Below are 115,343 nucleotides of genomic sequence, written 5' to 3'. Positions count from 1 at the left end.
GGGTGAGTGCATCGGCGCCTTCGCCGTAAAATTCTAAATAGGTTGATACCACACGCTGAGCGCGTAAAAATTCGGTAATAGCCAGCACTATGTCGGTGGCGGTAATGCCAGGTTGGCGAGTGCCTGTAAGCTCAACACCGACAATGTCAGGCAGGCGCATGTACGAGGCGCGGCCAAGCATTACGCTTTCGGCTTCAAGCCCACCTACGCCTACAGCAATTACGCCAAGTGCATCAACATGCGGAGTGTGGCTGTCGGTACCTACTAAAGTATCGGGAAATGCAATGCCATCGCGGTTTTGAATAACCGGCGACATTTTTTCTAGGTTAATTTGATGCATAATGCCGTTACCAGGCGGTATAACATCAATATTTTTAAAGGCGGTTTTAGTCCAGTTTATAAAATGAAAACGGTCATCGTTGCGTCTATCTTCTATTGCACGGTTTTTTTCAAATGCGTCGGTCTCAAAGCCTGCGTGCTCTACCGCTAATGAGTGATCAACAATTAGCTGTGTAGGCACAACCGGATTTACTTTTGCTGGATCCCCGCCTTTTTCAGCAATGGCGTCGCGCAGGCCAGCTAAATCAACTAATGCAGTTTGGCCTAAAATATCGTGGCACACTACGCGCGCCGGATACCACGGAAAATCTAAATCTTGTTTGCGCTCAATAAGCTGATCAAGCGCATCGGTTAGCATATCTGGCTCACAGCGGCGCACTAAGTTTTCGGCAAGTACACGCGATGTGTAAGGCAATGTGGCATACGCGCTTGGCTTTATTGCATCTACCGCAGCTTGCGTGTCGTAGTAGTCTACATTTGAGCCGGGCAAGGGTTTTCGGTATTGGGTGTTATTAATTATGGTCATAATACATGTTCGCTAATAGGTGACGGGAAATAAAAAGGCGAAAAGGTGAGCGTGTTGCTCACCCTAAACCAATCCGCTTAATTAAGTTTTATTGCGGATTGGTATTATGCAATCAGCCTCTTGATTCAATTGGCGTGTAGCTGCGTGCGTCTGGCCCTGTGTAATCGGCACTTGGGCGAATAATACGGTTATTAGCACGCTGCTCTTTAACATGTGCAGTCCAGCCTGTAACACGGCTCATAACAAATATTGGCGTAAACAATTTGGTTGGAATATCCATAAAGTGATATGCCGATGCATGGAAAAAATCGGCATTACAAAACAGTTTTTTCTCGCGCCACATTACTTCTTCACACCTAACCGACACAGGGTAAAGCACATCATCACCCACCTCAGCCGCTAGTTTTTCAGAGAACTTTTTAATAATTATGTTACGTGGATCTGACTCGCGGTAAATAGCGTGGCCAAAGCCCATTATTTTATCTTTGCGCTCTAACATGCCCATAACTTCCTGCTCGGCGTGCTCTGCACTTGTAAAGTTTTGAATCATATCCATAGCGGCTTCGTTAGCACCACCATGAAGTGGCCCACGTAGCGTGCCAATAGCGCCCGTTACACAAGAATGAATATCAGACAAAGTAGATGCACACACGCGCCCCGTAAAGGTAGAAGCGTTAAACTCATGCTCTGCGTATAAAATTAGTGACACATTCATTACTTGAGCAAAAAGCTCGCTCGGTGCTTTGTCGTGTAATAAATTTAAAAAGTGCGCGCCTACTGAGTCGTCATCAGTTTGGGTTTCAATGCGAACGCCATCGTGTGTAAAGCGGTACCAATAACAAATAATGCTTGGGAACACCGCAACCATACGGTCAATCGCATCGTTTGCTTGGCTAAAATCAAGTTCCATTTCTAGGTTACCCAGCATAGAGCAACCGGTACGCATAACATCCATTGGGTGCGCGTCTTTAGGAATATTTTCAAGCACGGTTTTTAGTGCATCTGGCAGGCCACGTAAGCTTTTTAATTTAGCTTTATATTCAGCCAATTCACTGGCTGTTGGTAGCTCGCCGCGCGAAAGTAAAAAAGACACTTCTTCAAACTGCGCTTTTTCGGCAAGTTCGCTAATATCGTAACCACAATACGTTAAACCAGAGCCTGTTTGCCCTACTGTACATAATGCTGTTTGCCCTGCTACTTGGCCGCGTAAGCCTGCACCGCCTAATGCTTTATCTACCATGATCTTCTCCTATCTTAAATTTGTGTGTGTTATCTATTTTAATAGTTATTATTTGCCAGATTTTGATGAAAAAAGGTTATCAAGTGTGTTTTCGTATGTGTGGTAATCTAAAAAGTCGTATAACTCGGCGCGTGTTTGCATGTTCTCAATTTGGCTTTGCTGCGAGCCCTCATTTAAAATGGCAGAGTACACATTAAGCGCGGCTTTATTCATGGCTCTAAACGCACTAAGTGGGTAAAGCACCATTTCAACACCTACCTCGCTTAACTGCTCTTTTGTGTAAATAGGTGTTTGGCCAAATTCAGTAATGTTTGCCAAAATAGGAACATTAATCGCTTTTGCAAATGCTTGGTAATCGGCAAGGTCGTGCACGGCTTCTGCAAAAATTGCGTCTGCACCAGCCTCAACACAGGCAGCTGCGCGGTCAATCGCGGCACTTAAGCCTTCTTTTTGAAACGCATCGGTGCGGGCCATTATATAAAAGTCGTTATCGGTTTTAGCATCAACCGCCGCTTTAATGCGGTCAACCATTTCACCTTGGCTTACAATTTCTTTATTAGGGCGATGGCCACAACGCTTTTGCGCTACTTGGTCTTCAATATGAAAACCCGCCGCGCCTGCTTTGGTCATTTCTTTAACGGTCCGCGCAATATTAAACGCGCCGCCCCACCCTGTATCGGCATCTACAAGTAGTGGTAAATCGCTTGCACCGGTTATACGACGAATATCTTCAAGTACGTTATCAAGGCTGGTCATACCTAAATCAGGCATACCAAAAGAGGCATTTGCCACACCTGCACCAGAGAGATATATAGCTTGGTGGCCCATTTTTTCAGCCATCATAGCTGTGTAGGCATTAATAGTACCCACTACCTGCAATGGACGGTTATTAGCAATAGCCTGTTTAAATTTTAATCCTGCTGACATTACTTTCTCCTCACTTTGAACGGTTGCTACATGGAGTAACTTATAGTTTTAATCTTAAATTGTGACTGTTTTACTGATCTGCTAACATTTAGCTTTTAGCAGCTGCTTTTTGCGACTAAATACCAATCTGTATGTATATGGGGTCTATTTAACCCGCTAAATTGTTCGAATACTCATATTGGTTGGTATACATCAAATTTGGTTTGAATATTGGCTTGCGATGCACTAATGTGTCGCTTCATAAGCATTTCGGCGAGTTCACCATCGTGATTTTCTATTGCGTTAATAATGGCTAAATGCTCGTCAAACGCTTTAGATACACGCGGCCCCACCATACCCATTTGCACGCGGTACATACGAATTAATTGATAAAGCTCGTTACATAACAAATGGATTAAGTGTGCGTTTTTACTGCCTTTAATAATGCGATAATGAAAGTCTAAATCGCCTGCCTCTTGATAGTACGATTCGCCTTCTTTTACACGTTGTGTTTGCAAATGCTGATTAAGTAATTGCTTTAAGCCTTTAACTTCCTCGGGTTCCATATTGTCGGCAGCAAGCCTACATGCTAAGCCCTCAAGGGAACTACGAACCTGATACACTTCAATTAAGCGCTCGGCAGTAAGTGCCACTACACGGCAGCCTACATTGGCTTTACGCTCAACTAAATAACAGCTTTCTAAACGATTAAGTGCTTCTCTAAGCGTGGCACGGCTTACACCGTAGCGCTTTGCAAGCTCCGGCTCAGATATTTTGCTGCCTTGCTCTATGCTGCCTTCGACTATTTCGCGGCGCATATCTACAAACACTTGATCAGATGCTGTAGTAATAGGTGTATCGTTTAAAAAAGGTTGCGTCATGGCTTCATAAATAAATTGTCGACAATTGATGGGTTAACTATGTGCTTAATAAAAAAACATGTCAACCCTTAGCCCTACCTAAATGATTAAAAAACACACTTATTGTCGACACTGTTAATCTAAAGTCGTATATAACTGAGTTAAAAATACACTAAAACTACGATGTGTCGACATAGTACAAGCATACAAATGCAGTATTTAACTCTGAAAAAACACTTTAAAAGTGCTAATATCACGCTTTATTTTTTAATGTACGAGCCACCCGTGAACGCTAACACTTATATTCCTGAGCACTTTATTGACGACGTAAAAACCTACTTACCCGCTCATTTAAATTTAGATGACTTTATAGAAGCGTGCCGTCGCCCTTTAAGAAAGTCTATTCGTGTTAATACATTAAAAATAACAATTGAAGATTTTTTAAAACGTGCTGAGCAAAAAAATTGGCAACTTACACCTATACCTTGGTGTAATGAAGGTTTTTGGCTAGAACGTCCAAGCGATGAAGAACAAAATTTAGCACTAGGTAATACAGACCTACATTTAAGCGGCGCCATGTACGTGCAAGAGGCAAGCTCAATGCTGCCGCCTATGGCACTAAAACAAAGTATTGAAAACTCAGATTTACAAGATAATTACGTACTTGATATGGCATCAGCGCCTGGCTCTAAAACTTCGCAACTTGCCGCAATAATGAATAATCAGGGAGTACTTGTTGCCAACGAGCTTTCGTCATCACGCTTAAAGGTCCTTAGCGCTACGCTTAAGCGTATGGGCGTGGGTAACTGCGCGCTTTCGCATTTTGATGGAATAATATTTGGCAATTACATGTTTGAATGCTTTGATAGCATTTTACTCGATGCGCCCTGCTCTGGGGAAGGTACAGTGCGTAAAGACGCTGACGCACTTAAAAACTGGTCAATCGAATCAAATATAGATATTGCTCAAGTTCAAAAAGATTTAATAAAAAGCGCATTTTACGCATTAAAGCCAGGCGGAACGCTGGTGTATTCAACCTGTACGCTCACCCCGCTTGAAAACCAAAACGTATGCAACTATTTGCTTAGCGAATTTGGCGACTACATTGAGCCGCAATCACTAAGTGACTTATTTGAGGGCGCAGAAAAAGCAACAACCCCCGAGGGCTACTTACATGTATGGCCGCAAACGTTCGATAGTGAAGGTTTTTTTATTGCTAAATTTAAAAAACTAGCAAGTTGCGATAACCCTAACCAAACAGTAAAAAAAGGCGCGTTTCCGTTTAACGAGTTTGATAAAAAACAAACAACATCATTTATGAGCGAGCTTAAAAAACAATTTGGTTTAAAAGCCTTGCCAGGTAATTTAATGCAGCGCGATAAAGAACTCTGGTTATTCCCACAAGGGTTTGAAGCCGTGCAAAATAAAATTAAATACGCACGCTTAGGCATACAAATAGGCATCATCCATAAAAACGGAGTACGGCTCTCCCACGAATTTGCCACCGTGTTTGGCAATGAATGCAAAAGTAATACGTATGCTTTAACAAACGAGCAAGCAAACGACTACTTTAATGGAAAAGACATTCGCCTTGAAGAAGTAACAAAAGCAACCGGCGAAGTAGTACTAACCTTATGTGGCTGCCCAATCGGACTAGGTAAATGGCAAAAAATTAAGATAAAAAATTCTTTGCCACGCGACCTTGTGCAAAATACCCAGTTAATTGATTGGGTCGCCCCAGTTTAATATTTTATTAGAGAACAGTCTGTAATACTATATTTCAGTCAAATATTTTTAAGGGAATAAAATGAAAAAAAGATTCAAAGCGCTCGATGCCTTTAGAGGACTTTGTGCTATATCAGTAGTTTTGTATCACATGCATATTGTCGGCTCGATAACTGAACTCAGATTCTTTCAAGAAAGTGGTATCTTTGTAGAGTTTTTCTTTATCCTAAGTGGCTTTGTCCTGACACACGGTTACGGATATAAAAAAAACCTAAACTTTAAAACTTATTGTAAAGCTAGGTTCTTTAGAATCTATCCCCTACATTTTTTTATTTTAATGGTGTTTATAGCTTTTGAACTGATGAAACTAATTGCCACCAATTTTGGTGTATCATTCAACGGAGAGCCTTTTTCAGCCAAAACCGCGGTATCCGAAATCATACCAAATTTACTTCTCATACAATCTTGGACTCCATATACAGAACATCTTTCTTTTAACTTTCCTTCATGGAGTATAAGTATCGAGTTTTACATATACTTCTTATTTTTTTCTACTGTTGTTCTGTTTAGCAAATTTAAATTACTGATTTGGTTAACTGCATCCATATTTGCATTTTTACTAATCTACCTTAACTCAGAGTTGCTCACTAAGCAGGTCCTAAGTGGGCTATCATGTTTTTTTGGAGGCGCAATAACCTATAGTCTTTATAGAAAAATTTCCCACATAAAAATTCCATATGTCTTTGGAAGTACTTTTGAATTAACATTATTAGTAAGCATTGTTTTTGTAGTTCAGGAGCAATTTGAATTAAAGCTTATTATTGCTCCGCTACTTTTTTTGCTTACAGTATTGCTATTTTCTTTCGAGGCTGGTGTTATATCTAAGGTTTTAAAAATTAAACCACTTCAACTTACTGGCCAACTCTCTTACTCAATATATATGACCCACGCTGCAATACTATTTCTTGTGGCAGCAGTAACTCTAGTTTTTAAAAAACTAACGGGGCTTGAGGTAGTGAAAACTATAAACTCTTTAAAATACATAGACCTTGGCAATACATATATAAACAACTTAGTAGTTGTAATAATATTAGCAGTGGTAATTATCACATCAAAATTTACATATAAATATATAGAGCTTTGGGGTTTGAATTTAAATAAAAGAACATAACAGATATAGAAAATGTTAAGCCATAGTTTACGTGTTATATGGCTTAACAATTATTTTACAATCATTAAATGAACTTACTTTATATGTTATTTCGTCAAAACTCTAAAAAATCTAAAGGTAATCGTTCACCGAAAAACTCTTCACCAGAGCTAGATAAATGGTCACCATCACTCCAAAGAAGATATTCACACGTCATAAAGTCTTCTGGAAAAGTATAATTCATAACCTTATTTTGAGATGAAAATTTAATATAATCGAAAGCCGATGCTTCGTTTGACATTGCTTTATCTAACTCGTTAAAAATTAATTTGTGACCATCGCGTAAACTAAATCCATAGTCACAACCTTTACTAAGTACTTGTTGAGAAGAAAAATGTGGCTCAACCCTGCTACCGAACCAAGTTACTGGTATTACCTCACTAATTTCAGCTAAATAATACGAAACTTGCTTAACATACTCTTCATTAATGCCAATGTTTTCAACTTTATCTGTCAAAGCTAACTTATTGAACATCTCTCGGTTACCTTTATTATTATTTTCATCTAAAAACAAATAAAAGCCAGCTTGCTCGTAAATAATGTGTTCAAAAATATGGCTATTATCAATTAGAAAGTTTTTAATCGCTAAGTAATGCTCTTGACAATCTTCTCTCTGTGTATGGGGTCTACAACCTTGTGTGTTCGTTATTCCTACAATAAAGTCATTTTCAAACGCAGTTGAAACCATACCAAAAAGATCTCTAGAGTGGCTATCTCCGAGAATTAAAACACCAGGATCATGAATTAAAGCACATTGCCTTAGCCTTACTTTCATTGCATCTGTTAAGGATTGACTATTGAAATTGCATTCAGAAAAATTTTGCTTTCCTTCTGAGCTAACTCCCCAATCATCGTTTTCTTTATCTTTATTAAACAAGAGGGAATATGTTTTATACTCTATTTTATCAAGATTATTCAGCCAATAATTACTTCCCTTATTTACAACAACGCTTGAAGCTAACGCACTTATAAATATAATCATGTACAAAGGCTTGCATTTCAAGTAAGCCTTTGTATCCTTAAATACACTATTAAACCTAACTCTTTCAATATATCTATTACTGATAAAACCTAACAATACAGAAAGTGCTATTCCTAAGTAGATGTACTTATCGTCTAGTGTGTAATAATAAATACCAACAACTAACGGCCAATGCCATAAATATATTGAGTATGACCATGCACCTACCTTTTGAAATACTACATTCCCTGTGATAAAGCTCTTATCGCGAGCTGACAAAATAACAAAATAGGCTCCCAAAACAGGAAATAAAGCTGCATATCCAGGCCATGCATCTTCTTTGGAAACGAAAAAATAGGAACCCATAATTAGCATCAAACCTAATCGTTCTAAAAGTTTTTTATTATTGTTACTGATTACTATTGGGAATAAATAAGCCACACCACCTATCATCATCTCCCATGCCCTGGTAGGTAATAAATAATAAGAAGCATTTGGCCAATTAAAACTGGCAAAAACACAAAATACAAAACCCAAAAAGGTTGCTAGTACAATTAAATACTCCATTAGTTTAACCGATGTGAACTTATGAATTAAAACCAATACAAGTGGATAAATTATATAAAACTGCCACTCAACTGAAAGTGACCAAGTATGGAGTAACCACTTTTCGTGAGATGCGGCGTCAAAATACCCCGCTTCAGTCCAATAAGTAATGTTTGATAAAAAACTAATGCTACTCAAAGCATGTTTACCAAGAAGCTGATAATCTAAGGGGGGCAGATAGAGCCAGCCAAAAAGGAGCAAAATAAAGCAAAGTACAGCCAGCGCTGGAATTATTCTATTAGCCCTCGCAACATAAAAGCGTGTTACAGAAAAGTTTTTTTGCTATAACCCATTAAATATTATGCCAGTCATTAAAAAGCCTGATATAACAAAAAACACATCAACCCCAGCAAAACCACCTGGCAACCAAGCTGAATTAAAATGAAATAACACAACACCTATAACTGCAATAGCTCTAAGTCCGTTTATATCGCGCCTGAATTTCATACAGCCCAACCCCTTAGTTATGATTATAATTATTAAGCCTAATTTACTACACTATCTAGGTTGAGATTGCTTATGAAAGAACTTTTTGTAGTTAGAAATCAAACTGCCTATAAAACATGCAATTGTTAAATTAATAACTATACTCATGAGTACTTTCTCTTCTCCCTAAAGAATTGTGAAAGTGTATTTAGTTAGCGCAAGGCTCAACTAAGAGCCATTTGTAGCCCAGAGCTGTTAGTGGCTCTGGGCGTTTTTATTTGCAGTTTTTTTTGTAAATGTAACGCTGTTTAACTTGTTCAAACGATTTACCAAATTGTAGTGATAAGCAAAGCGTTGGCATTACATTTAGCTTAGTGGCTATTTTATACACCTTATTAAACCTATAACCATATTGAGCTGCTACACTAAGAGACTTAACATATTGAGCCTTAAACTCAGGTGGTAAATGCTGCCAATTAGCTAAGGCTATTTGTATAACTCCTAAGTGCACGTTTAGCTTATAAGGGCCGGTGTTTAATGCATTATTTATATATTCGAATACCTGTTCATTAGGCCCGTGTTCATTGCTGGCAACTTGTGCCAACAATATCCACGATTCAGCCCAAGAAGCACGTAATTTAATAGAGTTTAGTAAACTTTCCTCAGCACTTTTATATACGGGTAAAGCATTTACAACATCGTCTTGCTCATTATCTAAACTTAGCAGATTAAGATACGCTAAAAAGTGCCAGTAATGGGCTTGATGTGGTTCTAACGTTAAAGCTAATTTTATCGATTTTGTAGCTTGCTGAACTTGGGATTTTTGTTCATTAATTGAGTTGGTTGGATTTTCTACTACTGCGTGAGCTAGGTTTAATGCGTTAAAATACCAGGAGTTTGCACGCATACTCTGCACCGAAGAATAACTAATAGTTACTATTAACACCGCCAATAAAATAATATGTGAGTGTTTAATAGTTTTTAAGTTAATCACTAAATAGAGCCTCTGTAAGCTTGACGGGGTTAGCTACAAATAAAGCATGTGCTTCAGCAGGCCCTATTAAATCACGTACTGTTTGCTTAGCTTTACTTAGTATGGGGGGTCTACGCTTAACTGAATGGGCATCACTAGCAACATAGCTAACCCATCCTTTTTTAAGCATGTTAGTACTAATAATTTGGGCTTGCTCGCCCCACTCACCCTGTATACTTGAAGCGGTTAGCTGAAATTCACATCCTAGTTGCTTTAGGCGCTCAATATAATACGGGTTTGCTTGAATATCTCGATTTCGTTCAGGGTGTGGAATAATTGGCTTAATGTTATTTTTAAATAGCCATTTTATAAATTGGTCAACCCCTTGAGGTACGTGCGAATGAGGTAGCTCTAACAATAAATAATTAGTGTTATTAATTTTACCTATAAAAGGAAGCTTATTATTCATAATAAGGCTCATTAACTCTATATCAAGCCTAACCTCGGCAGCTACAGCAAGTTTAATATTTATACCTGCGGCATTAGCTTCTTTTTTTAAATTTTCGATATTGCTTTGAAGAAGTGAGAGCGAGTTATTAAATCGCCCTATATGTATATGAGGAGTTGCAACCATGTGTGTTATTCCATCACTTTGCGCGATTTTTAATAGAGCTAAAGATTCATTTAAATCTTTAGCTCCATCATCAATACCAGGCAAAATATGTGAATGAATATCGATCATTTTGGTACTTAAATTATACTTTCGGTTGCTCAGGCTTTTGAGAATAGTCATGGTAATCGTAATAACCATAACTATGCTCATCAGCCGACTTACTCATATCAACTTGGTTTAGAACCACACCAGCAACGTGCGCTTTAGATTCAAACAACCTTTCTAGGCCTGCTTTAATAGGTTTAATACGGGTAACATCAGATTTAACAACATATATTACCGAGTCAGCACTTTGCGAAATAACAAGCGCATCACTAACGGCTTGCGTAGGTGGCGTATCAATAATTATATAGTCATACTTAGTTTTAAGTATTTCTAGTAACTCTACATAACGAGAGTTAGATAAAAGCTCTAAAGGGTTACCCGGTATTTGCCCGCTAGGCATAATTGCTACACCAGATTGCCCATCAATATGAACACATTCACTGAACTGCTCTGTACCCGTTATTAAATTAGTTAACCCTGGGTGATAAACAGGTATTTCAAAACGTTTAGCTATGCTTGGTTTACGTAAATCACCGTCAATGAGTAGTACTTTACCCATTTGGGCCAATGAAATAGCTAAGTTAGAAGCTGTAGTTGTTTTTCCCTCACCTGGTGAGGTAGAGGTTACCGCAATAATTTTATGAGCTTTGTCGAGTTGAGTTAATAACAAGCTAGTTCTAAATGTACGTACTGACTCAGCAAAACGCCTGTATGTGTCGTCAAGGTACGCATGAATGGGTAATACACTTTTTCTTGGTAAAGCTACCTGAGGTATTAACCCAAGCATGCGCTGAGCAATTTTATACTCAACATCCACTTTGTTTTTTACAGTATCATTTAAAATATCAAAGATAAAACTCATCACAACACCAAATACAAGGCTTATAAAAAATACTAACGTTACTATTAGCTTTTTGTTAGGCTTACTTGGTGTCATTGATGCGAAAGCGCGGTCAGTAAAACGAGCAGCAGCAGAGCTAAAGTCGCTAGTCACCTCAGTTTCTTTAGAACGAGATAAAAAAGTATTAAAAATATTACGGTTAGTTTCTACTTCACGTTTTAACTGGTTGTATTCGGTTTCTTTACGAGTTATGTCTTGGTATTCAGCCCGTATTTTTTTTACATCGTTTTCTAATGTATTAGCCGTGCGAGTTGCACGTCTTAGCTCTTTTTCAATGCCCGTAATTAAACCTGCAACCTGCTTATTAAGGTTGGTTTTAACTGTTAAAAGTTCTGCCTTAGCTGAAATAATATTAGGATGCTTAGGGCCATAAACTTCACTTAGCTCGCTTAGTTTACGCTCTACTGCTATAACGTCTCTTTTTGCATCTTGAATAACACTATGGTTGGTAATTTCAGGCATGCTACCGAGTGTGTCAATATCGTAATCGCCAAACTCATTAATTACACGATTAATGCTTTGTAAGTTATTTTTTTCGTTTCGAGCAACTACTAGCTGTTGCGATATTTGCTCTAGCTCTTGAGTAGCTAAGCCTGCGATACCTTCTATATCAACTAGCTGCTGGGCTTCTCTAAATGCTTGCAAGCGAGCCTCTGAATCATCTAGTTGTATACGCAATTGTGAAAGGCGTGTATTTAGCCAGCTAGATGCTTGTTGAGTGATACCCATTTTAGCGCGCATTTGGCTTTCTATATAAACGTCCCCTACGGTGTTAGCAACCATGGCAGAAAGCTTAGGATCGCTCGACTCATAGCTAATTCTAACAAGCTGAGTATTACTAATAGGTTCAATACTCAACCTGCTTTTATATATGCTAAGTAAAAAAAGCATTTTTTGTTCAGCTTGTTCTTCAGGGGATAATTGATGTGACTCTTTATTATTTAAAAAAGGTAAAAGAGTTTTTAAATAGGATTTAACCTCACCCATTAAGCTCTGTTTTGGGATAAAATCAGGGTGGTTTTCTAAGTTAAGCTTAGTTATAACCTCTTTACCAATACTATCTGATTTTAAAACCTCAAACTGTGTTAAATAATATTCTTTTTTAGTGGTGTCTAACCCATAAATTTCTTCAAAACTTACAGCCTTAGTTTGCTCAGATTCAATAAGTAAAGTAGCTGTAGATTTGTATTGTGGTATCAAGGTTAAGGTAAACATTATAGTTAACAGGGTAACCACAACAGAAAAAAATAATATGCGCCACTTTGCCTTTGATACAACTTTAAAATAAGAAGTTAAATCAATAACCTCTTCATCATTTATTTTAATTGACTCTTTATTTACTTGGTTCATTTATACTGCCTTTAAACAACTTAAAACAAGCGTTGTTCTATTTTTATTGTATCGCCTGCTGCAATCTGGCTATTTAAAGTGCCTTTTTGTTGCTGCTGTTTAGTTTGCTCTTTAAATATAAAAATTTTATCTACCGATGCGCGCTCAGTTAAGCCACCGGCAAGCGCTACCGCTTGGTTAACCGTCATAGCAGGTTGATACGGGTAAGCACCTGGCGCTTTAACTTCACCGTGAATATAAAATGGTCTATATTCCACTACCTGTGCATACACGTTTGGGTTTATTAAGTAATCTGGTTTCAAACCCCTGCTTATAGCTTGTTCAACCTGCGAAATAGTTAATCCCGTTAGGGTAATTTTACCTAAAAATGGGTAATTAATTTCACCGCGGTTACCAAGTAAAGCGCTTACCTCAAGGTCGGGCTCACCAAAAACTTTAATTTCAACTTTATCGCCAGGGCCTAAAACATAATCTTTTGCGGTTTGTGCCAAACAGGCATTACTTAATAAAACAATGGCAATGCCTAAAATATACTTCAACTTCATTAATTATTAGCCCTAAGTGCAAACGTAAAGTTAATGCCAACAATAACACGATCAAATGGGATCGTGGGTTGGTTAGAATTTTTGTCTATAAAGTCTACGTAAGTAGAAATCATACCATAATTACTCGCATTATAATTTAAACCTAAGCGGGCACTTTTAGTGGTATCTTTACGGCCAACATCGCCAGTGTACTGCTCATCAATGTAACCTAAGCCAACAAGTGTACTTAAGTAGTCGTTCCAATTGTGAGTCCAATTTGCACGGTAAGTACTTTCTTTAATGTAGTCACCTTCAAGTAGTGGGTCTTTAGCAGCACGGCTGGTAGTAAATTCAAAGGTAGAATACGTTAAAGGCTGCCATGTCACCCCAGCTTCCCAACTAAGGCCACTAAAGCTTTCGCGCTGAGAGTCGCTAAAATCTTTATTTTGATAACCCACTTTAAAAGAACCAGATGTTAAAGATGTTGCATCCCACTCAAAACCAATTAACGCAGTGAGTGTTTCAGAATCGCGCGAAACACCACTAAGTTCTAGCACATCGTACACATAATCTTCGTTTTTCAACTCAGCTAAAACGCGAGTTGAAGCCTTTGTATTATAATATACCGTTGCCCCTAAAAGAGACTTGTCGTAGTCGCGGTACTGAGATGTTTCTCTAAAGTTTTGGTATTTTTTATTATAAAAACCAGCTTCCAATGCAACTTGCGCTTTAGACGACGGCGCACCATACTCGTAACCAGCTATTACTTCTTGTTGTTGATATTTTATTAGTTCATCAACAATATCGGCCAAGCCTTCAGTTAAGCCTGTTCCACGTGGTTCATAAAGCCAATCGGCGGTTGCGTTTACATCAACCCTATGCTTGCTTGTAAATTCTTTATGTATGCCCGCACCTACATTAACTTGTGTAAAGTTGTCAACAGTATCTTTATTGTGTAAAGAACTACTGGTGCCCAAGTTTAGTGTGTAAGAATCAGGGCCATCATCAATAGCGGCTTTAACCTTTGGCGTGATAGTCCAAATTAGGCGCGACTCTTCGTTACTTGGAGTGTTAAAAAAGTTATCGTTACTGCTCATGCCAAGTGTGAGGGTGGGCGTTATTTCAGCGCCATCTTGGGTCATAAAACTGCCTGGTTCAAGCTGTGCATACACTGGAGAAGCTGTACATATAGCAAGGCACAAAATTGATTTTGCGATATTTTTAGTAGGCATTATCATTTTTAAATCCTTTAAAAATTGTCATAAAAATAATTTTTACATCTAACCATAAAGACCAATGTTTAATATAGTGCAGGTCAAATTCAACGCGTTTTTCCATTTTATTTAGGGTGTCGGTTTCACCGCGCCAACCATTAATTTGTGCCCAGCCTGTAATGCCAGGTTTAGCTTTGTGCCTAAACATATAAAAGTCTACTTTTTTGCGATATTCCTCATTATGAGCAACAGCGTGAGGCCTTGGCCCTACAATCGACATATCACCTTTAAGCACATTTATAAATTGCGGTAGCTCATCTAAGCTAGTGCGGCGCAAAAAGCCACCAAGCGGAGTAATTCGCGCGTCATTTTTTGTAGCTTGGGTTACTACATCGCTATTTTCAGTTACCGTCATAGACCTAAATTTCCACACCTTTATGCGTCTTCCATCAAGTCCATACCTATCTTGTTTAAAAATAACTGGGCCTCTAGAGGTAAACTTAACCGCAAATGCAATGGCTATTAAAATAGGTGAAATCAACAATAAAATAATAGAGGCAACAACTATGTCCTCAGTGCGTTTTATAAATTCTCGCGCACCTATAAATGGCGATTCAAAAACACTTAGCGTATCCACGTCGCCAACATGCTCTATGCGCGCATGTATAAGGTTAGAAAGTAAAAAGTCAGGGATAATATGTACATCAACCGTAGTATCGCCAAGCTGCGATAATATTTCGGCTATACGCTTATCGGCCTTCATTGGGAGTGCTATGTATAAAACGCTTATATCGCCGCTTCTGGCTGCATCAACAGCATGTTGTATTTTGCCAGCAAGCTCATGTTTTTTAGAGTTTTCAAACAAACGCTCTGGTTTACGGTCGTCGTAAAAGCCTAAAAACTTAAAGCCCAGCTCATCATTTTTAGTGATTTCATCGTATAAATAAACGGCAGACTCTGTAGCACCAATAATTGCAACATTACGAAGATTCATACCTAACTTTCGGCGGTTTCTTTTATATGTATGCACCACTAATCGCCAAGCATATAAAAATGTAACGCTTAGTAAAAACCATAAGCCTAAACCAATACGCGAAAAGTCATCGGTAAATTTAAACGCAAACGACACAAAAAATAAAAACGTAAAAGCAACAGCCAATGAGCCCCAAGCGCACAGCACCATAGTTTTAAATTTACCAGCCCGCCAGGAACGGTAAGTAGAAAACAACTCCGCACTGTACATATAGCTTAAAGCAACACTTAATATTGCAACCATGTAAAAGGGGGTAAGTTCAAAGCCATAAAATAACGCTGAACACTGAAAAGCTAAAAACAGGGCAAAAATATCGAATAAACGGTAAAAATTTGCATCAGACGAACCGGAAGGTTTAAACGTCCTTGAAGATGTCATACTATTAATCCTTATAGCTATCTTATAAGTGGATAAAGCACCACAAAACTATGAATAAATAATATCGTATTGCTACTAAGTATTCAATGCCATTAACCTATTAAACTAAATTAACTATAGCAAAAAAAATCGCCACCACCCCATAATTGCAAAAAGCAAAACAAAAATAAACACACTACACAAACACAAACACACTAAACAAATTATTTAATAATTATGCAACATTCCGTTAATTAGCTAAGCAAACAATTCTTTAAAGTAACCCCAAATACCAAATGAAAAGCCTTGGAATATGTTTATTCCCAATGCTGACTTTATTAAGTAAATTATTAACAGAATTATAAAAAGAGTAATTGTTACAACAACAGCTTGCGCTACACTAGATGCTTTTTTTTCAGCTTGGCTAAGTTGTCGCCTATTACGCCCAGCAAGTAATACAAAATAATACCTGTATTTAAAAAACCTTATTACCCCTCGGCAGTCAAGAGCATGCTTGCCCCATTGCCTAGCCCCTATCGCCACTTTTAAATGGCTAAGCTGCTCCTCTGTAAAGCTCGCCTGCACATGCTTAGGCATTCTATTTAATAAATTACTGATAGCGGGATCTTTAGAAATTGGTGGCATATAAACCATACCTTGTAAGTATATTTAACTAATTATTTGTGAACCACAAAACCTTTAAACAATGGAAAGTAAAGTAATATCATGGAGGGGGAGCCACCTGACATGAAAAAAATCATAAATATTGAATATATACATAATGCAATAAATACATCACCAGTCTTTCCTAGTTTTAACTCTCGTGCTTTAAATATATAAACAAAGTATGGCAGGAGTAATAAAAGCATACCAGTTACTCCTTGCTCTATTAATGTGTCTAAAAAAACATTGTGTGTATACAAGGCTAAATTATCATTTATATAATAGTTACTCATGTAACTTGGGAGCATTTTTGGTCCTACACCAAAAAAAAAGTTATTTGTAAATATATCCCATCCATTGGTAAGTAATGACTGTCTGTGAAGATTTGAAGTCCAAACTGCTTTTTCCTCATCTAGATAAAGCATATCAAATTCTGAATATTCAAAAAAAGTAAAAGAGTCTATAAATGATAAATCATATGCAATAGCAAATACAAAAAAGGAAAAACTAAAAAAGCCTATAATTAAAGATCTTAACAGCGGCTTTAAGTTAATGAATATATAGAAGAATGCAACCATATGAAACGCTAATATCCCCTTCCTTTCTAAAGAAAGCAATATGACAGGATATAAAAAAAACAAAGGCTTCAAATAACTTTTATCTTCAAAGTAATAAGCGCAGCTTATTAATACAACCCCTGTTAACGCAAAAACATACCTTGCATCTCCTAGGAGTTTATAACGGATTATCTGACCATGCAAAACATGGTAAGCAACTGTTATAAAACATATAATTAATAATGTTTTTATAAATACAAACCTAAATTTAGAAGGGTTTTTTAGTGCATTTATATATACCACCATTAAAGTGGAAAGTATTAAAATCCATTGTATAGTTGCTATTAAGGCTTTGCTCAGACCAACCTGCACGTAAGCCTTAAAAAAGCAATATATTAAGAAGGCAATAATATAATTAAAACCTATTGGGTACTTAAGAGATATTTTATTATTAAAGAGCAGTAACAAAAATATAGATATCATACAAAGTGACAAAATATCTGATAATCTTAATATCAGCCCCCCAGCATTAAATCTAAAGTCTGTGAAATATAATGGAATTACCATTGCACTGATTAAAAAAAGCACACTTTGCAATTGCTTTACTTTTATACTAAGCATGTTTTAAAACTTCATCGTAAGTGCTCTTATGCTGATGAGATGTCATTTTAATAGAATACTTCTCAGCTTGAACAAGTGCATTCATTGATTCCTCTTCATAGCTCACCGCAGTTGATACTAAGTCACTTATCTTGCAACTTAAAGTGTCCACATCACCTACATTAAATAAATGTTGTTTCGCCACAACATGATTTAAGCCTTCTACATTGGTGGCAAACGATGGTAAACCCGATGCCATAGCCTCAACAACTGCTATACCAAAGCCTTCCCAGTGAGACGACTGAATATAAATATCTAGCGAATTTAAAAATGCGGGCACATTGTTTACTTGACCATGAAAAACAATTTTATTATCAACTTTTAATGTTTTAGCCAACAGCTCATACTCGGGTCGTAAAGCTCCATCGCCAGCCAAGTGCAACTCAAAACGTGAATCTAGTAAGGTCATTAATTTAATGAGGGATTTAATATCTTTTTGTGGCGCAAAGCGCCCTACCATGCCTAACTTAATTACAGCTTGATCTGCAGTAATCGCCTTAGGCTGTTGAGCAAAGCGTGATAAATCAACACCGTTATGAATCACCTCAGTTAAAGCTGGATTTACCTTAATGCTTTCTAAAAACTTTTCTTTAACCCCATCAGATATACACACTATTTTTTTAAATTTTTTATAGATGATACGCTCTAATGTTTTTACAAATAGAATATCGCGCCTTCTGTAATGCGGGTTATGCTCGGTTACAATAGTAGGAGTACGCGTAAAGTAAGCAATATAAATAGACGGGTACAAATGCGTATGCACTAAATCAGCATTATTTAATCGCTTTATTACACCAAAAAAACCCAAGTCACGTTTGTGATAAACATCTACACCAAGCGCTTTTAGCTCATCAGCATATTCATTTTCACCGCGAGTTAAAATAACTTCAAAATTGAATTCGTTTTTTTGTAGGCTCATTAAGTCTACAAGTAGGCGTTGCACACCACCAAGGCGCTGTAAGTCATTAGTTATATGAACTATTTTTTTCATTTACTCAGCATCCTTGCCCATTTATCGTCACATAAATTATCGCTATACATCGCAATATCTTCTACTTTTTTTATCACTTTAGCTGGCGCGCCCACTACAACGCTGTTGTCATCAATATTTTTGGCAGCAACGGTGCCGGCTCCTAACACTGAATTATTACCAACTTTAATTGCCCCTACTAAACAAGAGCTAGGTCCTATATAGACGTTATCGCCAATATCAGCTGATTTTCCATAATGGATAGCCCCAACCGAAACAAACTGCAAAAAGCTACAATTATTACCTATGCTTGCCTGAGAATTTATGACAACATTTCCATGGGGTATATATAATCCATACCCTATAGCAACATTGTGATTAAGCTGAATATTAACTTTCTTTCCAAGCTTTGCTTTTAAAAACCTAAATATAAACGAAAGTGCATATACATCAGACTTCGCCATTCTTAAATAAACTTGAAACCTAAAGTAGCTATTTTTAAAAAAGGTTTTTATAAACTGCTTATCATTACCATTAAAACGATATAGATCAGATTTTATATATATTTTTATATCAGATAACTTCATCTTATCGTGTTCCGTTAATACAAATAATATTAGATAAATTGAACTTAAGTTTAGCAACTATCGATTTGTTATATTCTTTAAAAATACTTTTAAAAATAGAATTGATATTTCTACATTGCTTAAAAAAAACTTTACGATCTTTTTTATCCTCAATTGAGTAGCCTTTAAGGCTGACAAGTAAAGAATATCTTGCAACTTGGGCTACAACTGTCTTTTTATCATCAAACTTATCAATACTTTCCTTTACAGAATTAACCATATTAAGCAACAAGTTAGAATAAGATGATGATCTCTTGCTCGTTGTTGAACCCGAGCGTTTTCGGTAATAAACAAGTGTTTTTGGTGTTTTTACAATACTTGATGAATGCGAAAAAGCTTGAATGTTAAAATAAATATCTTCGTAAATAACACCTTCAGGAAAACGACATTTATCTAAAATAGTTTTTTTATAGAGTCGGGTCCAAACAAAAAATCCACTTTTAAATAAATCTGTTTTAACAAGGTCAACATCACTATGTACCCCCATATCAGGAGCTGGCAGCGTAGTTGTAAACTCTTTAAAGTTAAACTCAATAATATCATTGGTCGCAGAGTTAACATGATCTACTAGTGCTTCCCAATAAGTAGGGGAGATCGCATCGTCTGAATCTATAAAACCGATGTAAGTACCTTTAGCAACAACTAAAGCAGCGTTTCGAGCAGCCGCCTGGCCTTTATTAGTAGGTTGCTTAATGATCGTTGTTTTAAATTTTATAGTATTTTTATGCTCAGCTAGAAAATTTTCGCATATTGTTATTGAGCTTTCTGGGCAACAGTCGTCAACAAAAATAACTTCTACGTTTTCAGTATTCACCCCAGCAACTAAGCTATTCATCAGTTCAGGTATAAATTGAGCCACTTTATAAACAGGGCATATTAACGATAATTGGATTGCCATATTATTTATTGTCGCTCATATTTGTTACGCCATATTCATATGCATAATTGTTTAGCATTACTGATAAAGAATACTTTTGCATATACAGCTTATAAGCATTATCACCATGCTCAACCGTTTTGTGCTTATCGCTTATATACTCATTCATTACACTTGCCATCGTTACGTTGTCGCGTATTGGGACTAAAAATCCAGACTCCCCTTCTATTATAAGCTCAGAGCAGCCCCCTACATTTGAACTTATCACTGGTTTTTTACACGCCATAGCTTCAATAATGCTGCGGGGTAACCCCTCCCAAAAGCTCGATAATATAAATACATCTGCTAATGCTAATTTTTCGGCAAAGTTGTCTACCACTCCACAAAAATTTATAACTCCTTCAGGAAAATGTGCGAACAGTGCTTTAACTTTTTCCTCGTACTGGCCATCGCCGTAAATGCTTAATTTAAATGGCTTGTTTTGCTTTAACAAAGTGTCGCATGCTTTTGCAAGTGTGATGTAATCTTTTTGATCTTCAAAGCGAGCAGCAGTAATAAAGTGCACAGGGTTAGTGTTTAGCTCCCAGGTATCAGTGTACTTACCCAACATGCCGTTGCGAATTACCAATAACTTTTTATTGGGTACGCCAATACGTAAATATTCGTTTTTATCAAACTCGCATACCCCTATTATTTTTGAAGGCAAATACGACAGTATTTTTTCAAGCTTCTGGTATTTTTTATAACCTTTATTTTCAGGCGTGTTAACAAAAGGCACGCCATGAGGAACATAGTAAGAGCGCTTAAAAGTAAGCATGGCAGCAATGCGGCCAAGAGCCCCTATTTTTGCTGTATGCCAAGAGCAAACATTAGGGTTTTCAGTAATAATTAACCACATTAATTTAATTAACGACCAGGCATCACTTAATGGGCTCAAGTCTCTTTTTAGGCTAGTTAGTGCATGCACCTTAAAACCAGCGGCGCGAAGTTTGGTTATAGCCTCGCCTTCACCACCTAATGCGTAAACAACCTCAGCGCCTTCTTCTCTAAACTTTTCACCTATTTGGCAAATATGTTTAAACGAGCCAGAAACTATTGTATCTGAACGAGTCATCCCTATTAAAACCTTCATTTAAGAAGCTCCATATAATTTTTTGTAAAGTTTTACGTATTCTTTGGCAATTACATCAACGGTAAAATTAGTATTTATTAATTGCTCTGAAAAAGCTTCAACTTCACCTTTGTTTAGATTGTGCAATGCAATTCCTAGCTCTGTTGCTTTGGTTATTTCTTGTGCGCTAAAACCTGATGCAATATAACCATTTTTTTCTCTAAAAATAGCATCGCTAGCGCCACTTACAGGGGTCGACACTAATACTTTACCTGCTAATAGTGCCTCTAATAATGAATTAGAAAAACCCTCTGCCTCAGATGCATTAACAAAAACATCAAACTGCCTAATAAAGTTTACAGGGTCTTGCACTTCACCGTAAAAGGTTACTCTACTTTGTAAGTTATTAGCTGCAATATATTTTTTTGCATTATCTAAACAGCTGCCACTACCAATTAAATGAAAATGTACCTGTTCGTTTTTACTTGCAAGCAAAGCAAACGACTCCATTAATACATCTACTTTTTTTATTTGCTCTAACCGCCCATGATAAAAAAGATTGATTGTTGCGCTATCTACATTTTTAGGTTTTGTATAATCCTTGCTTAACAGACTTTTATCTATACTGTTAGGTATATTTACAATCTGCTTAAAGCCAAATTCTTTACAATTTTTAGCAATTACATCAGATATAGCCACAACACTGGGGCTGGTATTAAGTACAAATTTAGCCAGTACAGTCCCTACAACCGCCTTAGACTTCAAAGCTTTAAAATCCATAAACTGATTAGAGTTACCAACTTTTATTAATACGGGTTTGTTAAGTAAACGTGCTATACAACAACCTACAAATGCACCAAATTTCCCCTGGTGGCAATGAATAATATCAAAACTATTTTTGTTAAAAACAGCCCAAATTAGCACCCTGAATAACCAATAAATTGAAAACGGAAGCCAACGCCCAAGTAAGTCTGGGCCAACAGGTGAATATAAGCGTGTTACAGGTACGCCGTTCATTACCTCTTTTGCTTTACCTGCTATTTTTTGTCGAGATGTTAAAATTTGAACATCCAAATTTTCAGCCTGTATCCCTTTAGAAACGCGACCACACTGCTTTTCAGCCCCGCCAAATACATCTGGCATATACTGGCAAGTAAGCATTAAAATTTTCATTTAGAAACATATTCCTTTAATCTAATGTTAATCTTTTTTTCAATTATGTTGTAAATAATACAACCAAACAAAACACTACCGGCAGTAATAATAAGCCAAACTAAAAACGTTGGCAGCATCACTACCTGTGGTATTAAATTACGTCCTAAAACTCCGCTTAAAATCATAATTGGGAACATATGAAATAAGTATATTGAATAAGAAGCGTCCCCTAGATACACGAAAGACTTTTTAATTTTTATATTTCTAATAGGGGTGTAAAAAATTGACACTATAAATATTGACAATGCTATAGGGGCCCTGGATATAAGGGAGTTATATTCCCAAATATATGGTGTAAAAAAGTATAACCCCAACCAAAGTAAGCCGAAGGTTGATACTAAGTACATCAATTTTTTAGAAATGTTAAATCCAGTTAAATAGAGTTTAGCTAACCAGCCCCCAATTAAAAACTCAAATAAAATCGGGTTTTGAAGAAGCCTTATCACGCCAATATTTTCACTAAGAAAGTGGGATATAATTGATAGGCAAACAATCATAACTGTTATTATTTCCAATCTTTTACTTGATGAGAAATACAATGTTGGTGCAAATAATAAATAGAAGATGATTTCATAATTCAATGTCCATCCTACCTTTAAAAAAGGCACTATAGCTCCGTCATAAATATGTGGAATTAATAACGACGAATAAAAAATATGTTCTAAATCAAAAACGGCAGAAGACCCTGGCAATAAAGCTAAAACAGTCATAAATAGAATAGCAATAAACCATATGGGGTATATTCTAACAGCCCTTTTTTTTAGATAAAGAATCACATCAAATGAATTCCTTGAAGTATAAAATATAATAAACCCTGACAATATAAAAAATATATCTACCCCAATAGCTCCTATTTTGACAAACTGATTTTCGGTGAACCAAAAGCTATGCTCAGCACCCAACTCAACATGTCTTTTAATAATTACTCCGTGCGCATGATAAGCAACAACTATTATAGCGGCCCACCCTCTCAAAAACTGTAATATCAATAATTTCATCTTGCATTTCTTATAAGTATAATATTAAAAGTTAGTACATTATTTAACTTTAGAATCGTGCACTATTCTAAATTTAATTTTACTAATCACATATGTAATTAAGCTACGGCGACTGATTAAAGCTTGTATATTTATGCTCTGATTTTTTTTATTTTGACTATAATATTTTTAATTTTTTGAGGGAATAGCAGTTTATAAAAGATTATATAAGTAGCTCCACCTAAAATAATACTTATAACTACTTTGATAATTGATGGTTGACTACCAAGTTGAATTTTTACGGTAAAATAAACAACTGCGGCCATGCATAAAGAAGAGATAAACGAAGAGAAAAGCCCATTAAAAATTTCAGTTAAAGAAAACAAAAACTTCTGCCTTAAAATTGCCATCATAGTTATACAAATAATCGTTGCTACAGCCACTATAGAATAAGCTACATGATAAATTGAAACCTGCGAAAATATACTAACAAGTGATATAACAGCAAAAAACTCAAAAATGCGAATCCTGAAAGGTATGTGTGAATTATGTGTTGCATGACAAAACTGAGAAAAAAAGTAATTTAACGAAGCACTAATACCGCTTAAACATAAGATAGAGAAAACCGCACCACTTTTTTGCCACTGTTCACCAAAAATCAAACTTACCATTTCTGGACCAATAACCAATGATCCAAAAAAAGCAGGGAAAGAAAACAGCGCACAGGTTGAAATAAAGTTTAAATAACATTCATTTAATTTATCGGGTGAGTCTTTCAACTTTGCAAAAGCTGAAAACGATACATCGACTATAGGCTTAATTGTAAACTGTACTATTGCATCAAGTAATTTACCGGCAATTTTAAAAACACCGAGTGCGGCCACCCCTAAAAAATAGCCTATTAATAGTTCTACAAATCTAAAAATCCCTTGCCCTATTAATGAGGTTAAAACAATTGGCTTACCTTGCTTAAACGTAGATATTATTTTTATAGAATTAATTTTAAAATTAGGACGCCATTTAACAGACTTCCAAACTAAAAATAGCTCTAAAGTAACTACAATAATTTTTTGAATAATCAAACTATAAAAACCATACCCGTTATAGGCTAGGTATATAGCAACCGCCCCTGAGATTAATGAAGAGATCAATAACCTAAAGGCTAATGCCTTGAACTTAAATAGTCGTCTTAAAATACCGTTAGGTACAGAAGTAAGCGACTGCATAATAGGTACGACGCTCAATATATAAAGTGATATTGCCAAACCAGGGGCTTCAAATACTGCTTCTAAATATTCTGCATTTAATATGAAAAGAACACTTGTAAGTAGCCCTAAAAGTAATGATGAAAAAAATACGTTGTTTTGTATTTCATCTTCCTCATTAGCGGAAGCTCGAATTACTATTTGATCTAACCCAAAACTAACTAATACTTTAGTTAACTCTACAAATACAATAGCTAAAGCTGCCGTACCGAAATCCACAGGGGATAGCATTCGTGATAATAAAATAAAAATAAAAAGGCCTGATAATTGGTAACCAACATTACCTATTAAACTCCATACAGAACCATTAATTATTTTTTTATTTAGAGACATGTTTACGTTTTTCTTTATATTTTTTGGGGTTCAAAAATTTTTTAGTCCATAATTCTTTTATGTACTGCTTAGCGATATGAATTTTTGTGACTTTAATATTGCCTGTATTTATAATTTCATAATCAAGCAAATCTAATGACTCTTTACCGTAGTATTGAAAGTCAGCTATATTTTGAGAAGTGAGTTTTTGCCTCCAAGCATACGCTCGGGTCACATCGGGCTTTTTACCTACCAGTGAATGCTGCTTTTTAGTAAATTTTGGTAGAAAATTGTTTTTAATTTTCAATTCATCTTTAGTGTTTGGACTACCTAAAAAGGTGTATATTCTTTTAAGTTCGGCCTCGCTATTCGTGAGTAGGTCTTCGTACCTGACCATAATAGTTTTATTTGGGAATAAGCTTTGAGTAATAAACCCGTATAAAAGCTTATTTTGCCACGCTTTTGCTGCATCTAAATACGTATTAGAACCCCATTCCAAAGGAATTTGAGATTGCGCTACGGCTCTTCCATCTCTAACTATATGAATAAAATAACAGTCATCAAAAATTGAATTTAATAGCTTTGAATGTGCAAGATTATTTGGAGAGTGATCAATCCAGTAACGGACATTTTCATCTCCGCAATACAATTTAACTAAGTCTTTATAAAAATCTCGGTACTCTGAATGTGACTGCGCTTTAAGCTCTGAAATATCGAGCTGCCATTGTTTAAACCTCAAGTTTTCCTCTAAGCTATTGCAGTAACTTTTTGTACACAAAGGCTGCTTAAAAGGAATTTCTGTTTTAAATAATGACTCAGGAGTTACTACACTCTGTTCAATATTTGAAAGCAGCGACGCTAACATTGTAGTGCCGCTTCTATCTGCCCCGCCTATAAATATGCATTTCATGATTATTTAACAGAATTATAGCTACGGTACCAATCTACAAACTGCTGCATACCGTATTCAATGTTAGTATTTGGCTTAAACCCTACCTCTGCATTTAAGCTATCTATGTCGGCATAGGTTGCAGGCACATCGCCAGCTTGCATTGGCATGTAGTTTTTATCTGCTACTTTACCTGCGGCTTTTTCAATTGACTCTATAAAGGTCATTAATGCGATTGGCTCGTTGTTACCAATGTTAAATACACGGTACGGCGCTTTACTTGATTCTGGTGAGGTATTGCTATTATTAGGATTACGTACTGGCACTACATCCTGTATACGAATTATGCCTTCAACAATGTCGTCTATGTAGGTAAAGTCGCGTTTCATTTTTCCGTTATTAAACACTTTAATTTCGCGGTCGTTTAATATTGCATCGGTAAATAGATAAGGGGCCATATCTGGGCGACCCCATGGGCCATATACAGTAAAAAAGCGAAGCCCTGTAGTTGGTAGGTCGTATAAATGGCTATAGCTATGCGCCATTAACTCGTTAGATTTTTTAGTCGCTGCATACAGCGACACAGGGTGATCTACTGCGTCATCGGTTGAAAATGGCATTTTTTCGTTCATACCGTATACAGAGCTTGATGACGCGTAAACTAAATGCTCAACTTTATTGTGACGGCAGCCTTCTAGTATTGTAGCTGTACCCACTAAATTTGAGTCAATATAAGCCATTGGATTTTCGATAGAGTATCTAACACCTGCTTGTGCAGCTAAATGAATAACACGGTCAAACTGCTCGTTTTTGAATAAAGTAGCAATTCCTTCGCGGTCGGCTAAATCCATTTTTACAAAGCGGAATGTGGTTAAATGTTTAATACGCTCTAGTCGGGCTAATTTTAAAGCTGGATCGTAGTAATCATTTAAATTATCTAGGCCTACTACTTCGTGCCCTGCATCACATAGTCGCTCGGCAACAAAGTTACCAATAAAACCCGCTGCTCCGGTTACTAAAAATTTCATTTACTCATTCCCTTACTATGATTGAACGTACATAGTGTTTGCATACAAAATTACAGAAGCAAACTCTAGTTACTTCTGTAATTTAAAATTGTTTTCTAGTTGTATTAGTTAGCTAACAGTTACTTATTGCTAGAAAGCAATTTTTTAACTTGTTTGGTAAAGTCTTCGCCCATGTGGCTAGACTGCATTGCATATTCAACATTTGCTAGCATGTAACCTAATTTAGAGCCACAGTCGTGTGATTTACCTTTTAAGTGGTAAGCCTCAAGTGTTTCTAAATGGCGAAGTTGCAGTAGTGCATCAGTTAGCTGTATTTCACCGCCCGCACCTGGTGGGGTATATTCTAATAAATCCCAAATAGCTGTAGACACAACATAACGGCCAGTAATGGCTAAATTACTTGGTGCTTCATCGTTATTTGGTTTTTCGACCATGTTTTTAATGGCTGCGTTTTCACCTGCGTTAATTTTTTTGCCGGCTAAGTCAACAACACCATATTGATGAACTTGCTCTTGCGGTACAGGCTCTACCATTACTTGGTTGTGTCCTGTTTTATCAAAACGGTCGATCATTTGGCTTAAATTATCGGTTTTTGAATTAGATTTGTATTTATCGATAATTACATCGGGTAGCATTACCGCAAATGGGTTATTGCCAACTATTGGACGCGCGGCAAGTACTGCATGACCTAAACCTAGTGGAGCTGATTGGCGTACAGAAATAACTGTTACGTCTTTTGGTACAATTGAACGGACCTCTTCAAGTAGGCTGCGCTTTACACGTGCTTCTAGGGTTGCCTCTAGCTCAAAGCTGGTGTCGAAGTGGTTTTCTATTGAGTTTTTTGATGCATGAGTAACAAGTACTATTTCTTTAATGCCCGCAGCTACGGCTTCGTTAACTACATATTGAATAAGTGGTTTATCAACAAGAGGGAGCATTTCTTTTGGGATGGCTTTAGTAGCGGGTAGCATACGTGTGCCAAGGCCAGCAACAGGTAAAACTGCTTTTAAAACTTTCACTTTAATTCCTTTTTATTCTGCTTTGTAAAAACACTAAAAAAGAATTAGCAAACGCTTATTCCTTTTTACGTATTTCACATACCGTGTGATTTTTTTATTATACACAACACAATAATCTACTCAATAATAAAAGCGTACTTTGCGCTTGTTTTTTTGTTAACTTTATGTTGCACCAAAATAATCAAGGCATGCTTTATAATGATGCAAGCACACTTTTTAAACGTTTATGAACCATTTATACAAAATAAGTTAAATTACTATTATACAAAGGATTGTTAGTACGTAAATTAAGCGCACTGTAATTGCACTTCAATTTACCAGCAAGTTATGAGCCGTATTTAATTAAATATAAATATTGCTCAACTACCTTTTTAATATTAAAAATACTATAATCGGTTTGTTTGTTTTTAAGGTACTTTTACTATAGGAAACATGTGCGGATAAAATATTGCCTTATTTTAATAGTGTCGTTTTTTGTATGCGCACAAGATATGCTTTTATATTTACGCAATAGCGATATAATTGCACGTGCAGAACAACAATACGGCCACAGCGGCTATAAACGCATTAAAAGCTGGTTGACCTTTATAGACGAGTCGGCAGATAAAAGTGAGTGGCAAAAAATACATTTAGTTAATGATTTTTTTAATAATAATATTAAATATAAATCTGACGATAAACTTTGGCAAAAAAAGGATTATTGGGCTACCCCTCTAGAAAGCCTTGGCGTAGGCATGGGAGACTGTGAAGATTACGTTATTGCCAAATACTTTACCTTAATAGCCCTTGGAGTGCCTGAGGATAAGATTCGTTTGATGTATGTTCGTCAAAAAACAGTTAACCAGCCTCATATGGTATTAATTTACATTGAGCAACCTAACCAAGTACCGTACGTATTAGGAAATTTTAATACAAAACTTTTACCCGCAACTAAACGCCCAGATTTAACACCTATTTACAGCTTTAACGGCCAAGGCCTGTGGCTTGCAAAATCGAAAGGGTTAGGTAATAAGGTTAAAAACAGCCGTGGTGTGTCTGCTTGGAACACTATGCTAGAGCGAATTGAACAAGGTGAGCTTGCTCCCATATAGAATAACGTTAAAGGAACTATTAGTTATGTCGTCTTTTTTTAAAAATGGTTTGAGCTTAAAAACTCAAGTTTATGGGTTGATTATAGTCATCTCATTCATTTCTTTTTGTGTGCGTGTACTTACCGATGTAGATACAACTCGTGAGTATTTACAAACTCAAATGGGGAGCCATGCCCAAGATACCGCTACAAGCTTAGGCCTTTCTATATCACCTTATCTTGAAGAAGACAGCATAATGATTGCCCAAACAATGGCAACGGCCATTTTTGACTCGGGTTACTATAAGCAAATAAAATTTACTGATGCGCAAAGCAATGTTGTTTTTGAACTAATAAACCCTAAACGTGTGGAATCGGTGCCCAATTGGTTTATTAATGCAGTTAAGCTTAATGCCCCAAGTATGCAATCGGAATTAAATAATGGCTGGATTATGGCAGGCACGCTTGAGGTAACAAGCCATGTTGGGCAGTCGTACTTAACGCTTTGGGAGCACACTAAACGCAGCTTTTATGGCTCGTTTTTATTATTAGCGGCCTCACTTGCTGTTGCTTTTTTAATACTACGCGCTGTTTTTAAACCTTTAAAAGCGGTAGAAAACCAAGCACACCTTGTTACACGTAAACGCTTTACACTTAACAATGAGATCCCCGTTGCCCGCGAGCTGCGCACCGTTACTAAAGCTATTAATAATATGGTAATGAACTTACAAAGTACGTTTGATTCACTCACTAAGCAAACACAAGCCCTTACTGAAGAAGTATATATAGACCCTTTAACCGGTTTGGGTAATCGTAAGTCGTTTGATAATCATTATAATTCTGTTGTTGGCACTATTAGCGACGACACACCAATTAGCGCAATGATGATTACCCTACCCTCACTTGCAAATATTAACCAAACTGTAAGCTATCAAGACGGCGATGAACACGTAAACGAAGTAGCAAATATACTAAAAAATATTTTTGGTGAATTGACAAACGCTAAAGTATTTAGATTAAACGGCAGTACATTTATTGCAGTTGCACCTTACGACAGTGACTTTTTAAATAGAACGCGCCTTGAAATAAGTGATTCATTTAGCCAACAAAAAAACAGTTTACATGTAAATGGCTTTGCTAATTTTTCTTTAGTGAGCGTAGAAAAGAACATGCCTATTGGTAACTTACTTTCTGCACTTGATACGGGTTGCACCATTGGTGATACAAACAATAAAATAGATAAAGACACCCTATTTAGTGTTAAGCAATGGCGTACTCTTATTCAATCTATTTTAGCATCAGCAGAAGTAAGCTTTTCGGTACAACCAGTCAAGCGCACTAACTCGCAAAATAAACAATGCTATTTTGAGGTGTTTGCTCACTTTATACATAACAATGAAAAAGTTAATAATGGCCATTTGTTTGCTATGGCCGAAAAACTTAACTTAACTGAAGAGCTTGATAAAAAGATAATCCGCAACTTTGTAAATGTTAAAGAGCAATACCCCAACGATGTATTTGCACTTAATTTAAGTAAGGCGTCTTTATATTCAACTGAATTTATTGAGTGGCTTACTTTGTACACGCATACTAAACCTGTTCTGAAAACAAATTTATTATTTGAGTTGCACGAAATTAGCCTTTTATATAACGTGCATATTGCTTCGCAGCATATCGATATCATTAAAGATATAGGTATAAACGTATGTGTAGAGCACTTTGGTACTAGCCTTACCTCGTTTAGGTATTTACAAGGTTTAGATATTGAGTATGTAAAAATAGATGGCAGCTACATACAAGACTTACTCGATAACAGCCAAAGCCAATTTTTTATTCAAACCGTTAATAATATATGCCATGGCTTTGGGATAAAGGTTTTAGCTTGTTTAATTGAAAAACCTGAAACATTACACATGCTTGAAAACTTAGGTTGCGATGGCGTACAGGGTAATTTAATTTTGCCTCCAACTAAAGTAATTAAAACCGCACAAAGTAGCGCTAATAAACAGTTTACTTTTTGCGCCGATACGCTAAAATTTTGTAATTAGATAATCTCTTAAAGGGACACAAGATGAAATCACTTATTTTTTCTGGCTTGATTGTTGGCGCCTCAAGCTTTGCGACTTTCCCTGTTTATGCTCAAACAGATAACGATGTGGTAGTTCAAACAGAGCAGTTAGACACCTTAATAAATATTTTGACCAATGCGACTGCTGATACCCCTTCAGAAGAGTTGCAACAAGAATTAGTAGTTGCCATTGAGCAACTTTGCCAAAATACCGGCCCTATTGATTTAGACTCTCCTATTGCTAATGGCACATGTTCTGCTGAGCAGCTTGATATAATTATGAATGCTGTTATTGCGGCTATTGGGGCCGATAGCCCGTTTATATCTGACTTTTTAGCTGCACTAGTAACAGCAGGCGTTGATAGTGATGCAGTAACATTAGCCGCTATTACTGCTGGCGTTGATGCAACCATTGCATCAGAAGCAACAGCTGCGGGTCCTACAGAGCCTACTGCACCAACTGGCCCTGTAATTGTAACCTTGCCAACAACAACCGTTCCTCAGGGTGCTGGTGGTACTGGTGGTGACGCTGGTATTTCGGAAGTCGGTAACTAATAATATTTATTTAAAAATAAAAACGCAGCCTATTGGCTGCGTTTTTACTTTAAACATACCTTATTTAATCTTTAGCTCGTTTTTTGAGAAAACTGTGAACCGTTTTATATTTTTTTTGCTGTGTGCAATTGTTTTTTTGCTGCCACTTCCTTTAGGTAGCTACCGCCCTTGGGCTATTATGGCAATGGGTATTTTAATTTGTATTACCTTTGCTGTGCACTTGGTTAATAGCGCTGTTAATAACCATAACCTGTACCCTCCTCGTTATTCACACCCTATTTTTTTAGCTTTGTTGTTAGTGTGTGCTGTGTGTATTTTGCAATTTTACACTGTGAGTTTAGACCCCTTTCAAACAAAACAAATGCTGTTGAAAACGAGCTTTATGGTTTGCTTTTGTTGGCTTATATTTATTTATTGCAATAATAGTGAGCGTATAAAAAAGCTTATTTATACCATTATTGCAGCGGGTGTTTTTCAGGCTTTGTATGCAACTTACCTAAATCTTTCGCCTGACATGCTTAGCCCTATTTTTGGATATAGGCACACGCAACGCGCCATAGGTACGTTTACTTACTCTAACTTTTTAGCTAACTATTTAGCGCTATGTTTATGTTTGGGTATTGGTGTATTAGTGAGTGAATTAAAGCGAGGTAATCATGCAAGTGACCTTACATTTAAACAAACTTTGCGCGCCTGGACAGAAATACTATTAAGCTCAAAAATAATTTTGCGTATATCGTTAATTATTATAATTATTGCGCTAATTTTAACGCGCAGTCGAATGGGTAATTCAGCCTTTTTTATAGCACTGATGGCTGTTAGCTTGTTGGCTTTGTTTGTTTACAATAAAAAACCTAAAGCGTTTAAGTTACTTATTATTAGTTTTTTTATAATTGATTTGATCATTATTGGTGCAATATTTGATGTAGAAAAAGTAAAGCAACGTATAAGCGAAACCAGTATTCAATCTGAAACACGTGATGAAGTAGTTCGTGATTCAATCCCGTTAATACTCGACAAGCCTTTATTGGGTTCAGGTGGCGGTACGTTTTATACAGCCTTCCCTGCGTATCAATCTGAGCCGTACTCTGGCTATTACGATAATGCTCATAACGACTATATTCAATTTGCTGTAGAGCTAGGCATTCCCGTAACATCAGCTTTAGGGGCGCTTATTTTATATTGCTTATGGTTATGTATTCAAACCATGCGAAAACGCAAAACAGCGTTATTTCAGGGCGTGGCTTTTGGCTGTGCTATCGCTATTGTAGATATGCTGTTGCATTCTTCGGTAGATTACTCGCTCCAAGCAGGCGCTAACTCAATGTTGTTTATGGTTATTTTATGTTTGACGATTTTAAGTAATAAAATAGTTGTTAAGCGAGGGCGTGATTTTAAATAGCTATTTTTAAAAATATTTGCACAAAGAGGTTTAGAGACGCTGCGCTTTAGAGTAGTGATAAATAAAATGCCAGGATTGGTTATGTCTTCTCATTTACTCCTCATTCGCTTCTCTTTGTGCAATTAAGGTTTTTAATTCACTCAACAAATTTTTCGCGGCTTTACTGCTCTTCTAAATCAAACTCGGTGGTGTGGCCGTCGCCGTGGATTAGTTGATAACGCGCCAAATCTCCTTGCTCAAGCGTAATTAAACTAATGGCGGAGTCGCTTACTAGGTACTTTTGGCCTTCACCTTTGGTTTGGTGTTTATCCACTTCCATGTGCCAGCGTTTGGTGAAAAAGTTAAGCGGGCTTTTGGGGCCGTATAATATTGAGTCGAGCTTATCGAGTACATTAATAAGCTTACGCGGAAATTCGTTTTTAATACCACTGGCGGTGAGCTGCCATATGCGGTTTGGGTGATCGCCAAAGCGTTTTTGCACCGAAAAACAAAAAGAATAATGTACATCGCCCGATAAAATAAGCGTTTCGTTAGGTGTGTCTGTACGCCTAAAGGTATCAAGCAGTTTTTTGGCCGAGCCTTCGTGTGCCATCCAGTTTTCTACATCAACCATAAGCGGCTGGCCGCACATATTAAACGCCGCCTGTATTGCTTCTATTGATTTAACACCAAACACTGGCGCTGGCGATACAATAATTACTTTGCTGTGGCTCAGCAGGCTTTCTTCAAGCTCTGTTAAGCGCTCCCAATCAAGTAAGCCTGAGGGTTCATTAAAGTTACTTTCGTTACGCCAGCGGTGTGTACGGGTATCAAGCACAACTACTTTAGGTGTGGTGGTAAGCTCATAATGCCAATAGTTAAATTCGTTCAGAGGCTTATCAAAGGCTTTAAACTGCCAACTATTGTTGGCGCTACGACTTTGTTTAAACTCATCTATAAGCGCACCGGTTTTATGTAGCGCGTCGTTACCGAGCCCTTGAAATAGCCAATAGCTTATTAGCCCATTATTAATGATACGTTTACTACTTGGGTTTTGATTTATAGCTTGCTCCCACCCTGCTGTTAGGTTCCAATCATCGGTAACATCGTGATCGTCAAACATCATCAAGGTAGATACATTAGCAAATAAACGCTCTACGCGATTTAAGCCTTTTGCATAGTCAATTAACGCCTTTTTTTCGGCGTTAAAAATGGTGTTATTTTTTTCATTACCTTGTGTGTAATGGCAATTTTTAATATCAACGCATTGCCACGCGGCGGCACTAAAGTTAAGTAAATACAGCGCTATAAATTCTTCAAAGTGAATTAAATGATTATGCGCTTTTACGCTAGAAAAATGAGGCTCGTCTTTTTTTAGCCAGTACCCAACGCCCAATTTTGAACGTTTTTGCCATGGCGTTTTAGGTAAGTAATGATGGCGGTTAAAAAGCTGCTCATTTATATCTGCTGGTAAATTGAGCTCAAGCGGTTGCTCTTTATAAAGTCCTAATACATCTATTAGCTGATGAATAGCCAGTAGCATAGGACCGGCAACATCATCGGCGTAAACTTGGTCTCCGCTAAGCAGTAAAAGCTGTGCGCCCTGCAGTTTATTACTGCGCTGTGTGTTTTGCCATTCACTTGCTGATACTAAGCTGTCTTTTGCGGGGTGATGGGCGTTGCGACACGAGCCATGTAAAATATGCGTAAGCTTGTTGGCAATTGCAAACGAAGGCGCCGTTTGCCCTTCAAAGCACCAAGGAGTTAAGTCAATTTGTTGCTCGTTAATATACAGGGTATACGCTAATAACGTGTCGAGCGGAAACTGGCTATCAACGGGTTTTATAATTATAAAGTGCAGGTAAAGGTATTTACCTAATGCAATGCTTTGCTGCTCGCTGTAGCTTTGTTGGTTTTCAAGTGTGATTTGGCAATTGCCAGGGCGTGAAGTAGCAAACTGTATACATATACCACTTTGCTCAGCTCGGCGCACCATAGGCCCCATTAATAAAAGTGGGAGTTGCGCCGATTGAATAGTCATGTGTTAGCCTTTCGCTGCTAATTTAAAAAGTGAAAAAAAGTTATCAGTCGTTGCTTTTGCAAGCTCGTTAAAGCTTATGCCTTTAAGCTCACTAATATAGTAGGCAACATCTTCTACATACGCAGGCTGATTTGTTTTTCCACGGTACGGCACAGGTGCTAAATAAGGCGAGTCTGTTTCGATGAGTAATCTATCGAGTGGGATTTGTTTTACAACTTCCTTAAGCTCTACGGCATTTTTAAAGGTAACAATGCCAGAAATAGAGATATAAAACCCCATATCAATCGCTTTTTTAGCCATATCCCAATCTTCGGTAAAACAATGCAGTACGCCACCGCAGTTTTCTGCTTTATGCTCACGCATTAAGTTAATGGTATCGGCTCTGGCATCACGGGTATGAATAATCAGTGGCTTTTGTAGTTCGTTTGCCACTTCAATATGGCCAACAAAACTGGCTTGTTGTACTGCGTGCGTGTCTTTCGAATAATAGTAATCTAGGCCTGTTTCGCCAATCGCGACTACTTTTTCATGCGATGCTAAATCAATGAGTTGCTGTTTATTAAGGGCATCTTTTTGATCAAGCGGATGCACGCCACACGATGCCGATACATCGTCGTAGTGTTTAATTTTTTCAAGCATGCTTGGGAATTGATCAAGCGTTACACTTACACATAAAAAGTGCTCTACTTGCTTTGCACGAGCGTTGTCGAGTACTTGATCTAGGTTTAAATCTAGTTTGTCAAAATCAAGACGATCTAAATGGCAATGAGAATCTACAATCACTATACGGCCTGTATGGTTTTGGGTGTTAAATTATACTAACCTGCAAAATACTTAGTTATACCAATTTGCAATAATACCTAATCATTTTGCGAAGCTAAACGTGTCGCTGCCTGCGATAAAAAATTTTCATTTACGACTGCATGAATGCAGAGCAATTGCCGAGCATAACTAAATAGCGAATTTTTTACCTAGCTATCAACACGTTTTTCCAGCCTTAAAGTAAATCACTTAAGTAAGCGAATGGGTATTAAACGAGTTGGAATAAGCAAGTTAGTATTGCAAGTTAACGAGAGCTAAGCGCTCGCTAACCAGCTGCTTTATGCATATCACTATTAAGCAAATGCGTTTAAAACTACATGGTATATGTAGGATTACCAGAGTTTAACATAGTGCCTAATAGCTTTTCGATTTTAGCGTTTAAATTTGTTTTATCATCTAAAAAGCTAATGCCTATACCTGGTGGGTTAGAGCTTTGTGCGCCTTGTGGTGTTATCCACGCAACTTTACCCGTTACCACGTCATCTTCTAGCGCATCAGGTAAAGTCACTCTAAGCGCTAAAGAGTAGCCGATTTCGTAACGCATATTGGTACGTACAAATAGGCCGCCCTTTTTTAAATAAGGCATGTAGCAGCGATAAAGTTCGTCAAGGTTATCTACATCAACTAAAAGCTCTTGCATATGTATTCCTATTAAATGTTACGCAGGGCATGCGCTAAACGCGACACTGCTAGAGGTAAATTAAGCCCGAGTACCTCTGTGCTATTTTGTAAAAATTCATTCAACGCTTGCTGAGCACTCTGGTAGGCGTCAAAACTTAAACCCATTATAAGCTGCTGTTTTAATTGCTCGCTTAAAAATAATGTAAAAATGCGTATTAGCTCAGGTTGTTTGTTTATAATATTTACAAGCGGACTAAAATTATGGCTTTGTTTAAACTCAGTTGCAAATTTATATAAAGTATCAATGTGTTGCAGCTGCTCTTGCGCTTGCCACTGTTTAATTAAAAGTGGTTGCGTATAAAATAAAGGCAGCCACACATAGTCACTAATATTTAAATCGGCTAACCAGGTTTTAGCCGCTTCTGGGTTTGCGACTTTTATGTCTGTTTTGGCACAGCGGCTTAGAATGGTGGCAGGTAACTGCGCAGTGTGGCTTGTGGTTAAAATTAAAAAGCGGCTATTGCTGGGCTCTTCTAAGGTTTTTAATAACGCGTTTGCTGCTGCCGTGGTCATTTTTTCGCAGTTTTCAATAATGGCCACTTTATTGCCATTTTGCGCAGCAGAGTGGTTCATAAAATCGCTTATCCCACGAATATCGTCAACACCAATGCTTTGCCCTTCAACTTGCGTTACCCGTTTATCAGGGTGGTTACCCGCAAGTGTTAATGAGCAACTTTTGCACTGCCCGCACGGGGCTAACTTGCTACCTTCGTTTTGCATGTGGGTATTAATATTTTGACATAATAAGCTATTAGCTAATTGCTCGCTGAGCTCAAACTTACCAACGCCTTTTGGCCCGCATAACAACTGCGCATGATGAAAACGCTGCGCTTTATAACTTTGCGCAAGCTGTTGCTCTACGTTATTAAGCCATGGCAATGCCATGTTATTTTAACCCTTCAAAAAAGGTGCGTAGTACATTGGTTATATCGCGGTGTACTTTATCAATACTTTGGTTGGCATCTACGGTTTTAATTGAGCTATCGTCATTTGCCAGCTCAACATAACGCATGCGCGTGCGCTGAAAAAACTCAATGGCTTCTTGCTCAATTCTATCAAGCTCTCCACGGCCTTTAGCACGCTCAAGGCCTATTACGGGGTCTATATCTAGGTAAATGGTTAAATCAGGTTTTAACCCTTTTAATACCATAGACGACAAAGACGATAACGTATTAGCGCTAATGCCGCGCCCACCACCTTGATACGCTTGAGATGATAAATCGTGGCGATCTGCTAATACCCACTGCCCTTTATCAAGCGCCGGGTTAATTACATTATGCATAAGCTGCGAGCGAGCTGCGTACATAATAAGTAGTTCGGTTTCAAAAGCTATGCCTTCTTCATGCTCGGCTTTTACTAAAGTACGTAAAGACTCGGCAAGCGGTGTCCCACCGGGCTCGCGTACGTTAATAAAGTCTATTTGTTTCTTATTTAAAAAGTCTTGGCATAACGAAATAGCCGTTGATTTACCTGCGCCTTCAAGGCCTTCAATAACAATAAATTTTGGTTTCATATAAAGTTTAATTCGTTTTATTTAATATATACGTTTTAACTGCCGCGTTGTGTTGCTTTAACGTGGTTGAAAATTGGTGACTGCCATCGCCCTTCGCCACAAAATAAACATACTGTGTTTTAGGCGGATTAAGCGCTGCTAAAATAGCCGCTTTTGAGGGCATGGCAATGGGTGTTGGCGGCAGCCCTTTAATGCGATACGTATTATAGGGAGTGTAATCGCGTAAATCTTTTCGTTTAATGTCACCGTCAAAACTCTCTCCTAGGCCATATATTACGGTGGGATCGGTTTGTAGGCGCATATTTGCGTTTAATCTATTTATAAAAACGGCGGCTATTAACGGGCGCTCACTGGCAAGGCCTGTTTCTTTTTCGATAATAGAGGCCATGATCAGTGCATCATATGCGTTTTTATACGGTAGGTTTTCTGCACGTTGTGGCCATGCTTGCTCAAGTGTTTGCTGCATTTTAACGGCCGCACGTTTTAATAAACTACTGGCAGTATCACCGCTGTGATAATGATACGTATCTGGAAACAGCCACCCTTCTAAATGGCCTTTTTCACCTACTATTTGCTGCGCCAGTTGCTCTGTATTTAAGTTATTAGTTAAATGCGGCGCACTACTAATGGCTGCTATCACTTCGCGTAAGTTTTGCCCTTCGATAATAGTAAAGCTAAAACTGATTTGCTCACCGTTGTTTATTTTTTTTATATTATTAATAACGCTTGTATTCGTTAGCTCGTACAAGCCGGCTTTTAAGTCGGTTAGTGTTGGGTCAAGCTTTGCAATTACTTGATAACGCCAGCAGCTTTTTAACCAATTATTAGCTTGCCATTGTTTACATAGCTGGTTAAAGCCCATGCCTTTTTTAACTTCAAACTGGGTAGGCGTTGTTATATTTAGCGGGCTAGTTATTGTTGCTTGTAATTGCTGATACCCTACTAGCGTTGTAACTAAAGCTAACAATAATACCGATAAAATAACTTTTAACACTTAGCCTCCTTGGCTATTAATTCATTTAATAAACACATGCTTTGCTCAACATTAAATGTATGTTGTTCTATACGATTAACGGGCACAGCGCCCATTAAGCTATTACAAATAAATACAGCACTAGCTTGGGTTAATTCATTTAGGCTTACTTGCTTAAATTCAACCGCTAATTTATCACATAACGATTGCAGATAAACCCCTTTAATACCGCATTGCTCAAGGCTTGGCGTATATACATTATTATCACTAATAGCAAAAATATTAGCTGCCGAAGCTTCAATCACATTGTTTTGATGATCGAGTACTAAAACATCGTCACATTGCTGTTTTGCCATGGCATTTTTAATCAGCACTTGTTCTAGTCGGTTAAGTGTTTTTAAACCGGCTAATAAAGGTTGGGCTGCTAATTTAATTGGGCTTAGGGCTAAACTCACCCCTGTTTTAGTTAATGCTGGGTAGCTTTGGGGAAACCCTAACACGGTAATTAAAATGGTTAAATGGGTGTGTTGCGGCAATCCATAGCCTCGCCCACCTTCTCCGCGTGTGATCACTATTTTAAGCACATTTAATTGGCAGCCAGTAATCGCCTTTGCAATATGTTGCTCAAGCTCAGTAAAGTTAATTGCAGGAAACGCTAAGCGTTCTGCGCATTCCACCAAACGTGCTTTATGGTACTGCCAATGCTCTACCTGACCAGCAATTACTTTGGCTGTGGTAAAAAAACCATCACCGTAGTTAAGGCCTCTATCGCGTGTATTAATCGCACTAGTATCATCGGTTGTTATTATTGTTTGCATATTGAATGGCTTGCATAAAAAAAGCCCAGTTAAACAACTGAGCTCTTATAATGTGGTTCGTTGTTAAAAAGGATTATACCTTTTTAAATAGCAACGAGCCATTAGTCCCACCAAAACCAAATGAGTTACACAGTGCAAAATCGAGTTTTGCATCACGTGCAGTGTGGGCTATGTAATCTAAGTCACAGCCTTCATCTGGGTTGTCTAGGTTAATGGTGGGCGATACTTTTTGATCGGCCAGCGATAAAATAGAAATAATAGACTCTACAGAACCCGCTGCACCTAATAGGTGCCCCATCATCGATTTAGACGAGCCTACCATTACATCTTGCGCTGCACTGCCAAAAATAGTTTTAACAGCTTGCGTTTCGGCTTTGTCGCCTGCATTAGTAGATGTACCGTGTGCGTTAATGTAACCAACTTGGTCTGCATTTACTTGTGCATCGTTTAATGCATTTTGCATAGCAAGTGCCGCACCTGCACCATCTTCCGGTGGCGAGGTCATGTGATACGCATCACCGCTCATACCAAAGCCAACAAGCTCAGCATAAATTTTAGCGCCACGGGCTTTAGCGTGTTCATACTCTTCTACTACAACAACACCTGCACCATCAGATAGTACAAAACCATCGCGGTCTTTGTCCCACGGACGCGACGCAGCTTGCGGGTCGTCGTTACGGGTAGAAAGCGCACGTGCAGCATTAAAACCACCCATACCAATAGGTGTACAGGCTTTTTCTGCGCCACCGGCAACCATCGCATCGGCATCGCCGTAAGCAATCATACGCGCTGCATGGCCAATATTGTGCAGGCCTGTAGTACACGCCGTCACAATAGAAATATTAGGACCACGTAAACCATGCATCATTGATAAATGGCCCGAGATCATATTAATAATGGTTGATGGCACATAAAATGGAGAAAGCTTACGTGGGCCACTGTTAAGTAGCTTTATGTGGTTTTCTTCAATTAGGGTCAATCCACCAATGCCTGAGCCTACAGCAACACCAATACGTGTTGCGTTTTGTTCAGTAACTTCAAGGCCTGAGTCTTGAAAGGCTTGAACACCCGCTGCAATGCCGTACTGAATAAATAAGTCCATTTTTTTAGTATCTTTCGCCGACATGTATGCAGTTGCATCAAAGTCATTTATGAGTCCAGCGAATTTAGTACCAAATTTTGATGTATCAAAGTGGGTTATATTTTGTATACCACTTTTACCATCTAATAAGCCTTGCCAGGTAGATTGCACATCATTACCTAGCGGCGTCAACATTCCTAAGCCAGTTACGACGACTCGACGTTTAGCCACGGTTTGCCTCCAATAAGGGATATTTAAACCAATTGATTAAAATAGTATTATTTTAGTAAGCCGTTTAACTCACTAAGTTTAAATCTATTGGCATTACAAAGGGAATTCATACCCAAGCGACCTCAAAGTGCGAGTCTCAAATTCAACTAAAGATGTGCTATTACAAATGAATGCAGTAGAGAGTAAAAGCGGGTGAATTTGAATCATGAACTTTGAGGTGGTTTGGATATATAGATTAAAGGCAGCGAATGCTGCCTTTAATATGCGATTAATTACTCAGCGTGAGCTGATACGTAATCGATTGCAGATTGTACTGTAGTGATCTTTTCAGCTTCTTCATCTGGGATCTCAGTATCAAACTCTTCTTCAAGAGCCATAACTAGTTCAACAGTATCAAGAGAATCTGCACCTAGGTCGTCTACGAAAGAAGCTTCGTTTTTAACTTCTTCTTCTTTAACACCTAGCTGTTCGATGATAATTTTTTTTACGCGTTCTTGGATATCGCTCATTCTTCTTTCCTTTATTAAAAACGCCAATGCGTTATTTTCAGATTGCGGCGTAGTTTACGCCGCATAATTCTCTGATTCAATGATTTGACCATAAATAATTGTCTGGTCAAACCTCTGAGTGTTTGTTTTGTCTTTTATCGCTTATTTTCACAGCGATTTCAAGTATGTTTAAAGCAAGATCATAAAAATTTCAATGTTTTTGAGGTCACTTACTTAAGTTATTTTTAGCATTTGCTTATAACAATGGCCGTTAAACCATGTACATCGCGCCATTTACATGCAAAGTCTCGCCAGATACATACGCAGCCGCGTCAGATGCTAAATAACACACAGCCGCTGCTATTTCATCAGGCTGACCTAATCGACCTGCTGGTACATTAGCAAGGGTGGCCGCTTTTTGATCTTCTGTTAGCTCATCGGTCATATCAGTTTGAATAAAACCAGGGGCTACTACATTTACTGTAATGCCGCGTGATGCAACTTCGCGTGCAAGCGATTTAGAAAAGCCAATAACACCCGCTTTAGCTGCCGCGTAGTTAGCTTGACCTGCATTACCCATAGTGCCCACAACTGAGCCAATATTAATAATACGGCCGTTCTTTTTCTTCATCATTGGGCGTAATACCGCTTTAGATAAACGGAAAATAGAGCTTAAGTTCGTGTCGATAATATCGTCCCACTCACCGTCTTTCATACGCATTAATAAATTATCACGGGTAATACCTGCGTTATTTACAAGTACGTCAACATCGCCTAAGTCGGCTTTTATTGCCGCTAATGTTGCCTCAATCGATGCAGGATCGGTTACGTTTAAAGCATAACCCTTACCGTTATCACCTAAGTAATCGCTAATTTTAGCCGCGCCTGACTCACTCGTAGCAGTACCTGCTACTTTTGCGCCTTGCGCTACTAAAGTGTTTGCAATTGCTTTACCAATACCACGGCTTGCGCCAGTAATTAGGACAACTTTGCCCTCTAATGAAAATAAATTAGTCATTTTATATTCTCTTATTTTGCAGCGTCGATAGCAGCAGCGTCATTTACTGAGCCACATACCATTGCTTTATCAATTCGTTTTGCAAGGCCAGTTAATACTTTACCTGGGCCAAATTCGTAGCTTTGCGTAATGCCTTGAGCAACTAAAGCCTGTACTGTTTCTGTCCAACGAACTGGGCTGTATAGTTGACGTACCAATGCATCTTTAATTGCATCAGCCGAGCTTTGTGCTTTTACATCAACATTATTAATTACATCACACTTAGGTGTATTAAATGTTAAAGCGGCTAAATCGTTGGCAAGTTTTTCAGCCGCAGGTTTCATTAGTTCACAATGTGAAGGCACGCTTACACTCAATGGTAAGGCACGTTTTGCGCCGGCATCTTTACACGCTTGTGAAGCTCTATCAACAGCAGCTTTATGCCCTGCAATAACCACTTGCCCTGGTGAGTTATAATTTACAGGTGAAACAACCTCGCCTTGTGCAGACTCTTCACATGCTGTTTTTATTTGTTCATCGCCTAAACCAATAATGGCAGCCATAGAGCCTACGCCCGCAGGCACAGCTTCTTGCATGTATAAGCCACGGTTTTCAACAAGTTTTACCGCTTCACCTAGGCTAATAACGTCACTACATACCAATGCAGAGTATTCACCTAAGCTGTGACCAGCCATAACCACATCCACATCTGGGTTTGCAGCTAACCAGTGGCGGTAAATTGCCACGCTTGCTGTTAATAAAGCAGGTTGAGTGCGGTGAGTTTGATTAAGTTCTTCTTCTGGGCCATTTAGTACAAGCGCTGCTAAATCGTAGCCAAGTGCGCTTGACGCTTCGCTAAAGGTTGCTTTTACAATGTCAGAGCTCTCTAGTAGCTCGCTTAACATGCCAACGCTTTGTGAGCCCTGACCAGGAAATAGAAGTGCAATTTTTTGTGCCATACTTTGCTCTTTTTAATTAAACAAAAATTTAGTGTAACTACGGCACCTAAACGTTATTCGGCCGCCGAGTTTTTAGAATGTGTTTTTTCGAAAATAGCGGCTATTTTATCTGGAAGTTGACGTTCAACCTCTTTTACCGCTTCATCGATTGCTGCTTGAAATGCTTTTGCTGATGCATTTCCATGGCTTTTAACGACAATACCGCGCAATCCTACCAGAGAAGCGCCGTTATACTGGTCGGGGTTCACCCGATTATAGAGTTTTTTTATGATAGGACTTAAAATAAACGCCATGCATTTGTAAATTAAGTGCTTTTCTAAGGCGCTTGTAAACTTTTTCATGATCAGTTTAGCAATGCCTTCGCAGGTTTTTAATGCGACGTTTCCGACAAACCCTTCACACACAATGACATCGGCTTTACCCGAAAAAATATCACTGCCTTCACTGTAACCCGTGTAATTAATATAAGGGCTTTGCTGCATCAGCTGCGCTGCTTGCTTTATGCCTTCATGGCCTTTTATGTCTTCAGAGCCAATATTAAGTAAACTCACTTTAGGGTTATCGCAGCCAAGAGCTTGGCCTGCTACTACCGAGCCCATAATACCAAATTGATAAAGTATTTCTGAATCACAATGCACATTAGCGCCTAAATCAAGCAGATAAACTGGATTTTTTCGCTCTGTAGGAACGGCCGATATTAATGCGGGGCGTTTAACGCCAGGCAGCATTTTTAATACGTAATGAGCCATAAAAAATAAAGCGCCGGTGTTACCCGAGCTTACACAGGCTTGTGCTTCACCCGATTTAACTAAATCAAGGGCGACACGCATAGAGGAGTCTTTTTTTGAACGCACAGCTAAAGCGGGTTCGCAAGCATTAGTGACAACTTCGCTGCAATGGCGAATAATTAAACGTGGGTGTGAAAGTGAATCGAGGGATTCTAATTGTTTAGTAATTACTTGCTCGTTGCCACATAAAATGAGTGTTAAATTGGCATGAGCATTTACTGCGCAAACGGCAGCGGGGATAGATGAACGGGGGCCATAATCGCCCCCCATCATATCTAACGCTATGGTTAGATTAGTCAGCATAAAGCAATCTCTTAGTTAGAAATTACTTGAACGCCTTTGTAGTAACCGTCAGCAGTTACATGGTGACGACGATGAGTCTCACCTGAAGTTTGGTCAACTGTTAAAGTTGGACCGTTGATCGCATCGTGTGAACGGCGCATGCCGCGTCTTGCACGAGACTTTTTGCTTTTTTGTACAGCCATTAGTCTTCTCCTAAGAATCTTTCTTAAGTTGTTTCAAAATATCAAATGGATTTGGTTTATCATCTTCCGCCTTTAGTACACCAAAGCTAGCAGGCTTTGATGAGTAATTGCACGAAGCTTCGTTGTGTGTAGGCACTAATGGCACTGCTAAAATTAGCTCGTCTTCGATTAACTCAAACACGTTAATTTCACCGTTTTCATCAAGTGCTACTTCATCGTAGACTTCAGGAAGATCATCTGACTCAGCATCCAAACCAACAGGCGAATACATAAAGTCTTGATCCAAATCCAACCCTAAATCATCATTACAACGCTGACAAGTTACAGTTACGTGTGTAGACAAATTGCCACTAATCACAACTAAACCTTGCTCATCGGTTTTGCACTGAATTTTTACCGCTATTTCACCTACTTCTTCCTGTACAACACCTCGTAAACGAGCAAGTTTTTCAAGCGGTACAATACCATCGTAAGTTAAACGGTGTTGCGCTGCTTTCCCAGGATGAAGAGTGATGGGAATTTTTACCTTTTGCATAGGGGCTGCATCATATAGATAGTTAATTGGTTAGTCAAAGCAAAAAAGCATTTTTACATGGTTTTTCACGTGTTTTCATTACGGATCTGATTTATCCTAACTCAAACTAATTTTAATTAGGATAATAATTTATGATGCACCCGCTTATATTAGCGTCAAGCTCGCCATTCAGGCAGTCTTTATTGCAAAAATTTAATCTGCCATTTAGTACTTTTTCGCCTGATATTGACGAAACCGCCATACCAAACGAACCCCCTGAGCAACTTGTTAAGCGCCTAAGCGAGCGTAAAGCGCGTGCCGCTTGCGATCATTTTGTTAAAGGCCTTGCAATCGGCTCCGACCAAGTAGCCGTATTTGATGGGCAAATACTTGGTAAACCTCATAATAAAGAAAACGCCATAAAGCAGCTTTCTTTGTTTAGCGGCCAAACTGTCACGTTTTTAACTGGCCTGTGTGTTTACGATATTGCTAGCGATAAAGCAAAAACGTTAATAGAGCCTTTTGAAGTAGTATTTAGAACACTCACCAAAGAGCAAATAGAAGCCTACTGCGATGCAGAGCAGCCTTATAACTGTGCTGGGAGCTTTAAAAGTGAGGGGTTAGGGATTTGCTTATTTGAAAAATTAAACGGAGACGATCCTAATAGCTTAATAGGCTTGCCTCTTATTAAACTCAGCCAGCTATTGGCTGAGTTTAATCTCGACATACTCGCCGCTCAACCTTAGCCAAGTAGCATGCGTTGCAGCTGCTGATAATTATCAACGGTTGCAATGGGGCTAAACTCACTTAACTGCACTGCACTGTGTACGCCCATGGTAACGCCAATTCTATCTATGTTGGCTGCCTGTGCCATGGCCATATCTATTTTGGTATCCCCAATCATGAGTGCTTCGTCGGCATTTATTGCTAATTCAGCTAATAGTTGTTCAAGCATATCGGGAGAAGGTTTAGAGCGTGCTTCATCACTTGTGCGCGTGGCACTAAAATAATGCCCTAACTGAGTTTGCTCTAATAAACGCATTAAACCAGCACGCCCTTTACCGGTGGCAATCGCTAAAATAACCCCTTGTGCTTTTAACGCACTTAGTACATTTTCTACATTATCAAATACAGGAGTGGCAGTCGTATCAACACGGTATTGCTGTTTATAGCCGTTAACTAATGCGGGATGATGCGCTACCTCGTCAGGAAATAGCACCTCAATAGCAAGTTCAAGCGACATACCAATAATATTTTTAATTGCAGTGTCGCTCGGCGGCTCAATATTAAGCGCCAGCGCACTGTGACGAATACAATTAACAATTTTGCTAATTGAGTCCATTACAGTGCCATCCCAATCAAAAATAACCAGTTTATATTTTTTTAATACAGCGGTGGTCATTACGCTTTAGCATCTCTTAATTTTAAAATACAACTTTTAAGTGCGTTATCAAGCGGTGCCTCTACACGCATGGTAGTTTCGTTTTTAGGGTGATAAAAGCTTAAATCGTGGGCGTGTAAAAATAAGCGATTTAAGCCTATTTTGCGCATTGATACATCAAACCCTTGGTCACCGTATTTATCATCGCATGCAATAGGGTGGCCTTTACACTGTGTATGTACACGAATTTGGTGAGTACGCCCAGTCACAGGTGAGGCTTGCACTAACGAGCACTTGTTAAAACGCTCAAGTACTCTAAAGCGAGTATGTGAAGGTTTACCTTCGTTATTGTCTACACGCACCACGCGCTCGCCCGACTTAAGGGTGTTTTTACGCAGCCCTTCGGTCACATTTTTAACCGACGAATCCCACTGCCCTGTTACCAACGCCCAGTAATTTTTTTCCATTGTTTTTTCACGCAGCTGCTCATGCAATGCGGTAAGTACCGAGCGACGCTTTGAAATTAATAAACACCCCGATGTGTCTCTATCAAGCCTGTGTACTAGCTCTAAACTGCGCTCATCTGGGCGTAATACGCGTAGTGCTTCTATTAAACCGTAGCTTAAACCACTGCCGCCATGTACGGCCATGCCCGAGGGCTTGTTAATTACAATAAGGTATTTGTCTTCAAAGAGTATTGCGTCTTCTAATTGCTTCACTTTATCAAGCTTTTTAGGCACAAACTCTTCGCGCTCTGCTACTTTAATTGGCGGAATACGCACTACATCATCAAGCTGTAATTTGTAAACTGGTTTAATACGCTTTTTATTAACGCGTACCTCGCCTTTACGTAAAATTTTATAAACAGCGCTTTTAGGCACCCCTTTTAAATGGGTAATAAGAAAGTTATCAATACGCTGACCTAAATGGTCTTCGTTGATTGTGACAAAAGTTACTTGTAAGCCGGTTTTTTCTGACATTGCCTAATCACTGATTTAAGTAAAATAATTTAGTTGCTAACACGGTTATAATAGTGGGATAATCAGCAGCGCAAATATTTAGTATTTGCAAATAACAACGGTGCTTTTTAACACATTAAAACATTCGTGATGCACATTCTGGGTAGCCGATCATACAGATCCGAGTTAAGTTTTCCAAAGCTTTTATGCCTACTCAGTTAACACGTGCGATCAACTAACAGTAATGCGCGTAATATATTACTGGTTAAGTTTGAACATGAATTTACATTTAATGTAAAAATAAAAGCAATGAACAAATAATTTGTTTGATAGTGACGACGTAAAAACGTTGTTCAGCATTTGCTCACACGTAGTACCGTATAGCAGCTTATTTAGAACTAAAAATCTAGCAAATAAGCGTTTATTAACATTCGGCAGCGAACTTTGCTCGCAAGTACTTAGAAAATACTCATCGTATTTAAGTTACTTAACGAGCCCTACGCGCCTAACATAAACGTACTAAAAAGATTGATATGACAGGCCAACTTCTGGGTAAAACTTGTAAAGAGCGTAAGAGCCGACAGTTTTAGCACCATAAAGAATTTAATAACGTAAGCGTACGTTATTGTTAGCCAGCATTTAAAAAATACTGCATACACATTACAGAGCGTTCCGTTACAGACCCAGTCGTGAGGCTGCACATTCTAAAAAAAGGAACAACTGAACAGGCGAACACGTTTCGTCATGTCAGCGACAAAAAATAAGTAGAGTAACAATATGAAACGTATGCTAATCAATGCAACGCAGCAAGAAGAAATGCGCGTAGCACTGGTTGACGGCCAGCGCCTATATGATTTAGATATAGAAAGCCCAGGTCACGAACAGAAAAAAGCCAATATTTATAAAGGCAAAATCACACGCATTGAACCCTCTTTAGAAGCGGCTTTCGTAGATTACGGCGCCGATCGTCATGGTTTCCTTCCTTTAAAAGAAATTGCCCGTACTTACTTCCCACAAGGTTACACTTTTCATGGACGCCCAAATATTCGCGACGTGATTAAAGAAGGCCAAGAAGTAATTGTACAAGTTGATAAAGAAGAGCGCGGCCAAAAAGGCGCAGCACTTACTACCTTTATCAGCGTAGCGGGTAGCTACTTAGTGCTAATGCCAAACAACCCTCGTGCAGGCGGTATTTCTCGTCGTATTGAAGGCGATGAGCGTACAGACCTTAAAGAAGCACTTAGCCGTTTAGAACTTCCTAAAGGTATGGGCTTAATTGTACGCACAGCAGGTGTTGGCAAATCGTTTGAAGAATTAAACTACGATTTAAAAGCACTTTTAGTACATTGGGATGCAATTCAACAAGCAGCCGACAGTGCTAAAGCGCCGTTTTTGATTCACCAAGAAAGCAATGTAATTTTCCGCGCTATTCGCGATTATTTACGTCGTGATATTGGTGAAATATTAATTGATAAACCACGTGTATTTGAAGAAGCTAAAGCGCACATTGAGCGTTTTCGCCCTGACTTTATGAGCCGCGTAAAGCTTTATCAAGGCGACACGCCATTGTTTACGCATTACCAAATTGAAAGCCAAATTGAGTCTGCGTTCCAACGTGAAGTACGTTTGCCTTCAGGTGGTTCAATTGTAATTGACCCAACAGAAGCGCTTACCTCTATTGATATCAACTCGTCTAAAGCAACAAAAGGCGGAGATATCGAAGAAACAGCACTGAATACTAACTTAGAAGCAGCTGATGAAATTGCGCGTCAATTACGTCTTCGCGACTTAGGTGGCTTAATTGTTATCGACTTTATCGATATGACACCGCCACGCCATCAGCGTGAAGTAGAAAACCGCTTAAAAGATGCCGCTCGTCCAGATCGTGCGCGTGTACAAATTGGTAAAATTTCGCGCTTTGGTTTACTTGAAATGTCGCGCCAGCGTTTGCGCCCTTCACTAGGTGAAGCAAGCCAAGGCCCATGTCCGCGTTGTAGTGGCCAAGGTACTATTCGTTCTAACGAGTCTATCGCCTTGTCTATTTTGCGTTTAATTGAAGAAGAAGCAATTAAAGACAACACAGCACAAGTAAATGCACAAGTGCCTGTAGCGGTTGCCGCTTATTTATTAAACGAGCAGCGCAGAAGCGTTCATCGTATTGAAAAACATCATAAATGTGATGTGGTTATTATTCCTAATCAACACATGGAAACACCACACTACGAAGTGATGCGTTTACGTAAAGACGAAACACTAGAAACAGTAAGTTACGAGCAAGTTGTTGCACCTGAGCCAGAATCGTTCGAAATGGCTAAACCAGCAGCTGCGCCTGTTCGTGAAGAGCCGATGCTTAAAGGTGTTGTTATGCCTTCAACGCCAGCGCCACAAGCTAAAGTAGACAAACCAGCAGCGCCTGTTGCTGTACCTAAGGTTGAAGGTGGCCTATTGGCTGCTATTGGTAATTGGTTTAAGTCGTTATTTGCTGGTGAAAGCGAAGAAGAAAAGCAAGCAAAAGAAAAAGCTGAGCAAGAAAAGCAACAGCAAACACGTAATAACAATCGCCGTGGTAACAGTGACAACCGTCGCCGCAATAACAACCAGCGTCGTCGTAATAACTCTCGCTCTAAACCTCGTGGTGAACGTCCTGCTGAAGAAGAAGTGAAAACTGAATCTACCGCGAACGAAAGCCAAGAGAAAAACGAGAACCGCAATAAGCGCCGTCGTAATCCTAACTCGCGTAAGCGTAACGATAACCGTAATAACGACAGTCGTACCGCCGACAAAGAGCAAGTTAAAACAGACGCAAAAGCGAATGAAACTGAGGCTAAGCAAAGCACTGAGCCTAAAGAGCAGAAGCCAAAAGTTCGCCGTCAACGTCGTAATGTTCGCAAAAAAGTACGTATCCAAGATGAAAATAATGAGCAAGTAAAAGCATCTGATACGACTGAGCAACCGCAGCAAAGCACTGAAACAGCTAAAGTAGAGCAGCCTAAAGAGCAAGCGCCAGCAGCAAAGCAAACTGCAAATGAGCAAAAGTCAGAGCAAACAAAACCTGCACCTGTGAAAGAGCAAGCGCCTAAGGCACAACCTGAGCAAGAAGAAAAGCCAGTAGCTGCAGCGTCAACTGACGAAGCAAACTCTGAAGATGAGCAAGGGCAAACACGTACGCGTTCACGCCGTTCTCCTCGTCACCTTCGCGCTTCGGGCCAGCGTCGCCGTCGTCCTGAACAAGGTGAAGCTACAGAAGAAAAAGCAGATGAAGCACCGGCATTTGTGCCAGTAGCAGATCAAGCTGCCGCTGAATATGAGGCAGAGCTAAAAGCAAAAGCTGAACAGCCAACCTCAAACGATGCATCAGAAAATGTTGAGCAAGCGTTAGCTTTAGAAGACTTAGCTAAAGTTGAAGCTGCCCCTAAAGCAGAGCAACCAACAGCCAATGACGATGCAGTACAAACTGTTGACCCTGAAACAGCTGAAGAGCCAGTTGTCGTTACTGAGCAACCAATAACAGCATCTGAGCCTGTGAAATCAGAACCTGAAGTAGCTGAGCAACCAGCAACACCAGAGCCTGTTAAAGCTGAGCCTGAAGTAGCTGAACAACCAGCAACACCAGAGCCTGTTAAAGCAGAGCCTGTTAAAGCAGAGCCTGAAGTAGCTGAGCAACCAGCAACACCAGAACCTGTTAAAGCAGAGCCTGAAGTAGTTGAGCAACCAGCGAAACCTGAGCCTGTTAAAGCAGAGCCTGAAGTAGCTGAGCAACCAGCGAAACCTGAGCCTGTTAAAGCAGAGCCTGAAGTAGCTGAGCAACCAGCGAAACCTGAGCCTGTTAAAGCAGAGACTGAAGTAGCTGAGCAAAAAGATGCCAATGCAAAAACGGTTATTAGCAAAGGGGCTGCAAGCGCACCTATGGCTCAACCGACACCAGTTGCTGATAGCGACGTAAAGCATACATCAGTTGCCATGGCACACGATAAACGTGAGTTAGTTCCTGATAGTGGCTTACGCGCAGGGTCAATTAAACCTGCAGGTCGTGCTAGTTCAGACATGACTAAAACAATGAGCGCTGAGTAACCCTTAGCCTCATTTAAAAGCCGCGCTATGTAAAAATAGCGCGGCTTTTTTGTTTTAATACCTGTCTTGTCCTGAAATGTATTTTCTCATTTGCTCCTCTTTCACTTCTCTTTGTGCAATAGATCTTCATTTTTTTTATTAGTAAAAATTAAAAAAACCAAAACGCTGATTCTCGCGTGAGCAAGCTTCACGCCTACGGGCGAAATTTCATACAGTGAATTTAAAATTGTACACTCAAGCTTGTTGGCGTGATGGGCAAAGCCCGTAATAAACACATATTCACAAAGAGGATAAGAGACGCTGCGCTTTTAGAGTGAGTAATAAAGCTAAACAAGCTAATTTGAAAGAGCTAATAAACAATAGCCTGTATTTTCTCATTTACTCCTCTTTCACTTCTCTTTGTGCAATAGATCTTTACGTGGTTTTAATAGCCAGCAGAACTTTAACACCGTGAATAATATTTACTTGTAGACGCACAACTTGTTGGCGTGACGGGCAAAGCCTGTAATAAACGCATATTCACAAAGAGGATAAGAGACGCTGCGCTTTTAAAAAAATGAAAAAATAATTGTTTGAATTGGTGTTGTGTTCTCATTTTCTTCTCATTCACTTCTCTTTGTGCAATAGATTTTTATTTGCAAAAATAAATAGCAGCGTTGCTTTTCGCCTAAGGAAGCTTTATAGCTCCAGCCGAAATTTAACACCGTGAATAATATTAACTTGTAGACGCACAACTTGTTGGCGTGACGGGCAAAGCCCGTAATAAACGCATATTCACAAAGAGGATATGAGACGCTGCGCTTTTAGAGAAGGAATGAAAAAATAATTGTTTAAATTGGTGTTGTTTTCTCATTTTATTCTCATTCACTTCTCTTTGTGCAATAGATTTTTATTAGCAAATAATAAACAGCTGCGTTGCTTCTCGCGCAAGCAAGCTTTGCGACTACAGCCTAAATTTAGCATCGTGGCTATTTTTACTTGTGGACGCACAACTTGTTGGTGTGACGGGCAAAGCCTGTAATAAAGGATTTACCCTCGAAGAGATTTAGAGGTGCTGCGCTTTAGAGCATTAATAAAACTAAATTAAAGGTAATAAAAAAGCGCGATATAAATATCGCGCTCTTAAATCAGCTTTTATCTAGATCAAATGAGTTTACTCACTTTCACTTTCCATAAAGCGCTGTAACTGATCTTTTAAGTTTGGTGGAATGCCTTTAATAACCAGTGTATCGGTCGCTTCATTGTAAGTTACGCGCTCACCTAAATGTTTACGCTCAAAACTAACACTAACACCGCCCCCTAAACCCGAAAACTTAACCATACTGGTCACTGTTTTTTTATCGACCGGGAAAGACTCTTCTAAATCGTAGCTTTGCTCTTTGCAAAAGTTATCAAACGGACTATCGTCACCTTTCGTTAGCGTAGCCGAGAGCTCAGTAACGCTTGCATCTTCACCCGTGGTCACACAATCGTTACAGTAATCAAATACTTGCTTACGTAATTCGTCTTTTTCTGATTTATCGAATGATTGCTCCGATAAATAGTCTTCAACGGCATTAAGCATCACTTGGCTTTGCTGTTTAGGGTCTATGCCCTCTTCACAACCTAAAAAGTCTAAGAAAAAGTCTGCTACTTTTCGACCTGCTCGCCCTTTAATAAAAGAGATATAGCGATTGTCCTCAGCTTGAGTATCCCACGCGGTTAAATCGATACGTGCAGCTAGTTGCATGCGCGATATATCTAAGTGGCGCGACGCTGCTAAATCAAGCTCAGAGGTCATGCTGTAGTGCTCTTTAATATTGATCATAGCTATTAGCATGTAATCAGTAGCCACATACTGATAATGACAAAATACTAAGTAGCCTGTTTCGCTAAAGGCATATTTATCTAACTCTTCTTTTAAAACAGTAGATGCCTGCTCGGTCATGTGCCAAAAGCCTAACTCGTCATTACGATAGCTTTGCATTGCCGAGGCTACAACACTGTTTTTATCGCCACTAAATGCACAGTAACCTTTACCTGGCTTTGAGTTGTATGCATGATGAAGTTGTTCGATAAAAACAGCGACTTTATCGTTTATCACCATTTCATCGTTTCGTAGGTGAATTTGCGTATCGTCGTCTTTTTTGTCTACATAATGAACGACTAATTTTTTAACGTCTGTTGTCATCTTTGTTTTTCACGCCTCTGGTGTTAAAATACGAGAATATAACTCTTTTATTGAACCAACTGATGCCAATCTTATCAAAATACTCTAATGAAGAAGTAGAACAAATCGTCGATCAGCTCATTGATGTGCTAACGCAACACAATGCGCCGGTTGATTTAAGCCTTATGTGTTTAGGAAATTCTATCACGCATATCCTAAAAGAGCATGTACCTGCAGGGAAAAGACAAGCCGTAACTGAGAACTTTGCAAAAGCACTTGCTCAGTCGGTTAAATAAATTATATGAATTTATCGCAGCACAATCAGTTTTCGTCTAAAGCGAGTCAGTTATTAAGTTGGGGCCACTGGTTCACTTTTGCAAATATTGGTTTAGCGCTTTTTATTAGCCTAAGCTTTTTATTTGCAGATTCACCGCCAACTAGCTTTATGGGTATTACCTATATGTTAGTGACGTGGTTAAGCCATACGAGCTTTATCGCTTTTTTAGCATTTGTGCTGACGGTATTTCCTTTAAGCTTAGTGTTTCCCTACCCTCGACATATTCGAGGTATGGCTGCCGTTATTGCTACGCTTGGGGCGTCTATTTTAACGCTTGATGCGTATGTATACGTTAATTTGGGCTACCATTTAAGCTCTTCTGCGCTACCGGAAATCATTTCCTTACTGTGGCATCGTCTAACTAGCTCGCCTGCCCTTACTACCTTGTTAGCCGGGGGGATTGTTTTACTCATTTTAGGCTTCCAATTAGTTGTAAGTAACTATACATGGCAGCACTTAGCGCGTTTAAAACAACTTAAGTTTGCCCGTTTTGCCAGCTCGTTTTTAGTGTTGTGTTTTGCACTTAGCCACAGTATTCACATTTGGGCAGATGCAAATTTAAAGTTTGATATAACGAAGCAAGATAACGTTTTACCGCTGTCGTACCCTACGACCGCTAAAAGCTTATTAGCAAAAAATGATTTGCTCGACATTGAAAGCTATAAACAAGCTCACAATGTAAGAATTAATAACCAAAATATTAATTACCAAATACCTGCGCCAATGCAAAAATGTGAAGAGTACACTGCGCAGCAAGTCGATATTTTTGTATTTGATACCAACGAGCAGTTAAAACGCTTTGTTGCCAAGCATAAAAACCTACATAAAACTGATCAGTTTTTACAGCCAACACACCATGGCGATAGCTTGTTTAGTTTAGTGTATGGCTTACCTTCTTTTTATAAAATGGCTATTTTATCAGAGCAAACCTTGCCCGCGTGGCAAAGTCAGCGCAGAAGCATAGAACTTGCTGGAATTGAAAAGCTAAGCTTTATAAACGATCAAGCGCATTCAAACAGCGCCATTAAAATCATTAAAGGTGAAGATAATCCGTCTCCTCGCAGTAACGACACCCATATTTTTGCGTTTAGCTTAGCTAATAATAGCTCGGAAGTAGTTACATCATCGGTGTTATACAGCTCAGATAAGCGAATAGCCAAGGTAGATGGACTTATTCAACCCAGTGATATTATTGCAACCAGTGTAGGCCAATACTTAAACTGTAAGTCTGTGGTTAAACAAACCATGCTAGGTGAAAACCTGTATAAGAAAAAAACGGACACTGGCGTTAATTACTCACAAGGCGTAGTTATTGCTTACAAAAAAGATAGAATTACGCTAATAGATTCAGACGGTAACTATAAAAATATATCTGCCGCTGAAGGTTTTTCTATTGAGCAAAGCCTCGATATCCCGTTTTTAGTACAAAGTATTAAAAAGCTAAAAACCTACGCACAATAGCCCTATCCCTTAACCTAGCTTGCTATAACACCAAGCTAGGTTATATTTACTAAATCATAGTAAATGCTCAGGGATGAAATTAATGCAAAAACACACACTTTTTTTATGCGCAGTAATGGTATGCCCACTTTCTCTGCATGCGCAAAATGCTACAACTTACTATAAATGCGTGACAAAAAACGGCACTATCTTTTCGCAATTCCCTTGTAACGATAACGCTACCGCCTACATAATTAATACTGTATCGGGAATTAATACTGCTCCGGCGCAAGATTACACAAAAGAGCTAAACGCATTAGAGCGCGAACGGATTGTGCTTGACCTGCAAGCTGAGCTGAGAAGTAATACTAATAAATTAGCGATTATAAAACGTAAAAAAGACCGCGCAGAATACAACCAACAACAGCGCCTCAACCGTATTTTAGATGACGAGGACAAAAAGTTAATTAGCAAAGATATTACCAAGCAATTAAAAATAATAAATAAAGATCATAAAAAGCAAACCACCGAAATTGAAAAGCGCATTAAAAAGTTAGAGAAAAAAATAGCCTCCTACCAATAGCATGGTTTTTGCCATCACACTCAATTATGCTTTAAGCTAAAAGTATAAAAACTGAGAATATTTATCTTGGTTTTAAACTTAAAATAACATAACCTTAACAACTATAGAGTTAAAGCTCTAACGTGTATAACGCTACAGCACCACTAACATTTATAAATGCTGTACTAAAAACGTTATATACCCTTTTTTAAGGAGTGTTTATGCAGCCACGCCACATAGCTGAATTAATTTTAACGGGTTTTAAAAAGCATTATCAGCTGTTTCAAAAAACCACCGCCCAAGCCCCGCTTGCTTTTGCAAAGCGCGATTGGCAGCAAATTAATGAAATTAGTAAACTGCGTATTAGTTACTACGATGACAGAGTAAACGAAACCACTAAAGCATTAAAACGAGCACAGTTAACTGAGCAATTAAATGAGCAACTTTGGCTTGAAGTAAAAATACTGTACCAACGCTTTTTATGCTTTCATCCTCAAGCTGAACTTGCCGAAACATTTTATAACTCAGTATTTTGCCGTTTGTACCACAGACGCTATTTTCATAACGACTTTATATTTGTACAAGCCACATTAAAAGATGCCCCTGCCATTCCTGTTGAGGCAGAGTACCGCAGCTACTTTCCAGTGGTGGATGGTTTAAAGCCCACAATAAAGCGCATTATTGAGCATTTTGATTTTAAAGCCCCGTTTGTAAATTTAGAGCGCGATATACGTTTGCTCGTAAAGGCATTTTACAAACAAGCGCCCGACACTCACCACCAGCCTTGGCAAATGCGCTTTGATATTTTGCACACGCCTTTTTATCGTAATAAAGCTGCTTACATAGTCGGCCGAGTGGTCTCTCAAAGCGGTGTACAGCCTTTTATTATTGCGGTACTGCACCATGAAGATAAAGGCTTATACCTCGATGCGCTATTAACCAAATCATCGCAAATGCGGGTTATTTTTGGCTTTGCACGGGCTTATTTTATGGTTGAAACCCATGCGCCCTCAGCCATGGTGCGATTTTTAAATCAACTTATGCCTAATAAAACACTCGCTGAGCTTTATAATGCCATTGGGTTTCATAAACAAGGTAAGACAGAGTTTTACCGTGAATTTTTACATCACTTGTCTCACTCAGACGATAACTTTATTATAGCGCCAGGCACACCAGGCATGGTTATGATGGTATTTACACTGCCCTCTTTTGGCTATGTATTTAAAGTAATTAAAGATAAGTTTGGCGAAAGCAAACCGTTTGGCCGTGATACCGTGCTTAAACGCTATCAACTGGTAAAAAGCCATGATCGGGTTGGTCGCATGGCTGATACCATAGAATACTCTAACGTCGTATTTCCTTTGGCACGCTTTGATAGTAATTTACTGGCACAGCTACATAAAACCATTGGCTCATCTATGGTAATAGAAGGCCCGTGGCTTATTATCAAGCATTTATATATTGAAAGGCGCATGACACCGCTTAATTTATTTTTAGAAAACGCCAGCGAAGAAAGTGCTGCCGATGCAATAGAAGAGTACGGCCAAGCACTTAAAGAAATGATTGCGGTAAATATATTCCCAGGCGATATGCTGCTTAAAAACTTTGGTGTAAGCAAACACAAGCGCATTATTTTTTACGACTACGATGAGGTTCAATACTTAACAGATATGAACTTTAGGGCGTTACCTAAGGCCAAAAGCTATGATGATTACTTAACTGATGAACAAAGTTACTCAGTTGCGCCGCAAGATGTTTTTCCTGAGCAACTTTGTACCTTTGTTATGCCAAACCCAAAGTACAAACAGTTTTTGCTCAGTACACACCCCGAGCTTGTTGATGTTAGTTTTTGGAAGCAAGCTCAGCAAAATATAAAAAAGGGTCATGTTAGTCACATATACCCATACCCGACAGCACAACGCTTTATTCATCACTGGTAAGCGTTAAAGGACACACAATGAACATAAGTAAAATAGATTTAAATTTGCTGGTTTACCTCGACACCCTATTACGTGAGTGTAACGTAACCCGCGCAGCTAACCAGTTAAGTATTACTCAACCAGCCATGAGTAACGGCCTTAAGCGTTTAAGAAACTTGTTTAACGATCCAATTTTGGTACGTACCAGTGAAGGTATGGTCCCCACAGAGCGTGCTATAGAGCTGCAACCGGTTATTCGCGGTATATTAATGACCCTAGAAGAAACTCTCGCACCTAATCGCGAATTTGAAGCCAGCCAAAGTAAACGTGTATTTAGAATAATGGCCAGTGACTATGCAGCCAGTACATTAGCGCCAAAGCTTTTAAGTAAACTTCATGAAGAAGCGCCCGATACAACCTTAGATATACTTACGCCTAGTGATGTAACGTTTCATGATGTTGAAAATGGTAAAGTGGATATGGCAATTAACCGCTTTGAAAACCTTCCGCAATCTTTTCATCATAAACGTATATGGAAAGACAGCTTTTGCTGCTTAGTAAAAGCCGACAACCCAATTATCGAAAACTTTAGCCTAGACAGCTATTTAAAAGCCCGCCACATATGGGTAAGTAAAACCGGCTTTGGGGTTGGCGTAGGAATGGACCCTAAAGATGTACAAAAGCTAGGTTGGGTAGATGAAGCACTTGCCCATTTTGGTAAACACCGAAATATTGCTACGTTTACCCGTAATTACCACGTAGCCATTCATTTAGCAAAAGAGCAAAATTTAGTGGCGACCTTACCTTCAAAGGCTGCCAATATTTACTTAGATGATGCAGGCCTTAAAATTTTAGAGCCTCCATTTCCTATACCGCCTTTTGAACTAGATATGATTTGGAGCCCTTTACTGCATCGCGATGCAAGTCATATATGGTTACGCCAAAAAGTAGCCGAAGTGGCGGATGAGCTTAAATAACCTTATTACAAAAGCCATGTAAAATTTGCGAGGTTATTTTATTTTAAATAGCCTTGCAGTTTGAATATAAATAAAATAGCTAACTATTTCAGCATGTTAAAAATTAAAATAAAACTGGAATGGCCTTTGCTCTATTTACTATGAAACTTAAATTCATGTAAAGAGAGGTCATTATGAATACCCATCAAGGAACAGAAGCAACTCATATTACTGACATCATCCAAGTAATGAACAGTGGCATTGATTTTTATCAAAAAGCGCAAGAGAAAGTTGAAGACCCAGCCATTGGCGCATTATTTCAACGCATGATTGACGCACGAAAAGTAAGTGTTGAGCGCTTACAACCTTATGCAGTTAACGAAAAAGGTGAGCGTGAAGACGGCTCTTCTTTTGCTGTAGAAGCACGCAGAGCTTACACAGCCCTACTCACTTCGTTTAGTTCTCATAACGATAAAACATACGTTAAAGAGCTTGAAGAGGTAGAAGATAAAACACTTGAAGAAATTAAAGCAGCGATGGATAAACCACAGCCAGCCGACTGTGAAGCAGCCTTAGCGAAAACCTTGCTAACGATGCAAAGCTGCCACACCGAAATGAGCCGTATGCAAAAGCATTAATTTTCAATTGCATATATTTAAAACCCAGCCTAGCCGCTGGGTTTTTTATTATTACAACGTCCAGTTTAAACCCTGCTATGTATAGCCAAGTCCAAAATGCCACATTTAGTATTATCAAAGCCATACAGGGGTTATACCAATCCGTAATAATGTTTAATTAAGCGAATTGGTATAATTTAACGCTGAGGTAAGGCGCAACACAATAAAATCGCGGTTGAGAAATAAATACTAAAAAGGCTAAATACAAAAAAAGGGCCTTACGGCCCTTTGAACTTAAATAACATAAGGGAGTGTTATTTATTAAAAACGGTATTCTGCGCCTACATAGTAATAAGCACCATTAAAGCCAAATGGCGCTGAACGGCGAGAGTATTCAAATACCCCATCGCTGCTTACAATCGTATTGCCATTTGAATCTACAATTGTGCCCGAGCGTGAGTTACCAATGGTGTTTTTATCTGGGTACACGTCAAATAAGTTATTTGCACCAATATTTACAGATAAATCTTCAGTCACGAAGTAGTTAACTTTAACGTCAGTTAAAATTTCTGCTCCGTAGGTTTGGCGTCCGCCATCTTCTACTGTGTATTCACCAAAGCGGTTAAGTGAAAGGTTTACAGTCCAATCACCACGCTGGTAAAGCGCACTTAAGTTGATGCGATCTTCTGGTTGCCACTCTTCAATAATTGAAATTTCTTGATCAGAGAAAACATCTTCAACCGGTACGGTTTCAAGCCCTGAGCCCGATGGTGTAAATAACGATACCACCTCAGTTTCAGTAAAGTTAGCTGCTAAAGTAAAATCAAGCGTGCCACCTAATCCCTCGGTATTCCAAGTAGCTACAAAATCAATACCCGAAGTTTCGGTATCTGCACCATTTAAGAAAAACTGCCCTGCACCTGCGCCTGAGCTGATTAATGCAGCATCTAGGCTTGAAGAAAGCCCTTTACCTAAACGATTACTAATTACTATGCGGTCGTCAATATCAATTGAGTAGTAATCTACAGTAACATTAATGTTATCCGTTACGTTGTAGACAATACCTAAGCTGCGGTTTTGCGATTTTTCTTCTTTAAGTTTTGGAATACCTAAACTTTGTGCAAGGGTTGAATCGTTTCTGAATGTACCTACTTCTTCAGCAACTAATGAGCCGTCTTCAGCCACAACAAATTGTGTGCTGATATTGTTAAAATACAATTGCTGCATTGATGGCGCTCTAAAGCCTGAGCTTAATGCACCACGCAGTGACACATCATCAGTAATTGCCCAGTTACCCGCAAGCTTAAAGTTTACCGTGTCGCCAAAGCCTTTGTAATTATCATAACGCAGTGCGCCTGATAAAATGACATCTTCAATTAGGTAGGTTTCTGCATCAAGGTAAAACGAAATTACATCGCGTGACTCATCAACCGATGATGCCGGCGAAGAACCACCAAAACCTTGCGTACCGCCAGAGGCATCTTCAGAGCCTACACCGCCACTTAAACCACTATAAATACTTACCCCATCAAGGGTGTCGTAATCACGATAAGCATATTCGCTGCCCTCTAAAATACGGTATTCATCGGTACGAATTTCTGCACCCATAGCCAGTGAGTAGTCATCAAAGTTTTGTGTAAAATCTATATTAATGGTTTGCAGTGATAACTCCATGCCATAGGCATAGGCTTCACGCGGAATAGTACTGCGAATATCAGCGGCACTTAAACCTTGCTCGTAACGTAAAAAGTTAGCGTACGAGGCATTGATTGTGTCACTTGTTGTGTAATCAATGCTGTTTTCACCGTAGGTATACGATACATCTAAACTTGCATCGTTATCAAAGTCGGTTTTGTAACCAAAGTTGTAAGAAATATCATCAATTGTGGTATTAATTTTAGGTAAAAAGCCTAACGGGATAGTTGCGTCGTTATCTTGCAAAACAGGGTTACCGCCCGCATTTGCATTATGACGGAAAAACGCTGCTGATTCGTTATCGCGCGTTGAATAAGTAATAAAGCCATACAGCTCGCCATCACCTAACTCATACCCTGCATTAACGGTTAAGCCAAATTGTTGTGAGTCGGCATCACCAATACGAAAAGTGTCTCTGTCGGCGGTCAATTCACGCGGATCGCCTGCTAGTAAAGTACCGTCGCTAAGCTCTGTACAGCCATAAAACTGACACGAGCCGTGCAAACCTGCGCGGTTAGTAGGCGAGCGGTCGCGGTAATTAAGTGTTGCATTTAAGTAGCCGCTATCACCTAGGGCAAACCCTTTATTAAAATCAACGTTTACTGTTTCGCCATCACCCTCTGAGTATTGGCCGTAATTAACCGCTGCTTTGCCGCCTTCGCTGCCATCTTTTAGTACAATATTAATTACACCGGCAATTGCATCTGAGCCGTATTGCGCTGCTGCGCCGTCTCGTAAAACTTCTATACGTTTAATAGCTGAGGCTGGAATAGCATTCATATCGGTACCTGCGGTACCACGCCCTACTGAGGTATTGATATGAATAATACTTGCCTGATGGCGGCGCTTACCATTAATAAGCACAAGTGTTTGGTCAGGCCCTAAACCACGCAGTGTTGCAGGTCGTAAGGCGTCAGTGCCGTCACTGATTGACGAGCTTGAAAAGTTAAATGAAGGTGCAATAGATTGCAACATACGGCCAACTTCGGTTTGGCCTGTGTTTTCAAGTGCTTCAGCACTTAAAATATCAACGGGTACGGGTAAATCTTCTACTGAGCGCCCTGCTACGCGGCTACCTACAATAGCAATTTTTTCTATTTTCTCTTGTGCAACATCCTCTGCTGCATTCACACCGTGTGAATTTGCTGCAAGCAATGCTGGTAATACAGCTGCACTAACCCCTGAAAGCTTCATCATGTTGTTATCTTTCCTATTGATTTGTTTGAGTTTTATACTCAGTAAACCATTTTGATCAACAACCGCATCGAGCTCAGTCCCACTTAATAATGCTTGCAGTGCATCTAATTGGGTATAAAAACCATAAACCGAATTTGCTTGGTAATTTTTTGCCAACTCATAAGAAAACACCACGGTTTGCTCTGTTTGTTTCGCAAATTCTATTAAGGCTTTGTCTGCTCGCTGCGCTTGTATATCAAATTGCACCATTTGCCCAGTGGTCTGTGTTGCCCCTTGCACACTCAAGCTAAAAATAGCCGGAACAAGTACACTTAAACCCCTAAATAAATGCGTTTGGTTACTGCGCAATTTATATAAACAGCTGACAAACAAAATTCCTCTATAGTTTTTTATCTTTTTTTTAAACTTTTTTTTACTAATAACATTTAAAGATGCAACTTCACCTAACATTTGTTTGATATGCATAACATTTCTTATGATTTAGTTTGCTGTGTTAGGCTCACCATATGTTCACCTAAACGCTCATGCTCAATTGCAAAGTTAGTCTGTAAACTCTCAAGTAGCCCCTCAACATCGCCAGCTTTAAATACACCCGCCACTTTTATATTGGCAAGCTCATCGCTTGAAAGCTCAAAACGCGTAGAGGTGTAGCGGCTCACTTCATTTAATGCATCGCTTAAATGCTCACCATTAAAAATTAACATGCCATTTTGCCACGCTAAATCACGCTGTACGTCATCCACAGAAAGCTGCGTGATAGGTTTAGTAATGCTTTGCTCTATAATTGCTTTTTCGCCAGAGATGACAATATTGGCATTGATTTTACGTACTTTTTTAGCGTTATTATCAGCCAGTTGGTAGTCTCTAAAATCGTTGGCACTTACCGCAACACTTGGGTCGGTGATCATCACTTTCCCTTCGGTTACAACCAGCTCTAAATCAGAAGAGGTATTGCGCTGTACATTAAATACAGTACCAAGTGCCGTAAAGCTCTTATCGCCAGCCATCACACTAAATGGGCGCGATGCATCTTTTGCTACATTAAAACGCCCTTCCCCCTTACTCAGTAATAACTGACGACGCCCTTTGCTATAAGCTACCTCTAATAGGCTATTCGTGTTTAATTGCACTATGGTGCCGTCGGGTAAAACATACGTGGCTTGTTCGCCCACCTTCGTAGTATAAATTTTGGTGTAATTTATTTTAGCCAGCTCTTCGTTGTAGCCGTTTTCAAGGTTAATTAATAAGTAACTACACACCATTAATGCTGCAAATAAGCTCGCGGCAATGGCACTAGAAAACGCCCATCTTTTTTTCTGGGGTTGTTTTACACTTCTATGCGGAAATAAACTGCTTAACTCGTTTAATACGGCCAATTCATCCCATAGCTGCGCAAGTTCGTAGACGGCATCTTGATGGGCGGTACTTTGCATCATCCACAGCTTAAATTGCTCTTTTTCAATTTCGCTTAAGCCCCTATCAATTGCGCTGATCCATTGGCAGGCTTTTTCTAAAATTAAATCTTTTGATGTAAATTGATGAACATTACTCATTTCGCTGCCCTCTCAATTGATAGAGCCGAATTACAAGCAGAATTATGCGCCGCAGATTGGTTATGATTTTGTTCATGTTCTTTCATGTATAACATGGTTTGTAATAAACCTTTGGCAATGTGTTTTTCTACTGTGCTTTCACTTAATTGCATGTGCTGGGCGATTTCTTTTTGGCTCATACCGTACACTTTTTTAAATATAAAACATTTACGGATAGAAGAATTTAGTTGATCCGTTGCTCTGCAAAAAAGTAAAAAACGCTCTTTTGAGGTGTACTCATCCTCAAGTTGTGAGGATTTAAGCAGCGGGGGTAATTCTGCGTCGTGCTCTAACGAGTCATTAAACTTGTTATCCCACTTGGCTATATGATTAAGCGCTAAGTGCTTTGCAGTTTTAAGCATGTAACTGCGCCTAAACTGAATATCTTGTTTTAAATCAGCTTCGTAGCTTTTAATAAAGGTTTCTTGCACAATGTCTTCTACGTCATCGGGCTGTACAATACGCGACACAAAGCGTTTTAACTGCTTAGTGATATCAACAAACGTTGATGTCATATTTACTTTGGTAGTCATCCTTAACATAGGCCTATTGTTATTTTTATTACCGATAGATTACGAGTTTTTGGCATAAAAACAAGCGCAAATGTTAATTTAGCGTTGTTTAGGTGGGTTTTGAGTAAACAGGAGATCAAATGAGTAAATTATTAGATTACATAAGGCTCAGTTTTTTTGCAGCAGGTTTACTATTAGGGGTACAAATACCAGCCTTTGTAAGCGACTTTGGGCACGCTTTAGATGCACATTTAATTGAAGCAAATAACGCATTAGCCCCGTTTAAAAAAGATGCTCAAAACTACTTTAACAACGATTTAAACAAGTTAATTGCCCACTATGAAAATATTGGTGATGATATTGTTGGTAAAGGGGCTACCCATATTAAAAGCCTCAATAATCGCCAGCACTCTTTACAAGTGGCAGTTAATAACTTTAACCAATCGCCCTATTTATTTACTTTAACCAGCGACTTTCTCACCATTAAAAAGCAAGTATGGCAACGCTTTGAAGGGCAAATAGTGTTAAAAAAAGACTCCATAATAGCAGCGCTTGTTAGCGCCATTATTATTGCTATTTTTGCTGAGTTTATTGGCTTTGTAACCTTATTCATTATTAAGCGCGGGTATTACCGCTTATTCATAGCTGGCAAATAAAGACTTCATAAACTCATAAAACACCTCAGTTTTACGGGTTGTTAAGCTATTTTGAGGCCGTAAAAACCACACCGGCGCGTCGCTTTGGGCCATTACATTGGGCATCACCTCTACTAAGTTTCCGGCACTTAGCTCGTCGTTAATCGCAATTTTAGATTTAATGGCTATGCCATGTCCGGCAAGGGCTGCTTGCGTCATGTTATCGGAATTAGAAATAGTAAAGCGCGTTTTGGCATTAAAGGTGTGTATTTTATTATTTTCATCATACAGTTTTAACTGCCTTTGCCAGGGCAAACACACCCAATAGTGCGTACTCAGTTCGCTTAGTGTACAAGGCATACCATGCTTTTTTATATAACTTGGCGCTGCACATAAAATACGGGAGTTGTTGACAATTTTACGAGAAAGCAGGCCAGAATCGGTTAATTGCCCTACTCTAATTGCCACATCTTGTGCATCATCGACCACATTGACAAAATGATCAGTAATTAAAAAGTCGAGCTTTAGTTGCGGGTATTGGGTTTCAAACTCGGTCAACTTAGGCATAACATACTTTGAAAAAACCCACGGTGGCATAGTCACGCGTAATAACCCGCTCACCGAAGAGCTTCGTGCGCCAATGCTGTGCTCTGCATCGTGCAGAGCTTCTATAATAGCCCCTACACGATGATAAAATAGCTCACCGGCGGGCGATAACCTTACTCGTCTGCTGTCTCTAAACACTAACACGGTTGACAGCTCACGCTCGAGCTTGCTTAGCCTGTGGCTTACTGTTGCCGGCGACAAACGTTGCTCACGCGCAGCTGCAAGCACCCCTTTATTTTCCACGACGGCAATAAATGTTTCTAGGTCACTTAAATTATACATACATTTGGCTAGGCAGTTTTTAGTATTTAATATTTTCGAATGAAGCTTTCAGTTTTGCAATATATATTTAAATAACTAAAACACCCATAATCGCCATACAGTTATATTCGAGATTTAATAATGAGTTTAAAATCACAGATTGATGCCTATAACGTGCAAAAAGAAGCGAAGCTACCTGGCGATGTATTAGCCCTTATGGCGCAGACAAATGAAGAGCTCATTGCTCAGCATATAAAAGATAATGCGCTACAGGTAGGCGCTAAAGTAAGCAATTTCAGCTTAAACAATCATAGCGCTGAGCAAGTTGAGCTCGCTGATTTATTAAATAATGGCCCGGTAATAATTAGCTTTTACCGTGGTAACTGGTGTCCATATTGTAATTTAGAGCTAAAAGCACTTAATGATCACTTACCCGAATTTAAAACGCACAATGCGCAGTTAGTTGCGATATCACCACAATTACCCGACCAGACGTTATCTAGCGCACAAAAAAATGCCCTTGAATTCGATGTGCTTTCAGATATTAATAACAAGGTAGCCGAGCAATTTGGTTTACTGTTTACTTTAGATGAGCGTATTGTGGCGCTTTATAGCCAGTTTGGTATTGATTTTGAAAAGTACTACGGCAATAAAAGTTATACATTACCTTTACCAGCAACCTATGTAATTAACCAAAAAGGCATAATTACGTATGCCTTTTTAAACGAAGACTATACCCTACGCGCAGAGCCTACTGATATATTGGCAGCCCTTGAATCGGAGCAACACTAATGTCTATTTTAAAATCGTTAAAAACCCTTACCCTATCACTTCTTGTTGGTACTAGCCTTGCCTCTGGCTACGCTATGGCTGAGGAGCCACAAGCGCAAGTAAAACCTAAAGTACTTATTTTTGATGTAAACGAAACCTTGTTAGATTTAACCTCCATGCGCGCCTCTATAGGCAAAACGCTTGGCGGGCGTGAGGATTTATTACCACTTTGGTTTTCGACCATGTTGCATCATTCACTCGTTGATACTGTAAGTGGTAATTACCACGATTTTGGTCAAATTGGCGTTGCATCGCTGCGCATGGTTGCCAAAAATAACAACATAGCCATTACTAATGAACAAGCAAAAACAGCCATTGTCACCCCGCTTTTAACCCTACCTCCTCACAAAGATGTGAAAGAAGGACTGGCAAAACTCAAAGCACAGGGCTATAAGTTAGTAAGTCTGACAAATTCTTCAAACAAAGGCGTTAAAGCCCAGTTTGAGAGCGCTGGATTAATGTCGTTCTTTGATGCGCGTTACAGCATTGAAGATATTAAAATTTATAAACCAGACTTACGTGCCTATGAGTGGGTGTTAACAAAATTAAATGTAAAAGCAAATGAAGCAATGATGGTAGCGGCGCACGGTTGGGATGTAGCAGGTGCTAAAGAAGCCGGGTTACAAACAACCTTTATCGCCCGCCCAGGTAAAACACTTTACCCACTGGCAAAAAAACCAGACCACGTTGTGAAAGATTTACATGAATTAGCCGCTCTACTTAAATAAGCACTCCCAGCGCTAATTAATCAATACCCAAGCGGCCGATGTTAGGATGACATTGGCCGCTTTTTTATTAGGGCGTGTTGATTTTTGATAGTTAAATTTGCAGCAGCGTGTTTGGTTTTTAGGCAAGGCAGAGCCTATCAAGTGTAGTTATTTTACATAAATAGGCGAAACGCAGGAGCTGTTATCGTGCCCACGAGGTTACAAACCTCACGCCGCAATTTAAACGCCCCTAGATTGAACAAATTTCAATCCGCAAAGTTCAACACGCCCTAATCAACATTCTTAAAAACTGGCTTATAAACAAACCATTTAGCATTTTTATCTGCTAGCAATTTACTCCCCACAACGCTACTATTTAATGAATACGCAGTGGAGATAATTATGAACAGTCAAAGATTAAGCGAATTTGAAGAATACTTTCAAATAAATGAAAGCATTCGAGTAAACTTATTTGCTGTAGAAAATCAGTTAGTGCCGCAATCTCAACTCGCGCTTGAAGACGACATACCTCCTCTATTTAAGCTAGCTAACGAAGTCAGTGAGCTTGAACAGGCCTCTTTAAGACCCCTTAGAAACCTAGGCGATTTAGCACAAGAGCTGGCAGCTTTTTTACAAGCACAGTCGCGTAAAATTGATTTAATAATGAGCCACATTTTAGCATCAGAGCAAGCTCAAGATAACGCCATACACTGCGATAGCTACGGCGGAGGCGGCATTCGCTTTACTTCGCCTGATGTATACGCAATAGGCCAAGCATTTAGAACAAAGCTATTTTTGCACCACGAAGCCTCAGCCGTTTACTGCTATACAGAAGTTGTGGCCGTTGAAAAGCAAGACAGCGAACACTACCAATACACATTACTGTTTACTGCAATAAGAACCACAGACCAAGAATTAGTTGTCAGAGCCAGCTTACATGCACAAACACGCCAGCTAAAAAAACGCCAAGAACTCGAGCAAATTGACGATGATTCTAGCAGCGATAAATAGCTGACATATGCATGTAAAATGCTAAACTAGCGCCACCGTAATTTGTATCAAAACTTCATGAACTTTAGACTTTTACCTGAATGGGCTGAGCAAGACGCCGTTATGCTTACCTGGCCCCATGCACAGACCGACTGGGCTGATACGCTTGAACGCGTAGAGCCTGTTTATGTTGAACTTGCAACGCATATCACAGCCGTGCAGCAGCTTGTTATTGTTGCCCATAACACGGCGCTTAAAAGCCACATTACTGCCTTGCTAACAAAAGCGAATATAAACTTAAGCCACGTGCACTTTGTTGTTACACCAACAAACGATACCTGGGCACGGGATCACGGCCCTATTACCTGCGCAAATATTAACGACGCTCGCCAACTTAAAATTTACGACTTTATCTTTAATGGCTGGGGTAATAAGTTCGAAAGTGCCCTCGATAATAAAATTAACGCCGTACTGGTAAACCAGCTAAGTAATCCAAACACTGATTACCAAGCCCTGAATGTGGTACTTGAAGGTGGCGGCATTGAAATTAACGAACACGGTGTGTTGCTTACAACCAGCGAATGTTTACTGAATAAAAATCGCAACCCCGATTTATCATCAGGCGATATTGAGTCAATTTTAACAACGCATTTAGGCGCAACTGACTTTTTATGGGTAGATCATGGCTACTTAGCCGGTGACGATACCGACAGCCATATCGACACTCTGGTACGTTTTGCCCCCAATAATACACTTGTGTATGTTAAGTGCGATGCTAAAGAAGATGAGCACTTTAACGCATTAGATGCGATGGAAAAGAAGCTGCAAAGCTTTAAAACGCAAAATAATACCCCATATACGTTAATTGATTTGCCGTGGCCAAAACCAGTGTTTGATGATGACAACACCCGTTTACCGGCAACGTACGCAAACTACTTGATTATCAATAATACGGTTTTAGTCCCGACGTATAACGATGACAACGACGCACTGGCGCTAGCGCAAGTTCAAAAAGCATACCCAGCGCACACTATTATTGGCGTTAATTGCCTACCTATTATTGAACAATTTGGTAGTTTACATTGCATTACCATGCAGTTACCTCGTGGATTTTTAGCTGGAGCAGCACAATGACAAGCCCTGCAAAATTAACCGTTGCCTTAGTGCAACAAACTAACAGTGATAACGCCTGCCAAAATATGGCAAAGTCGATTGCTGGCATTCGTGATGCTGCTAAGCAAGGCGCACAGCTTGTGGTTTTGCAAGAGCTGCATCGTAGTCTGTATTTTTGCCAAACAGAAGATGTGGATGTATTTGACTTAGCCGAAACAATTCCGGGTCCAAGCACAAATACACTGGGCGAGCTTGCTAAAGAGCTCGGCATCGTTATTGTGGCTTCACTGTTTGAAAAACGTGCCACTGGGCTTTATCACAATACCGCGGTGGTACTTGAAAAAGACGGCACCATTGCGGGTAAATACCGTAAAATGCACATTCCTGATGACCCGGGCTTTTACGAAAAATTTTACTTTACCCCAGGTGATTTAGGCTTTGAGCCAATTCAAACCTCAGTAGGTAAATTAGGTGTTTTAGTATGCTGGGATCAATGGTTCCCTGAAGCAGCCCGTTTAATGGCCATGGCTGGCGCAGAGATACTAATTTACCCAACCGCAATAGGCTGGGACCCACGTGATGATAACGCAGAGCAAACACGCCAAAAAGACGCGTGGATAATAAGCCAACGTGCGCATGCGGTTGCGAACGGCGTCCCCGTTATTAGCTGTAACCGTGTAGGGCACGAAAACGACCCTAGCGGACAAAGCGAAGGTATACAATTTTGGGGTAACTCGTTTATTGCAGGCCCTCAAGGGGAAATGCTCTCAGAGGCGAACAATACTGATGAGCAAATTTTAGTAGTAGAACTTGATCAAAAAGCCTCTGAAAACGTAAGACGTATATGGCCGTACTTACGCGACCGCAGAATTGATCACTATCAAGACTTAACAAAAATTTACCGAGACTAAATAACTGCATGGCGTTTGTGAGCAAACGCCAACTAAAAAATGGAGCACTAAATGGCGTTTGAGCAATGGGCAGCCTTGCCGTGGGTAAAATCTCAAAAAGATAAAATTCAATGGGGGCAGCTAACTGGCAGTGCACTAAGTATAGCCATTGCAGAAGGTGTAAAACAGCAAAACGATTTAGTGCTTATAGTTACGCCTGATACGCCAAGCGCATTGCGACTTGAAACCGAGCTCGAATACTTATTGCCAGATAACCCGGTAATGGTATTTCCTGATTGGGAAACCTTGCCGTATGACCATTTTTCGCCGCACCAAGATATTATTTCAGCGCGTTTAGCCACTTTAAACACTTTAAAAAACGAGCAGCAAAGCGTACTTATAGTGCCTGTATCTACGTTAATGCTACGTACTGCGCCTGCTTCGTTTATTTATGGCTCTACCCTTAATTTTAAAGTAGGCGATAAGCTCGACACCCATAACCTGCGCAGTAATTTAGAACAAGCAGGGTATTTAAACGTACAACAGGTAATGGAGCATGGCGAATACGCAATTCGTGGCTCTATTGTTGATTTGTACCCAATGGGCAGTGTGCACCCATTTAGGCTCGACTTTTTTGACGATGAACTCGACTCTATTCGTTTATTTGACGTAGAAACCCAGCGCTCAGATGAAAAAGTAGATAAAATTGAGTTACTGCCCGCGCATGAATTTCCAACCAACGAAGCAGACGTTGAGCGTTTTAGAATAAATTATCGCGATAAATTTGGTGCCAGTTCAGAGCAAGACTCTGTTTACATGCAAGTAAGCAAAGGTACTTGGCCTGCCGGTATTGAATACTACATGCCGCTGTTTTTTGAAAAGCTTGCCACCATTTTTGATTACTTGCCAAACACCACTACGGTTATGCAACTAGGTGATTTAGAACACGCCGCAGATACCTTTTGGCACGATGTAAACGTACGCTACGAAAACCGTAAAGTAGATCCCCTGCGTCCACTACTGGCGCCCAGCGAGTTGTATCAACCTATTAATGAGTTGTTTTCTAATTTAGGTGAGTTTGCACGAATACGTTTATCGCAAGCTAAATTACCCACTAAAGCAGGCAATAAAAACTTAAATGTGAGCGAGCTGCCCGCAGTACGAATCGATCATAAACAACACGAACCCTACGGCGCATTTATTAACTATGTGGCAGAACAAAAAAAGAAAAAAAGCCGTATTTTATTAAGTGTTGAGTCTGATGGTCGCCGCGAGTCTTTATTAAGCGTGCTTAAGCCAAGCGGCTTAAAGTTTAAAGAATTTGAAAGCTTACAGCAATTTACACAAAGCCAAAGCGATGTAGGCTTAATTGTAAGCCCTCTTGAGCAAAGTGTTGTACTGGGTACAAAACCGAGCCTTTCTATTATTACCGAGCAAGAGCTGTTAGGTATTAAGGTGTCGCAACGCAGGCGCCGTAAACATAAATACGAAGCAAGCCAAGATGCGTTAATTCGCAACTTAGCCGAGCTTAAAGAGGGCCAGCCAATTGTGCACCTTGATCACGGTGTTGGTCGCTATCAAGGCCTGCAAACAATTGACGCGGCAGGTGTAATCACTGAGTTTGTTACCATTACCTATGCCGGTGAAGCAAAACTGTATGTGCCGGTATCGGCACTGCATATGCTAAGCCGTTATTCGGGCGGTGAAGAAGCAAGCGCCCCGCTTCACAAACTTGGTTCAGATGCGTGGGAGAAAGCCAAAAAACGGGCCGCCGAAAAAGTACGTGATGTAGCCGCGGAGCTGTTAGATATTTACGCACAGCGCCAAGCAAAACCAGGTAATAAATTTGCACTCGATGGGCAAAGCTATCGCCAATTTAGCGACAGCTTTCCATTTGAAGAAACTGACGATCAGCGTAATGCTATTGAAGCCGTACTTGGGGATATGCAATCAAAACTTGCTATGGACCGTTTAGTGTGTGGTGATGTAGGCTTTGGTAAAACAGAAGTGGCTATGCGCGCCGCGTTTGTAGCGGTTAACGATAACAAACAAGTAGCCGTGTTAGTACCAACCACCCTGCTGGCTCAGCAACATTATGAAAACTTTAAAGACCGCTTTGCCGATTTCCCTATCGAAGTGGGAGTGTTATCGCGCTTTAATTCAACTAAAGAGCAAAAAGACACGCTTGAAAAAATGGCCGACGGTAAACTTGATATCGTTATTGGAACGCATAAATTAATTCAACAAGATATTAAATTTAACGACTTAGGTTTACTGATTGTTGATGAAGAGCACCGCTTTGGTGTACGCCAAAAAGAAAAAATAAAGTCATTACGTGCTGATGTAGATATATTAACGCTTACTGCAACGCCTATTCCGCGTACTTTAAATATGGCGATGAGCGGCATGCGTGATTTATCTATTATTGCCACCCCACCTGCTAAGCGTTTAGCAGTTAAAACCTTTGTACGCCAACGCGACAGCGACTTAATACGCGAAGCCATACTGCGTGAAATTAAACGCGGCGGGCAAGTGTACTTTTTGCATAACAATGTTGAGACTATTGAGCGAGTCTCGCAAGAGATCAGCGAATGGGTGCCAGAGGCTAGTGTCACCTCTGCTCATGGGCAAATGCGCGAGCAAGAGCTTGAGCAAATAATGACAGACTTTTATCATCAAAAATACAATGTACTGGTATGTACCACCATTATCGAAACCGGTATTGATGTGCCTACTGCTAATACTATTATTATGGACAGAGCCGATAAACTTGGCCTTGCGCAATTACACCAATTACGCGGTCGTGTTGGGCGAAGCCACCACCAAGCGTATGCTTATTTATTAACCGGCGATGCTAAAGCACTTTCTAAAGATGCCACCAAACGCTTACAAGCAATCGAGTCGTTGGAAGATTTAGGCGCAGGTTTTGCCCTTGCCACACATGATTTAGAAATACGTGGTGCGGGTGAGCTATTAGGCGACGATCAATCAGGGCAAATGCAAACTATTGGCTTTAGCTTGTATATGGAAATGCTAGAGCAAGCGGTTAATGCCCTTAAAAATGGTAAAGAGCCAACGCTTGAAAACCTGCTTCAGCAGCAAACTGAAGTTGATTTAAAACTCCCTGCCTTACTACCTGATGATTACATACACGATGTTAATGCGCGTTTAGGTATGTACAAGCGCATTGCAAGTTGTGCTAACCTTGCCGATATGGACGAATTACAAGTAGAGCTAATAGACCGCTTTGGTTTATTACCTGATGCCACTAAAAACCTATTTAGTATGCAGCAACTAAAAATGCGTGCTAGCGATTTAGGAATTACAAAAATAGAGGCAAACCCTAAAGGGGGCTACTTTGAATTTAGCCAAAATACGAAGGTTAATCCTAGCTTCATCATAGGCTTGATACAAAGTGCACCCCATGTGTACAAAATGGATGGCGCAAATAAATTGCGCTTTGCAATTAATGAGGTAAACCCTCGTGAACGCTTAAAAATGGTCACTGCAATGATTGCAGATTTCGAAAAAAAGGTTAGCCATTAATGTTGCTAAAAAAATCGCTTATCGTGTTATGTTGCTTATTTAGCAGCACCGCATTTGCAGAACGTTGGTTTGAAGTAGAAGTGCTGGTATTTAAACAGCGCCCTGCCCCCTATTTACAAGAAGACTTTAGCTTAAAGCACGAGCCCATTAAGGCGAAAAATACGTTAGAGCTACTCACCCCTTTATACACAGAGCAAGCTATGCAGGCATGTATAGATGGCGATAGTCGCTTTCAAAAACGCTCGTTTACCGATTCTTTAGTTAATGCCAACCCACAATCGGGTGTGTGTGATAACAGTATCGACTTTATGAAAAGTTACGACGAGTTGCCCGTTACGCCATTAGCACCGGCACAAGATACGATGGATGAGCCCTATTTACTCGCACCTGAGCAATTACAATTTACTGCCCAGCGCCGCGCTTTAGACAGAAAAGGTTTAGCCCCGCTACTGCATACTGGCTGGCGCTTTGAAGGGGCAAGTAAATCGCGTGCGCCAAGCGTACATTTAATTTCTGGTGATCATATAAAACGCGACGTTAACACTACGCCTAATTATTCAAATCCCGACTTTATTAGCTTAGTACAAAGTAAGCCACAGCTATTTGATACCTCAGAGCAGCCCCTAAGCTATTGGGAGCTAGATGGTTTATTTAAAATACATTTACGCCACTACCTTTACATAACCGCTGATTTTGACGTAAACGAAAAACTACCTAATGGGGATATAGAATCGGCCCGCTTTTCACAATTTAAACGTGTAATTAGTGGTGAAATCCATTACTTTGATCATCCTCGTATGGGCATGATTGTACAAATACGAAAGTATAAACACTAAATCAATAGGACATAACAATGAAAAAACTCCTGATCATCGCAGCAACGCTAAGCCTGGCAGCTTGTTCAAAAGTAAGCCTAGAAAACTACGAAAAAATTGAAGTTGGCATGGATAAAGCCGAAGTAGAAGCTATTTTAGGCTCTGCTGATAACTGCGTAGAAAAAACCCTACATACTAATTGTGTATGGGGTGATGAGTCTAAAAACATTGAAATAACACTCGTTTCAGACAAGGTAACTATTTATTCTAAGCACGGTATTACACAGTAATACTGCGTTAAATTAGGTAAATTTACATGACACTAAGGGATAGCCGTTGCTATCCCTTTTTTATTTTCTATTTTTTAGAGTAAATAAGTTCAATATTAACTATTTTACTGCGATTAAGGGTTATTTTGTAACGCTGGTATAAAGTTCTTTCCTCGTCTTTTAATACCATCACCAAATTTAACTGGTAGCGCCTTTCAACCGCTTGCTTTGATATTTTATTACCATCTAAATGATACAGCTTGCCCTCGCCGCGTTTTAAATACCGTGCAAAAGGCGCCAAATTAAAGCGCATACTTTGCTGTAGAGTATCGTAACCTGGTAAAAACTCTTTAGCAGAAACACGTGTTTCACTGGCAAAATGCAGCCACTGCGCGGCTAGCTTGTTTTGCTGACGCCTTTTTGAAAATATTGTTTTTACTTCACTAGGGATTTTTTTAAAACGCATATACTCAAGCCACACAAACTGACTTGCAACGCGATCTTTAGTAATGCTGTTTTTAAATACAAACCGCCATTTAGGACGCCCGCGCACAATAGCGCGCCAAATTACCCGCGTAATGTCTTCTTTAAATATTTCTCGCAAGCCGTAAATAACCCCTAATATTAAAATAAGGGTAGCGGTCACTTCGGTAAAGGTTGAGCGCGCGTTAAGTATAACCACCATTACAAATGCCATAATGACAGCTGTAACCGTGCCTTTTACTAAACGCTTTAGGTAACTATTTAAATAACGCGTATTGCGATGCAAAATAACGCCGTGCTCTATTAGGCGCTGCAGTAAACGCATTTTATTCGTGATGCGGTTACCATCTTGCAACGTGGTTTCTGAGTTATAATTTTGCTCAAACCGGTATGTATTTTCGTTTTTACAAAATTGCAGTAAGTCGTTGCGCTCTTTCGCAAAGTCACTGCTGCGCGGGCCTTCATCTAATAGCTTTAAAAACGACTGCTCAACATGCCAACTTAAATAGTTATCGGCATTGGTGTAAAACGGCACCAGTTTTTCATCATCGGGGGTATATCTGCGCAGCTTTTTTAACAGCCCTTCACTTTGCTCAAATAGCTCTTGTGCACGGGCATAAAAAGCATCCACTTCTTGAATTTTTAATGCATCTTTAATATCAGCGTCGAGCGCTAAACGCACCTGATAACAGTACAAATTAAGGTTTTGGCGGTAATCTTGTTGCTCACCTTTGTTTTTACTAACAAAGCGGCTACGCACTAAGGGTAAGTGTATGTTTTTAGCGTTATAAGCTAAGTGCGATTTAAAGTGGTTATTAAAATAAGACTCTTCACTGAGGGTTTGCACGTTTATACCCATTTCATTGGGTATAGAAAAATACAGGTCGATACGCTGCTCAGAGCGAGGGGATAACTCTGGTTCTATGACAAAAGATAAATTTTCGTCTTGTTTTATCAAACAACTCTCCTTTTATTGAGTGTATAAGTGTACTGGTCTCCTTAATTTTGTTCAATAAAAAAGGCCCAGTAAACACTGAGCCTTAATACGATTAATGTGCTAATTAAAACTTAACGTTTACACCAGCAAATACACGGCGACCTAGTACATCGTATGTGTACGGGTCAGTGTTAGAATCGTTGTTACCTGTGTAGTAAGGAGGTTGCTTATCAAATAAGTTGTTAACACCTGCTGTTACTGACACAGTCTCGTTAAAGATGTAAGCACCGCTTATATCATGGTATACAACTGAAGGGGTTGTAGGCGCATAACATGATGACTCATCACCTTGACAGCTGTAGCTATCCATTCCTGCAATGTAGCGTGCTTTGTAGTTTGCGTTCCAAGCATCGCCTTTCACAGTTAGTTCAAAGTTAGCTTTAACATCTGCATAGCCACCGATACCAGAAGTAATTAAACCAGCGTAATCAATGCTTGATTCAACAACATCTACTAGGTACTCGTCTAGGTAAGTAACATCTAGTGATGTATTCCACGCAAGACCAGCTGCATCAAATGTGTAGTTTAAGTTTAAGTCGTAGCCTTTAGTTTGCTCGTAACCTACGTTTTGTAGTTGGTTATTAAAAGCAATACGGCCAGTGCTTTGGTTAAACGATACCGCAGCAGAGCTACATAACGCAGTACTTTGGTTAGCTAATGAACCATCTGTTGCTAAACAAGAGTCAACAATGTATTGGTTGTTAACAGTAGCAATTGCGTTTTCAATTTCAATGTCGTAGTAATCTAACGTCATTGAGAAACCTTCAAACCACTCTGGCTCGTACACAATACCTGCTGTTAGCGTATCAGCTTCTTCAGGCGTTAATTGGTCATTACCACCAACAGTTACTTCTGCTTGGTCTTGTGCACCAGGGAAGCTAACTTGTTCAAACGAAGGTGAATTACCTGAGTATAGCTCAGCTACTGTTGGCGCACGGAATGCTGTAGAGCGAACACCACGTAGCATTACTTCGTCGTTTACACGCCAAGTTAAACCAAGTTTCCATGTTTCGTCAGAACCAAAAGTGCTGTAATCGAAAGCACGGATTGCAGTGCTTAGTTCAACGTTTTGCGCTAAGAACGCATCGCTAACTAAAGGAATTGCAAGCTCTAAGTACGCTTCGTTTACGTCAAAACGACCGCTTGTAGGCTCAACACGTGGGTCGTTTGCAAGACCTTGTGATGTGATTGAATCTGGGATGTACCATGCTTTTTCTTCACGGCGCTCAACACCAGCAGCAAAACCTACGTAACCTGCAGGAAGTTCCATTACTTCACCAGCTAATGATGCAGTGAACATTAGTAATTGGCTACCACCTGAGTTTTGCTCAGTGTAAACGTAATCGCTTAAGTTCTCAGCAGACCAAGAAGATTGCATAAGTGGGTTAAAGTCACCCGCTTCGATTGCATCTTGGATAGAGCCCATGTTGTGAAGGTTGCTTAAACGGTCAACTGAATCGTTACGACCAAAAATTACTGACACATCCCAATCGTAACCACTGTCAAGGTAACCTGCAGCACCTACTACAGTACGCACAGTGTCAACAACTTGTGAGAAATCACGAGTACCAGTGTCTGTCATACGACGACCGTAAGAAACTTCATCACCGTAGTTAATATTGTGGCTTGTTAGTGAATCGCCCATTTCTTCAGTGTAATCAAAGTCAAACCATACTGGCTGTGGTGCCATTTGTTGCTCTGACCAACGCTTAGAGTATGTGAATTCTGAGTATAAACGCGTGTCATCTGTTAAATCGAAGCTACCAATACCTGTAAGGTTTAAACGACGCATAGGCGTGTATAGGTAGCTGTCTGATGAGTAGTTGTACGCATCATCAGAACCAAAGTCATGCCAACCGTTGTCTGCTTGACCTTGTAGTGATTCATCACCTGACCATACGTGGCCATTTGGCGTGTATGAAGAACCAGAACAGTAAGGTGCACTGCCGTCGCCATCTTCAGTTAATGGACAATCAGAGAAGCTACGATCTGCTTGAGATGCGTCACCACGGTCAGTGTACTGAAGACCGATTACAACGTTACCACGACCAAAGCTACCACCCATAGTGATATCGAAAGACGTTTCATCAGCATCACCTTCTGTAGTGATTGCAGATTTAACATTTAAGTCTAAACCTTCAAAGTCATCTTTTAAGATGATGTTTACAACACCTGCTACCGCATCAGTACCGTATACTGCAGATGCACCATCTTTAAGTACTTCAATGTGCTTGATCATTGAAACAGGAATAGTGTTTAAATCAACAGTAGAGGCAGCACCTGTGCCTGAGTTGATCATACGACGGCCATTTACAAGTACTAGTGTACGTTGTGAACCTAAACCACGTAAATCGATAGAAGCATTACCACCAGAACCGTTATTGATACCTGGGTTGGTCATTGCACCACCAGTAGCAGTCATTTTTTGTAATACGGCATCAACCGAAACTGCGCCGGTTGCAGCAATGTCATCTGCACCGATTAAAGTAACTGGGCTAGCGGTTTCCATATCTGCGCGCTTAATGCGAGAACCCGTTACTTGAATTTTTTCAATAGCGTTTGCGCCATCTTCGGCCGCTACTACTTGCATACTTGAGAACATTGGGATTGCTGCGATTACAGCTAAACCAAGAGTTGATTTTTTCATGAATAAACCCTACTTGTTGGAAATTTACCTTGATTGGTAATGCTCACTTTTTATAAGAATTGTGAGTCAGGGGGGCAACTTAGGCTGAGTTAACTGAACAAAAACTTAATAGAAGATCGTTATATATACAACACCAAAAAAGAATAACCAAAAAAGGTACAAAGGTTATAACTTGTTGCAGTGTTAACTAAAAAAAACAATTAAAAATCATGTATATGCAACCAACAGAAAGCAATTAAAACACATCTGAAATCAAAGTTATGCAGATTGTAATCAAATGTAATTAATGGATAAATATACCCTTTTTAGAAAAATTAACATATTAATCACAGCGCATTAGTAAAACCGTAAAGCTGTAATAAAATTAATAACCATAAATATGCAGATTTACCGCTTAAATAGTCTTATTAAGCTATTTATCTAGTTTTTTTGGTAATATTTTTTGTTCAGCGAGACTTCAACGTTTGCTCGGATCGGGAGGCGTTATTTAATTTAGCAAATCATTAGAGGGTCTTAATTTGAGGGCGTTTAACTTTATTAAAATAGTTATCATGAAACTAAGCAGGATTTACTTTTTTACATGCTCAGTAATGCAAGCAAGACGCTTTTACTATAAACATTACGAAGCCCCCCTATTGGCGTAAGGCAATTCACTCCATAAAAAGAACGAGTAAGCACACCAACATAAAACAGATGAGAATGAAAAAATAGGTTACGGCATACAAGGCAGCAAAGAGGTTTAAATGTGTGTTAGTGCTTTAAATACAATTTTATACACCTACTATTGCAGCGCTGCATATATAAGACGTACCGCTTAATAGTAATGCCTTATTATAGGAGTAGCTTATTATAGTAATACCTAATTAATAGCTGACTTTTGTTATGCGCCAGCTAAAAAAATGATTGGCAGGAAAAAGGTACCTTAATACGTTACATAAAAATTAGAAAAGTGAGTGATTTGCTCACCAGTTTGAACATTGCTTAAATTAAGCACCAGTTGCCACAGCATATTTTTCTCAGAGCATATGCCCACCATAGTGTCACTTTTATAAATAGTTGCTTCTTTAGTGAACTTTTGCGGAATAAAACCCATATACATGGTTATACTTTCAAGCTTAGCGTTATCTATTTTTAGGTGGTCGGGTAAATCAAGGTAAATACTAAAGGGGGTTTCGGGGGTAATATTTTTATCACTTAACCATACTTTAACACCGGTATTATAAATACAGCGCTGATTCGTGTCGCAATTTGTTTTTAACAGTGCTTTTTGATCTTTTTGGTTGGCATTGTCACAGCCTGTTAATACAAAAAACAGCATTAAAAACAAAGATAATCTAAATATATGCATAACAAATCCGCGCTAAATAAAAACAAATCTTAATTAGCATGCTTTGAAATAACAATAGCCAGTGTGATGTTTGGTTAATATAGGTACAATCTGTATCAAAAAATAAACAACAAACTCACAAACTTTGATTGATGTCATAATTTTATGTAATTGACCTATCTTTTTTAGGCCAAAAAATTTATCATTTCACCCGCAAAAAATAAGGGTTTCTCGAGTTTGTTTTCTGAAGCATTCAGGCTTTGAACGTTTTAGGTAATACGCTTGGGGAAAATAGTAGGCCCCACTTTAAACGGTGGGTAATTCATTTCTAAACGCATTTATTGCAGCGGAAGCCAGAAAATGAGCCAAACAGTAGCATCACAAACTGAGTATAACTATAAAGTTGTACGCCAATTCGCTATTATGACAGTGATTTGGGGCATCGTTGGCATGAGTATTGGGGTTCTGATTGCTGCCCAATTAGCTTGGCCAGCACTTAACTTTGATACACCATGGTTAACATACTCTCGACTACGTCCGTTACACACGAACGCAGTAATTTTCGCATTTGGTACCAGTGCACTTTTTGCGACGTCTTATTACGTCGTTCAACGTACTTGTCAAACGCGCCTTTTCTCAGACAAACTCGCCGCTTTCTCTTTTTGGGGTTGGCAGCTTGTTATTGTATTAGCCGTAATTACATTACCACTGGGTATTACTAGCTCTAAAGAATATGCAGAGCTTGAGTGGCCAATCGATATTTTAATCGCGGTAGTATGGATAGTTTACGCAGTGGTATTTTTTGGTACGCTGATCAAACGTAAAGTATCGCACATCTACGTTGCTAACTGGTTCTACGCTGGCTTTATTATTACTGTTGCAGTGCTACACATTGTAAACAGCATGGCAGTGCCTGTGTCGTTAACTAAATCATACTCAATCTACGCAGGTGCGGTAGATGCAATGGTTCAGTGGTGGTACGGTCACAACGCTGTAGGTTTCCTACTAACGGCTGGTTTCTTAGGTATGATGTACTACTTTGTACCAAAGCAAGCAGGTCGCCCAGTTTACTCTTACCGTTTATCGGTAGTTCACTTTTGGGCACTTATTTCACTTTACATTTGGGCAGGTCCTCACCACCTTCACTACACTGCGCTTCCTGATTGGACGCAAAGTTTAGGTATGGTTATGTCTATTATCCTATTTGTACCGTCTTGGGGTGGTATGATTAACGGTATAATGACGCTTTCTGGCGCTTGGCATAAGCTACGTACCGACCCAGTACTGCGTTTCTTAGTTGTTTCATTGTCTTTCTACGGTATGTCTACGTTTGAAGGCCCAATGATGGCAATTAAATCTGTAAATGCATTATCTCACTACACAGATTGGACTATCGGCCACGTACACTCAGGTGCACTAGGTTGGGTTGCGATGATTTCAATTGGTGCTATTTACCACCTTATCCCTGCGTTATTCGCACAAGGTCGTATGTACAGCGTTAAATTGGTTAACACGCACTTTTGGTTACACACAGTAGGTGTTGTACTTTACATTGTTGCAATGTGGATCTCAGGTGTTATGCAAGGTCTAATGTGGCGCGCAGTTAACTCTGACGGTACATTAATGTACAGCTTTGTTCAGTCTTTAGAAGCATCACATCCTTTCTATATTATGCGCTTTGTAGGCGGTGTATTCATCGTTACAGGTATGTTAGTTATGGCTTACAACGTTCTGCGTACAATTTCAGCTGAGAAAGAATCACTGAAGTTAGACGCGCAAGCACAATTAGCATAACGGAGTGAGATGATGAGCAATAAAAATTCACAAAACAAACATGAAATAGTAGAAAAGAACGTTGGCCTAATGGCTATTCTGACTGTTTTTGCTATTAGTTTTGGTGCATTAGTTGAAATTACTCCGCTAATGTTCCAAGACGATACAACAAAACCTGTAGAAGGTTTGCGCCCACTTAACGCGCTTGAAATGGAAGGTCGTGACATCTATGTACGTGAAGGTTGTTATAACTGTCACTCACAAATGATTCGTCCTTTTCGTGATGAAGTTGAGCGTTACGGTCACTACTCTGTAGCGGGCGAATCAGTATGGGATCACCCTTTCCAATGGGGTTCTAAACGTACTGGTCCTGACCTTGCACGTGTAGGTAACCGTTACTCGGACGATTGGCATTATGCACACTTAGTTGACCCACGCGCCGTGGTTCCTGAGTCGAACATGCCAGGTTTTCCTTGGTTAGCAGAGACTAAGGTTGATACCAGCCTGACTCTGAAAAAACTACAAATTTTCCGTGATACTTTTGCTATTAACCCAGAAAACCCTAAACACCCGGGTTTAGGTTATGGCAGCGACGAAGAGCTACAAGCAGATGTTGATAAAGTTAACGCTATGAATAACGGCGAAGGCGCAACAGAAATGCAAGCCCTAATCGCGTATTTACAGCAACTTGGCACCCACTTGAAGTAATTATTATGGATTACGGAACATACAGAGGCATTTTGACTCTGGTAATTTTAGTATTGTTTATTGTGATTGTTGTATGGGCATACAGCAAGCGTAGCAAAAATCGTTTTGATGACGCTGCTAATGCCATTTTCGAAGATGAAAAAAAACATAACAACACACTCTCTAACGAGGAAAAGGAGTCTGAAAAATGACTAGCTTTTGGAGTATTTGGGTTATTGTATTAACCCTAGCCTGCTTAATCATCATTTTTAGCTTATTAGTTTGGAACCTTAAGAACTATGCTGGCGTAAAAGAAGGTGAAGACTGCGGACATGAATATGACGGCATTACCGAACTAAATAATCCACTCCCAAAATGGTGGACGTACATGTTCTTCGCAACATTTATTTGGTCGGTATATTACTTAGCAGCTTATCCAGGTTTAGGTAACTGGGAAGGCTTAGGTAAATGGACAAGCTCTAACCAAGGTATTACCTCTTTAGCGGAATCTAAAGAAGCCACGGCTAAAGCAAAAGAAGAAGGCCGCTATGTAAAGCTTGATAAAGAATACGAAGCAGCACAAGAGCGCTTTGGTCCTATTTTTAACAAGCTTGCACAAGTACCAGTATTAGATTTAGTTAACTCTAAATTTGAAGGTGATGCAGCGCAGCAAGTAGCCCTTGAAAATGGCGAAAAGCATGAACAAACAGACGGCCAGTTAGCACTTGAAATTGGTCAGCGTTTATTCTCGCAAAACTGTGCGCAATGTCATGGTTCAGATGCACGTGGTGCAACTGGCTTCCCTAACCTAACTGATAAAGATTGGTTATACGGTGGCTCACCAGACAAAATTAAAGAAACGCTTCTTTATGGTCGTGTAGCAGCAATGCCTTCTTGGAGTGCAGCACTTGGTGAGCAAGGCGTTAAAGAAATGACAGCCCACGTACTTAGCTTGTCTGGTCGTACTGTTAACCAAAAAGATGCCGCTGCAGGTGCCGCTAAGTTTGCGATGTGTGCCGCGTGTCACGGTGCAGATGGTAAAGGCTCTGTTGCACATAACTTACCGTTTGGTGCACCAAATCTTACAGATAACATTTGGTTATACGGTGGCTCTCAACGCGCTGTTGAAGAAACCCTTAACCATGGCCGCGCCGGTGTAATGCCAGCATGGAAAGACATTTTAGGTGAAGATAAAATTCACCTGTTAACTGCCTATGTTTACAGTTTATCGCAAGATAAATAAACACCGAGTTAACTATTAATTAATCTTTTTATTTCAACAGATTAATCCAGATCAAAAAAGCCTCCAGTCGGAGGCTTTTTTTTAGTCTTTTACAAATATTTGCTATAAAATAGCCCTACCTAAACTAATTTTAGAGCAACTATGCAACCTACTCCGTGGTATAAAAATTTTTGGCCTTGGTTTTTAATCTTTTTTCCGCTAGCGGCCATTATTGGGTGCATAACCTTAATTATTACTGCTGTGGGCAACGGCCCAGATATGGTGGTTGATGATTACTATAAAAAAGGCAAAGCAATAAACTTAGAACTTACTAAGTTTGAAAAAGCCAAAGCACTGTTTTTACATGGCAAGCTTAATGTTACAAACGAGCGTGCCAGTTTTGCCTTTACCAAAGGCGATTATAGTAACGTACACGCTTTAAAGCTGTCTTTTTATCATCGCACCATCAAAGCGCATGACTTTGAAGCAACGCTTACCCCTAATGCAAATAAAGAATTTACTGCCCTTTTAGATAACTACACACCAGGTGCTTACTCTGTATTTATAGAGCCGGTGGATGGTAGTTGGAAGTTAAAAGAAAACATTACTCTTCCTACAGAGCAGCCTTTGTTAGTTACCCCAAATTATAAGTAGCCACCACTATGAGCGTTTCTTGCTTTCATTGCCTTGAAAGTGTGCCAAATGGATTTCGCGCAACCGTAACAATAGATAACACGCCACAGCCTATGTGCTGTATTGGCTGCCAAGCGGTTGCGCAAAACATTGTTGACCAAGGCATGACCGACTATTACAAATACCGCACCGTACGCGCTGGTAAAGTAGAGCAGTTAGTCCCTGAGCAACTCGCGTTTATTAAAAGCTACGACAATGAAGACATACAAGATGAGTTTATAGCCACAACCGATAACTTATCCCAAGTACTTTTAAGTATTGAAGGCATTACCTGCGCCGCGTGTGCATGGCTTATCGAAAAGCAATTACTTAGCTTAAAAACGGTAAAGCGCGTTGATGTTAATACCTCAACTAACCGTGCCATGATCCAATGGGATAAAACCCAAACCCCGCTAAGCGAAATTATTACTTCCTTAGCCAAAATTGGCTATAAAGCTTACCCGTTTCAAGCCGATGACGAAGCCCAACAAAAGCAACAAACAGCAAAAGCCTATATACGCCGCTTAGGTGTTGCAGGGCTGATGACAATGCAAGTGATGATGTTTGCCTTTGCCATGTACTTTGGCATGTTCTCGGGTATGGATAATAACTTTGAGCAATACTTTAGGTGGATAAGCCTAGTACTTGCCTCCCCCGTTATTTTATACAGCGCATTACCCTTTTTAACTAATGCTATTAATGGCTTAAAAGCAAAACAGTTAAATATGGACTTACCCGTTTCGCTGGCTATTTTTGGTGCGTATAGCGCCAGCTGTTATGCCACATTTATGCAAGTAGGCGAAGTGTATTTTGAATCGGTATGTATGTTTACCTTTTTATTATTATTAGGTAAATACCTTGAGTTTAGAGCCCGATTAAAAGCCAGCGAGTTTACTGCCAACTTACAAAAGCTGCTGCCTTTAACCGCCCGCACCCTTGATGATAACGGCCAAGAGCATATTATTGCTGCTAAAAAGCTTAAACTTAATGATGTTGTACTCATCAAAGCTGGCGAAACTATTCCCGCTGACGGAGAGCTTATCAAGGGGCAAACAAGCGTTGATGAGTCGATGATGACCGGTGAGCATCAGCCCGTTAATAAGTTTATTGGCCACAATGTGTATGCTGGGTGTGTTAATCACGATGGCGTAATAGAAATAAAAATAAATAAAATCGGCCAAAACACCCTACTAAACCAAATTATACACTTACAACACACTGCGCTTACCAAGCGCCCTAAACTGGTAGAAATTACCGATAAAGTTGCCCAGTGGTTTATTGCCTGCTTGCTAGTTTTTGCCTCTATAACGGCCATTGGCTGGTACCAAATTGACCCAGAGCACGCGTTTTGGATCACTATTTCTGTATTGGTTGCCACTTGCCCTTGCGCGCTTAGCCTTGCTATACCTACCGCATTAACATGCGCTGTAGCCACGCTCACCCGCAAAGGGGTGCTAATTAAACAAGCGCATGTGCTCGAAACCCTCTCGCAATTAACACTGTTTGCCTTTGATAAAACAGGCACCCTCACACAGGGTAAATTTAGCTTAGATGCCATTGATATACTCGATGACACAATCTCTAAAGAGCAAGCGCTTAATATTGCAGCCCAGTTAGAGCGTTATTCTGAGCACCCCATAGCCAGTGCCTTTAATAAATACGCTACCACCGAACTTGCCCTTACAAACATTACTGTACACCCAGGTATGGGCATTAGTGCACAAAGCGCAGATAAACATTACGCTATTGGTAAAAGCGGCTGGTTTGACAGTAAAAAAACAAATGCCCAAGCAAGCCTATTTATAAATAAACGCGTAGTTGCTCGTTTTTACTTTATAGATAAAGTAAAACCCGGTGCCAGTGAGCTTATAAGTACCTTACAAGCACAAAACTTGAGCTGTCATATGCTCACAGGCGATGCATCAGACGCCGGACAAAAAATAGCAAAACAGTTAAAGCTCAACAGCAGCCAAAGCGCCCTGTCGCCTAAAGATAAACAAACCGCCGTAGAGCAATGGTCATCACAAAACGAAGTGGTTGCCATGGTAGGCGATGGCATTAACGACAGCCCAGTATTTGCCAGTGCCCATTTATCCATTGCAATGGAAACCGGTGCCGACATTTCTAAAAACAGCGCCGATGTAGTGCTGTTAAACAGTGATTTAGCCTCAATTGCGCACCTACTCAATGTTGCTAAGCAAACCAGGCGAATCATTAAGCAAAACCTGACGCTGTCTTTGTTGTATAATGCTTCTATTTTACCGCTTGCAGCGCTTGGGCTTGTTGCCCCGTGGATGGCCGTTATTGGTATGTCTGCCAGCTCAATTATTGTGATTAGTAATTCACTAAGGCTTTTAAAGTTATGAGCATAATTTATATTTTAATCCCGATTGCCATATTATTTGTGATTATTGCCATTGGCGTGTTTTTTTGGGCCGTTAAAAGCGAGCAATTCTCTGATTTAAACAAACAAGGTCATAGTATTTTGTTTGAAGATGATAAAGAACAACACAACAAAAGTAATGATTGACCCACTTTACACCAGCGCCTTTTTAATGGGCTTAATTGGTAGCGGGCATTGCCTTGCAATGTGCGGTGGTATTGCCAGCTCATTACAATTGGCCAGTAACAAGCGCCAATCTGTTATTTATTCATTTGCTTATAACATTGGCCGAGCATTTAGCTACATGCTAGCTGGCGCACTCGTTGCGGGTATAAGTAGCCAATTTGCAAAGCAAAATACGTTTTTTTCTGTAACCCTTTCATTCATTGCGGCTATTTTTATGCTGCTGGTAGGCGTGTATATAATGCGCTTAGGCCCCACTTTGCAATGGCTTGAAAAAATAGGTAAAACACTTATTTGGCAGCATATTGTTAAGCTTAATAAATATTTAATGCCGGTAGATTCAACAGCTAAAGCATTGGGTTACGGCGCGTTGTGGGGGTGGCTACCCTGTGGTTTGGTTTATTCAGCGCTCACATGGGCAATGACCAGCCCTAGCGCATTTGATGGTGCCTTAGTGATGCTTTGTTTTGCGCTTGGCACCTTTCCGGCCATGATCACCTTAGGCCTGGCCGCCCAAAAACTTAATAGTGTTATTAACCACCCATGGACGCGAATTGTGTTAGGCAGTATTATAATTTGGTATGGTATGTACCTGTTGATCATTGCCATCGACAAACTAGTACATTAATCGTCAGCGGCATTAAGCCACTTGGTTTATTTTCATTGCTGTGTATAAAAATTAAAACGGATTAAATTATGGATTTCTCTCAAAGTCGCGCTAAAAGTAATTGTGCAATTAGCTGTAACAACTGCAGCATCAGCCAATTGTGTTTGCCGTTTTCGTTAAATGGCCAAGAAATGGATAAACTTGACGAAATCATTGAACGCAAAAAGCCCCTGCACAAAGGCGACTACTTGTTTGAATCCGGTGCTGCGCTTAATGCAATTTATGCAGTACGCTCAGGCTCATTTAAATCGTACACATTGTCTGAGCAAGGTGATGAGCAAATTACCGGTTTTCATTTAGCCGGCGATTTAGTCGGCTTTGATGCCATTAGCAAAATGGCTCATCAGAGCTTTTCGCAAGCACTAGAAACATCAATGGTATGCGAAATCCCGTTTGATACACTCGATGAGTTAGCAGGTAAATTACCCAAACTTCGCCAACAAATTATGCGTTTAATGAGTAGCGAAATTACCTACGATCAAGAAATGCTGCTACTTCTTAATAAAAAATCGGCAGAAGAACGCCTAGCGAGCTTTATTTATAACCTTTCGGAGCGCTTTGGCGAGCGCGGATTTTCGCGTAAAGAGTTTAGATTTACCATGACTCGTGGTGAAATAGGTAACTACTTAGGCCTAACCGTTGAGACCATCAGCCGCTTATTAAGCCGTTTTCAAAAAGCGGACTTAATAAAGGTAGAAGGTAAATTTATTACTATTTTAGACAGTGACGCACTTGCCAAAACGGCAGCAATAATTAAGCCTTGCTAAGCAAATAGGTGTTGTAACTTTGATTTAGAACAACAATTTGTGTGCTACCCCTTTAACTGCTGTGTATTTACGTTACACTGAAAGTAAGTTAAAAAGGGAGTAGCATATGAACACTATTAAACGTATTTTAGCCGTTATTGATCCCACTAAGGATGACCATCACGGTTTAGCTCGCTCGATTGATTTAGCCAAAAAGTCAGGCGCCAGTATTACCGCCTTTATGACTGTTTACGACTTTTCTTACGAAATGACCACCATGTTGTCGTTTGAAGAGCGCGAAGCAATGCGAAAAGCCGTTATAAACGATAGAGAATTATGGCTTAAGGATATAATTTCTACCTACCCAGATGTAAATATCACCACCCAGGTGGTCTGGCATAACCGCCCTTTTGAAGCCATTATTAATACCGTTATTGAACAAGAATACGATTTAGTTGTTAAAAGTACCCATCAGCATGGTGCGCTAAAATCGGTTATTTTTACCCCTACCGACTGGCACTTAGTACGTAAATGCCCCACACCTGTGTTATTTGTAAAAGAAATGGCTTGGCCTGAGCAAGGTAATATTTTAGCCGCGGTCAATGCGGTTAGTGAAAACGATGAGCATGTAGCCCTTAATAAACGCATTATTAAAGATGCACAATTTTTATGTGAACTTGCCAACGCTACACTTAACTTAGTTAATGCCTACCCTGCTACACCCATTAATATTGCCATAGAGATACCAGAATTTAACCCAGGCCTTTATAACGAATCTGTAAAAAAACACCACATAGAATCCACCAACGAGCTTGCTAAAGCTTTTAGTTTAACTAATGAGCAATGCTTTATAGAAGAAGGCCTACCGGAGGATGTGATCCCCGATGTAGCAAATCGCTTAAATAGCGAACTGGTGGTGATTGGCACCGTAGGGCGCACGGGGCTCAGTGCCGCATTGGTTGGCAACACTGCCGAGCACGTAATTGATAGCCTTGATTGCGATGTCTTGGCATTAAAACCTGATGGCTACGTAAGCCCGCTTGCCAAAAGTTAAACAAAGCCTTAACTAGCGCTTTAATACCCATAGTACTTGGGTATATAATACGCCCCTTTATTTTCAGCAAATAATTTGCCGCATTGTTTTATAAGGGGGCGTAGTGTCTCACTCAGCTCAAGCCAAAGCTCAATACAACTTAAATAAGCTACAAAAGCGTTTACGCCGTCTTACAGGCCAAGCCGTCATGGACTTTAACATGATAGAAGAAGGCGACCGTATAATGGTATGCCTATCGGGTGGTAAAGACAGTTACACCATGCTTGATATGCTTAAACATTTAAAGCGTGTGGCGCCCATTAAATTTGATTTATTTGTTGTTAATCTCGATCAAAAACAACCAGGCTTTCCTGAACACGTTTTACCTGAGTACCTTGATAAACAAGATATTGAATACAAAATTGTAGAAGAAGACACCTACAGCATTGTTACCGATATCATTCCTGAGGGTAAAACCACGTGTTCGCTTTGCTCACGCCTACGTCGTGGTATTTTGTACCGTACAGCCAAAGAAATGGGCGCAACTAAAATTGCCCTTGGCCATCATCGCGATGACATGATCGAAACACTCTTTTTAAACATGTTTTACGGCGGTAAACTTAAAAGCATGCCGGCTAAGCTAATGAGCGATAACGGCGAGCATATGGTTATTCGTCCGCTCGCTTATTGCAAAGAAGCCGATATAAGTAAATACGCATTTAGCCAAGGCTACCCTATTATTCCGTGTAACTTATGTGGCTCACAAGAAAACCTGCAACGTAAACACACTAAAAACATGCTAGCGCAATGGAATAAAGACCACCCTGGGCGTATTGAGAGTATTTTTACTGCAATGCAAAATGTGGTGCCTTCGCATTTAGCCGATACAGAACTATTTGACTTTGAAAACCTAAAAACCGGCGACGTTATTGATGGCGGCGATATAGCACTCGATAAACCAGATATACCTAACGCGCCTGTCAGCGATGAAGATGAAAACCAACAGCAACAAGCTGATGTGGTTACTATTAACCTAAGCTAAGCTAACGGTTTTAAAAATACAGCTAAGGGGCTACTCGCCCCTTTTTTTATACTCATTAATCCTGCTAAGCGCCTTTATCAGCTAACCCTTTTAAAAACTCTAAACTCATTCTCTCTTGCTCGTTTGCTTGATAAGGCAACTGTTGCAAACTATCGTAGGCAAAATCTGTAATTTCAAACTCAGTAATCTCACTGCTACCAAAACTATTACGCTCACCTGGGCTTGGCGACATGCGCTCTATCACAAAGTCACTTAAACGCATGTTAACCACCCCTTGTGGTAATACCGACCAATGCGCCTTTAAATCCACCGTTTGACTGCCTTGTGAAAGTTTCTTTTTAGTCACCAAATGTGCAAGTGGGCTCGTATCACTGTATAAATTAGCTCTAATTCTATATAAGCCAGTTTTAAGCACTTTTAAATGAGCTATGGCTATCATGTTTTCGTTTTGTGCATAGGCATTATCAAAATCAATAAGCGTCGCACTGGGTGGCATATACTGTATTTGCGCAACTGCAGGTACCTTTTTACCTGCAACATTTGCCTCTACGAATAGCTGTAAATTTCGCGGGTAGTCTTCACTGGCTTTAAATTTAACCGTGGCTTCACCCTGCTGAGCTGTGGTGGTTTTTGAACTGATTGAGGCTTTAGTATCGGTATTGCTTAGCGCTACATTTACCTCTGCTAGGTTTTGCGCAGCAATATTAATGGTTATTTCTTGCGGATATACAAACCGATATTTATCTAAACTAACAACGAGGGCATTACCCGCATCGTCAATGGGGCTTGTAACTGGGTAAAACTGATTAGGCTTTAAACGGTCTCCATCAAGTGCGCTTAAAGGCTGCGAATAAGGCGGGTATTTTAGTGCGCTTTGGTATTGCATTGCCACATGCTCTGCGGCACTGGCCAAGTGCTGATCATAATGTATTTTGGGAGGGCTTTTTGCCTGTTTTTGTTTTGGCACATCAATGGTTATTACCGTGTTTTTATCTGGGCTTGCTGGATCTGTCTTGTTTTTTATTGCCAGCGCAGCGGGAGGCTCAAGCGTTTTAACTTCATTTTTATTTGTAAACCACAGTAAAAACATCGCAATACTGACTACAGCGGCACCAATGTAAAACTTTTTCATGTTGCATCAATCCTTTCAAAGCGTGCAGCAAATAACTACACGCTCTAGCGTTTAATACCTAACGCGTTTATAAAATTTAGGTACTTATTAAGGGAGCACGCTATAAATAAGTGCCGAGGCGCTTTGCGTGTTTGAATCCTTAATATAGCGGTAGTGTTTTTTCCAAAACCAAGTACCCGTTGTTTTATCAAATGTGTTAAAGCCAACATTTTGACCATCTACATTTATATTGTTCATGGCAATTGTGACATTCCCTTTGCGCTGCGCATTATGGATCTCGTTGTGGCTGTAGCTGTCGCTCATCATCATTGGATAATGGTGCGGCATAAAGCTATTAACGGCATCGCCTTGCGATTTTAACTGGCCATTAGTATCAATATTGCTACTACAACTACCAAACGATTTAGCCGCGCTTGCTCCACACGATGAATGCGATGCCACCACCGAATCATCATTACCTTTTAAAAACCCGCCCGTTAAACCTAGGTACTCATTACCATCGGCTACAAAACGTAAACGCGGCGTACGCGCATCTGGAAACGGCGAAATTTTGCGTGCGTTATTTACTTTTAAATCGTGTAATACGCCCACCGCTTCTGTTACATCGCTGCCTAACCACCATTTGAGTGCTGCATCCACTGCAAAGTTCCATGCTGCGCCAGTTAAAGCACTTACAGCAATATCGGCAAGCTCGCTGCCGCCCCCTGCTCCCGCTAAATCAAAGGTCGCTACAATATTAAGTGGTGTAAGGCCTGCATTTTCAAGCCAATTAGCTTGGTTATCAATAATATGGCGAGCAACTAAATCGCCTGTTGAATGCGTTACTAGCACACAGCCATCAGCACATAAGTTAGAACGCGATATTTGCTTTAATTTAGGCCATACCCAATCGGTCGCAATTTTACCTTCAATGCGCTCATAGGCAGGCCAATCAATACGTTCATCAGCACGGTTATTCCAATAGGTTTGCCAATAGGTTTCACCGTCGTTTATTACATCGCTGCCCGACTTATTGGTTATTTGCGATACCTGTAAGCCGTGGATCAGTATAATTTTGTGCTCTTTACTCAGTGCAGAAAAGCTCATTAAAAACGCAGCGCTGGCAAAAAGTAGATATTTAAGTGTGTGTGTTCGTTTAGAGTTGTTCATATAAATCCTTAATGTGTTCAGTGTTTTATTTTTATGCCTATGTACTTAAGGTATTCATTTACACATGTGCAGGCGCACATGCATTGACCAGTATTAGGAACAACGCTCAAAAATGCAACAATTTATTATCATTTAAATCCAGCTAAACCTATATTGACTGTATATTCAATTACTTAAATTTAAATAATTGCAATATTTAGTATTATTTACACATACCTAGTAACTAGGCAGTACTAAAGCAAAAAAAAACCTAACGCATAAAAATACGTTAGGTTTTTTAGTAATTAGTTCTATCTTTAAATATAAACAGGTATTAGTATTTTAAGCGCTCATACAATCCTGAGGCTCTTGATACGCTTTTGCTCATGGCCAATTGCAGTACTTTTTTATCGGCCACCAGCTCAAAGGTGTTTTTAGCACGTGTTATGCCTGTGTACACCAGCTGCCTATTTACGCCCATACTGGCGTGTTTAAGCGGCGGTAAAACCATAGCTGTATAACTAAACTCCGAGCCCTGCGATTTATGTATGGTCATAACATACACTTTATCGTGAGCAGGCAGGCGCGCAGGTGAAAACGCCCGTACCGTGTTTTGCTCATCAATAAATAAAGCTTTTAACTGCCCGCTTTCATCGGGCATTAAAATACCAATATCCCCATTAAACAACTTAAGTTGATAATCGTTTTGGCTCACCATAATGGGCATACCACTGTAATGGCGCTGGTTTGGGCTTACCGATATTAATCCTTGTTGCACAAGTGCGCGCTCAATGCGGCTGTTTAAGCTATTTACGCCGTAATCACCCTCACGAACGGCCGCTAATAATTGATATTGAGAAAACGCCGCGTGAACATCTGCAACACTAGCCCCTTGTGCAATTAAATTTAAATAATGAGCGTAATGCTTAGCAGCACTGTTTATTAATTTTTCTATGGGTTTTGCAACAAAGTCATAATCTAAAATAACATCGTTAAATTGCCCTTGTGTGCTTTGTTGCTCTACGTATTTTAAAATACCGTTATGGTTAGTATTAACCGCCAGCGCAAGCTGGCCAATGCCACTTTGTGCATCAAACCGGTAGCTGTGTTGTAAAAACGCAATGCAATCGGCTAGTTTAAATTCGCTATGCCCAGGCGCCGCTAATTTAGCCTCTCCTTTAAAACATAAAGTATTGAGCTCATCACATCGTGCTTGCGAGTAATTAGGCGTTTCACCCAATGCTAACCCTTGGCATAAATCACTCATTACACTGCCGGTATCTACCGAGGCAAGTTGGTCTTTATCGCCAAGCAATATTAAACGCGCATGCACAGGCAGTGCTTCTATTAATTTAGCCATGAGCGATAAATCAACCATGCTGGCTTCATCAATAATAAGTACATCTAAATGCAGCGGGTTGGTGCTGTTATGCTTAAATTTATTAGTAAAGGGTTTAACCCCTAAAAGCCGGTGAATGGTTTGCGCGCTATCGGGAATTAAGGCCTTTATATCCTCAGGAATAATTTTAAGTTGCTCTTTTGCACCTAAAATTGATTCACTTAAACGGGCTGCTGCTTTACCTGTAGGCGCCACCAGTTTAATGCTTAAAGGTGCGCTTTTATAAAGCGACTGTAAAATAGCTAATAGCTTAGTCACGGTGGTGGTTTTACCTGTCCCTGGCCCGCCCGTAATAACGCTAAAGCCTTTTGTTGCGGCAATAGCACAGGCTACTTTTTGCCAATCAATCGCAAGCGCTGAATTATCTACAAAGTAGTCATTTAATAATTGGCTGAGTAACTGGGTATTTATATTTAAATGGCGCTCACTCATCGCAAGTAAACGTGTAGCTAAGGTGTGCTCATAATCAGCAAGGCGCGCAAAATAAAGCCGTTCGTTAAATAACTGTAAGGGTTTGGCTTCGCCCACACTGTTATGGGCACTTAAACAGCTAAGCGCATCGAGGTAGTTAAAGGCTTCGTTAAAAGGCGATGTAATATTTGGTACATTGCCCTCGGTTTTAGTAAAGTCGCTTTGGCGTAAATTAAACGGGTTTTGCCAGTCGACTTCTTTTAATGTTAAACAGCTATGCTGGCTTTGCTGTGCTAAACACAGCAATAACACTATATAAAACACGTCGTTTTGCTGGTTATCGCACAGCATTAAGGCAAGCTTTACATCTACCATTCTTATGCGTTTTTCATCTAATAAGTAGTCAAGCAGCTCCACCGCATTTAACGGTTGGGCAGGTGCTGGCGGCTCATCAAACAAGCTTTGCTGCATAGGGTAGTCACTCATAACATGGCTCCTTGGCTAAATAAGCCATCTAATAGTGTGATTTGCTCTGCGCTAAGCTTATTAAAATACACCCCTTTGCCCGCCGGCATGGCGCGTAAAAACGTATAATAAACCCCGCCTAAATGGGTTTCTATTGCATAATCACTAATGCGTTGTTTGAGTAATCGGTGCAGCGCAACGCTATAAATTAAATACTGTAAATGATACTGATGGCTATTCATGGCCTGCTCTAGCAGGTCGCTTTCATAGTCAGCGGGCGTATTACCTAAGTAATTAGACTTATAATCTAAAATATAATACTTCCCTTGATAGCAAAAAATTAAATCTATAAATCCCTTTAACAGACCTTTTACATGAGAAAACTCGAGTTTACTTTGGGTAAAACCAAAATGCTTAACCAGTATTTCGTTTAATTTAGGCGCGCTCAAACTATCTAAAGGTAAATTAAATTCCATTTCGACTAGGCAGTCTGTCGGGGCTAATTGACTTAAGCTTAATCCCTCATTGTTTAAGGGGCAGGTTAACGAATCAAGCACCCACTGCTCGGTCACGTGTTGCCAGCTTTCACTAATATGGTATTTATCCAGCGCATGTTTTACTACCTCTGCTAAATTTTGCTCTGGATTTGTAGGGTGTACTTGCGCACTGGTAAAGTCTATTTGCTCAAATATTTCATGCAAACAGCTTCCGGGCTTCGCCCCCTTGGGAAAACTGTAAGGCGATGGTATTTCATCTTGGCTGTTAGCAAATGCATCTTTTTCATGATCTTCATCGCTGCGCCCAGGCTCAATATGATCGGTGTGCTTTTTAAAGCTCAGCGCGCTAAAGCTGGTTGCTCGCCAATCTCGCTCTATGTTGGCTGTAACCGTATTAACTCTTAACGCTTGGCTTTGCTGCACTGCGCTATTAAGTGTTAATTGGCCTTGTTCAGCCAATTGCTCAGCCGTAAATTGCTGATAGTGCATTTCGGTGTGAGCGTCGCAAAATTCACTTAAGTGGGTACGCCATGTTTGGCTACTCGTAAGCTCAAGCCCTGCAAATAACACATGCCCTAATGCACTACTTTGTATAGCCAAACGGCTACTTTGCCCTTGCCCTATGTTATACACCCCAAGTGCACAAAAATGTACCGCGCGGGTAAGGGCAACATAAAGTAAGCGTAAGTCTTCAGCTAAGCGTTCTTGCTCGGCTTGTGCTAAGGCGTCTTCGTTTTTACTTAAATCGTAAACTAGCTGGCCGTTTTGATGATACAGCGCTTCTTTAGTTTCGCGATAGCCACTGGCAAAAGGCATAAATACCAGCGGATACTCGAGCCCTTTTGAGGCATGCATAGTCACAATTTTAACTAAGTTGGCGTCACTCTCTAGGCGTACTTGCACGGTTTCGCCATCTTGCTGGCTAACCTTTTGTGCAAACCAACGCAGCAAGCGCAAAGTGCCTTCCAGCTCTATTTGCTTTTGCTGCAGTATTTCACCTAAGTGTCTAAAGTCGGTTAACCAGCGCTCAACGTTATAGCCAAACCCTTGCCACTTAGCGCTCAGCTGATTATGGCTTAACAAACGCTCAAGCATCGCCATTGCGCCTTGCTTGTTCCAAATATGGCTAAGTTGAGCAAAAAAGTTTAAGTGCTCTTGCCATTTATTTTCATCATCAGCAAGGGCGTAAATTTCGTTGTAGCTTAAACAAAATAACGGCCCAGCTAATACGCCGCGCAGTAATGACTCGTTATATTGCCCATGCAATGCCGTTAAAAAGTTAAGTAAATGGTGGCTAAGCTCTTGGCTAAAAACACTGTCGCGCGATAAATACACGCTAGCAATATTGGCATTGCTAAGTGCTTTTTTCATTATTTGCGCTTCTACACGGTCGCGCACCAATATACAAATATCGGCAGCGGTCACCTTATGCTTACCAATGCACGCTCGCCCTTGCTCGGCTTGCTCAAGCAATGTCACTATTTTATTGGCAAAATAGCTGGCCAAATGCCCTTGCCCAACGCCTTTGCTGGTGGGTTTGTTTTTTTCATCTGCAGCTTCATCTACAAATACATTAAATTCAAACGCGGTGGCAGGTTTGCCATCTATTGTAAATGTTTCATCGGCTTTTTTGCCTTTTGCTGCTACTGCGTTAAACGGTATGGCATCGTTATAAATAAAGCTATTGGCATGTTTAGAAAACAAGCTGTTTACACTGCTTACTATATCGGTGCTTGAGCGAAAATTAGTACCTAAAGTAAATTGCTGCTCAGGCTCTACCGACTCTTTTGCGCCAATATAGGTAAAAATATCAGCGCCCCTAAAGCCATAAATAGCCTGTTTTGGGTCGCCTATCATGGCAAGCGTCGTTTTTTCTTGGCCGTATATTTTGCTAAAAATTCCGTACTGAATCGGATCGGTATCTTGAAACTCATCAATCATGGCAACAGGAAATAGATGCGCTATTTTTTGCGATAAAGCCCCGCCCTGCTCGGCATTTAAAGCACTGTGTAAATTAGTCAGTAAATCATCTGGGGTGATCACACTTTGCTCTTGCTTGCGTTTTACAATTGCCTGTTTAACCCACCGAGCTGCGGTTTGTACAACGGCAATTTTAAGACCCTGATTAATTTTAGTATTAAGTGCACTGAGCTCATCAAACAGGCTAAGCAGAGGGTGGCTAAATAATGGCTGATTTTTTTTATAATTACTGGCATCACTTAAGTTTTCGCTGCTCCACACCTCAAACGAGTATTTATTGGTGCCAAATTCAAAAAATAACTCATCACCTAAACAAAATCCTTCAAGGGCCGTTAAACTGCCTTTTCGCCCAGGTGTTTTAGAGCCACTTAAACCCGAGCCCTTTATTGCAGCTATAAACTCTTGCTCCAGCACTGCTTTTTTAAAAGCGGGTACTTTAGCAATGTACTCATCGCGAGCTTTAAATACGTCATCTAAGTTTATTTGCGGCACTATGTTCGCATTAGCTTTATTTAGCACACTACTAACTTGGCTAAATAGCGATTCAGGGGCTGCAAACACCTCTAAAATAGCATCAGTGCGTTCTTTATTAAGTGGGTATACAAAGGCGCGCCAAAAATCCTTAATTGTGTCGAGCAGTATGTCGCGCTCATCTAAAATAAATTCAAGGTTAAAGGCAACGCCTGATTCAAACGCATGCTGCTTTAACATGCGTTGGCAAAAACCATGAATGGTAAATATAGCGGCTTCGTCCATAGATTTAGCGGCGGCATCGAGTAAATCAAAGGCCCGGTGTTTATCATCTACTGCGGCTATTACGCCTTCTATTAATTCATCATTTGGGTTTTGGCCAAGTAATGCATCGCGCGCAGCAATAATACGGCTGCGTACGCGGTCTTTAATTTCTTGCGTTGCAGCATCGGTAAAGGTAACCACAAGTATTTGCTCAACGCTTAACGGGGTGTTTATCTCCCCTGGTATTTGCAAGCCTAATAAATAACGTAAATAAAGCCCGGTAATGGTGTAGGTTTTACCTGTACCCGCACTGGCTTCTATTAAACTTTGCCCTTTTAACGGCATTGTTAGCGGGTTAAGCGCTTGCATGGTCACTCTCCTTTGCATGTGCATATAATGGGGAGAGTAATTTTTCGCTCCACTTAATAAATTCTTCTTGGCAGTCATTGAGCGATTGCACCGTTAAACGAATATACGGGTTTTCGCCCTCGCCGCGCCCTATGTATTGTGGGTTAAACTTGCTAATGGCTTTGCCAATATCGCCACCACTTTTAACGTATTCATAGCCACTTACCGGATAAAATGCCACAGGCTCTTTGCGCAAGGCTTGGTATAGTGAAAACCAATCACTGAGCAAGGCATCGGCCTCATTTTTACTCAGTGGTGCAAAGCTAATTTGCTTATCGAGCCCCAGTAATAGGGTTTCTACATTTTGCTCCATACTTTGTGCTACAAGGTGATATATAAAGCCTTTTATTAAATCTTTGGCCTTTATACTGGCACTTCGATAAAACACTTGTTTTTGAAGGTAAATATGATTAAGCCAGCCCTCAATAGTGGTGTTTTCTATGCGCAAAGACACCTCAAGCGGGTCGGTTTTGCCGCTTTTAATATGCTCTTTTACTTGCCCAGCTAGTGCATCTACTCGGTGCGCCATGCTCTCATACACTAAATTGCCCACATTGGCTTGTGGCAGCTCCCCCCGTTGCAATATTTGCTCTGTACTTAAAGGTTGCTCATTAATGTTGGCTTGCAGTATTTCGTCTAAATAAAAGTAGCGGCGCAGCGCATCAAGGCTAAAAGGCTCTTCATCTTTTGCTACTTCGTTAAATTCAGGTAGGCGTAAACCTAATGTTTGCTGGTAAAAGCTCTCTTGTGCGTTGCACACACTGCGAATAAATACATCAAGCTCTAATTGCGCGGGCGCTGTTACATCAATGGCTGTTAGCGGCTGCGCGTCTATACGCTCGCTTGGCAGCCAAATAGGATTAAAACTGTGATTACTCAGCTGTTCATCCGCTTCAGTGTCTGCTGTGTAATACGCACGATTAAAAGGCTGTAAGTGCTGTTGATTAATTAAACACTCAGGCAGCGTTTTTTCGCTGTCATTTGCTAACGTAAAGCTGCGGCCTATGTACTCTAAAAGCTCGCTTACTAAGGTTGAGGGCATACGTGGTTGATTGTCAAAACACGAGCGGCCAATGTAACTTATGTATAAATTTTCGCGGGCACTCAGGAGGGCTTCTAAAAATAAGTAGCGGTCATCTAATTTACGTGAACGGTCACCTTTTTGTTTTTTAGAATACGGCACTAAGTCAAACCCTATTGGCTGCACCGTACGTGGGTAATCGGCATCGTTTAAGCCAAGCATACACACCACTTTAAACGGCACAGCGCGCATAGGCATTAGTGTACAAAAGTTAACTTGCCCCACTAAAAATCGCTGCCCTACCCCTTTTTCTTGAATGCCTTGTTTTATCAGGTAACTTACAATTCGTTGCGATACATGTTTATCGTAATCGCCATTATCGTGGTGCTTTTTAAGCTCCTCTAAAACATTTTGCAGTACCAGTAAATCCCAACTGTCGTCGCCTTCATTGTAATAAATAGCATTTATTAGCTCAGATAAAATATCCGCTTTATTGCTAAGGGTATCATCAGGGGTTAGCTCATCTTTAAAGCGCTGCAGTACATCAATAAAATGCACCAGTTTATTAAGGGTATCAAGCGCCATGCCCTCTACTTCATCGGCACTATAAATGCCGTTAAATGGGCATTGCTCATCGCGCTGGGCTATGCCTAGCAGCAAACGGTTTAAACCATGCTGCCAGGTATTTAAATCTATTGCGGGTAAATCAAAGCTACTTTTGTGTTCAGCATTTATACCCCATTTAACCCCTACACGCTCAAGCCAATATTGAATTTGTTCGTACTCGTGCGCCTCTAGCGCAAATTTTTCGGCAATTTGTGTTACTTGCAGTAAATCAAGAATATCCGAAACACCAAAACGCGAAAACGGCAAATTGGCTAAGCTGGCAAACGAGCTAAGCACCGGTTTTTCTTGCTCTATGGCTAAATCGGCCAATGCATAAGGAATAAAGCGACTGGTGTTTTGCGCGCCGCCAAATACCGCTTCAATATACGGGCTGTACGTACCTACATCAGGCATCATTACAATAATGTCTTTAGGAGTGAGCGACGGGTTTTGATTAAACAAAGTAAGTAAGTAATCGTGCAAGCGCTCAACTTCTCTAAGCGGTGTGTGGCAATCGCTTAGGGTAATGCTGGTGTCGGTATCGCTAATGGGCAGTTTGCCCTCATCATTTATAAACCATTGCTTATTATCGGTAAGCGACTCACCTTTAAATGCCAGTTGGTAAATCTCGCTTTGAATTTGACCCAGTAGGCTATCGTCAAACGCATCTATAAAGCCATCAATCCAACGCGCATCAAGTTGTACGAGTTGCTCAAAGTAGTCGCGCCCTAGTTTTCCCCATGACGATAAAAGCGGGTTACCTATAAAGTAGTATTCTTCATCAGGGTTAGTTTGTTTTTTTTGCTGCGCTTCTAAAAGCGGCATTTTGGCATATTTGGCATTTATTTTGGCTGCTGTTTTTTCATCAACCACATCGCCCCAATAATGCTCGCTAGGATTAAAAAAGAATAAAAACACCTCTGTTTTTTTGCTCAGCGCTTCAAACACCTCAAGCTGCGAGCTCGCAATCGCCGATATACCAAATAAACTAATGCGCTTAGGTAGTAAGCTATTATCCATATTCTCAAGCGCAGCGAGTAGCTGCCCTTGCATATTGGCACGATGAAATTGGCTTTGTCCAAGCGCTTTACTGTGCGCCACCAGCTTTCGCCATAAATCGCTTTGCCACGGGGCAATGCTTACATCAACATCGTCAAGTTCGTCTTTGCCGCTATCCCAAGTGGCAATCCAATGCGGGCGGTACATTAAATATTGGTCGTACACATCGGCAATTTTTTCACACAGGGCAAAGGTTTTTTGCCCGTCTAGGTCGCCATCTAAATAGGTTTTTAACGGCAAATAAAGCGGTTCATCAATACAGCTGGGCAGTATTGCAAATAATTTCCAAGCAAGGTTAGGTTTATTAAATGCCGACTCTTTAGGCACATTGGGCAATAACTGCTGATACAACTGCCATATAAAGCTCGATGGCAGCGGAAAATCGACCTGCGCGGCTAAGCCTAGGTTTTCGCTTAAACCAATTTTAAGCCACTGCGACATACCCGGCGACTGCACTAATACCACTTCTTTATCGAATGGGCTTTGCAACGGGTTTACTTTTAATAGTTGATTAAACTGAGCCTGCAGCGCTTCCATACGGTTTGATTGAATAATATTGAGCATACAACTGGAGTCCTTACTTGAAGTAAAACCAGTTTAAGATATTTTCATTTGTAGGGGTAGCGCAATCAGCAAATTGGCACTAATAAATCAGCGAGTTAGCAGGGAGTTTAAACGCACAGCGTTAATTTTAATCACTGTGCGTTTTATTGCTCAGGTTATTTTATTTATAAGGGCTAATGCTTGATAAGCTAAATGCGCTTTGCATAATCACTTTACCATCTATCCCTTTGAGCTTAAGTGAGATGGCCGGATCTGCTTGTTGCCAATCTATGCTTAAATCGCCGTAATTCACATTGTGAGTGTAATCACCTACACGGTGTTTATTTGGGCTTACGTCTTTCCACTTTTCAGTGAGGCCTGAGCTGGTCATTTCTATTAAAGGGTAATCAAGGTTTTGTTGATACTTTGATATTTCACCCCAGTGCGTATCGCCACTGATGATAATAACCCCATTCACTTGATGCTTTTTAATTAACGCAAATAAACGGTTACGATCCTCTGGGAAATTAGCCCACGACTCCCACCCTGTAAAATCGGGTAATAACTGCAAGCTTGAGGCAATTAGCTTTATAGCCGCAGGCTTTTTAAGTTCTTGCTCAAGCCATTGCCACTGCGCCTCACCTAACATAGAGGCGCCTTTCACTTCTGTTGGGCTATACGGGCCTTGGTTATTAAGCTTACGCTTAGTGTAATATTCAAGCTCGCTTACGTGGTTAAGCGCATCACGGTTCCAGCGTAAATCGGGCATTATTACGTGTACGGTTTGCTCATCCTCACCATACATATACGACGTGTAAATACCATCCGTGCGGGTGCGCCTAGGTGAGCTTTTAGGCTCGCCCCAAAAATCGAGCATAATTTGGCGAGATTGCTCTTTATGTGGGTAGTCTTTACCAATATCGTTTTGACCAAAGTCGTGATCGTCCCACATCGCAATGATTGGCGTATTCGCTTTTAGCGTTTTAAAGCCTGGTTTTGCACCTAATTTTTGGTATTTATTGGCAAGTACCGTCATATCGTTGGTGTCGCCGTAAATATTGTCACCTAAAAATATAAATAAATCGCCCTGCTCTTTATTAATGGTGTCAAATATTGGAATGTCTTTATCTTGATGCCCACACGAGCCAAATAAAATTTTTGAAGGGGCTGCCATAGTATTTGCGCTAAACGCTAACCCTAATGCTAATACGGCGTGTGTAATAGGTTTTACTAACTGCTTCATTTTAAAATCTCACTTATTGGCGGTGCCATGTTTGAATTTAGGTGTTTTGGGTTTATACCCAATGCGCTTAAAACAGTGGCTGCAACCTGCGCCTGTTTAAGCTCATTTTGTGTTTTAATTAAACCGTGCCCTTTTATTGTAGGGCCAATGGCAGCAAGCCAAATATGCTCAGAGCCGACAATGCCCTCAGGAAATTTATTACCCGCTAAATGCAGCTCAGCCAACGCACGTTTAGAGCTATGGTGTTGCCAGTCACTTGCACTGCTTCCGCGGCCGTGGTCGGTGGTAACAATAAGCGTTGTATTGTTTTTATAGCCCGGTGTAGTTTGAATTGTGTTCCATAAGTCTTTTAAAAACGCATCGCTTTGCCTTGCAGATTTTAAATACTGGTCGTAATGGCCATCGTGCGCAAAGTCGTCGGTTTCACCTAAGCTAATGACTAATAAGCGCGGCGTTTTTGCCTGCATATACGCTTTGGCAAATCGGTAAGTAAAACTGTCTAAGCGTACGTTTTCCCATGGGCTTGGAATTTCATTTTGCAATGCGTTTAAAAGCTTAGCATCAGCAAATAAATCGTTTTCTATGGGCATAAAACCCGCATTCACATACACGTTACTACGCTGTGTATTCACAATGTAAGGAAATACATCCCAACTCCCAAACAAAGCGGTTTTACCTTTAAAGTCTGCACGCTCATCTAGGCGCTCTAAAATGGTTTTATTCGCGTTTAATACTTTATTGTTACTATTAATTTTTTCATCTACTTCGCCGGTGAGAATTTCGTTATACCCAGGGTATGAAAAATACCAAGGGTTGCTCACCGACATATTAGAGCCTTTTGCTCTATCACCTACAATTACGCCCTTTTTAGCCACATGTTGAGTTAAAAATGGCATGAGTAATTGCTGGCGCTTATTGGCGGTAGGCGCCCAAAATTGCTTATTTAATTGCGTTGGGTTTTTAACAAAATCGGCATTATTAATGAGGTTTTTATCTGCCCCGCTAAACACCTCTTGCCAGCGCACACCATCAAGGGTTACTAGAACTACATTTTGCGCTGCGCTTGCGGTATTGCTGATTAATACAATGATGCTAAATATCGTGGCTTTTATAATTGAGTTCATAATTACTGTGTACCTAATTACTGTGTACATTTAACAAAAAGCCCATCAAAGATGGGCTTTTAATTATTTACTGTACATTATGGCTATTAAAACGTAGCCGATAACGTCAGTGCTGCTGTACGTGGCGCACCAATAAAGTAAGTGCTGCCATTACCCGTACCACCCGCTAAATAGCTTTTATCGGTAACGTTATAAACAACAAAGGCAACATCAATAGCTTTAAATGGTCCTGCGTTTATATCGGTTGCGTAACCTGCGTTTAAATCAACCACGGTATAGCCATCAACTTCGCCACGCTCACCGGTGTATTTAGCCGATAAACCAAAGCGGAAATCACCGCTAAAGTAATCGGTCGATAGCACAAATAAGTCATCTACTGAGTCTATTACTTTTTCACCGGCTTCAAACCCGGGTGCATCGCCTTTGTACTCTGAATCATTATTCGTGTACGAGCTATATACACTCCATTGTGGGCTTAGCATGTAACTTGCCGACAGTTCTAAACCTTGCGATTCAATACCCCCTACGTTTAAGTAAGAGCCATTTGTACCTATGGTGTAATCAATACCGCCAGTGTCACTACCTGGGGCAATGAACGTAATACGGTTATCAAATTCAATTGAATACGCTGTTGCGGTCAGGTTTAGCGCGTTATTTTGATAACGTACACCTAAATCGATGTTTTCAGCGGTTTCAGCTTCAATGGCTGATAAATCAGAGCTGTCGCGCTCAAGCACCCCGTCTTTAATAGCTGCAAAGTTTTCGCTGTAGCTGGTAAATAGCTCGGTTGAGTTATTTAATTGATACAAAATACCACCACTAAATAACACATCAGAGTCGCTATTAACTTTAGCGGTTGTGGCATTTTGATAATGGTCGTACTTTTCAATATCAACAAGGTACTTTTTAACACCTACGTTAAGCGTGAAATCGCCAAGGGCCATTGAATCCTGCGCGTACCATTTAAGGGTGTCGGTCTCAAAGGTGTTTTTATACTGGGTCCAGTATGGCGTGCTATCAAAGTGGTGGTAAATGCTGGCATTAATTACTTTGTGCCAATCGCGAGACTCGTCACGGTCGCTTTGCTCATACCAAAAACCGGCTTCTATGTCGTGCATGCCAAACGTAGCTTGGTAGTTGGCAGTAACCCCTATGCGGTCTTTTTTGTAATGCGTATGACGATACGACATTACAGGTATTGCCGTATCATCGTAACATGCTGGGTTTAAACCAGGGCCCGACTCCCACGGCCAGCTTAAACTTGCCGTACACCCTTCGTTTGGTGCCAGTGCGTTACCTGCGCTATCTACAAAACCGTAAGAGCCTGCATTAGTGCCACCCTCTGTGGTTGGGTTGCCGTTTTCATCTACTGGAGTTGTTAAATACGGTGGGATCCAATCGCCACGGCCCGAGTTTTTATGATAATAAGGGCTCACTGTAATAAGCGATGTTGGCGAAAGCGCATACTCAAACTTTAAATACGCTAGTGTATTTTCACGCAGTGTACCCCAGCCCTCAGCAAACATTTGGTCGTAATGTGGAACGCCTGTCCAGTTCCACGTTAACTGATCCCACTCTGGCGTTTGTTCAAATTGCGCAACACTTACACTGTTGTAGTTAGTCTCACTTACATCATCGTAAGATAAACGCCCTGTAATTGTTAAATCAGCAAGCGTTGTTACAAATTTAAGCTCAGCGTGTTGATTATCTTTTCCGCCGTTGCTACCCGAGCCAATCCAGCGGCTAGTATCAGTTTGTGAGTAACTTACATACGCTTGTGTATTATCAAATAAAGTACCCGTTTCGTGCTTAACGTAAAAGCGGGTCGCATCGTGGCTACCCGAGGTGTAAGCAAAGGTGGTGCTGCTATCAAGACTTGGCGCTTTACTTACAAAGTTAAATGTACCGCCTAGTGCCTCAAGCGATGCCGATTTAATATCTGAGGTGCCTTGGCCTACTTCTACAGTGGCTAAATTTTCAGTGTCTAGGTAACGGTTTGCTTTAGCGCCACCACCATAGTTTGAGCCACCGTTAGGAATACCATCTACGGTCATCCCTAATTGCTGCTGGTTTGAGTCAATACTAAAACCACGCATAGTAATTGTGGTAGACCAGTCATCGCCACCAAATGCATCGCCTTCGTTTATGCTAATGCCAGGTAAGTTATCGATAACCGATAACACACTCGAAACCGTTGTTTGTTGATCAAGCATTGCAGGCTCAATCACATTATTTGCGTAACTGGTTGGTTTTGCAGTAACGGTTATTTCTTCTATTTCGTTGTCATTTGCATAAGCTGACGTTGATACAGCCATAGCAATTGCCATGCTCAAAATCGATTTATTAGTTAAAGCGTACATTGTGATCCCGTTTGGTTTTAATTATCTAAAGTAATTATGAAAGCGGGCACAGTATGATTTCGAATTATGACAACAAAAATGAAGTTTATTTACAGGGGTGTTAAAAAAATGTGGGGTTTTTATGGCTTTGTTATGTCATTTGTAAGTCAGCCTAAGTACAAAAACCTAGGCTGAATTATATATAAATACTAGGGCGTGTTGATCTTTGCGGATTGAAATTTGTTCAATCTAGGGGTGATTAAATCGCGGCACGAGGTTTGTAACCTAGTGGGCTAAGTAAAAACCGAGTAAAGCTTCCGCGTCCTGCTCACGCCCCTTACCTACATCCATGTAGGCAACAAAGAGTTTATCGCCCCTAGGCAGAACCCGAAGGGCAGCGCATGTTTGGCATTTATGCTGCGTTATCGCCTATTAATGGGGAGTAACCACACTTCATAGGCTCTGCCTTGCCTAAAAACCAAACATACTGCTGCAAATTCAAACGCCAAAGGTCAACACGCCCTAATTAATTAGAATAGTTTAGCTAACATCTCGTCACTATAAGTAACAAGTTCTTCATTATTAGCCACTTTACTAATGTAATCTGGATTAGCAATAAATGGACGACCAATCGCAATTAAATCAAACTGGTCATTGTTTATTGCTTGTTTTGCATCATCAAAACTATAGCTACCTACCCCTACAAGGCTGGTTTTAGTGTTAGCGCGCAAATACTGCGAGGTTGTCTTACCTTCTAAAGAGTCAAACTGAGTGCTGTCATCAAAAATACCGCCATGAATGTAAGCCAGTTTTTTGTCATCTAGCTGCGCTAATAAATAATCAAATACCGCTTTATCACGCTTATCTTCTTCCATATTAAAATAAGCACCTGGCGATAACCTAATTGCCGTACGCTCATTACCTACTGCATTAATAACCGCATCGGTCACTTCTATTGCAAAACGCGCCATATTTTCAGGTGTTTGGCCATATTCATCTGTGCGCTCATTTGCAGCGTAATGTAAAAACTGATCAATTAAATAACCATTTGCGCCATGAATTTCTACACCATCAAAACCAGCTTCAATGGCATTTTCGGCCGCTTTAGCAAAGTCGGCTATCAGTGAATTAATATCCTCTTTAGTGGCCGCTTTTGGCGTAATGTACGTCAGTTCACGCATACGTGGTACAGAGCCTTCAACACCAATTGCCGATGGCGCTAATACTTCGCCGTCAAAAAAGTGAGGGTGAGCAACACGGCCAACATGCCAAAGCTGTGCAAACATTTTACCGCCGTTTGCGTGTACGGCATCGGTTACTTTTTTCCAACCTTGAATTTGCTCGCTGGTAAATAACCCCGGTGTATTTGGGTAGCCTTGTGCATCTGGGCGAATAATAGTGGCTTCGCTAATAATTAAACCGGCATCGGCACGGCGTGCATAATATTCGACCATATCTTGCGTGGGTACTAAATTATCATCAGCCATACAACGGGTTAAAGGCGCCATAAAAACGCGATTTTTAAGTTCAAGTGAGTCGTTTAATTTATACGGGGCCAGTAAATCTGTGGTCATTGTTAAATCCTTCATTAAGAGTATGCATATGAGATGCGGCCTTTTTAACAACATTCAAGGGTAATTTTGAATGCTCGCTCAAAATATACTTAGGGAGTACCAAAACAGATCTGAATTACAAAATTAAATAACCTTAACTCTGGTTAAGAGATTTACTAACATATTTTATCATGATGATAGTTAAGCTTATTTTGTCTCTAGCCAGAGATTTTCAGTAAATTCAACGCAGTTAGCGCTTAAAATAGCTGCTAGAGATAGATTTATTATCCAGAGTTCAGGTTAAATAATAATTTTTCAACACACTGTCACATAACTCGATATACTTGTAACAGTAAAATTCAAATTTGAAGCAATAAAGAGTGAGCCAATTATGACAACTGCAAATGCGACTGAAGAACAAACCGTAATTTTAGGGCTAGGGGCAAAAAAACGACTCGCTTTTATGTTTGAAACCGTACAACAGTACAAACAAGTATGGATTTTAAACGACGATGATGGCTGCGTAATGCTTGCCAACGAAGATGACGACTGTGTACCAGTATGGCCAACCCGCGATTTTGCACAAGCTTGGGCCACGGGCGAATGGGAAGGCTGTACACCAAAAGCCATTCCGACTAAAGATTGGTTTAGCCGCTGGACACCCGGCCTTGAAGAAGACGACTTACTGATTGCGGTGTTCCCTACCGAAGAGGACGACGGCACGGTGCTTTTTCCTGATGAATTTGAAAGCCAGTTAAAAATTCCTAAAAAGAGAAAGTATTAATTTAGGGGCAGTTTTAAATGCGGCTTAAACGAATACAACTTAGCCGCATTTTTAATAGTGTAACTTTATCTCTACTTTTGAAATTTTAATAAGGTGTAGTTCTTAAAATTTGATGGTGTAATCTACATATACACGATGATCTGCTCTGTCTCCTTTAACACCATCAACACTGCCAGTTTCATCTGTGGAGTAATCTAAAAATAACCAACGTAGGCTTAAGCCTTTTACAGCCGCGACTTTGTAGCGTGTATCAATGGCCCAATATTTTTCATCGGCTGTGCCACCTGCCTTACCCAAACTTGAGTTTTCTGCATCGCTGCCGCTGGTGTAATAGAACTTTGTGGTTAAACCCGGTGCCACTGCTTTTAGATCAACGCCTAAGCGAGCCTGCCAGGTTGCCTCATTTTGGTTTGTTAAATCGGCGCCAATTAATGAGCGCGTGGGAAACGGGTTAGTCCCGTGATCGCCACTAAAGTTATCTTCAATCCAGGCATCGTTCACCTTGGTAAATGCGGCGCCTAGTGTCCAAATATCTTTTTTCCAATTGGCATCTAGGTAATAGGCAAAACCATCGTTTTCACTTTTAGTAACGCCTGAAACCGCACCGAGTGCATCTTCATCATCTAAATCACCACCCTCTGCGCCGGTTACAAATAAATCGCCATCGTCTTGTGAGGTAAATACGCCACTTGAAAGGGTTAACTTACTTTGATCGAGCTTAATAGCGTAGCTGCCTTTAAGCCCAAGCTTTGATAAGTAGTCATGGGAGTTTAAATACTCTGCGTCTATTTTTAGCGCGTCTTTTTTGTAGCTTGCGCCCACACCCCAAATAACACTAATTGCGCCGTTATCTGACTGGTCGGTAGAAAAATCTTCCCACTTGTCATCGTGGCGGCGGCTCCATTTATCGTAGGCGTAACCATATAATTTGGTATTGCCAAACTTGTAGTCACCAAATACGCCTCTAAAAGTATTGGGAATTGCGCGGCTACCTGAGCTTTTTAACAACATGCTTTTGGTTTTTTGCCCGCCTATTTTTACATGGCCATTGTCGCCAAGTTTAACGTCGATAAAATATTGACCAAATTTAGAAAAACTATCGTCAACGCCGCCTTTTTCATCCCCTGCGGGTAAAATATTATTTTGTGCGCTGCCGGTTGAGTTGTAATTAAGTACCGTATAAGTAGAGACACCCATGCTAATTAAGTCATTAAAATAGCCCGATTGATAATTGAGCTCTATGCCTTGTGCAAACGTTGAGTCGTCGCTGGCGTCGTTATCGTAATCGCGGTCAAAGTAAATTGACCTTAGCTTAATATTAAATTCGTCTTGCTCTGTAAGCCCACTAAAAGAAGCGTACGATGGGAGGGAGGCGCCTGCTAATACTGTACATATTACTAAATTGTGTTTTAAAACTCGTAAGTTCATACGCGTAAGCTACCTTGTATTTGATGCAGAGGAATCTAATGTTAGCCTAAAAAACGTGACGTAGTTTTAGGGTATTTAATTTCGTTAGTGACATAAAACTATAGTTTAAAACGCTTTAAACGTTTAACTTTTGGAGAAGTCAAAACCTCGGATAGTTAAATAAAATGAAGAAACAAAACTCAATCCATCCAGCTTTCAATAGCAACCAGCTCATTAATACTTCCATTATGAGGGTTATATATCCATTCCTGATCAAATACTTCTCTGAGACGTTTACTTAGGTAACAGTTACCCACCACTAAAGAAAAGAACTTATTTCCGTTCAGCTTTAAAGCAGATATAGCCTCTGTTTGCGAAGTTGGAAGGCCATCCATTATAAAATCAGAAACGATAAGTAAATCAGCCTTGTTGTATGTATTTTCTGTCATTAAATTAACTGCATGGCTAATAGCTGGTCCTACATCCGTTCCACCATAAAACGACATTGATAAAAAATCTGTCAACTTTTCTAAACTAAATCCTTTGGATAGATCTAAGGTATCAATCGAAGTAGAAAAGTTAATAATATAGCAATCTCTATTTTTAGCTTGCGCTTTTAATGACATAACTAAAGCAACAGCTTTGGCAACAGTTTCAGGCGTTCCTTGCATTGAACCACTGGTATCAATGCAAATAATTACAGGGCCTTTTTGTTCATCTTCATCAACTGTCAACTCCTCCTCTATTTCAAATTCCTCATCAACAAATTGCTGACCCGACATTTCAAAGCACATTAAGGATGACTCCACATACTTAAGGTCAAATAGAATTGATGTGTCCTCGTCACTTAATAGCGCTAATTCAGAAGGAAGAGCATGTTCAATATCTTTAGATAATTTAATACCTACTATTTCTTCTTTAGAGTTAATATCAATTATTGGAGATTTTTGTATATAAGAATGAGTAACTGTTTCTATTTTTTCACTTTTTTTAACCTGGTTAATACGACCTAACAAGTCTAATAGCTTTTTAATTCCTTCATCACTATGAATTCGTTCCATTAAGCTTTTAACTTTAGCTAAATTATTTAGCCTTAAAGAACCACTAGAAAGGTCAAGTAAAATGCCTGGTTCTATATCTATGGAACTCAATAAGGTAAGCATTTCGTCAATAAGCTTTAGTTTTTTAACTAAGCTTTTTAAAAACTTTTCTCTCAATAAAGTTATTTGCTCTAGTTCCCACTGTTCATATAGTGAACACAGTAACTTTTGCCACTCCTTTGCCAATAAATTAGCAGAAGTGGCTAAATCACTAGCAGCTTTAACGTTCTTACTTTTTGACGCGACAGCCTCATTTTTGAGGTGAACTAAATCTGTATCCCAAAAGTCTTTGTTGAAATTAACGTTACCTTTTGCACACAAAGCTTTGTATTTATTTAACGCAAGTTCATATTTTCTAATAGTTAAGCTATCAAAGTTTAAGCTATTAAAAACATCCAACTCATTTTGATCATCGTAATAAGGGAACTCTAACAAACAATGTCGGTTCGCTTTATCAGCCCAGCTTTTTAGGCGATCTTCAACTTGTAATGCTAAATTTGGAGCGTGCTCAAAGGTACTTTGGTAATCGTTATTTATTTCAGCCAGCATAGTGGTTGCATATTCATCAATATTACGCACTACATAACCCTTTTAAACGGTCGCAATCTTTAATTCGTAACTTCAAATCACTTATTTGCTGATTAATACCATTTAGCGCTATATTGCATGATTGTTTAGATACAAACGGTGAATACAAGCTAGACACATACTCTGTTTGCTTAGCCTCACATAATTCTAAAGTTCTCCTCAAGCTTTGTGTCAGCTCATTAACTTCGGCTTTTAAAGCATTAATTAAGCGGTTATTGACGTTTTGTTTCTTTTGACCTTTTTTGTATAAAATTTCTGGAGTGAAAATGGCTTCAGCATCATAATAAGTATGGTTAACGTCGTTCGCATTAATTAAGCAACTTCCTTGCTTATCGAAACTACAATTAAAGTTTTCAAGTTCTTGCCCTTGAACATTCACCGGGTTAAATTCATCATCACTTCTCATTTTGCTTTTTTCAATATACAACGTCTTCTTCGCTTTCCTCTTATCCCAATGACTACCAAACTCAAAATTAATCACAGCTTTAAAAAATTCATTTCCATCAATATTTACAGTATCGTACACATCTTTTTCATGAAAAATTTCATGAGTAATTTCTTTATCAAGTGCATCTTTCTTTCTATCAAGCTCAGCTAAGCTAAGCTCTGGTGAGAAGCCAGACTCTTCTATAGCATTATTTACTATGCTCTCAACATCTTCGCGATTATTCTCGGTGGTCCAAAGGCAATAACGTAATAATAAAGCATCACTGTGGTTAGTTTGTTTTCGGTTATTAAAAAATGCCGAGGCTTTTAGCAATTGAGCTGCTTTTTGCCAACGCCTGTCTGATACATAAACACCAAGCTCTTCAAATTGTTCCGACAGCTCTTGTCTTATCAAATGAATTATTGTTAACGTTTCTTTTGAAAGCTCAACCGTATCAATCTTTTTAAGCCAGCTAGCCCATTCGTTATTCTTAATGACTACCTCATCAGTAACTCGCACTTCAGCATAAGTTGGCTTACTACTAATTAGCCTTTCAAAGTTTTCTTTTACTTCAATTGGGCCAACCATTAACCTGATAATAAAGCGATCGTATAACGCATCTAAGCCTTGGTTTTCTTCAGGTGTTTCGTTTGATGCTGCAATTAGAGCTTTTAAAGGTGCTTTTTCAAGCTCCTGTCCGTTTTTATAAACCCCTTCATTTATAAGTGTTAATAAACTATTTAATATTGCAGGGCTCGACTTCCAAATTTCATCTAAAAACGCAAACTCTGCTTTAGGCAAATAATTTTCAGTTTTACGTGTGTATTGATCTTCTTTTAACGCTTTAATCGATACCGGCCCAAACACCTCTTCTGGTGTACTAAAACGGTTCATTAAATATTCAAAATAAGGCGGGTTATCAAATGCTTTAGCAATACGTCGCGATATCAAACTTTTAGCTGTACCTGGTGGGCCATATAAAAATGTATTTTGCCCAGTTAGTGCGCCAAGTAATGCAACCGGGATTATCTCCTCACGCTCATGCATTCCGACCGAAATTTGATCAATTAATTTTTTTATTCTTGTTTGTAAACTCATTACTTATTCCTTTAAATTACTACTAATGCTTTGTCTGTTGCTTGTGCAAGCGCTTTAAAAAAGCGCAAACACTTTTCAAGCTCATCTTTTTTAATTATTTGTGGTTGAGTTGTATCAAGCTGTGCGCGGTGTACGGCTTCCCCTCTTTTCGAAATCCACTTATTTAACTGCTCTCTGGCATCTTTTGGTAGTACATTAGGCCATGACCATTGCTCAGTAATATCTACTCCAAAAAACTCTTCAAAAAGCTTTTTGGTTTTATTTGAATTTGGATTATGAAAAAACTTTAAACGCTCATGCAATTGTTTTTCTGCAAAGTGACCAAATTGAGAGCCTTTAATTAAGCTAAACTTGGCATCAAAAATTTCAGTTACCACATCTTCAACATAGGTTTCCCATGCGGTTAGCGTCATTATTAAGCTCGCTTTTTTTAAAACATCATATGAGCATAATTCTGGATGGTTATTTAACGTTTCAAAGCATGCTAATAGTTGTTCTGCTTCAGATAGGGCTCTGTTAAAATTTTGTAATGAGAGGGTCATTTTCTTCCTTAAATATTTAACTAACAATCAGGTGTTTGTTAGTACTGCTTTATTTTTTGTAATGCTATACAAAAATTTATAAAAATATAATTTCACAAGCTTGTGAAAATTTAATCTAGCTGGCTTTAATCTTTTTTATAATCACTAAAATTAATGATATTACTGGTATCAACTATTTCGTTTGATGACTCATCAACTAGTTTCTCTGAGCTGATAAGCCCTTGGCAGTAAGTGAGTAGGCGCTCTATAGGTATAAACTTCTCTTTTCGGCCAGTGGTTTTATTAGTAATACGTTTAGGTTGGGTGTTTAAATAAATAGCTAACTCAATGGCAAGGTCTT

The 115,343-nt window shown here is 39.8% G+C and carries 96 protein-coding genes and 1 pseudogene (2 of these 97 cut by a window edge); 35 read left to right on the top strand and 62 right to left on the bottom strand.

From position 1 onward, the window contains the following. The 4 genes from acnD to PSH50_RS07845 all read right to left on the bottom strand — a co-directional run. Positions 1-865, bottom strand: partial view of a Fe/S-dependent 2-methylisocitrate dehydratase AcnD gene (gene acnD / locus PSH50_RS07860; RefSeq protein ID WP_273609494.1) — the beginning only. The gene continues 1,745 nt to the left of window position 1, outside the view; 865 of the gene's 2,610 nt are visible here — the first part of the coding sequence; the start codon lies at positions 863-865; its stop codon lies beyond the left edge, outside the window. 112 nt (positions 866-977) lie between these two features. Continuing rightward, positions 978-2,105, bottom strand: coding sequence for a 2-methylcitrate synthase (gene prpC, locus PSH50_RS07855; RefSeq protein WP_273609493.1), 1,128 nt, complete (start codon positions 2,103-2,105; stop codon positions 978-980). A 48-nt stretch (positions 2,106-2,153) separates the two neighbouring features. Then, positions 2,154-3,032 carry a methylisocitrate lyase gene (prpB, locus tag PSH50_RS07850; protein ID WP_089347397.1) on the bottom strand — a complete coding sequence of 293 codons (879 nt, stop codon included), beginning with the start codon at positions 3,030-3,032 and terminating at the stop codon, positions 2,154-2,156. A 173-nt stretch (positions 3,033-3,205) separates the two neighbouring features. Continuing rightward, positions 3,206-3,892 carry a GntR family transcriptional regulator gene (locus PSH50_RS07845; protein ID WP_273609492.1) on the bottom strand — a complete coding sequence of 229 codons (687 nt, stop codon included), beginning with the start codon at positions 3,890-3,892 and terminating at the stop codon, positions 3,206-3,208. Between the two features lie 264 nt (positions 3,893-4,156). On the opposite strand from PSH50_RS07845, the gene rsmF reads away from it, so the two are divergent. Continuing rightward, on the top strand, positions 4,157-5,617 hold the full coding sequence (rsmF, locus tag PSH50_RS07840; protein WP_273609491.1) for a 16S rRNA (cytosine(1407)-C(5))-methyltransferase RsmF: 1,461 nt from the start codon (positions 4,157-4,159) through the stop codon (positions 5,615-5,617). 61 nt (positions 5,618-5,678) lie between these two features. Next, positions 5,679-6,767 carry an acyltransferase gene (locus PSH50_RS07835; protein ID WP_273609490.1) on the top strand — a complete coding sequence of 363 codons (1,089 nt, stop codon included), beginning with the start codon at positions 5,679-5,681 and terminating at the stop codon, positions 6,765-6,767. Between the two features lie 94 nt (positions 6,768-6,861). Here PSH50_RS07835 and PSH50_RS07830 read toward each other — a convergent pair whose 3' ends face one another. The 20 genes and pseudogenes from PSH50_RS07830 to galU all read right to left on the bottom strand — a co-directional run bounded on the left by PSH50_RS07830 (position 6,862) and on the right by galU (position 28,038). Then, entirely contained in the window at positions 6,862-7,581 is a 720-nt protein-coding gene (locus PSH50_RS07830; protein ID WP_273609519.1) for an SGNH hydrolase domain-containing protein, read from the bottom strand. A 309-nt stretch (positions 7,582-7,890) separates the two neighbouring features. After that, a pseudogene (locus PSH50_RS07825) lies at positions 7,891-8,820 on the bottom strand (acyltransferase family protein); the annotation flags it as partial. A 253-nt stretch (positions 8,821-9,073) separates the two neighbouring features. Beyond that, positions 9,074-9,793 carry a VpsP family polysaccharide biosynthesis protein gene (locus tag PSH50_RS07815; RefSeq protein ID WP_273609488.1) on the bottom strand — a complete coding sequence of 240 codons (720 nt, stop codon included), beginning with the start codon at positions 9,791-9,793 and terminating at the stop codon, positions 9,074-9,076. Next, entirely contained in the window at positions 9,786-10,514 is a 729-nt protein-coding gene (locus PSH50_RS07810; protein ID WP_273609487.1) for a tyrosine-protein phosphatase, read from the bottom strand. The genes PSH50_RS07815 and PSH50_RS07810 overlap by 8 nt, the downstream gene beginning before the upstream one ends. Positions 10,515-10,527: 13 nt before the next feature. Next, positions 10,528-12,741: a polysaccharide biosynthesis tyrosine autokinase gene (locus PSH50_RS07805; protein ID WP_273609486.1), complete on the bottom strand. Its 2,214-nt coding sequence runs from the start codon at positions 12,739-12,741 to the stop codon at positions 10,528-10,530. A 20-nt stretch (positions 12,742-12,761) separates the two neighbouring features. Further along, the gene (locus PSH50_RS07800; protein WP_273609485.1) at positions 12,762-13,286 is read right to left on the bottom strand and encodes a polysaccharide biosynthesis/export family protein; all 525 of its coding nucleotides are present in this window, start codon (positions 13,284-13,286) and stop codon (positions 12,762-12,764) included. Continuing rightward, positions 13,286-14,503: an outer membrane beta-barrel protein gene (locus PSH50_RS07795; protein WP_273609484.1), complete on the bottom strand. Its 1,218-nt coding sequence runs from the start codon at positions 14,501-14,503 to the stop codon at positions 13,286-13,288. Before PSH50_RS07795 ends, PSH50_RS07800 begins: the two co-directional genes overlap by 1 nt. After that, entirely contained in the window at positions 14,487-15,890 is a 1,404-nt protein-coding gene (locus PSH50_RS07790) for an undecaprenyl-phosphate glucose phosphotransferase (protein WP_273609483.1), read from the bottom strand. The genes PSH50_RS07795 and PSH50_RS07790 overlap by 17 nt, the downstream gene beginning before the upstream one ends. Before the next feature lie 237 nt (positions 15,891-16,127). Beyond that, positions 16,128-16,514 carry a 3-phosphoshikimate 1-carboxyvinyltransferase gene (locus PSH50_RS07785; RefSeq protein ID WP_273609482.1) on the bottom strand — a complete coding sequence of 129 codons (387 nt, stop codon included), beginning with the start codon at positions 16,512-16,514 and terminating at the stop codon, positions 16,128-16,130. Positions 16,515-16,546: 32 nt separating this feature from the next. Next, on the bottom strand, positions 16,547-17,710 hold the full coding sequence (locus tag PSH50_RS07780; protein WP_273609481.1) for an O-antigen ligase family protein: 1,164 nt from the start codon (positions 17,708-17,710) through the stop codon (positions 16,547-16,549). Next, positions 17,703-18,740, bottom strand: coding sequence for a glycosyltransferase (locus PSH50_RS07775; protein WP_273609480.1), 1,038 nt, complete (start codon positions 18,738-18,740; stop codon positions 17,703-17,705). Before PSH50_RS07775 ends, PSH50_RS07780 begins: the two co-directional genes overlap by 8 nt. Further along, positions 18,737-19,306, bottom strand: a complete 570-nt coding sequence (locus PSH50_RS07770; protein WP_273609479.1) for a serine O-acetyltransferase — start codon at positions 19,304-19,306, stop codon at positions 18,737-18,739. Before PSH50_RS07770 ends, PSH50_RS07775 begins: the two co-directional genes overlap by 4 nt. A 1-nt stretch (position 19,307) precedes the next feature. Then, complete coding sequence (locus PSH50_RS07765; protein ID WP_273609478.1) at positions 19,308-20,243, bottom strand: glycosyltransferase; 936 nt, start codon at positions 20,241-20,243, stop codon at positions 19,308-19,310. A 1-nt stretch (position 20,244) separates the two neighbouring features. Next, the gene (locus PSH50_RS07760) at positions 20,245-21,354 is read right to left on the bottom strand and encodes a glycosyltransferase family 4 protein (protein ID WP_273609477.1); all 1,110 of its coding nucleotides are present in this window, start codon (positions 21,352-21,354) and stop codon (positions 20,245-20,247) included. Next, a complete protein-coding gene (locus tag PSH50_RS07755; protein ID WP_273609476.1) occupies positions 21,355-22,506 on the bottom strand; it encodes a glycosyltransferase family 4 protein in 1,152 nt (383 codons plus the stop codon). Continuing rightward, positions 22,503-23,546 (bottom strand): acyltransferase, encoded by a 1,044-nt coding sequence (locus PSH50_RS07750; protein WP_273609475.1) that lies wholly within the window; start codon positions 23,544-23,546, stop codon positions 22,503-22,505. The genes PSH50_RS07755 and PSH50_RS07750 overlap by 4 nt, the downstream gene beginning before the upstream one ends. Before the next feature lie 131 nt (positions 23,547-23,677). Further along, entirely contained in the window at positions 23,678-25,123 is a 1,446-nt protein-coding gene (locus PSH50_RS07745; protein WP_273609474.1) for an oligosaccharide flippase family protein, read from the bottom strand. Continuing rightward, complete coding sequence (locus PSH50_RS07740; RefSeq protein ID WP_273609473.1) at positions 25,110-26,012, bottom strand: sulfotransferase; 903 nt, start codon at positions 26,010-26,012, stop codon at positions 25,110-25,112. The genes PSH50_RS07745 and PSH50_RS07740 overlap by 14 nt, the downstream gene beginning before the upstream one ends. A 2-nt stretch (positions 26,013-26,014) precedes the next feature. Then, complete coding sequence (locus PSH50_RS07735; RefSeq protein ID WP_273609472.1) at positions 26,015-27,019, bottom strand: NAD-dependent epimerase; 1,005 nt, start codon at positions 27,017-27,019, stop codon at positions 26,015-26,017. 119 nt (positions 27,020-27,138) lie between these two features. Then, positions 27,139-28,038 (bottom strand): UTP--glucose-1-phosphate uridylyltransferase GalU, encoded by a 900-nt coding sequence (gene galU / locus PSH50_RS07730; RefSeq protein WP_273609471.1) that lies wholly within the window; start codon positions 28,036-28,038, stop codon positions 27,139-27,141. Between the two features lie 434 nt (positions 28,039-28,472). Here galU and PSH50_RS07725 point away from each other — a divergent pair, with 434 nt between their 5' ends. The 4 genes from PSH50_RS07725 (at position 28,473) to PSH50_RS07710 (ending at position 33,132) form a co-directional block, all read left to right on the top strand. Then, entirely contained in the window at positions 28,473-29,129 is a 657-nt protein-coding gene (locus PSH50_RS07725) for a transglutaminase-like cysteine peptidase (protein ID WP_273609470.1), read from the top strand. A 25-nt stretch (positions 29,130-29,154) separates the two neighbouring features. Continuing rightward, entirely contained in the window at positions 29,155-31,155 is a 2,001-nt protein-coding gene (locus PSH50_RS07720) for an EAL domain-containing protein (RefSeq protein ID WP_273609469.1), read from the top strand. A 23-nt stretch (positions 31,156-31,178) separates the two neighbouring features. Continuing rightward, positions 31,179-31,730, top strand: coding sequence for a hypothetical protein (locus PSH50_RS07715; protein WP_273609468.1), 552 nt, complete (start codon positions 31,179-31,181; stop codon positions 31,728-31,730). A gap of 94 nt (positions 31,731-31,824) precedes the next feature. Beyond that, positions 31,825-33,132: an O-antigen ligase gene (locus PSH50_RS07710; protein WP_273609467.1), complete on the top strand. Its 1,308-nt coding sequence runs from the start codon at positions 31,825-31,827 to the stop codon at positions 33,130-33,132. Between the two features lie 160 nt (positions 33,133-33,292). On the opposite strand, the gene PSH50_RS07705 is transcribed toward PSH50_RS07710, so the two are convergent. From PSH50_RS07705 to yceD, 14 genes are all read right to left on the bottom strand, one after another. Beyond that, positions 33,293-35,152 carry an alkaline phosphatase D family protein gene (locus PSH50_RS07705; protein WP_273586477.1) on the bottom strand — a complete coding sequence of 620 codons (1,860 nt, stop codon included), beginning with the start codon at positions 35,150-35,152 and terminating at the stop codon, positions 33,293-33,295. Positions 35,153-35,155: 3 nt separating this feature from the next. Then, positions 35,156-35,935 carry a TatD family hydrolase gene (locus tag PSH50_RS07700; RefSeq protein WP_273586476.1) on the bottom strand — a complete coding sequence of 260 codons (780 nt, stop codon included), beginning with the start codon at positions 35,933-35,935 and terminating at the stop codon, positions 35,156-35,158. A gap of 352 nt (positions 35,936-36,287) precedes the next feature. Next, a complete protein-coding gene (locus tag PSH50_RS07695; protein WP_004587696.1) occupies positions 36,288-36,614 on the bottom strand; it encodes a PilZ domain-containing protein in 327 nt (108 codons plus the stop codon). Positions 36,615-36,625: 11 nt separating this feature from the next. Further along, positions 36,626-37,540, bottom strand: a complete 915-nt coding sequence (locus tag PSH50_RS07690) for a DNA polymerase III subunit (protein ID WP_273586475.1) — start codon at positions 37,538-37,540, stop codon at positions 36,626-36,628. 1 nt (position 37,541) lies between these two features. Further along, positions 37,542-38,168 (bottom strand): dTMP kinase, encoded by a 627-nt coding sequence (tmk, locus tag PSH50_RS07685; RefSeq protein ID WP_273586474.1) that lies wholly within the window; start codon positions 38,166-38,168, stop codon positions 37,542-37,544. Positions 38,169-38,175: 7 nt separating this feature from the next. After that, a complete protein-coding gene (mltG, locus tag PSH50_RS07680; RefSeq protein WP_004587693.1) occupies positions 38,176-39,162 on the bottom strand; it encodes an endolytic transglycosylase MltG in 987 nt (328 codons plus the stop codon). Beyond that, positions 39,156-39,959 carry an aminodeoxychorismate lyase gene (gene pabC / locus PSH50_RS07675; RefSeq protein ID WP_273586473.1) on the bottom strand — a complete coding sequence of 268 codons (804 nt, stop codon included), beginning with the start codon at positions 39,957-39,959 and terminating at the stop codon, positions 39,156-39,158. The genes mltG and pabC overlap by 7 nt, the downstream gene beginning before the upstream one ends. A gap of 73 nt (positions 39,960-40,032) precedes the next feature. Then, positions 40,033-41,271, bottom strand: coding sequence for a beta-ketoacyl-ACP synthase II (gene fabF, locus PSH50_RS07670; protein ID WP_004587691.1), 1,239 nt, complete (start codon positions 41,269-41,271; stop codon positions 40,033-40,035). Between the two features lie 272 nt (positions 41,272-41,543). Further along, positions 41,544-41,780, bottom strand: a complete 237-nt coding sequence (acpP, locus tag PSH50_RS07665) for an acyl carrier protein (RefSeq protein ID WP_004587690.1) — start codon at positions 41,778-41,780, stop codon at positions 41,544-41,546. Positions 41,781-42,030: 250 nt separating this feature from the next. Further along, positions 42,031-42,777 carry a 3-oxoacyl-ACP reductase FabG gene (fabG, locus tag PSH50_RS07660; RefSeq protein ID WP_004587689.1) on the bottom strand — a complete coding sequence of 249 codons (747 nt, stop codon included), beginning with the start codon at positions 42,775-42,777 and terminating at the stop codon, positions 42,031-42,033. Positions 42,778-42,788: 11 nt separating this feature from the next. Beyond that, entirely contained in the window at positions 42,789-43,715 is a 927-nt protein-coding gene (fabD, locus tag PSH50_RS07655; RefSeq protein WP_004587688.1) for an ACP S-malonyltransferase, read from the bottom strand. 53 nt (positions 43,716-43,768) lie between these two features. Next, complete coding sequence (gene plsX / locus PSH50_RS07650) at positions 43,769-44,806, bottom strand: phosphate acyltransferase PlsX (protein WP_096041887.1); 1,038 nt, start codon at positions 44,804-44,806, stop codon at positions 43,769-43,771. Between the two features lie 11 nt (positions 44,807-44,817). Further along, on the bottom strand, positions 44,818-44,988 hold the full coding sequence (gene rpmF / locus PSH50_RS07645) for a 50S ribosomal protein L32 (protein WP_004587686.1): 171 nt from the start codon (positions 44,986-44,988) through the stop codon (positions 44,818-44,820). A gap of 10 nt (positions 44,989-44,998) precedes the next feature. Further along, positions 44,999-45,523, bottom strand: coding sequence for a 23S rRNA accumulation protein YceD (gene yceD, locus PSH50_RS07640; protein ID WP_004587685.1), 525 nt, complete (start codon positions 45,521-45,523; stop codon positions 44,999-45,001). A 131-nt stretch (positions 45,524-45,654) separates the two neighbouring features. Between yceD and PSH50_RS07635 the strand changes: the two genes are divergently transcribed. Further along, positions 45,655-46,248: a nucleoside triphosphate pyrophosphatase gene (locus PSH50_RS07635; protein WP_273586472.1), complete on the top strand. Its 594-nt coding sequence runs from the start codon at positions 45,655-45,657 to the stop codon at positions 46,246-46,248. Here the strand turns inward: PSH50_RS07635 and PSH50_RS07630 are convergent. Together PSH50_RS07630 and rluC are read right to left on the bottom strand one after the other, a co-directional pair. Next, positions 46,245-46,904 (bottom strand): HAD-IA family hydrolase, encoded by a 660-nt coding sequence (locus PSH50_RS07630; RefSeq protein WP_273586471.1) that lies wholly within the window; start codon positions 46,902-46,904, stop codon positions 46,245-46,247. The two genes, PSH50_RS07635 and PSH50_RS07630, sit on opposite strands and share 4 nt — an antisense overlap. Continuing rightward, on the bottom strand, positions 46,904-47,863 hold the full coding sequence (rluC, locus tag PSH50_RS07625; protein WP_273586470.1) for a 23S rRNA pseudouridine(955/2504/2580) synthase RluC: 960 nt from the start codon (positions 47,861-47,863) through the stop codon (positions 46,904-46,906). The genes PSH50_RS07630 and rluC overlap by 1 nt, the downstream gene beginning before the upstream one ends. A 756-nt stretch (positions 47,864-48,619) precedes the next feature. Between rluC and rne the strand changes: the two genes are divergently transcribed. Then, complete coding sequence (gene rne, locus PSH50_RS07620) at positions 48,620-51,913, top strand: ribonuclease E (RefSeq protein ID WP_273609466.1); 3,294 nt, start codon at positions 48,620-48,622, stop codon at positions 51,911-51,913. A 1,153-nt stretch (positions 51,914-53,066) separates the two neighbouring features. Here rne and yejK read toward each other — a convergent pair. After that, positions 53,067-54,083, bottom strand: coding sequence for a nucleoid-associated protein YejK (gene yejK / locus PSH50_RS07615; protein ID WP_273609465.1), 1,017 nt, complete (start codon positions 54,081-54,083; stop codon positions 53,067-53,069). Between the two features lie 62 nt (positions 54,084-54,145). On the opposite strand from yejK, the gene PSH50_RS07610 reads away from it, so the two are divergent. The 6 genes from PSH50_RS07610 to PSH50_RS07585 all read left to right on the top strand — a co-directional run bounded on the left by PSH50_RS07610 (position 54,146) and on the right by PSH50_RS07585 (position 59,914). Further along, positions 54,146-54,358 carry a DUF1414 domain-containing protein gene (locus PSH50_RS07610; protein WP_004588923.1) on the top strand — a complete coding sequence of 71 codons (213 nt, stop codon included), beginning with the start codon at positions 54,146-54,148 and terminating at the stop codon, positions 54,356-54,358. A gap of 5 nt (positions 54,359-54,363) precedes the next feature. After that, on the top strand, positions 54,364-55,860 hold the full coding sequence (locus PSH50_RS07605; protein ID WP_273609464.1) for a DUF3413 domain-containing protein: 1,497 nt from the start codon (positions 54,364-54,366) through the stop codon (positions 55,858-55,860). Positions 55,861-55,942: 82 nt separating this feature from the next. Further along, positions 55,943-56,422 (top strand): DUF4124 domain-containing protein, encoded by a 480-nt coding sequence (locus PSH50_RS07600; RefSeq protein ID WP_273609463.1) that lies wholly within the window; start codon positions 55,943-55,945, stop codon positions 56,420-56,422. A gap of 200 nt (positions 56,423-56,622) precedes the next feature. After that, the gene (gene aceK, locus PSH50_RS07595; RefSeq protein ID WP_273609462.1) at positions 56,623-58,341 is read left to right on the top strand and encodes a bifunctional isocitrate dehydrogenase kinase/phosphatase; all 1,719 of its coding nucleotides are present in this window, start codon (positions 56,623-56,625) and stop codon (positions 58,339-58,341) included. Positions 58,342-58,358: 17 nt separating this feature from the next. After that, the gene (locus tag PSH50_RS07590) at positions 58,359-59,297 is read left to right on the top strand and encodes a LysR family transcriptional regulator (RefSeq protein WP_024032602.1); all 939 of its coding nucleotides are present in this window, start codon (positions 58,359-58,361) and stop codon (positions 59,295-59,297) included. Positions 59,298-59,470: 173 nt separating this feature from the next. Next, on the top strand, positions 59,471-59,914 hold the full coding sequence (locus tag PSH50_RS07585; protein ID WP_004588918.1) for a PA2169 family four-helix-bundle protein: 444 nt from the start codon (positions 59,471-59,473) through the stop codon (positions 59,912-59,914). Between the two features lie 300 nt (positions 59,915-60,214). On the opposite strand, the gene PSH50_RS07580 is transcribed toward PSH50_RS07585, so the two are convergent. The 3 genes from PSH50_RS07580 to PSH50_RS07570 are packed head-to-tail and all read right to left on the bottom strand — an operon-like array spanning position 60,215 to position 64,910. Next, positions 60,215-63,250: a TonB-dependent siderophore receptor gene (locus tag PSH50_RS07580; protein ID WP_273609461.1), complete on the bottom strand. Its 3,036-nt coding sequence runs from the start codon at positions 63,248-63,250 to the stop codon at positions 60,215-60,217. 8 nt (positions 63,251-63,258) lie between these two features. Beyond that, complete coding sequence (locus PSH50_RS07575) at positions 63,259-64,338, bottom strand: FecR family protein (protein WP_121637318.1); 1,080 nt, start codon at positions 64,336-64,338, stop codon at positions 63,259-63,261. Further along, on the bottom strand, positions 64,335-64,910 hold the full coding sequence (locus tag PSH50_RS07570) for an RNA polymerase sigma factor (protein ID WP_004588915.1): 576 nt from the start codon (positions 64,908-64,910) through the stop codon (positions 64,335-64,337). The genes PSH50_RS07575 and PSH50_RS07570 overlap by 4 nt, the downstream gene beginning before the upstream one ends. A 119-nt stretch (positions 64,911-65,029) precedes the next feature. Between PSH50_RS07570 and PSH50_RS07565 the strand changes: the two genes are divergently transcribed. After that, on the top strand, positions 65,030-65,545 hold the full coding sequence (locus PSH50_RS07565) for a DUF2937 family protein (RefSeq protein WP_273609460.1): 516 nt from the start codon (positions 65,030-65,032) through the stop codon (positions 65,543-65,545). Here the strand turns inward: PSH50_RS07565 and PSH50_RS07560 are convergent. Further along, positions 65,525-66,412 (bottom strand): LysR family transcriptional regulator, encoded by an 888-nt coding sequence (locus PSH50_RS07560; RefSeq protein WP_024032599.1) that lies wholly within the window; start codon positions 66,410-66,412, stop codon positions 65,525-65,527. The genes PSH50_RS07565 and PSH50_RS07560 overlap by 21 nt on opposite strands. A 120-nt stretch (positions 66,413-66,532) precedes the next feature. Between PSH50_RS07560 and PSH50_RS07555 the strand changes: the two genes are divergently transcribed. From PSH50_RS07555 to PSH50_RS07520, 8 genes are all read left to right on the top strand, one after another. Beyond that, positions 66,533-67,183: a peroxiredoxin-like family protein gene (locus tag PSH50_RS07555; protein ID WP_273589915.1), complete on the top strand. Its 651-nt coding sequence runs from the start codon at positions 66,533-66,535 to the stop codon at positions 67,181-67,183. Then, positions 67,183-67,950 (top strand): haloacid dehalogenase type II, encoded by a 768-nt coding sequence (locus tag PSH50_RS07550; RefSeq protein ID WP_273589914.1) that lies wholly within the window; start codon positions 67,183-67,185, stop codon positions 67,948-67,950. The genes PSH50_RS07555 and PSH50_RS07550 overlap by 1 nt, the downstream gene beginning before the upstream one ends. A 381-nt stretch (positions 67,951-68,331) precedes the next feature. Beyond that, a complete protein-coding gene (locus PSH50_RS07545; RefSeq protein ID WP_004588910.1) occupies positions 68,332-68,940 on the top strand; it encodes a PilZ domain-containing protein in 609 nt (202 codons plus the stop codon). Positions 68,941-68,997: 57 nt separating this feature from the next. Next, positions 68,998-70,053 (top strand): agmatine/peptidylarginine deiminase, encoded by a 1,056-nt coding sequence (locus tag PSH50_RS07540; RefSeq protein ID WP_273609459.1) that lies wholly within the window; start codon positions 68,998-69,000, stop codon positions 70,051-70,053. Next, on the top strand, positions 70,050-70,943 hold the full coding sequence (locus tag PSH50_RS07535) for a carbon-nitrogen hydrolase (RefSeq protein ID WP_024032594.1): 894 nt from the start codon (positions 70,050-70,052) through the stop codon (positions 70,941-70,943). The genes PSH50_RS07540 and PSH50_RS07535 overlap by 4 nt, the downstream gene beginning before the upstream one ends. Before the next feature lie 51 nt (positions 70,944-70,994). Next, positions 70,995-74,468 carry a transcription-repair coupling factor gene (gene mfd / locus PSH50_RS07530; RefSeq protein WP_138686074.1) on the top strand — a complete coding sequence of 1,158 codons (3,474 nt, stop codon included), beginning with the start codon at positions 70,995-70,997 and terminating at the stop codon, positions 74,466-74,468. Next, positions 74,468-75,304: a peptidoglycan binding protein CsiV gene (locus PSH50_RS07525; protein ID WP_064386480.1), complete on the top strand. Its 837-nt coding sequence runs from the start codon at positions 74,468-74,470 to the stop codon at positions 75,302-75,304. The genes mfd and PSH50_RS07525 overlap by 1 nt, the downstream gene beginning before the upstream one ends. Positions 75,305-75,321: 17 nt before the next feature. Then, complete coding sequence (locus PSH50_RS07520) at positions 75,322-75,573, top strand: hypothetical protein (RefSeq protein ID WP_004588905.1); 252 nt, start codon at positions 75,322-75,324, stop codon at positions 75,571-75,573. Positions 75,574-75,640: 67 nt separating this feature from the next. Here the strand turns inward: PSH50_RS07520 and PSH50_RS07515 are convergent, their stop codons facing one another. The 3 genes from PSH50_RS07515 to PSH50_RS07505 form a co-directional block, all read right to left on the bottom strand. Beyond that, entirely contained in the window at positions 75,641-76,993 is a 1,353-nt protein-coding gene (locus PSH50_RS07515; protein ID WP_024032591.1) for a hypothetical protein, read from the bottom strand. A 103-nt stretch (positions 76,994-77,096) separates the two neighbouring features. Further along, positions 77,097-79,679: a TonB-dependent receptor gene (locus tag PSH50_RS07510; RefSeq protein ID WP_029774528.1), complete on the bottom strand. Its 2,583-nt coding sequence runs from the start codon at positions 79,677-79,679 to the stop codon at positions 77,097-77,099. A gap of 922 nt (positions 79,680-80,601) precedes the next feature. Next, positions 80,602-81,027 carry a hypothetical protein gene (locus tag PSH50_RS07505; RefSeq protein ID WP_273609458.1) on the bottom strand — a complete coding sequence of 142 codons (426 nt, stop codon included), beginning with the start codon at positions 81,025-81,027 and terminating at the stop codon, positions 80,602-80,604. A 339-nt stretch (positions 81,028-81,366) separates the two neighbouring features. Between PSH50_RS07505 and ccoN the strand changes: the two genes are divergently transcribed. The 11 genes from ccoN (at position 81,367) to ttcA (ending at position 91,414) form a co-directional block, all read left to right on the top strand. Beyond that, on the top strand, positions 81,367-82,800 hold the full coding sequence (gene ccoN / locus PSH50_RS07500; RefSeq protein WP_004588826.1) for a cytochrome-c oxidase, cbb3-type subunit I: 1,434 nt from the start codon (positions 81,367-81,369) through the stop codon (positions 82,798-82,800). Positions 82,801-82,812: 12 nt separating this feature from the next. After that, entirely contained in the window at positions 82,813-83,487 is a 675-nt protein-coding gene (ccoO, locus tag PSH50_RS07495; protein WP_004588825.1) for a cytochrome-c oxidase, cbb3-type subunit II, read from the top strand. Positions 83,488-83,492: 5 nt separating this feature from the next. Further along, positions 83,493-83,678 carry a CcoQ/FixQ family Cbb3-type cytochrome c oxidase assembly chaperone gene (locus PSH50_RS07490; protein WP_004588824.1) on the top strand — a complete coding sequence of 62 codons (186 nt, stop codon included), beginning with the start codon at positions 83,493-83,495 and terminating at the stop codon, positions 83,676-83,678. Next, complete coding sequence (ccoP, locus tag PSH50_RS07485) at positions 83,675-84,709, top strand: cytochrome-c oxidase, cbb3-type subunit III (protein ID WP_054982343.1); 1,035 nt, start codon at positions 83,675-83,677, stop codon at positions 84,707-84,709. Before PSH50_RS07490 ends, ccoP begins: the two co-directional genes overlap by 4 nt. A 141-nt stretch (positions 84,710-84,850) precedes the next feature. Beyond that, entirely contained in the window at positions 84,851-85,342 is a 492-nt protein-coding gene (locus PSH50_RS07480; RefSeq protein ID WP_004588822.1) for a FixH family protein, read from the top strand. An 8-nt stretch (positions 85,343-85,350) separates the two neighbouring features. Further along, complete coding sequence (locus tag PSH50_RS07475) at positions 85,351-87,726, top strand: heavy metal translocating P-type ATPase (RefSeq protein WP_273586467.1); 2,376 nt, start codon at positions 85,351-85,353, stop codon at positions 87,724-87,726. Further along, the gene (gene ccoS / locus PSH50_RS07470) at positions 87,723-87,890 is read left to right on the top strand and encodes a cbb3-type cytochrome oxidase assembly protein CcoS (RefSeq protein WP_002963071.1); all 168 of its coding nucleotides are present in this window, start codon (positions 87,723-87,725) and stop codon (positions 87,888-87,890) included. Before PSH50_RS07475 ends, ccoS begins: the two co-directional genes overlap by 4 nt. Next, positions 87,883-88,554, top strand: a complete 672-nt coding sequence (locus PSH50_RS07465) for a sulfite exporter TauE/SafE family protein (RefSeq protein ID WP_273609457.1) — start codon at positions 87,883-87,885, stop codon at positions 88,552-88,554. The genes ccoS and PSH50_RS07465 overlap by 8 nt, the downstream gene beginning before the upstream one ends. A 68-nt stretch (positions 88,555-88,622) precedes the next feature. Beyond that, a complete protein-coding gene (locus PSH50_RS07460) occupies positions 88,623-89,360 on the top strand; it encodes an FNR family transcription factor (protein WP_024032585.1) in 738 nt (245 codons plus the stop codon). Between the two features lie 106 nt (positions 89,361-89,466). Beyond that, positions 89,467-90,393: a universal stress protein UspE gene (gene uspE / locus PSH50_RS07455; RefSeq protein WP_273609456.1), complete on the top strand. Its 927-nt coding sequence runs from the start codon at positions 89,467-89,469 to the stop codon at positions 90,391-90,393. Positions 90,394-90,496: 103 nt separating this feature from the next. Then, positions 90,497-91,414, top strand: a complete 918-nt coding sequence (ttcA, locus tag PSH50_RS07450; RefSeq protein ID WP_029774533.1) for a tRNA 2-thiocytidine(32) synthetase TtcA — start codon at positions 90,497-90,499, stop codon at positions 91,412-91,414. A gap of 64 nt (positions 91,415-91,478) precedes the next feature. Here ttcA and PSH50_RS07445 read toward each other — a convergent pair whose 3' ends face one another. The 9 genes from PSH50_RS07445 to PSH50_RS07405 all read right to left on the bottom strand — a co-directional run bounded on the left by PSH50_RS07445 (position 91,479) and on the right by PSH50_RS07405 (position 109,078). Beyond that, the gene (locus tag PSH50_RS07445) at positions 91,479-92,546 is read right to left on the bottom strand and encodes a hypothetical protein (RefSeq protein WP_273609455.1); all 1,068 of its coding nucleotides are present in this window, start codon (positions 92,544-92,546) and stop codon (positions 91,479-91,481) included. 87 nt (positions 92,547-92,633) lie between these two features. Further along, complete coding sequence (locus PSH50_RS07440) at positions 92,634-93,695, bottom strand: hypothetical protein (protein WP_273609454.1); 1,062 nt, start codon at positions 93,693-93,695, stop codon at positions 92,634-92,636. A gap of 313 nt (positions 93,696-94,008) precedes the next feature. Next, positions 94,009-95,970, bottom strand: coding sequence for an exodeoxyribonuclease V subunit alpha (gene recD, locus PSH50_RS07435; protein ID WP_273609453.1), 1,962 nt, complete (start codon positions 95,968-95,970; stop codon positions 94,009-94,011). Continuing rightward, positions 95,967-99,530: an exodeoxyribonuclease V subunit beta gene (recB, locus tag PSH50_RS07430; RefSeq protein WP_273609452.1), complete on the bottom strand. Its 3,564-nt coding sequence runs from the start codon at positions 99,528-99,530 to the stop codon at positions 95,967-95,969. Before recB ends, recD begins: the two co-directional genes overlap by 4 nt. Then, the gene (gene recC / locus PSH50_RS07425; protein WP_273609451.1) at positions 99,517-102,819 is read right to left on the bottom strand and encodes an exodeoxyribonuclease V subunit gamma; all 3,303 of its coding nucleotides are present in this window, start codon (positions 102,817-102,819) and stop codon (positions 99,517-99,519) included. Before recC ends, recB begins: the two co-directional genes overlap by 14 nt. Positions 102,820-102,979: 160 nt before the next feature. Beyond that, positions 102,980-104,041: an alkaline phosphatase D family protein gene (locus PSH50_RS07420; protein ID WP_064386492.1), complete on the bottom strand. Its 1,062-nt coding sequence runs from the start codon at positions 104,039-104,041 to the stop codon at positions 102,980-102,982. Beyond that, complete coding sequence (locus PSH50_RS07415) at positions 104,038-105,165, bottom strand: alkaline phosphatase family protein (RefSeq protein ID WP_273609450.1); 1,128 nt, start codon at positions 105,163-105,165, stop codon at positions 104,038-104,040. The genes PSH50_RS07420 and PSH50_RS07415 overlap by 4 nt, the downstream gene beginning before the upstream one ends. Positions 105,166-105,251: 86 nt before the next feature. Continuing rightward, complete coding sequence (locus PSH50_RS07410) at positions 105,252-107,525, bottom strand: TonB-dependent receptor (protein ID WP_273609449.1); 2,274 nt, start codon at positions 107,523-107,525, stop codon at positions 105,252-105,254. A 509-nt stretch (positions 107,526-108,034) separates the two neighbouring features. Further along, a complete protein-coding gene (locus PSH50_RS07405; protein WP_273586445.1) occupies positions 108,035-109,078 on the bottom strand; it encodes an alkene reductase in 1,044 nt (347 codons plus the stop codon). Between the two features lie 370 nt (positions 109,079-109,448). Here PSH50_RS07405 and PSH50_RS07400 point away from each other — a divergent pair, with 370 nt between their 5' ends. Continuing rightward, complete coding sequence (locus PSH50_RS07400; RefSeq protein WP_004588808.1) at positions 109,449-109,841, top strand: DUF2750 domain-containing protein; 393 nt, start codon at positions 109,449-109,451, stop codon at positions 109,839-109,841. A 102-nt stretch (positions 109,842-109,943) separates the two neighbouring features. Here the strand turns inward: PSH50_RS07400 and PSH50_RS07395 are convergent, their stop codons facing one another. The 5 genes from PSH50_RS07395 to PSH50_RS07375 form a co-directional block, all read right to left on the bottom strand. Continuing rightward, a complete protein-coding gene (locus tag PSH50_RS07395; protein WP_248442596.1) occupies positions 109,944-111,269 on the bottom strand; it encodes an OprD family outer membrane porin in 1,326 nt (441 codons plus the stop codon). Between the two features lie 179 nt (positions 111,270-111,448). After that, entirely contained in the window at positions 111,449-112,927 is a 1,479-nt protein-coding gene (locus PSH50_RS07390) for a VWA domain-containing protein (protein ID WP_248442598.1), read from the bottom strand. Beyond that, positions 112,920-114,461 carry an AAA family ATPase gene (locus PSH50_RS07385; protein ID WP_248442600.1) on the bottom strand — a complete coding sequence of 514 codons (1,542 nt, stop codon included), beginning with the start codon at positions 114,459-114,461 and terminating at the stop codon, positions 112,920-112,922. Before PSH50_RS07385 ends, PSH50_RS07390 begins: the two co-directional genes overlap by 8 nt. 11 nt (positions 114,462-114,472) lie before the next feature. Continuing rightward, positions 114,473-115,003 carry a HEPN domain-containing protein gene (locus PSH50_RS07380; protein ID WP_138739908.1) on the bottom strand — a complete coding sequence of 177 codons (531 nt, stop codon included), beginning with the start codon at positions 115,001-115,003 and terminating at the stop codon, positions 114,473-114,475. Positions 115,004-115,128: 125 nt separating this feature from the next. Beyond that, a protein-coding gene (locus PSH50_RS07375; RefSeq protein ID WP_273586444.1) for an amino acid adenylation crosses the window boundary here: on the bottom strand, positions 115,129-115,343 show its end. 481 nt of this gene lie beyond the right edge of the window; 215 of the gene's 696 nt are visible here — the last part of the coding sequence; its start codon lies off the right edge, out of view; the stop codon is at positions 115,129-115,131.

Origin of the sequence: Pseudoalteromonas sp. Angola-7, from assembly GCF_028599255.1 — a bacterium.
Lineage (GTDB): Bacteria > Pseudomonadota > Gammaproteobacteria > Enterobacterales > Alteromonadaceae > Pseudoalteromonas > Pseudoalteromonas atlantica.
The sequence above is the reverse complement of the archived record's forward strand: the minus strand, read 5'-3'. Positions and strand labels throughout refer to the sequence as shown.

What these genes read in the sequence shown, in the direction of transcription:
- prpC (WP_273609493.1), bottom strand. Translation starts at nt 2,105, where the DNA reads ATGGTAGATAAAGCATTAGGCGGTGCAGGCTTACGCGGCCAAGTAGCA.
- prpB (WP_089347397.1), bottom strand. Translation starts at nt 3,032, where the DNA reads ATGTCAGCAGGATTAAAATTTAAACAGGCTATTGCTAATAACCGTCCA.
- PSH50_RS07845 (WP_273609492.1), bottom strand. Translation starts at nt 3,892, where the DNA reads ATGACGCAACCTTTTTTAAACGATACACCTATTACTACAGCATCTGAT.
- PSH50_RS07835 (WP_273609490.1), top strand. Translation starts at nt 5,679, where the DNA reads ATGAAAAAAAGATTCAAAGCGCTCGATGCCTTTAGAGGACTTTGTGCT.
- PSH50_RS07830 (WP_273609519.1), bottom strand. Translation starts at nt 7,581, where the DNA reads ATGAAAGTAAGGCTAAGGCAATGTGCTTTAATTCATGATCCTGGTGTT.
- PSH50_RS07810 (WP_273609487.1), bottom strand. Translation starts at nt 10,514, where the DNA reads ATGATCGATATTCATTCACATATTTTGCCTGGTATTGATGATGGAGCT.
- PSH50_RS07805 (WP_273609486.1), bottom strand. Translation starts at nt 12,741, where the DNA reads ATGAACCAAGTAAATAAAGAGTCAATTAAAATAAATGATGAAGAGGTT.
- PSH50_RS07800 (WP_273609485.1), bottom strand. Translation starts at nt 13,286, where the DNA reads ATGAAGTTGAAGTATATTTTAGGCATTGCCATTGTTTTATTAAGTAAT.
- PSH50_RS07795 (WP_273609484.1), bottom strand. Translation starts at nt 14,503, where the DNA reads ATGATAATGCCTACTAAAAATATCGCAAAATCAATTTTGTGCCTTGCT.
- PSH50_RS07790 (WP_273609483.1), bottom strand. Translation starts at nt 15,890, where the DNA reads ATGACATCTTCAAGGACGTTTAAACCTTCCGGTTCGTCTGATGCAAAT.
- PSH50_RS07785 (WP_273609482.1), bottom strand. Translation starts at nt 16,514, where the DNA reads ATGCCACCAATTTCTAAAGATCCCGCTATCAGTAATTTATTAAATAGA.
- PSH50_RS07780 (WP_273609481.1), bottom strand. Translation starts at nt 17,710, where the DNA reads ATGCTTAGTATAAAAGTAAAGCAATTGCAAAGTGTGCTTTTTTTAATC.
- PSH50_RS07775 (WP_273609480.1), bottom strand. Translation starts at nt 18,740, where the DNA reads ATGAAAAAAATAGTTCATATAACTAATGACTTACAGCGCCTTGGTGGT.
- PSH50_RS07770 (WP_273609479.1), bottom strand. Translation starts at nt 19,306, where the DNA reads ATGAAGTTATCTGATATAAAAATATATATAAAATCTGATCTATATCGT.
- PSH50_RS07765 (WP_273609478.1), bottom strand. Translation starts at nt 20,243, where the DNA reads ATGGCAATCCAATTATCGTTAATATGCCCTGTTTATAAAGTGGCTCAA.
- PSH50_RS07760 (WP_273609477.1), bottom strand. Translation starts at nt 21,354, where the DNA reads ATGAAGGTTTTAATAGGGATGACTCGTTCAGATACAATAGTTTCTGGC.
- PSH50_RS07755 (WP_273609476.1), bottom strand. Translation starts at nt 22,506, where the DNA reads ATGAAAATTTTAATGCTTACTTGCCAGTATATGCCAGATGTATTTGGC.
- PSH50_RS07750 (WP_273609475.1), bottom strand. Translation starts at nt 23,546, where the DNA reads ATGAAATTATTGATATTACAGTTTTTGAGAGGGTGGGCCGCTATAATA.
- PSH50_RS07745 (WP_273609474.1), bottom strand. Translation starts at nt 25,123, where the DNA reads ATGTCTCTAAATAAAAAAATAATTAATGGTTCTGTATGGAGTTTAATA.
- PSH50_RS07740 (WP_273609473.1), bottom strand. Translation starts at nt 26,012, where the DNA reads ATGAAATGCATATTTATAGGCGGGGCAGATAGAAGCGGCACTACAATG.
- PSH50_RS07735 (WP_273609472.1), bottom strand. Translation starts at nt 27,019, where the DNA reads ATGAAATTTTTAGTAACCGGAGCAGCGGGTTTTATTGGTAACTTTGTT.
- PSH50_RS07720 (WP_273609469.1), top strand. Translation starts at nt 29,155, where the DNA reads ATGTCGTCTTTTTTTAAAAATGGTTTGAGCTTAAAAACTCAAGTTTAT.
- PSH50_RS07715 (WP_273609468.1), top strand. Translation starts at nt 31,179, where the DNA reads ATGAAATCACTTATTTTTTCTGGCTTGATTGTTGGCGCCTCAAGCTTT.
- PSH50_RS07705 (WP_273586477.1), bottom strand. Translation starts at nt 35,152, where the DNA reads ATGACTATTCAATCGGCGCAACTCCCACTTTTATTAATGGGGCCTATG.
- PSH50_RS07695 (WP_004587696.1), bottom strand. Translation starts at nt 36,614, where the DNA reads ATGCAAGAGCTTTTAGTTGATGTAGATAACCTTGACGAACTTTATCGC.
- PSH50_RS07690 (WP_273586475.1), bottom strand. Translation starts at nt 37,540, where the DNA reads ATGGCATTGCCATGGCTTAATAACGTAGAGCAACAGCTTGCGCAAAGT.
- tmk (WP_273586474.1), bottom strand. Translation starts at nt 38,168, where the DNA reads ATGAAACCAAAATTTATTGTTATTGAAGGCCTTGAAGGCGCAGGTAAA.
- pabC (WP_273586473.1), bottom strand. Translation starts at nt 39,959, where the DNA reads ATGCAAACAATAATAACAACCGATGATACTAGTGCGATTAATACACGC.
- acpP (WP_004587690.1), bottom strand. Translation starts at nt 41,780, where the DNA reads ATGAGCGATATCCAAGAACGCGTAAAAAAAATTATCATCGAACAGCTA.
- fabG (WP_004587689.1), bottom strand. Translation starts at nt 42,777, where the DNA reads ATGACTAATTTATTTTCATTAGAGGGCAAAGTTGTCCTAATTACTGGC.
- fabD (WP_004587688.1), bottom strand. Translation starts at nt 43,715, where the DNA reads ATGGCACAAAAAATTGCACTTCTATTTCCTGGTCAGGGCTCACAAAGC.
- plsX (WP_096041887.1), bottom strand. Translation starts at nt 44,806, where the DNA reads ATGCTGACTAATCTAACCATAGCGTTAGATATGATGGGGGGCGATTAT.
- rpmF (WP_004587686.1), bottom strand. Translation starts at nt 44,988, where the DNA reads ATGGCTGTACAAAAAAGCAAAAAGTCTCGTGCAAGACGCGGCATGCGC.
- yceD (WP_004587685.1), bottom strand. Translation starts at nt 45,523, where the DNA reads ATGCAAAAGGTAAAAATTCCCATCACTCTTCATCCTGGGAAAGCAGCG.
- PSH50_RS07635 (WP_273586472.1), top strand. Translation starts at nt 45,655, where the DNA reads ATGATGCACCCGCTTATATTAGCGTCAAGCTCGCCATTCAGGCAGTCT.
- PSH50_RS07630 (WP_273586471.1), bottom strand. Translation starts at nt 46,904, where the DNA reads ATGACCACCGCTGTATTAAAAAAATATAAACTGGTTATTTTTGATTGG.
- rluC (WP_273586470.1), bottom strand. Translation starts at nt 47,863, where the DNA reads ATGTCAGAAAAAACCGGCTTACAAGTAACTTTTGTCACAATCAACGAA.
- rne (WP_273609466.1), top strand. Translation starts at nt 48,620, where the DNA reads ATGAAACGTATGCTAATCAATGCAACGCAGCAAGAAGAAATGCGCGTA.
- yejK (WP_273609465.1), bottom strand. Translation starts at nt 54,083, where the DNA reads ATGACAACAGACGTTAAAAAATTAGTCGTTCATTATGTAGACAAAAAA.
- PSH50_RS07610 (WP_004588923.1), top strand. Translation starts at nt 54,146, where the DNA reads ATGCCAATCTTATCAAAATACTCTAATGAAGAAGTAGAACAAATCGTC.
- PSH50_RS07605 (WP_273609464.1), top strand. Translation starts at nt 54,364, where the DNA reads ATGAATTTATCGCAGCACAATCAGTTTTCGTCTAAAGCGAGTCAGTTA.
- PSH50_RS07600 (WP_273609463.1), top strand. Translation starts at nt 55,943, where the DNA reads ATGCAAAAACACACACTTTTTTTATGCGCAGTAATGGTATGCCCACTT.
- aceK (WP_273609462.1), top strand. Translation starts at nt 56,623, where the DNA reads ATGCAGCCACGCCACATAGCTGAATTAATTTTAACGGGTTTTAAAAAG.
- PSH50_RS07590 (WP_024032602.1), top strand. Translation starts at nt 58,359, where the DNA reads ATGAACATAAGTAAAATAGATTTAAATTTGCTGGTTTACCTCGACACC.
- PSH50_RS07585 (WP_004588918.1), top strand. Translation starts at nt 59,471, where the DNA reads ATGAATACCCATCAAGGAACAGAAGCAACTCATATTACTGACATCATC.
- PSH50_RS07580 (WP_273609461.1), bottom strand. Translation starts at nt 63,250, where the DNA reads ATGCATATCAAACAAATGTTAGGTGAAGTTGCATCTTTAAATGTTATT.
- PSH50_RS07575 (WP_121637318.1), bottom strand. Translation starts at nt 64,338, where the DNA reads ATGAGTAATGTTCATCAATTTACATCAAAAGATTTAATTTTAGAAAAA.
- PSH50_RS07570 (WP_004588915.1), bottom strand. Translation starts at nt 64,910, where the DNA reads ATGACTACCAAAGTAAATATGACATCAACGTTTGTTGATATCACTAAG.
- PSH50_RS07565 (WP_273609460.1), top strand. Translation starts at nt 65,030, where the DNA reads ATGAGTAAATTATTAGATTACATAAGGCTCAGTTTTTTTGCAGCAGGT.
- PSH50_RS07560 (WP_024032599.1), bottom strand. Translation starts at nt 66,412, where the DNA reads ATGTATAATTTAAGTGACCTAGAAACATTTATTGCCGTCGTGGAAAAT.
- PSH50_RS07555 (WP_273589915.1), top strand. Translation starts at nt 66,533, where the DNA reads ATGAGTTTAAAATCACAGATTGATGCCTATAACGTGCAAAAAGAAGCG.
- PSH50_RS07550 (WP_273589914.1), top strand. Translation starts at nt 67,183, where the DNA reads ATGTCTATTTTAAAATCGTTAAAAACCCTTACCCTATCACTTCTTGTT.
- PSH50_RS07545 (WP_004588910.1), top strand. Translation starts at nt 68,332, where the DNA reads ATGAACAGTCAAAGATTAAGCGAATTTGAAGAATACTTTCAAATAAAT.
- PSH50_RS07540 (WP_273609459.1), top strand. Translation starts at nt 68,998, where the DNA reads ATGAACTTTAGACTTTTACCTGAATGGGCTGAGCAAGACGCCGTTATG.
- PSH50_RS07535 (WP_024032594.1), top strand. Translation starts at nt 70,050, where the DNA reads ATGACAAGCCCTGCAAAATTAACCGTTGCCTTAGTGCAACAAACTAAC.
- mfd (WP_138686074.1), top strand. Translation starts at nt 70,995, where the DNA reads ATGGCGTTTGAGCAATGGGCAGCCTTGCCGTGGGTAAAATCTCAAAAA.
- PSH50_RS07525 (WP_064386480.1), top strand. Translation starts at nt 74,468, where the DNA reads ATGTTGCTAAAAAAATCGCTTATCGTGTTATGTTGCTTATTTAGCAGC.
- PSH50_RS07520 (WP_004588905.1), top strand. Translation starts at nt 75,322, where the DNA reads ATGAAAAAACTCCTGATCATCGCAGCAACGCTAAGCCTGGCAGCTTGT.
- PSH50_RS07510 (WP_029774528.1), bottom strand. Translation starts at nt 79,679, where the DNA reads ATGAAAAAATCAACTCTTGGTTTAGCTGTAATCGCAGCAATCCCAATG.
- PSH50_RS07505 (WP_273609458.1), bottom strand. Translation starts at nt 81,027, where the DNA reads ATGCATATATTTAGATTATCTTTGTTTTTAATGCTGTTTTTTGTATTA.
- ccoN (WP_004588826.1), top strand. Translation starts at nt 81,367, where the DNA reads ATGAGCCAAACAGTAGCATCACAAACTGAGTATAACTATAAAGTTGTA.
- ccoO (WP_004588825.1), top strand. Translation starts at nt 82,813, where the DNA reads ATGAGCAATAAAAATTCACAAAACAAACATGAAATAGTAGAAAAGAAC.
- PSH50_RS07490 (WP_004588824.1), top strand. Translation starts at nt 83,493, where the DNA reads ATGGATTACGGAACATACAGAGGCATTTTGACTCTGGTAATTTTAGTA.
- ccoP (WP_054982343.1), top strand. Translation starts at nt 83,675, where the DNA reads ATGACTAGCTTTTGGAGTATTTGGGTTATTGTATTAACCCTAGCCTGC.
- PSH50_RS07480 (WP_004588822.1), top strand. Translation starts at nt 84,851, where the DNA reads ATGCAACCTACTCCGTGGTATAAAAATTTTTGGCCTTGGTTTTTAATC.
- PSH50_RS07475 (WP_273586467.1), top strand. Translation starts at nt 85,351, where the DNA reads ATGAGCGTTTCTTGCTTTCATTGCCTTGAAAGTGTGCCAAATGGATTT.
- ccoS (WP_002963071.1), top strand. Translation starts at nt 87,723, where the DNA reads ATGAGCATAATTTATATTTTAATCCCGATTGCCATATTATTTGTGATT.
- PSH50_RS07465 (WP_273609457.1), top strand. Translation starts at nt 87,883, where the DNA reads ATGATTGACCCACTTTACACCAGCGCCTTTTTAATGGGCTTAATTGGT.
- PSH50_RS07460 (WP_024032585.1), top strand. Translation starts at nt 88,623, where the DNA reads ATGGATTTCTCTCAAAGTCGCGCTAAAAGTAATTGTGCAATTAGCTGT.
- uspE (WP_273609456.1), top strand. Translation starts at nt 89,467, where the DNA reads ATGAACACTATTAAACGTATTTTAGCCGTTATTGATCCCACTAAGGAT.
- PSH50_RS07445 (WP_273609455.1), bottom strand. Translation starts at nt 92,546, where the DNA reads ATGAAAAAGTTTTACATTGGTGCCGCTGTAGTCAGTATTGCGATGTTT.
- PSH50_RS07440 (WP_273609454.1), bottom strand. Translation starts at nt 93,695, where the DNA reads ATGAACAACTCTAAACGAACACACACACTTAAATATCTACTTTTTGCC.
- recD (WP_273609453.1), bottom strand. Translation starts at nt 95,970, where the DNA reads ATGAGTGACTACCCTATGCAGCAAAGCTTGTTTGATGAGCCGCCAGCA.
- recB (WP_273609452.1), bottom strand. Translation starts at nt 99,530, where the DNA reads ATGCAAGCGCTTAACCCGCTAACAATGCCGTTAAAAGGGCAAAGTTTA.
- recC (WP_273609451.1), bottom strand. Translation starts at nt 102,819, where the DNA reads ATGCTCAATATTATTCAATCAAACCGTATGGAAGCGCTGCAGGCTCAG.
- PSH50_RS07420 (WP_064386492.1), bottom strand. Translation starts at nt 104,041, where the DNA reads ATGAAGCAGTTAGTAAAACCTATTACACACGCCGTATTAGCATTAGGG.
- PSH50_RS07415 (WP_273609450.1), bottom strand. Translation starts at nt 105,165, where the DNA reads ATGAACTCAATTATAAAAGCCACGATATTTAGCATCATTGTATTAATC.
- PSH50_RS07410 (WP_273609449.1), bottom strand. Translation starts at nt 107,525, where the DNA reads ATGTACGCTTTAACTAATAAATCGATTTTGAGCATGGCAATTGCTATG.
- PSH50_RS07405 (WP_273586445.1), bottom strand. Translation starts at nt 109,078, where the DNA reads ATGACCACAGATTTACTGGCCCCGTATAAATTAAACGACTCACTTGAA.
- PSH50_RS07400 (WP_004588808.1), top strand. Translation starts at nt 109,449, where the DNA reads ATGACAACTGCAAATGCGACTGAAGAACAAACCGTAATTTTAGGGCTA.
- PSH50_RS07395 (WP_248442596.1), bottom strand. Translation starts at nt 111,269, where the DNA reads ATGAACTTACGAGTTTTAAAACACAATTTAGTAATATGTACAGTATTA.
- PSH50_RS07385 (WP_248442600.1), bottom strand. Translation starts at nt 114,461, where the DNA reads ATGAGTTTACAAACAAGAATAAAAAAATTAATTGATCAAATTTCGGTC.
- PSH50_RS07380 (WP_138739908.1), bottom strand. Translation starts at nt 115,003, where the DNA reads ATGACCCTCTCATTACAAAATTTTAACAGAGCCCTATCTGAAGCAGAA.